Here is a 111235-nt window from a genome sequence, read left to right as displayed (position 1 = left end):
TGCCGGGCTCGAGGAACTGGGAACCCTCCCGCGCGTCGGGCCGGTCCTGGCACAGCGGATCGTGGACTGGACAACGCTGTGTCTGTGGGCCGGTTCAATGCCCACATCTGTCTCTCTGGGCACACCCGTATCGGAGTGGTTGCTTACCGATAAACACCTGTTTCGACTTGGCCGAAGTTGGGTCAAAGTCACTTGGCTAAACGGCCAACGTCTGGGCATGGTTGTCACATATAAGAGTGAAAGAGGAAGCCTATACAGCCAACCTAGACGGAGTACTCATCACACCCCGACTCTTGGAAGGACAAAACCATGCCAGACATGGAAGCATCAAAGTACGCAGCTCGGCAGGCAAGGTGTGCCGACGAGCTTCAGGGCTCGGTTCGGTGCCGGTCGCTTGAAAAATATCTGGTGGCGAAGAACGCCGACGGTACGCGCAAGAACCCCATGTTGTGGGAGCTGTTGGCCCCGACGGACACTGAGGGTATGAGTGAATCGGCGATAGCCGAAGTCATGGACTACCAGCTGCGGGAAGCCATCATGGACTACAACCGCAACTTCCGGTTTCGGAAGGTCAATAAGAACATCGATGCATCGACGTTTCAGTTCATCTGCTTGACTCTCCTGGGCTTTCCGGATTCTTGCCAGGCAGATGAACGTCGGTACAGGGTGATCGACGAAATCGGTGGCGGTTATGACATCGGAACGTGGCGCAGGGCTCACGGGCCGGAGCGCGAAGTGTTCAGGAGGCTCGCGGAGCACCTCCTGGAGTGGTTCGCTGAAGATGATGAAGAAGATGATGATGTAGCAGCGTAGACGCGCGGGGCAATGCCCCACATTTACGCCCCCATGCTTTCGAGTGTGGGGGCACCACTTTTTTAAATCAGAGTTCATGATGAATCAAATTCTTGCCAAACTTAGCGTTTAATCCTGCCAGAGCTGAAACTGCAAAAAATCTGCGGGTCTTCCACACTTGTTGTATCGGGAAACACCCGAAGAAACAGGGAGGGCGACATGAGCAAAGAAGTTGAAGGCTCCGGTAATGAGTGGGTCTATCGCGGGGCTGACATGTCCCGCAGCGACGCTTTGGTACCCTACAACGTCCAGCGAGCCGAGCTATCGCGGGCCTGGACTGCCAGCTACCGTGCCCGCCGAGGGGCGGACATCACGCAGGACGCGGGCAACGGTCTTGCGGACGTGCGTAATCGGTTCAACGAGCTGAACCGCAAAGACCCAGGCATTGGGCAAGGTTTGGCTATCTTCGAGGCTAACTACATCGCCGGCGCAGCGACCATCATCGCCAAGTACACGATGGAGGACGACTAACGCCATGGAAAAGACTGAGGTTGACCGCCGCACGGAGGCAGTCCGTCATCTGCGGAAGATGAAGAAGATAACCACGAAGCTCAGCCAGCTCTACCCCGAACTGGCCGCTACCTTTCAGGTACAGGAAACCGTATATCAGCGGTCAGTGGCGGCAGCCATCATGATTGTCGATCAACAGGATAAGCGATGAGCGACGACAAGCCATCCAAGAGGGAAGAGTTTGCTTTCCGTCGGTCGCTCTGGGCTATCGTTCTGACGTTCGTCCTCCTGCTACCCTCCTGCCGAGAGGGGCATCAGGCCGAAAATGGGCTCTTCATGACCGCAGCAGTTGGGATGTTCATTCTGGCCATAGTCTTACACGTCACAGCTTGGCGCGCATATGAACGCCAGAGAGCCAATGAAGCCCAGAGGGAAATTAGGAAACTGAGAAACCACACAATTCGCATGGGCGAGGATTTGGCTAAGAATCGTGAGCGGGAGCTGGAGTGAAGTACCTCAAGGAACTCCGCACCATGCTGGTCACCGCACTGGCTGTCTTCATCCTGATGAATTTCCTGGTGCAGGTCATCCAGCCCTACGTGCCGATAATCCTTATCGGGGTAGTGGTCATAACGCTCGGCTGGTACGCCTACAGCCGGGCGACGAGATTGTGATTGATGAGCTGGTAAGGGAACGGGATAGACGCTCACCACGTCCCAGCCGTCGTACACCGAGGCGAAGCCACTCTAGAAGTGCCGTTCCCATATCAACCAATCAACTTGCGACCTGAAAGAGAGAGGCGAGGATTTGCCGATTGTGGCTAATGTATCAACGCTAAATCTAATTAGTGTGAAACCACTATCGTAAAGTCACCTCGCAATGGCTCCTCTCATGTACCCATCGGGTAGACAGAGTTCCTTACCTATTTGGATATCTCTCTCTTTCAAGCAGCAATAATCGTATTATGCCTGTATGGACATAAGTTTTCAATTAGTCCAAATAGTCTTTATCCAATTTGCCGCCGCCGGCCTCGGACTCGTGGGAGTGATTCACATCGTGAGACTTGCCCAGCAGCGCCAGGCCGACCGAATGCGCCGCACTTACGAGCTCTTCTTCCCCTCGACCATGGGCCACGAGCAAGTCCTGGCCTTTATCCGTTCCCTCTCCGGCCTCCCAAAGCCCAAGTTCATGCAGCCGATCTACGCCGTGAGCTTTGAGCGCTACGCCGATGAAGCAGGGGAGCGGTATTTCCTCCACACGCCGGGCCGGATAGCCGCCCGCCTGGACGAACTTTTCTACGAGCACATCGAGGGCGCGATGGAACTCCTAGACGATGATGACGACCCGGTGGCCACGACCACCTGGCAGGCGGCCACGGAGCTGGCCATGGGCGGCGGCATGACGGCGCTGACCAAGTCTCTGCGCATCCTCGACGTCCAGGGAACCTCCCACAGCATGAACGCACAGTTCAAAAGCATGAACCCCGGCGAGGCCACCGTGCTGCAATGGTGCATCTTCCCAGACCGCGCAAGAGCCGCTACAGACGGCGACAAGGACTTTCTGGCCGACCATACCTTCTCAGCGATTGCGAGGCTTGGAGCGGCCGGAGAATACGCGCAGGGCATGGTTAAAGACCTGTCCTCGGTGTTCAAGTCCGTGGAAGCGCCAGGGGCAAGGTTCCAGCGCCGTCTAATGCCTAACGTGGGGGAGCGCATCAACCTGCGGGCCAGTACCGCCGGCTTCCCGATACTCATCAACGCCAAGGAATTCAGCGCCCTGTGTGGCTGGCCGCTCAACGGTTCCGGCTCACGGCGGGCAAAGCGAATTGCCCCCACCATCGTCCACGACAGCCAGGGCATCGTCATCGGTACGAGCAACACGCCGAAGCTCCAGAACCGCCGCGTAGCCATACCGGAGCAAGCTCTGACGGTTCATTCCTGGCTGCTCGGGCCGTCCGGAACCGGCAAGTCCACGCTGCTGCACAACATGGCGACCCAGATCATCGATCACAATATGGGGTTGGTGCTGATAGAGCCGAAGGGCGACCTGGCCCGCGACATCCTCAAGACCATGCCGCTGCACCGGATTCATGACCTTATATGGCTAGACCCCCTCGACCTTGAGCGGCCGATAGGCCTCAACGTCCTTGCCGGCGACGACCCAGAGCGGGTGACCTCTCACGTAATCGGCATGTTCAAGAACCTCTCCGGCGATACGTGGAGCGCCCAGCTGCAACGCGTCCTCCGGAACGCCGTGATGACCGCGGCCCTCAACGGACTAACCCTGTACGACGTGAAGCAGCTCCTGGTGAACAAGGACTACCGCAACGGCCAGGTGAGGCGGCTCAACCGCAACATCCACCCGGACATCATCCAGGAATGGCGGTGGCTCGACGACAAGGCCGATATGACGGTGGACTCGGCCGTGAACCGCCTAGACGCCTTCCTGGGCTCCCGGATGATTCGCAACATCGTCAGCCAGAAGGACGGCCTCAACTTCGATGAGATAGTCCGTAAGCGCAAGATCCTGCTCGTGCCGCTGAGCGAAGCCCACATGGGGCAGACCAACGCCTCCGCCCTGGGACAGCTCATCTTCGACATGGTCTGGGACGCAACCCTGCGCCGGCCAGCGGAGCACCGCGAGCCCAACGTGATGATGGTGGATGAGTTCCAGATGTTCTGCGAAATGATGAACACCACCAAGGCCGATCCGTTCGCCCTGGCCCGCTCCTACGGTCTGGGACTCATGGTGGCGAACCAATACGCCGACCAGCTTCCCAAGGCCGTGCAGCAGACCCTTAGCAAGAATGCCCAGAGCCAGATCGTCTTCCGCCTGGCCAACGAGGACGCCAAGAGCATGCAGCAGACATTCGCTCCGATGAGTCATGAGGACTTGAGCAACCTGCCGCGCTACACCGTGGCGGCCAAGCTCATGAGCAGTACCGGCAACGCCCCCGTGGTGACGTTGAAGACCCCGCCAGCGCCGAAAGTGACCGGTGCAGCTAGTGAGGCAGTGGCCTACAGCAGAAAGACATATGGCCGTCCCGTTATGGAAGTGGAGGCTGATTTGCTGACCAGGCACAAGGCTCCGGAGACCAAGGCCAGGCCGTCGATTGGGCGGTTGGAGTGAGCATGAATACCTATTTTGTTCACGGTTTCGTTGGGTGTTCTTTCCGGAGTCGTCTGAACCGTACGTTTACCCACGTCAGAGGCCGTTTGCACGGCTGGGCGGTCATATCGCTATGACTGGATATTCTCATCTCTCTCCCACCCAGTCCCTCGTCATCCAATCCGTCACCCAATTCCGTCAGCTCACCACCTCTCAAATCCGTCGTCTCCACTACAGGGGCTCGTACGACGGAACCAGGGTACGAGTCCGTAGACACCTCACCCGTCTAGTGAAGCTAGGGCTACTCAAGAGAATGTGGGGAGCCTATGGAGACTCGGTGGAGTACGTCTACCAGCTCCCGCGGTCATCGGCCCGGACGCCGGACATGCACTGCTTGGACGTCAGTGAGCTGTGGGTCCGGCTGGTCGAAAGCAATACGAAATTAGTCGATGGGCTAACTTTCCTCCCCGAGCCGTGGAGCCATACCAAGGTTGGACACGTTCAGCTGAAACCTGACGCTTACATCGAGGTCGGGGGAGTGAGCTACTTCCTGGAACTAGACCGCGGCTCAGAATGGGAGACACAGCTGACCGCAAAGTGCCGGCGGTACATCCAAGCGATTGATTCGGGCCACTGGCCGGAGGGCCGAGCCTTCCCCTTGGTGCTCTGGACGGTGCCGGACGACGCCAGGAAACGCTACCTGGACAACATCATCAAGAAGTTGGGGGAGCAAGACCTGTTCAGCACCGTGCTGTTCAGTGAGGCCGCTGAAAGGGTGGTTGGTCATGCAGCACTGTCACAAGTGTGAAATGGATTATGAGGCAGAGGATGGGTGCCTGTGCCCCGTGTATCGGGAGCTGATGAGACGTGGCCATTACAACTCAGTGCCGCCTCAGTGGATCACCGATTGGTGGGAGGACAAGCTCTACTGCGACAACTGCCGGAGCAGCTACTGGCCGGGCACGAGCTGTGCCTGCGGTGTTCGGGTATTAGTGGAGACGTGACGAGTCTCAATCCAAAAAACTAGCCAGATGAGTGGCCGGATTACTAAGCCCGCGTCGCCTCATCTTCTGCCTGCGAGGCTTCTGGTTTCTTGAGTTCCGTCAGCTCTCCGGTGAAGTAGCGCTTCCATCTCCGCCCGGCACTGTCCTGGTATATCGCAAACGCGCTCATACTGTGCTCGCTGACGAGCTGAAAGCTCATGGCTTCACCCGGCGGCAGCGTGTACTTTAGGTCTTGGCCGAGGGTTGACCCACTTCGAGCTGTCGCTATGAGCATCACCCCATAGATGGGAAGTGCGCTGTCGTTGCGCAGTTCAATCCGCACCAAGTCACGCCTTTCACGTGCTTCGGATATGGACACTGTGATAGCCGACGCTTGTGCGCGCCGCTGATCGTCTTCCTGGCGGTAATAGACCCTCACGCCAAGAAGTAGCGCGCCGGCCGTACCGATGGCTGCGATGCTATTGCCTATCGCGCCTATCCAGTCGGTTGCATCAGACATTAGGACACCGTCTCCGGTTCGGCAGCTTCCTTGGGGAGCTCTTCCAGCCGACCATCCGACCAGCGGCGCCACCGGTTAGTTGCCTGGTCCGTGAAGTCAACATAGGCGTCATACAGGGGGATGCCCTCGTCGAAGTATGCAGGAAACTCGCCCATGAAAACATCGCGCACGTACGGCCGGCCGTCCTCGAGCGGACGTCCCTCCGGATCGCGGCAATACAGCTCGACTTTGTAGACGGGCAGTGGACTGCCATTCGTGACCACTGCTGCAGATCTGCCTTCCAATATGGTGCCCTTGTGCAGTATCAGTACGACGGCAGAAGCCTGCGCCTTGCGTTGCTCCTCAAGCGCCCGATGTTTGTCCTGCGTCTGATGACGGTAAGAGAGTGCGGCGATGAGGAGGGCGCCGGCAGTGAGTATGGCGCCCACAGCGGTTGCTACGGCCCCCCAAAATGTGGAGATGGCGCTCAGCCACTCCGCGGCGTTTGGGGGCTGCTCGGCCGTTGGACCTTGCATCAGGTTAGATATTGAAGCGACTACAGCAACGGTGCCCAAGACGATCGCAGCGCTACCCAGGACTTGCGGCGTGGTGGGGCCAACGGACATGGCGGTGCCTTTCAGGCGCTAGATGACTTAGAGCGATCAGGAACCTGGCCAGCAAATCTTCCCCCAGCAGTGCACCCGGATGCAGGTTACCGTATCGGAAGGTGCAGGCCGGGTTTATGGCCGACCACGTAGCCAGTTCGGCATTTTCTTAGCCGACCAGACTTGGATCTGATTCCAGCGCTCCCGCAGCCGACTCGTCTTCTCCGATGACATGAGATTGCCTTCGTTGTCCCGCAGCCAGAAATTCCCCGCGCTGTCGGTGAACCGGGCGATCACCCTGCGGTTTTCGGTCTTGTCTACGATGATTTGCAGAACGCCCTTGGGTTCGAGGACCTCGGTGTGGTCACGGAAGTGCTGGTCCGCAAGTTGGGCATTGAGTACCACGTTGTATATCGGCGAGCTGCTGTTGTTCATGATGAAGCAGCGGTAGCGGTCCTCATGCATTGGCCGCTTAAAGGGCTGAGAGCCCACGGTGACAGCGCTAGCCTGCTGCCGGTGCTGGTCGTTGACCTGGCGGCGTAGCGTCAGTGCGCCTACCCAGAGAGCGCCCACGGTGCCGATTGCGCCGACGGCGGCCGCGATGGCTGCCCAGAATGTAGACCACGCGCTAAGCCACTCAGCCGCGTTCGGCTCCGTCATGCCACTTCCACCTTCATGTCCCCGGGCAGCGCTCAACCAGCGCCGGATGCAGATTACCTCACCGCAAGGTTACCCACCTATTTATGAACATGTGGATAAATAAAAAGCTCCCGGATGGCGCGGGGAGCTACGTAGTTTGCGGCGTTTATCTCGGGGTAAACGCGATGCTATCTCTTTGTACGGGCGGGTACTCCGACGCCATGTTTCGGCTATTGCATTATAGCGCTTAAGGCACATAATAATAAACATTAGCAATAAAAAGAGAGCACGGGGATGACGCCGTACTCTCAAACCTGACTAGGGTGGATCTAGCCATTACTCTCAAGGTAGAACGCTTTATCCTCCTCGTCAAATGAAGGAGGTTCTGTTTGATAGTAAAACGCAAATACGGTTCTGTGAATGTGCCTCGGGATTTAATCGTCCGCGATGACATTAGCCTGGGGGCTAAGGGGCTGTACGCCTACCTGCTCCTGATGGATGAGGAGCTCGTCCAGTACGTCACTGTCGCCGGCATCTGCCTTGAGCTCAAGGAGAACGAGAAGGCGGTGAAGGTGATGCTGTACCAGCTCGAGCAGTACGGCTACGTGGGGGACATCAAATGAGCATTATTCGATCTAGGAAAAATGCCAAGTACACCACTGTTTCGAACGTGGCGGCGAATGATTCCAAGCTGTCCCTGAAGGCCATTGGGCTCTTCTATTTCCTCATGACCAAGCCTGACACTTGGCAGATCACCGAACGGGGCGTTGTCGCGCAGCGCCCTGAAGGTCGAGATGCTGTCTCCGCCGCGCTGAAGGAGCTCGAGGAAGCCGGCTACTTACGCCGTGAGAAGAGCCGGAATGAGAATGGAAAGTTTGTGCCAGGAGGCTCGGATTTGTTTGAAGAGCCGTGGCTGGAAAACCCGACCATGGAAAACCCCCCACAAGTAATTACTAATATAGTAAATACTAAAGAAGATGGTTCTACGAACCATGGGCTTGCGCCCGTTACGGAGAAACCAGACAACCGAGATCCCCAGGTAAACGAAGTCGTCGAGAAATTCGAAGCCGCCTTTGAGCTACGCCTACCCCGTATGCCGTACCAGCGCCGGGCTGCAAAGACGCTTATAAGCCGGCACAAGTTGAAGGGGACGCTCAAGCTCATCACGGCAGCCGCTGCCTGTCGGGGCCGCAAGTTCGCCCCCATGATCCTCAGCCTGGAAGACCTACGCGACAAGACCAACAACCTAATCGAGTTCTACAAGCGAGAGACCGAATCAAATAACATACCGAGGATCTAAACGATGGCCCGTTACACCCGCATATCACTCATGAACGGCATTACCCACCTGCTGACCAAGGAGGAGGCTGACTTCCTAGCTCAGGCCAAGGTCAAAGGCGTAGGGGTAGTCGACATCGACCGCCTCAACGTCCGCATCGTTCCGCACCAAGTCATCGACTTCAGCGCGACTAACCAGCCCGATAACAGCATGCCCGCTATCGAAGCGCCCGCCTACAAGCGTCCGACCGGGCACAAGCACTACATCGACACAGATCTCACGGTGCGCTGCTCCTGCGGTCGCCGCGTGTTCACGGTGCTCGTCAACCGCCAGCTCGAGCGCAAGGAGTGGACCCGGCTGTCCGGAAGCCCTGGCTACAACTTCGTCTACGAAGACGGCGGCATGGTTACTGTGGCTACTACCCGCTATGTATGCTCCCTGGAACAAATTCCGGACGGTATGACCCATTGCACGGAAGCTGAATATACTCGCTTCCGGCCCGTCACTTCCTGGCTGCAGCGCGTCTAACTTCGAATACAAATTTGGCTATTGACAAGCCGAATTGAAAAGCCGAAAATACGTAGCATAAACAGGATGACTAAATAAAATGGCTGACGCCGCAAAAGTTCCCGTCCGAATAGCAAGATCAATTCGCCCTAACCCGGCGACTCCGTCCCCGATGGAAATCCGGGATTGGGCAGCACAGCATGGCCTGATGGTCAGCCCGCATGGGCGTGTACCAGGGGAGATCGTTGAGCTCTACAAGAACGCGACGGCCCCCACAGCCACTTACAAGTCCGTCTACCTGGCTGATGCGTCCGGCGACATCGCCGCCGGCCAGCGCCAGGCTGACTGGAAGAAGTTCGGCAAGAACCTATTGCTCGCCGCAGTAGCCGCGCTGATCATCTTCGCCCTCATGGTTGCAATCCTCTTCACGGTCTAGCCGGTGGAGATGGACTGCCCCTGCGGCATCTGCAACAGCCAATAATCTAAGGGCCGCGTCTGCAACGAAGCAGGCGGCCGGAACACATCACACATGGGAATGTACGACGAAGGCGCCAAGCGCGTCTCTAACAGCAAGTTCGTAGAGTTTGAACCAGGCAAGAAGGTGCGACTGCGGCTGCTCGACCACCCGAATGTCTCGCATAAGCAGTACAAGCCTAACGAGGACATCAGCACCCAGTTCGCCTGGCCGGTATGGAACTACACCCTGGGCAAGCAGCAGATCCTGCAGAAGGGGCCGGGCGTCTTCAAACGCATCGCCTCCATCATCGAGGACTACAGCGACCAGATGCCGATGAGCTGCGACCTCTCGATCACGACAAGTGGGTCGGGCCTGCAGACTCGCTACGAGATCACGCCAGTTCCCGTAGCCGGCACGATGCCCGTCATCAAGAGCGACGAGATCATCGATATCGACAAAGAGCTCCCGAACTCGATTCCGTTACTCCGGTTTGCGGAAGGTGCCGATCCAGAGGTGGAGACTGCTGGCGAGTTCGCGCCTATCACTCAGCGCGACCAGCTTCCCACCGGCGACGATGTCGAGAAGATCAACATTGACGACATCCCGTTCTAATGGCACCCATCGTCTCGCGTTTCTCTAAGAAGGATTACGAGCTGATCGGCGACTACGCCAAGCTCAAGGGTTGGCGGTATGGGTTGGCTGACAGCGCCATGCGCATCGCCTACTTCTACGACAAGAACGAGAAGCGGATAAGCAAGCCCCTGAGCGAGATTGAGGCAGAACTTAACCCCAAAGGAAACCCCAAAGATGGGAAACACACCAGAAGGCGCTAAACGCGCGGCACAAACGGCCAAGGACCGCTACGGCAGGACCTGGCACGCAGACAACGGCCGCAAGGGCGGCGAGCTAGGAAAAGGAACCACTAAATCGCGACGCCGGCGCGTATCCCGGCGAGAGGGAGACAAATAGATGGCAGGAACGATTTTAGGCGGCAGGAAGGCTGCGGCGACCAACAAAGCGCGCTACGGCGATGGATTGGACGGCCGGGAAAATTTCTACAAGGTAATCGGTGCCAAGGGTGGGAAGATCTCGCGCGGCGGCGGATTCGCCATGAACCGTGAGTTGGCTGTAGAAGCCGGCCGCAAGGGAGGTAGGGCGAGCCGGCGGCGGAAGCTGGCCGGTGAGTAAGTTCATCGACGACATCATCGACCTAGGCGAAGTCGGTGGCCAGGATGAGATGGACGTGCTGATCTGCGCGTTCGCTCATCTGTCCCCGGACACGGTCGTCACCGGGAAGCTGAGGCTCGGACCACAGCCGACACGGCAGCAGACCCTGGACCGCTTGTACGGTGAGCTGACGTTTCATGAACGTAGCTGGATCGGCGACTACTTCTGGAACAAGGCCATCGACCGGAAGCTGGAGGAGCACAAGAATCGCAAGCGCACCTGGTGGGACCGACTGCTCGGCTCCGACTCCGGCTCTGGTCTCACGGCTGAGACATACAAGAAGCCGCTCCCCAAGCCCACGCCACGCGTGAAGCAGATCCTCGAGCTTGAGGGGGAGGCCACCAATGGCTAACCTCGATACCTGCGCCAACTGCGGCTATGCCGCCAAGTCTGCCAGAAATAACGGATGGCCTCGTCAGCTCGTGAGGCCATCCGTTTTGTTCAGTCCAGCTTCAACCTCATATAATTACGTGACGTATTTGTAGTTGGGCGATGATACCGGGAATTGAGGCATCAACCCAGCCGTTCTGCACATACTGGTTATGCGTACAGGTGTAGATGTTAATTGTGGAACCGCCTAGACATGCAGGAATGTTAGCGGCCGTGAAATTGCAAATAGGATCTAATCCGCCACAGTAGTTTTGAAAACGTTGATTAAACTCTCCAGAAATTTTGGTTACCTTGTAATCTAGGAATGTGACGTCGATACCCTTGCTCTGGCCGTAGCTACCTCTGTCAATAACTTTGTCTTTGGGATTGAAGAGGGGATCGCCAAAGAAAACAACAGCTGCAATTTTGCCTTTCTGCTGGTTCGAAAGATTGTTAAATGCTCCCCTGACAACCTCGGCGCCCTGTGAGTATCCGCCAAGAACAACGTATCCGCTGGGGCAATTCTTCAAGTATGCCGTGATGGAAGCTTGAAGATTGGCAACACCAGTCTTGACGCTCGCTATGTAAGCGGGCTTATACGTCGAAAATAGATGCCCCAAATCCACATCCTGGGCGGGGTAGTCGATGGTTTCTTCTTGAAGCCCATGCACAGCGTATTTCAATGATGAGGCTAAGTAACCCATTGTTGAGCCGAATCCACTGTGCTCCCCTGAACCACGAACGGCGATGAAATCTGACGTACCACATACCGTTGGTGAATTTGGCGGATCATAAGGGGCCTGCGTACCCGGAGGTCCGACAACGAAGTAGCCCGATGTCGAACCGGTCCGGGGGCAATGGTTCAGGAACTTTAGCGTTATCTGATTCTGGCCAGCCTTCAAGAAGCTGCTTATGTCCAGTGGGATAAACATCTGAGAAGTTGTCTGCTGGCAGTCGTCTTGCCAAAAGGACTCCTCCACCACGAGGTTTCCACCTACCAGTACCTGCAAGCGATCGAATGGGTCAAGGACGAACGTCCCGTCGGCGTTGGCGCTGAGAATCGCCGGGCCGCTCCCTGGGTATGACACCGTATAGGTCTTATCGAACCAGGGCGTGGTCGACGGCTGTGCAGCAAGTGTCGGAATGGCATCTAAGAGTTTTGTTACCGAAACGGCTGGATTGCCTGCTGCCTGCGCGGGGGGAGCTGTAACTGTGACGAGGGCCGGCAAGAGGAGTGCGAACGCCGCTAGCAGCGCCGCTGGACGAAATAGTCGTGTAAAAGCACGTGGCATGAAGCGCCACCTCTCATTGGATGGCGTAGCTGCCATCGAGTCAAAAAGCCAAACTGATAGGGGAATAGTCAGCGGCTAGAGATGGCAGCTCAACTGCCGAATGCCTCAAGGGCAACAGGAACTTACGCCAGGCGATCCCTCAACGGATATGGGCCATTTTTGGTGGGGCGAGCGTACCACGCGTGTATCTGAACAGGGAAGGAAGGGCTGGGACCGTTCTGTGAGGTTTCTCAGGAACGGTGTTCGGTTTTTGGCGGCGCACTTCCTCCCGGAGCTGGTACTGCGTTGTCAAGGTTTCTCGGCAAACTATGTTCTAATATGCATGGCATAATTATGCCCGTCCAAATTCTGTCAAGGGTTGGGTACGAATCAGGACTTCGCCGCCGGCGCCAAATGTAGATTGTGCGTCCCGAACAAAACTGGCGCCGAATCCTCCGCGGATTAATTTGTCAAGAATCAATCCACTAATGAGCCAGGCCTGTGGATAAAGGGGTTTACAAATGTATACCCTTCATTTATATTATGGTCATGGTCCACTCGGGACCGCACTTTCAAACAAACATCAGTTCATGGGCTGCTTTCGGGCAAGGTACCTCCCGATCAAAATCTGTCGTTAAATGCCTGGCCGACAGTCAGGGTGGTGAGGACCAAGAATCCCTTGCCCGATACCAGCCTATGAACCGTCTGATGGTTGATGGGGGTAGAGATGCCCCGCCGACTCTAGTCGGTACAAATAGCGGGGTTGCCAGACACGGAAACTCACTCAAACGCGTAGCGGCAATCCCCACCAGCCATCAGACAAAAACAAACCAACCATAAACAGGAATCTTCTCAATGCAGAAGTTCAAAGCTCTCCGCCCCGTAATCGAGCACAACATTCTAATCGCTATTCTCTGGATGGCCGTAGGCGCTTATATCTATAGCGCCGTGAGTGCCCACCAGGAGGCTAAGACCCAGGCAGCCGTGCATGCAGCCCTCAAGGCCGTGCCGGTGGCGGAAGCAGCCCCTGCAACGTCAAAAAACTAGCCTCCGCCCCAGTACCGCCTGTGTCCCCACAGCCGGAGGCGACCGCAAGCCCCACACCAGTTCCGTCCGCAGTACCTACGCCGGTGCCAGCACCGACTGACATCCAAGCGATCATCATCAAGTGGGCTAACGTGTACGGCGTCAGCGCCGACACGTTGCTGCGAGTGGCCAAGTGCGAGAGCACGTTCAACCCGGGCGCCGTCAACGGCAACTACTGGGCACCGGACGGCTCGACGCCCACCGGACTGTTCCAGTTCGTCCGCAGCACCTACATCGCCAACGCCGCGCGCATCGGACTGCCGGCCGTCGATGACCGTCTCAACGGCGAACGCTCGGCCCAAGTGGCGGCGTATATGTTCAGCATCAATCAAGCCTCCCAATGGGAGTGCAAATAATCAGGATCAAAATCATGTTCAACAAAGACATTTATCGAAAGAATCGTGAAGCCGGTCAGCGGGGACAGGGTGCATATCCGAACCTCATAGTTGGGATTGATGCGACTCCTGCAACCAGCGTTCGGGGCCTCGGGCTGCGTAAGCGGAAGCCCTCCGCGACCAAGCATTCGAAGTTCAATACTGTGTCCTGGGGACTGCACAAAGCGGCCGTAGCGGCGAAGGTCTCAATCCGTGAAGCCGTGGCTAAACAGCATTCAGCCGAGCGGAAGGCGAAGAGGCAACTCGTATGAAGCGCGCACTCCTAGTTTCCGGCCTTATCGCGACCGCAGTGACCGCCTTCGGCGCGGCCGGCATAACGTCTGGCGAGCTTGACCTCCCCGGCTTGAACCAGGCGATCAACAACCTAGACGCCCGCACTACCAACAATGAGCAAGACATACAGGCGCTCCAGGCGGCCACACAGACAGCGCCGGCCGAGCATGTTGATGTTCCAGTCGTGCAAACGGCTCCCGCCACGCCTGCGCCAGCTGTGCAGGTCCAGGCCGCTACAGAGACGCTGGTAGCTACTCCAGCGCCCACTCCAGAGCCGACGCCCTGTGTCGCGCCGGCAATCACGAACGCGCCCGGTACGAGCATCACGGTAATCGGTGGAGGTTGCCAGTGAGCAGAGTAATCAAGTTCAGGGCGTGGGATGGCGAGAGGATGGTTCATTGGCCGAATTGGGCCGTTACGTTCACCGGCCAACTGCTTGAAGAGAATGGGGATGAAGGCTTTACCTACCGGGTCGGAACCGCGAGGCCGCCGCTCATGCAATACACCGGCCTCAAGGACAAGAACGGCCGCGAGATTTATGAGGGGGACATAATTCGATTCACTTTCAAGACAGGGATCGTAACGCAGGTGTCTCACTGGGATGAAGTTTTTTACGGCTGGCGACTCGGTGGTTTCCACTACACCACGGAGGAGCTCAAATGCGCTGAGGTCATCGGCACCGTCTACGAAAATCCAGAACTAATAACTGAATAAACAGGAGCTCACACCATGGGCAGCAAACGTCGAAAATTTATCAAAGTAGATCCGGTCGAAGCCTATGCCACCGTTGGCCGGCTCGGCATCGGAGACCTGGTTGTCCTGGTCTGCGGCGACATCGAAGTCACCGTCACCGTGAACAAGCTGGAGCGGTCGCGGCAGCTGTCTGAGGTGCAGTCGTGAAGAAGCGCTCGGCCTACCTGCCAGGCAACAAAGTACTGCCTGAAACGAAGGCGGCCTTCACTGAAGCTGCCGCACAGCTGGGCACGACTTCGACCGTAATGCGCTTAGTTGCAACGGCCGAGAAGTTCGGACAGCTGGAAACGTCTCAGGGGACGCTGAGCGAGGTGATAGCGCGGGAGTTGGAGCGGTGAAACTGCACTACATGTATCGCCTGATCGGGATGGGTCTAGTAGTAGTAATCGGTAAAGCCTGGGGCCTGCCCTTCGGATGGAAGTTACTGCTGACAGCGTTTCTGGCCTGGATGGTAGTCACTTACTTGAGATGGGAGGAGAAGTAGTGGAATCACTCGTAGTCACCCTCGAAACAGCCAAGAAGCTCAAGGCGGCAGGATTCCCGCAAAATACCGGCATTGCATGGAGCCGACTTCACACTATTGATGGAAGCTATGCGGCGGTTGATAGTGGCGTTCTGAGCGTAGGCGATGGAACCGTGATTGCCGCCCCCACCGCCCAAGAGATAGCCGACCAGCTACCGGATGATGTTGAGCTTTTCAAAGACCCAACCATCTACGCTGACGATGGAAAGCATCGCAACTGGCAGGGCGGACCTGGCTACGTTGCCCAACCATTCGACCGTCGAGACATGGCCGTTCATGGGAAAACCATGGCCGAATCTCTCGCCCTTCTCTGGCTGAAGTTGCAGGAGGCGAAGTGACCCATTCCGAATGCGTCTCAGCCGCAAGTTACTGGCTTAACGCCAAGTGTGATGTGGTTCTGCCAGAGTTCTTCAGCCACAATGCCGAGCTGCCTGACGCCATTGGATTCAGGACTGGCGGTAAGAGCCTTCTAATCGAGTGCAAAGTATCAAGAGGCGACTTCCTGAGCGATAAGAAGAAGAGCTTTCGGTTCCGGCCCGAGCGGGGTATGGGCGACCTACGATACTACTGCTGCCCGTCTGGGCTTATAAAACCCACTGAAGTTCCATATGGCTGGGGGCTAATCTACGTCTACCCGAGCGGCCACGTTAAGCAGGTGAAGGAGGCAACTTTCCAACCCAAGAACGTTGAGGCCGAACATCATCTACTTTTCTACTACGCACGGCGAGCTGTATTTTCGGGAGCCCATAAGAGCATCCTGGCCTTCAGGAGCGTCTTTTAGCGTCGTACTAGTCCCAGCGCCACGCCAATAAGCCCGACGATCAGGACCAACGTCACCGCCGACAGCGTAAAGACGTACGGCGTAGCGCTCGTCACCACGGCGGCCAGCATGAGGCCGACCACCAGCCCTACTACTAGCGAACGCTTGGTGATATCCATACTTCGAGCGTGGGGCACGGGGGAGAGCAGGGCAATTAAACGAATCAGGGACTGAAGCGAATCCGCTCTAGTCCCTGATTGCTATTGCCTACCTGAGCGTACCAGCCCTACCCTCGAATTAGCCGGGGTGGTCTGTCTGAGGATACGGCGAGCTAGCCTCGCGATACCCGATGTAACAGCACCCCGGTCTTTAGTGCGCAGCTGCGTACTTTTCCATGATGTCGGCCTGGATGCGGCCGCGGGTGTTGACCTGGAGGCCCTGCTCTATAGCCCAGAGTCGAACAACACGGGCATCGGACTCGCGGGGGCGAACCGTCCGAGTCCGTCCGCCGGTCTTCCGAGCTGCTTTGGTGTAGCGGCTGAATGCTTCACGCAGTTCACTAGCGTGAGCGTCGTTAAGATCGATTGCGTATTCGACGCCGTCGAGGGCGAATGAAATCGTCTCGCTCGCCTTCGAGCCATCGAAGTCATCTTCCAGAAGTGTTACTACTCTTTGTGCCATGTTAAAAGGCTATCACCCAATTGAGGCAGCTTCTTCTTCTTCGCTCGTCGGTGTGAACTCGACTTTGTCAATTTGGATCAGTCCTCGTATGACTCGGTCCAACATTTGCCGGTAGGGGTGGTCCTCGGGCAGATTCATCAGATCCTCAATAGTGAATTGAGCATCCGCGATATCTCGCATCAGCACTCGTATCACCATGCGCCTGAGTTCCAGCTCATCCAACCTGGCCTGTTCTTCGGCTGCTGCAATATTGACTTGTATTCGTAGAAGTTCTTCGCGCAGTTTTAGTATGCGGCTCATTTCCCATGCGCTTTTTACGCCGATCCATGACAAGAGGATTGAGGTGATAGCGGGAGACACGGATGCGATCAGGAGGATGATTTCAAGCGGACTAGTTAGCAGTACCCTTCTTACCCATACATTCTCAGCAGTGCCTGTCCGCCCGTTGCTGATCCGCTCAGTTAGATCTTCGGTCTCCAACTCGTACGGCGTTAATTCATCAAATAACTGCCGCGCCGCGACGGCCATGACCGTCAAGTTTTCAAGGTCTTCGATAAGTTGCACGAAGGTGAACATCATGTAGTTTTTGGAAGCAAAGTTGAGACGGATCTCACCAGATTCGCTGGGCCCCTCAGCGTCCACGATCAGGATTTCATCTGAGCCACCCGCATCTGTTGGTGGCTCGTTGGAATCGAAATCGTTTCGCTCTTCGTCCCCTGCGCCCCAGGTGGATGTCATGTCGGCTCCCTAGATCAATATCAACTCGAGGTTCCTCAGCCCATGGTTGGAGACACTAGTCGCGCAGGTCCAATGGGGCTAGGGGCGGTTGAACTATTGCCGTAATCGATACGGACTCTCATAATCAGGTCACAATGGCTAGACCCACCAAATACACCAAATCACTGGCAAAGAAGGCGCAAGCTTACTTGGAGAGCTGCGCAGACACTCATCAGGTGGTCGGATCTGGCAGCCGGCTGGCCGTTCGAGTGGTGGTGAAAGTACCCACGATCGAGGGCCTCGCTCTCGCCTTAGACGTGACTCGCGAGACCGTCTACGCCTGGGCAAGAGACAAGGACAAGCCCGAGTTTTCTTACACAGTAGGAAAGCTGCAGGCGATTCAAACGGATCGGCTCATCCAAGGCGGCCTTACCGGCAGCTATAAGGACTCCATCGTGAAGCTCATCCTGTCTTCCAAGCAGGGCTATGTGCCGAAGGCAGAGACCAGGGAAGTAGATGACTGGGATGACCTAATGAATCGCGCCGAGGAAATAGATGCCGACCCTGACGCCGAAGCAAGCACAGACACTCACTAGAGCTATCCGGAAGAGTCCGAGGTTCTTTCTCCGTGATTATCTCGGAGCTGATCCTTGGCATACCCAGATCAGCATCATCGAGAGTGTGCGCGATAACCGTGTGACGACCGTCCGCTCTTGCCATGGCATCGGCAAGAGCTGGATAGCTGCCCGCACAGCGGCTTGGTTCCTCATGGCTTACCCGAACTCCGTCGTCGTCACCACGGCGCCGACCGGCCGCCAGGTGAAAGAGATCCTGTGGCGCGAGTTCCGTGTGGCGGCCAAGAAAGCCAAATACAAGTTCCCCGGCAAGACGCTCACCACGCAGCACGAGATCAGCGACAAGTGGTACGCCATCGGGGTGTCGGCCAAAGACCCGGACAATTTCCAGGGATTCCACGCCGATCACATCCTGGTCATCGTGGACGAAGCGGCCGGCGTGAACGAGCCCATCTTCGAAGCAGTGGACGCCCTGGTCACCAGTGCCAACGCCCGCGTGCTCTACATCGGCAACCCCACCAGCGTCGGCGGCACGTTCTACGACTCGCACCGCAGCCACTTGGCCAACAAGCTGCACGTCTCCTGCTGGATGACGCCAAACTTCACTGAGAACGGCATCAAGCGCTGTGAGGCCATCGACTGCAAGCTGCCCAATCATCCGGCGGAAGCAGTGGTGGAGGCCATCGAGAGCGGCCGAGAACAATCCCCGGAGTGGAAGATACCGCGGCCACACCTGGTGTCCGTGCGCTGGGTCTATGAGCGCATCTTCAAATGGGGCATTGGAACGCCTCTGTGGGATAGCCGTGTGGAGGGCGAGTTCCCGAAGTCCGGCACTCGGGCGCTCATAGCTCTCAACCTGGTGGAGGCGGCCATGACGGAAGAGCGTCATGCCGAGGTGAAGGTCGGTCCGTCCCGCTTCGGGGTGGACTCCGCCGGCGGCGGCGACATGAGCGCCATCTATCATCGCCGCGGCCAGAAGGGCGAGAGCATCCGCGCCTGGCTGACACCGGACACGACGGCCATCAACGACGAGATCGAAAAGCTCAACCCGACCGACCATCTGACTCAGGTCAAGATCGAAGCCATGGGCCTGGGCATCCCGATCTACGACGCGGCCGCTCGCAAGGTGCGGGAGAATCCGCACTGGCTGCACAAGATCATCCCGGTCAACACGGCCGACCCGCCGACCGTCAAAGACCCAGGGCCAGGGGAGTACGAGTTCGCCAATCTCCGGGCCGAGATGTGGTGGCAGGTGTCGCGGTTGTTCATCAACGGCGAGATAGCCGTGCCCGACGATGAAGAGCTGAAGGTCGAGCTGTCAGCGGTGGAGTGGTATCTGAAGAACGGCAAGATCCACGTCGAGGACAAGAAGGAATTGCGCAAGCGCATTGGCCGCTCACCAGACCGTGCCGACGCCCTCGTGATTTCATATGCGCCGGTCGACGGCGGCGATAACGTACTCGTCCTGGAGAATCCCGAATCACGGCGCTCCACGCCCGAGACGTACACAAGTGGGTTGCTAGGAAAGCAGTTCTAGTCTCATAATGCGAGCAATGGACGACGAGACCACCAAAATTTTGGCCGCAGCCAAGAAGAGCACAGCCCAATATCGGGAGCTTGGTGAATCCGGAACTCTCGTCTTTAGCGGCATCATCACGGGCGAGGAATACAGCCCAGACCTATCCGGCCACCTGGCCGCCGTCGTCTACGACCGGATGCGCCGCAGTGACGCCACCGTGCGGGCCAGCCTCCAGGCGCTCTTCCTCCCGATCATGCAGGCCGACTGGACGTTTGAGGCAGCCAGTGAGGACGCCGCCGATGTTGAGATTGCTGACTTCTGCAAAGAGATCTTCTTCAACGTCGTCGACTGGCACGCCTTCTTGTCTGAAGCGCTGACCTACCTGACCTTCGGCTACGCCGTGTTCGAGATGGTGTTCGGCATGCAGCAGGTCAACGGCAAGGACCGGATCGTCATCACCAAGCTCGCTTTCCGCAAGCAGAAGAGCATCTACAAGTGGACGTCAGACCAGTACGGCGAGGGGATCACGCAGCTGATCGGCAACGGTGACTCACCAGAGACGCCAATGGAGAAGCTGGTCATCTTCACCAACCAGAAAGAGGGCTCGAACTACGAGGGCATCAGCGTGCTGCGGTCGTCGTATCAGAACTGGTTCATCAAGAGCGCGCTGTACCAGATCGATTCAGTCGCCCATGAGCGGCACGGACTTGGAGTCGTCGACATCATTGAACCCGCCCAGGCAGACGCGGAGGATCGCCAAGCTCTCATCCGCGCAGCTCGCGCTCTGCGTGCCAATGAGCAGTCCTACATCAACCACAAGGCAGGATGGACAGTCGGCTTCATGGATATGAAGGCCGGCACGTTGCGCGACATGATGCCAAGCATCAATCACCATGACCGCCAGATCAGCAAGAACGTCCTGGCCCAGTTCCTCGAGCTGGGGTCGAGCAGTGGCAGCGGTAGCCGCGCCCTGAGCGAGGACCACACGGCATTCTTCACATTGGCTGAGAAGGCCACGGCCCAGACGATTATCGACACTCTCATGCGTACCGCCGTGAAGACCGTCGTCGACCTGAACTTCACCACTGACAAGTACCCCAAGCTCAAGGCCAACGGACTCGACGACGAAGCGCTATTGACGTTTTCTCAGGGTCTGGCAGATATGGCTAACGCCGGCGCCATCACGATGGATGACGATGTTGAGAACCGGGCGCGCACCGTCCTGGGCGTACCGAAGCTGCCGGAGGACCATGTTCGCGAGAAGCCTGCGGCCGCCCCCAATCCCGTGAACCCGATGGACCCTAACGCTCCAACTGACAAGACTGCCGTGCCAGACGTGAAGCCTAAGAAGGCCAGCGCAGAGGCCGTGATACTGAGGGCTCGGAAGATGTACCAGGAGCTGGACGAGGCACTCGATGAACAGCGAGCTGCTTGACGCCAGGGAAGAGCTCGGCCGCCGCATCCGTGCATCTGAAGAGTGGGAGAACACCTACCGCAAGAACCCGGCCATCTTTGATCGGCTGCTTCGCTCTGAACGCCGTTTAGAGCGTCACACGCTGGTCTACCTGCGTGGGCTGGCAGAACGGGCGCCGGCACTGGTTCGGTGGCAATACATGCCCTTACATACAGCCTCAGACGATCCGCTGGTAGATGACAGCGACCGCACCCGCCAAATCGAGGCCGCTATATTCATCGCCTTGGTACTTCAGGACATTGCGGATCTGTACGCCGTTGGCATGGACGGTGGCTTTGAGATTTACCAGACGCCTGTGAGCGTGGACCGGCTGACGGAACTACGCCTGGACGCAGCGCGTGACCATGTCGGCACGCTGATCAAAGATGTCACTGTCACGAATCTGAAACTGATTCGAAAGTCGATTGAGACCAGTATCGCCATGGGGGAGTCAGTCAGCGACAGCATCAACCGGGTGCAGCAGATCATCCGCAATCCTGTGCGGGCCGAGATGATTGCCAGGACTGAGGCCGTGAACGCCTATCAGAGCGGCCTGGTGATATTTGGGTATGAGAGCGGCGCCGAGTCGAAGACCTGGCTGGCTAAGCAGGCCGGCGCGTGTCGTATCTGTGCGCCACTGGATGGCGTCACCGTCCCCCTGGACCAGGCATTCCAAACACTTATCGGCGCGGTATTACGTCCGACTGCTCATCCGCGGTGCCGCTGCGATATGCGTTTGAATTATCCAAAATAGTTGACAGCGTATTTACCTACGCCCAATACTAAAAACAAGAACGCCGGTGAAGCGACGTCCTCTATAACCATAATAGGGATATCACTTCATTGCCACAACACGCTCATCTATATCGGGCGATAGCTATCAAGGCCGATTCCAGCGGCAATTTACCGACTGAGATTCAATTACTCACTCCCGGCAACTGGAAAACTCCCTGGCATGGCGACTTCGAACTGACTGAAGCCGACCTGGCTGAGTTCGCCGCCCACTTCAACGCTGGCATCGCCCGCGTCAACAAGACTGAGCCGCTCCCCGTCAACTATGACCATGAGGGGCGCGCTGCCGGTGCCTGGATCTACGGATTAGAGGCGCGCGCCGGGTCTGGCCTCTGGGGGACCGGCATCGAGTGGACTCCTACTGGTGCCCAGAAGGTCCGTGACGGCGAGTACAAATTCCTTTCACCTGAGTTCAATACCAGAGACCTGATGTACGAAGACCCGGAAGAAGCGGGCACTCGCATTGCAAACGTGCTGAGTGGCTGCGCATTAACTAATAGCCCCTTATTCAAAAAGCTAAAGCCCGTAATGGCCAGCGAAGGGGGTAAAGAAGGAGAAGACCGTATGAAGTTAGAAGACGTACGTAAGAAGGCTTTGGCCGACCTAGACGACGCCGAGAAGGCATTTCTCGCAGAACACAAAGACGAACTAACGGCCGACGAGCGCAAGTCGTTCGAGTTGGAGGTTGAGCCCGAGCCCACGCCTGAGCCGACCCCAGAACCAACTCCGGAACCCACGCCCGAGCCAGTCCAGGCTGGCGCGAAGGTCGTCACGATCAACGCCAGCGACCTGGCGAAGCTCAAGGCAGACGCTGCCCGCGGTGTCGAAGCTGCCGATGAACTGGCCCGTACCAAGGCCGGCGCATTTGTGAACACCCACATCGCACGTGGCGCGGTCAAGAGCGAGCAGAAGGACGAAGCCGTCGAAATCCTCATGGCTTCTTCGCCCAAGATGCGCGAGAGCCTGGAGAAGTTCCTGACCGGACTTCCCGAAAACAAGATGATCACCGCCGGCGAGCTGGGCAGTGGCCAAGAAGGTGCCGCTGTCGAAGCTCACTCCGCCGCTGCCGAGCTGGACAAACTTGCCACCGAATACGCCATCGCGAACAAGGTCAGCTACGGCCAGGCCACGCAGATCATCGCTAGCCAGAAGCCGGAGCTCTACAAGGCGGCCACAAAAGTAACTGGTAAAGGAGAAGAAGAATAATGGCTAAGTTCATCGAGGGAAATCATTTCAGCGCACCAGCTGCCGCTGATCTGTCTGCCCTGCAATACAAGGCGGTCAAGCTGGATTCCACGGGCAAAGTGGTGGCTGCGACGGCTGCTACCGACGTCATCCTGGGTGTGCTCGACAACACCCCAGTCAGCGGCGAGCTGGCGAGCATCTGGCTCCGGACTTCCAACGGCACCTTCAAGGTGAAGCTCGGCGGCACGGTGGCAGTTGGCGACGCAGTGACCAGCAACGGCAGCTCGGCTGGCATCACCACCACCACGGCTGGCAATCAGATCATTGGCTACGCGGTTCAGGCCGGCGTTAGCGGCGACATCATAGAAGTAATGCCTTCAACGGCGAAGTACTAGGAGAAGGGTTAGATGCCTCAATTAAAAGATTTACGACGTAATCCGGTACTCACAAACGTATCGAAAGCTTGGAAAAACGATGCTCTCAATTTCATCGCTGACCAGGTGTTCCCATCGCTCCCAGTCGACGAAGACAGCGGTTCTTACTTCGTCTACGACAAGACCAACCTAAAGAACGTGGACTCCCGCATTGCCCCTAACGGCAAGGCCCTGACTCCTGAGATTGAATACAACCTCTCCAAGGTCAGCTACGGTCCGCTCGAGAAGCGCAAGCTGAAGCTCTTCGTCGATGAAGACGAATTGAAGCGCAGCAAGCCCCCGTTGGATGCCCGCATCGACGCCACTGAGATCCTCACTGAGTCGTTCATGATCAACAAGGAAGCCAACGCGGCTGCCCTGCTCTCGAACACCGCCGTGATCACTCAGAACACGACCCTGTCCGGCACCAGCCAGTGGAGCGACTTCGGTAACTCCAACCCGTTCGACGACATCCGCACCGGCATCACGTCGATCAAGCAGAACGGCCTCAAGCTGCCGAACACCTTGGTAATGAGCTGGGAAGTATGGGCCGTGATCCAGAATCACCCTGACTTCTTGGAGCGCATCAAGTACACCGAGAAGGGCGTACTGACGACTGACGGCCTGGCTAGCTTGCTCGGTATTCCGCGCATCGTCATCGGCATGGCTGCCTCGAACTCCGCCAAGGAAGGTCAGACCGATTCGCTCGCTCCGATCTGGGGCAAGAACGTCTGGCTCATGAACATCAACCCGAATCCAGGTCTGAAGCAGCTGAGCGCCGGTTACACCCTGCAGCTCAACGACGGCCGCGGTGTCGACAACTACGTATCCAACGACCCGGTCGGCGAGTACGTACGCGTCAGCGACTACTACCTGCAGTACATCATGGCGGCGGAGCTGGTCTACGGCATCTTCGCAGCTGTGGCTTAAGGAGGAACCTCATGGGACTTCTAGGAAAACGATATGGACGCATAGCTGGGGAGCCGGGCATGACCTCGGCAAGCTGCAGCTTCGAGTCCGGTGAGCAGGCGGCGGTGAAGGTGTATTTCCCCTTCCCCGTCCGCATCACCAAAATCCGCGGCATCGTCACTAAGGCGATTGCCGCCACGGACGTCGGGACCATCACCGGCGCCAATGCAACCGGTGCATCCACCGGAGGCGTCATCACCGCCGCCATCAGCGACGCCCTGAACACCGAGTACTCCGTCACCCCGACGACCAACAACACCGTCGCGGCCGGCTCGTACTACAAGCTGACGTCCGCCAAGACGACTGCCGGCGGCAAGGTCCACGTAACCATTGAATTTGTGAGGGCATAAGCATGCAGGTTGAAGTAACTGAAAATAACAACGTCAAATACAACGATGCTCTCTACGTCGCAGGTTCAGTCTTCGAGGCTGACGAGGACGCAGCCAAGGCTCTGATCGAGTCCGGCGCAGTAGTAGCGGTCAAGGTTGAAGCGGACGAGGCCACTGAGGAGCCCGCTAAAGCGCCCAAGAAGTCGAAAGCGACTGACGCTCCCGCCGCTGAGGCAACACCTGCTACAGAGCCCGAGAACTCGCCAGAAGCGTAATTAATGGGGCGTGGTATTGCCCCGGTCATAGGAGATCAAAACCGTGAGTAAGTTCGGAATCCAACGCTACAAAACCAGCCTGACGATACTGAGTGGCACGACCAACATCGTGTCCGCGTCCCTGGCACTGAATGGTCTATTGCGGGGAATCTCGATCAGCGCTCCTGTCATGACCGGGGCAAGCTTCACCGTCACCATCAAGGACGCTGACGGCTTCACCGTCTACAACAAGGCGAGCATCGCTCCCAACGCGCTCACCAGCGCCTACGTGGACGCCAATAACCAGCCGCTCCAGCTCCCGCTATCAGGTGGTTACACGATCACCTTGCTATCGGCCGGTACTGAGGCCGCGGATCGGGCGTTCGGCGTGGCGCTCCTGATCGATAGGGGATAACGCGCAGACCACGTAAACCAGAGAGAGCCCTTCGGGGCTCTTTTTGATTTCTGGATTAGCTAGTATCTGTGGAACTATTCGGAAATGACATCAGTACCTATGCCCTTTTTTCAGGTCGGAGCCACCGCCATCCCAACGCTCCTGGTGGCTGTGGCCATCGGCATCAAAGCGGGAAACTTGCATGGGGAGGTCTTCCAATCGGCTCGGAAGAGCCACAAAATAGCTGCCCTGTTCAGCAGCTTCTTCTTCATTGCGATAGTGACTGCGGGCGAGTTGTCTGCCCTTACAGCTCTGTTCAAAGGCTACGGGAACTCCATTCAGGCGGCCTGCATATGGACGGCGATGACTACCTGCCTTTTCTTGATCATAATCGAATTTGTAGGCCCCATCTCCAATTCGATGACGGCTAAGGGCGGGTGGACGTTGGCGACAGTGCTGCTGCTGTCCTGGGTCGGTGTCAATCTTTACGGAAACTACATCATGAGTCAGAACTGACTGTTGTCCGTATTTTCGGATTAGCGCATGATGCGAGTTTCGAGCTATTGCTAAGGATTAGCCTCTAGCTCATAGTGGGAAGCAGAATATACAAGGCAACAATTCAATGGCCAGCGCCCTCTACCCACTATTTAAACAAAGCCTGCTCTCCCAGAGCCCGTCAGTCGATCTCGACACTGACACGATCAAAGTTGCGCTGGTCAACACCTCGACTGACTACACGTACTCGAGCGCTCACCAATATAAGTCCAGTGTGACTAGCTACTCCGGTACGACTGACCAGACGCTCGGAACTGTGAGCATCACAAATGGCGTCTTCGATGCAGCCGATTCCACGTTCACCGCAGTAGCCATCTCCGGCTCCAAGACTGTTCAGGCTCTCGTGGTCTACAAAGACACAGGATCGGCAGCGACGTCTCCGCTGATTGCCTACATTGACGGCTTCACGGCAGTCACTCCGAACGGCGGCAACATCACGGTGACCTGGGACAACGGCGCAAGCAAGATTTTCGCCCTGTAACTCCTTAACTCATAGGAGGACCGCATGGCTTTTCCCGCAACAACGGCTCCAACTGCCACCGCTTTTGCCACGTCAGTGACTTCTATGCCGGTGAGCATGCCTGCATCTATAGCATCAGGCGATCTGTTGATTGCAGTGGTCGAGGTTCGCAATGCCGGGACGTGGACAAAACCCTCTGGCTGGAGCGATATCTCTTCGCTCAGTCAAGCGGGTGGGGGGTCAGTTGGTAAACTCAACGGCTTCTACAAGATTGCCGCTGGTACGGAGAGTGGCACAACGCCTACATGGACGGCTTCGACCGGGACAACAGGGGAGTGGCAGGTATACCGTGTCACGAGCTGGCACGGTACAACTCCGCCAGAAGCCACGTCCACTAGCGGCGATGCAACGGCTGCCAACCCCCCATCCTTGACTCCGAGCTGGGGCGCCGACGATACGCTTTGGCTCGCCATAGCAGGGCACAGCGCCGTCTCTACCGCAGCATGGTCAGCTGGCCCAGCGAGCTATTCAGGCTTCCAAATAAACGGCGCATCCTCTGGTGGTTCGGCTGTTTCAATTGCTGGTGCTAATCGGCAGTTGAATGCATCAAGCGAAGACCCTGGGGCATTTACGGTTAGTGGTAGCAACCGCTTCTGGGCAGCTGCCTCTATTGGTATTCGCCCGGCTGCAGGAGCAGGTAATCAAACGCTGTCACCGACGGGTATCACTTCCACCGTCCCCCTCGGCGGCCCTACCCTTTCACCTGGCAACGTCGATGCCTCTCCGACCGCTCTCGCCTCGACTTCAACGCTGGGCGTACCTACTCTGTCTCCGGGAGCCGTCTCCATCTCGCCGAGCGGAGTCACAAGCGGAACGACGATCGGTTCGCCGCTTTTACTTGCCACCAGTTCCGTAGCTCCGACCGGACTTAGTTCCACTGCCGCACTCGGCAGCCCGACCCTGTCACCTGGGGCAGTCACAATCCCGCCATCTGGGCTCGGTGCCACTTCGATAATTGGTGCGACGACGTTGAGTCCTGGGGGCGTGTCTATCTCGGCCGCCGGCGTGGCGTCCGGGTCAGCGGTCGGGAGTCCAACGCTCGTGCCAGGCGCTGTTAGTGTGTCGCCCACTGGCGTGAGTTCCAACGAATCGATTGGTTCTCCAACTCTTTCAAGTGCCACCACGACATCCGCAGCCGGTCTGGGCTCGTCAGCGTCTATTGGCTCGCCTGCTGTGGCGGTCGCCGGAAGCAATGTCATCTCGCCCACTGGCTTGGCTTCGACTGCGACCATCGGTGCGCCAACGCTGACACCCGGTGCCGTGACCGTTACGCCTGCCAGTGTGCCGTCTGCCCCATCGATTGGTTCGCTCGGCCTGTTGCCAGGGAGTGTGAGCCTCACCCCGGCAGGGATCAGCAGTTCATTGGCCTTTGGACTGGCGGCACTAACCTCCACGGGTGGATTCCACCCCGAATCCGATGTCACGATCCTGCCAATTGAAGATCGCACCATAATCACGTCTCTTACATCGGCGCCGGTGACTCTAGGTGCTTTCGAGGAGTCAGCGATCACGCGCCTGGGCGGCGACGATGTGACGGTACTCTAGTCTCCTGGTGTGCTGCCCGAAAGTGTCGGCGGCACGTTCTAGGGTGGACTCATGACAATTCGCGTGAGGATAAAGACACTTGAGTCCAATGCCGGTGATTCGGTAGAAATTTCCGAATCAGGCGTGACCTGCCTCGTCGGGGGCAACAACGCAGGCAAGTCTCAGACCTTGCGTGACATAGCCGTCCGCATGCACTCCCATGATGGTCACGTCGTCGTACTGCGCCAGCTGCAGTTGGAAAAGGCTAGTCAGCTCCGTCTGGAAGAGAGCAACGCTTTTCTTGCCGAAACTGCGGTTTGCATGCCTGGCCACCAACCGGGAACTTTGGCGTACTCTCCAATGGGCGGCGGCACACAGATAGCCCCTGATGCGTTTACGGCTATCTTCGGTATTCATCCCAATTCCCTTGGGGGATCTTGGGAGTTCTTCCTTAGGCACTGGAGCGCCGGCTCTCTTTCGTCGTTCGCGAGCGCCAGTTTGGGGCACGTCGGATCTGGGTCTCCCGCCAGTAGCCCTCTTCATCTTGTCTTTCGAGACGGCGAACTTGAGCAAGCGCTATCTGATCTGGCTTATGAGGTGTTCGGCGAGCGCCTAACGCTGGATCGGGCCAACATGGATGTCCGACTGCGCATGGGCAAAGTCGATGTACCAATTCCACTGTTCAGCAATCCCACGACCGAGTACGCGGATGCCGTCGCCGCACTGCCCTCCTTGGAAGACCAGGGAGATGGCGTCAAGAGCTTTTTGGGTCTCGCCCTAGCCGTTGTTACTGGGCACTCACAGATGCTCCTTATCGACGAGCCGGAAGCTTTCCTCCATCCGGGTCAAGCAAGGGCGCTGGGGCGTTGGTTAGGCGTCCAGGCGAAGAAGCGCAATATACAAGTAATCGTGTCGACCCACAACAGGGATTTTGTGCTCGGGCTCCTCGACGGAGGCGCCCAGTCTGACGTTCGGATAGTAAGAATCGTCCGGAACGCAAACACCAACAGGTTCCACGAACTGCCGCCCAGCGAGATCGCGGCGACCTGGGCCGATCCGGTCCTGCGATACTCCAACGTCTTGCAGGGTCTGTTCCACCGCAGGGTGGCAATCTGCGAATCTGACGCAGATTGCCGCTTCTATGGTGCGGTGCTCGACCAGCTCGCCATCGACACTGGCCGGCGCTCCCAGGCCGACGATGTGTTGCTCGTTCCCAGCGGAGGCAAGCAGCGTGTCTCCGCTTTGGCTAACGCTTTGAGGCAGCTAGGGGTTGAGACTCACACCTTCGTGGACTTCGATGTACTGAACAATAGCGCGACGATTCGGGGCATCGTCGAGTCTCTTGGCGGTGAGTGGACGTCGGAGATAGCGGAAGACTTCCGCACGTTCGTAGAGCCCGTCCAGCAAGGAAAATTGTGGCCGAACGTGAAGGCTATGGGAATTGTAGCCATTCCACCGGGCGAGCCCTACGTGGCCGCCGAACGATTGCTCAAGGCGCTGGGGGAGCAGGGAGTTCACATCGTGCCGGTTGGCGAGATGGAGGGATTCGATCGTAGCAACACCCTTCATGGCTCGGCTTGGGTAAGTAGGGCATTGGAAACGGATCTTCACAAGAGTTCACAGGGGGCCAAGGACTTGGTCGAGAATCTGCTTTCCTCATAAATCCACTTGTCGCCAAACGGCCATTGCCGCATTATGTGAGCAATGGCAACAACCCTACAAGCTGATTCATTTGCACCGGCGAACATAAAAGAGCGGGCTGTTCTTGATGCAGACGTAGCGGCAGGGCTTTCGTCCCTCACCCTCAAGTCCAACCAGGGCTTGGTGGTGGGGGACTTCCTGTATCTGGGCGCATTGGCCCAGGAGGGCTGCGAGAAGGGCGTCATCCAATCACTGACTGGCGCCACCGGTGTCACGCTGACAGCCGGACTGGCATTCGCCCACAATCGATTTGAGCCGGTTACAGCCGTTTTGGGCGACCAGGTGCATTTCTATCGTGCTGCCAACGTGGACGGCACTGTACCGGCCGACAACGCGTTTGCGGCCATACTCTCGCCCGCCGACATCGACCCAGACCAGCCATCGACGTACCGAACCGACTCTACGGGAAGCTCTGACTATTGGTACAAGGTCACCTACTACAGCTCATCCGCTGCCGCCGATGCCACCGACATAGCCGCTGCCACGGCTGTACGGGGTGCTGACTACGCCCACTACGCTGCGCTGTCCGAGATCCGCAACGCCGCCGGATTCGCCCGCAATATCAACCTCAGCGACAGCATCATCGACCTGCAGCGCCGGGCCGCCGAATCCGAGATCAACGCTGCCTTGGTGTCGAAGTACACCGTGCCGTTCACCAAGCCGGTCCCGGAGCTGATTTATCACCTGACGGTAGAGCTGGCCGCCGGCCTATTGCTCATCGACCAGTACGGCACCCTCAATGACGGCTCGACCAAGGACGGCATGGCCCGCGTGAAAGATGCCAGGGCGCAGCTTGTGCTGCTGCAGACGGGCGCCATCAGCGTGGTGGACGTGACCGGGGCGGCCCTGGCTGAATCCAGCGCCTCCGCATCCAGCAACCTATACGACGAGACCACGGCTACAGACATCGAAGGCGGTGACGATGAGCGGATTTTCCGCATGAGCGATTTCGGGAGCCGCTTCTAGATGGGCCTCAATCTCCAGATCGAGATCACCGGCGATAGAGAGACCGTCCGGCGGTTGGCCGCCATGGGGGAGAGCCTGGACCGCTTGCCCGACGCTATGCGCGAGACTGGCACGTACCTGACGGGCTTCTTCTCCGGCGAAGTGTTTGCCTCCCATGGTGGCGCCATTGGCATGCCTTGGCCGCGACTGAGCCCAAAGACTGAGGCGCAAAAGGCTCGCGAGTTCCCCGGCCGGCCGATGCTGGTCCGGTCTGGCCTGATGCAACGCTCGTTCCGGTCATCGTTCACCGACAGCTCCGCCCGGGTGACAAACACCGCCGACTACTTCAAGTACCACCAGTCTGATCTGCCCCGCACTAAGCTTCCCCGGCGGGCCATGATGGAGCTAGACGCGGCCCGTCAGCGGGCTATTGCCGAGATCGTCCGCCAGGCCGTGAATCGCAAACTGGCGGCCCTCTGATGTATGAATCAGCCACCCAGCGCATTGCTCGGTTCCTGAAAGACCTGTACGCCAACGGTCCATTCAAGGCGTTCTACGACGGCGACCCTATCCTCATTGCTGAGTCCAACCTCCCGGCCATCGCCGTACAGTTCCAAGGCAACCGCAACACCAGCGGCCCCACCGGCACCGACCGCGTCGAAGCCGAGACCATCGTCATCAAGGTCATCCTCAATGAGAAAGAGGACTGGGGCGCCGCCGAAGACCAGGACCTGACGCAGAAGCGCATCCGCGAGTACGTCGAAGGACGTGACCCCGCTACGGGTTACTACCTGCCGGAGAGCATCAAGGGGGCGCTCCGCACCAAGCTGAGCCTGGAAGGTGCTGCCCTCGACGCTGATATGCAATTTGAGCTGGGCTCACTTCCCCGACCCAATGACGTAATTACCGCTGAGGGCCACCTGACAATTACCGTGAGTTATTTAGTCGGCATTCCTAACCGCTCTTGACCTTATTCATAAAGCGCTAAATACTGAAGATATGAAGACGTTTTACAAGTATGAAAATCAATCGAAGGAGGTTTTGATACTTGTAGGATTTGGAGTCCTCCAGCCGGGTGAATTCATCACCTCATCCGTTCGCATTGAGAATCCCAGCCTTATAGAAGTAACCAAGGACATCACCAGTGGCTCTTAGCGATCAAGGATACGCAGCTTTTAAGAAACAAACGGCTGCTATCACGCCGGTGACTCCCGATACGTTCGTACCGCTGTACGACGAGAACTTATCGAGCAACCTCAACCTGGATGACGACACTGCCATCGTCGGCCTGAAGTTCGCCCGCCTACAGTCCATCCAGGGCCAGCGCGATCACGGTGGCGACCTGACCGTCATGGCTGAGCCCAACACCACGGCTCAGCTGTTCGACATGTTGCTCACCCGCGGCACGGTGACCGGCGCCAACCCATACACATGGCCCTTTACCCTGGGCTTCACCGATCCGAACTCATACACGCTCGATATCTCCAATGGTGTGACGGTGACACGCTTCTGGGGCGTCCAGGCTTCCAAGATCTCCCCGGTCTTCGCCAAGAACGAGATGCAGCACAAAGTTTCCATCAGCGCTCTCGGCTCATTCCAAGGACGTGAAATCGCCAGCATCTCAACTACTACTCTGACGCTCAAGACAGACTACGACCCCACGCCTACCAACGGCCTTGTCACTGGCGACCTGGTCAACATCTGGAAGGCCTCGGACGGCTCGCTCACCTCGTTCACCGTCTCCAGCGTCACCGCCACCACAGTCGTCCTGAACTCCACGGCTGCCGCTTTCGCTGCCGGCGACATGCTGGTGCTCCGGCCGGCTACGCAGTCGCTACCGGCGCTCTACGCCACTCCATTCACATGGGGACGCACCCAGTTCTGCTTCGGCGCCACTGCCGCCGCTGCACTGTCTGCCACTCACACACCAGTAGAGCAAGGCTCGACCTGGGAAGTCATGCACAACTTCAAGGACTCCAAGGGGGAATTGCGCTCCGGCGGTCTCGACCCTGTAGCCCTGCTTCGTACTCGTGGCGATATTTCCCTGAAGATCAGCAAGATATTCAACGGCCCGGATGAGGTAAAGAACTTCACCGGTATCAAGAAGACGGCCCTTGTCATCCGCTGCTACGCCGCAGCATCCAACGGCACCACCTACGAGCTGCGCATCACGTTCAACAACCTCAAGCTCAAGAAGGGCGGCGACGGTCCGGACCTGAAAGTAGGGACGTGGGAGTACTACCAGCTTGAGTACAACGCTGACTACGACAGCTCCGATGCACAGGCCTGGGACGTGAAAGTCATTGACGCGATTGCGGCCACCTAAGCCATGCCAAGCTTCCTCCAACCTCGCACCAAGCAGTACGTCCTGCCCTCTACGGCATCCAACAAGCCCGAAGATCAAGCCATACTCACCATTCGCGTCGATGCCACCGCCCAGGACCTTATGGTGAGCGATGAAACCGAGGGCGGGAACATCCGCAAGACGGTTGTATTGCTGGCCACCCTTATCGAGAAGTGGAACTACACCGAGCCGGACGGTACGCCTGTTCCGGTCACCACCGACAACGTTGCCCGCTTATCACCCACCGACATCCAGTACCTGGAGAAGCAACTCGAGGCAGACCTGAAGTCCTCGACCGGACTGGATGATGAGGAAAAAAAAGCTTAATCGTTTTCCTCATGGCCTCCTTTGAAGGAGAAGCCATTGGCCTCACGGCATCGTTGGATTATCAGGTGTATCTGTGGCGCCGGAAAATGCGTATCTCTCCACAGGAGGCCGCCACAGTTCCCTATAGCCGGATTGTCCGCGATTTGCAGTATCTAGATATAGAAGCCCAAGTATTAAAGGCTAAACAGCCCAGGTCAGGAAAGTAGGCGATGCCAACCCTAAGTAACAGCAATATCGATATTCTGATCAAGACCACGGCGGACACGGCTGGCGTCCAGCAGACCGAGCAGGCAATTGGCGGATTGAACGAGAAAGTGACCGCCAGCGGCAAGATTGGCCAGTTCTTTGCCGATAACTACAAGGCTGCGGGAGCGGCCTCCGCCGGGCTGCTCACAGTGATGGGCCTTGGTACGAAGGCGGCTCTCGACCAGGCATCGGCCTACCAGCAGAACCGCGTGGCATTCGAGACGATGCTCGGCTCAGCGGATAGGGCCAGGACGCTTCTCAAGCAGGTCTCCGACTTCGCCGCGGCGACACCGTTTCAGCTTCCGGACGTAGTGGAAGGCGCTAAGAAGCTTCTGGCTTTCGGCGTAGCTGGCGACGATGTCATTTCAACTTTCAGGACCATGGGCAACATTGCGGCTGGCGTCGGCACTGACAAGCTCCCATTCCTCATCAACGTCTTCGGCCAGGTGAAGAGCGCCGGCCGCCTCATGAGCCAAGACTTACTGCAGTTCACTTCGGCTGGTGTGCCAATCATCGACTTGCTGGCTCAGCACTTTGGAACCACCACCGAAAAAGTCCGAGACATGGTGCAGAACGGCCAGGTGGGCTTCGCCGACCTCAAGACATCGCTGGAACTGCTCGGCGGCCCGGCCGGCAAATGGGGCGACCTGATGGATAAGCAGTCCAAGACCTTCGGCGGTACGCTCTCCAACGTCCAGGATCAGCTCGGGCGCGTCCTCCGGCAGGCTGTGGGTATCGGGCCGGACGGCGACATCCGTCAGGGCTCACTGTTTGACGTAGCGACTAAGGGGGCCACGCTCCTACTCAACGGTCTGATCGCCGTGTCACCATACATTGAGGCGTTCTTCGGCTTCTTTGAGACCCACAAAGTGGCGCTTTATGCGGTGCTAGGGGCCCTCGGCGGGCTGGTTGTTCTTACAGGCGTCGCCCTGGTGGGCGCCTTCGGCGGAGCCATGTTGCTCATGGCGGAGTTCGCGGCTGCAGGAGCCGTGATAGCGGCAATCGCCTACGTCGTTATCTCAAACTGGAACGCCATCGGCGGCTTCTTTGTCGGCCTCTGGACCACAGTGACAACGGCTACGAGCAACGCCTTGAATTGGCTCAAAGAGAACTGGTTATCGACCCTTGGATTCTTACTCGGCTTCTTCGCCCTCCTACCCTACAAGCTGCCTTTCTACATGTTCGAGGCCATCTCCGCAGTCCTCGGTGTCGTCTCGCGCGTCGACTGGGGCGGCGTGTTTTCCGGTATCGGCCGCGCGATCTCCGGCGCCGGCAACGACATCATCAACGCCATTGGACGCGCCTACAACTACGTCACCAGCCTGAACTGGGGCGTGATCATGGGAGGCATCGGCCGCGGTATCGGAAACGGAATCATCGACCTGATAAACGGCGGCCTTCGTGGCGCGTTCTCAGGCATACCGGTATTACAGGACCACATTCCGCAGCTGCCGCACTTTGCCGCCGGTGTACGCAACTTCGCAGGTGGCCTGGCTGTCGTCGGAGAACGTGGCCCGGAGCTCGTGAATCTGCCGCGCGGAGCGGACGTCTACAGCAATTCGGAGAGCCGCTCCATGGCGGGTGGGGGCTCGGGCGGTGTGACTATCAATAACACCAACCACATCTACAACCAAGTGGATCTCGAAGAAGCTAATGCCAAGCTGGCGTGGAGTTTGGCCAGTGCTTGATTTTTCCATCGACACCCTTTCGCTCTACACGGACTCACACTTCACTCTGACGAGTCATGCGGGACTGGATGCGCCGCCGCTTCGTGTGAGCGCATATGAGAACGCCGGTGAGGATGGGGGCACGATCGGTGCCGCATTCTACGGTTCACGCCTCGTGACTCTCACAGGTACCGTAAGAGCCCAGGACGGCGCCGGAACAGCTGACTACAACCAAGCCCGCCGCAATCTCGCCTATATGTGCCGTATCCGCAAGGACTCGTCCGGCTTTCCGACGATGACGCCATTTAGTTTCACCACCCTGGACGGCGTGGCCTATTCCTTCAGCGGTCAGATCAAGACCTTTCAGATTGACTCTGTGTATCCCACCTGGGGCAAGTTCATCATCACGATTGTCTGCCCGGACCCAAACATCTACGGCGCAGCGTTTACCAGCGGAGCCGTGACCAGGCCCAGCGGCGGTACGGTGAGCTTCCCGCTCATCTTTGACCCGACGTTTGAATTCGGCACCGGCACAGGTGGGAACGCTTCGGCCTACAACTACGGCAACGCCGATGCGCCGCTTCTCATCACCCTGCGCGGCGTCGGGTCGAACCCGTACATCTACTCGCCTCTGCGGGGTAAAAACATGAAGCTCAACTACACGACCACGCTTTCATCCGACGTGATCGTCATCGACATGAAGAACAAGACCATCGTGCTCAACGGCTCAACAAGCCTGCTCAGCTACAAGGACGTGGACTCGGATTGGTTCTCGGCACAAGCCGGCGTTGTGTCTCCCATACAGTTCAACACTTCCTCCAGCAGTGACGGCATGACGATGGAGGTGACCGGCAACGTCGCCTATGTGGGTATCTGATGCAGCCGTCGAAGTTTGCCTTCGAGCTCTGGACTACTAGCGGCGTCATGCTGGCCGACCTGAGCGGCCGATCAAAGTCCAGGCAAATCATCTTGAGTCGAAACGAAGCTGACGATGTGTCCTGGACATTGGATCTCAATGACTTTGAGAACTACTGCCGGCTCGCCCATGTAAACCCGGCCAGTCTCTTGGTGCCTAACAGTACGGAGGTAAGGGTCCGGCGGGGGAAGACCTACCTGTGCGGTGCCAAGTTGCTCTACCGCAACATCACCGTGACTCCGGATGAGCAGTACATCGAGCTGAAAGCCACCGGATTCCTGAACCTGTTCAAGAAGCGCTACACCGCGGCCTCTCGCATTTTTGCGGCCACCCAGGCAACGACCATCGCCGCGACCCTCATCACCGAATCCCAGGCCCAGGGAGCTAACTGGGACTTTGGGGTGACCATCGGAACGCTAGCTACAGTCGGCGTTCACGACCGTACCTATCTAGATGATGAAATCAAGGACTCGATCCAGAAGCTGACCAAGGTACAGGTGGCTCCATTTGATTTCGAATTCACCTACAACAAGGTCTTCAACACCTACGCGGCCATCGGCTCGCAGCGGCCGGAGCTGGTCTTTGAGTATCCCGGCAACATCCGCAGCTTCAGGCTGCCGCTCGACGGCACGATGACGGCGAACCACATTCGGGTATTGGGCTCCGGCTCGGGCACGGACGGGTCAGCCCGGGTGACGGTGGATGACACCAACTCGCAGATCAACTACAAGGTGCTGGAAGACAAGCTCCTCGAGAGCTCGACCATAGACACGGCGACCCTCACCGAGCAAGGCAATGCAGAACTGGCGGCGGTGGCGACACCCTTCGAGATACCGACTATTTCTGTCAACGGCAACGTCGCTCCCTTCGTGACGGATTATCACATTGGCGACTACGTCACGGTGAAAATCGGCGGGTATGGGCTGACGAGCAACATCAACGCTATGTATCGAATTGAGCGCATTGACCTATCCATCGATGAAAACGACAATGAGGATGTTCGACTGTATTTAAGCAGGTAATGCCATGATCAATAAAGCCGAACTCACCCCAGAAAAGCGCATCATCAAAGAACTTGCCGACATGCGGCGAGATATTGAGGCAATGAAAGCCAAGCAGCTTCTGGGGGCGGACAACATGAACATCGTGACTTCTTCCCAGGCCAGCCTTACCACTGTGTACACCGCCGGAATGGTTGGGGGAGTCGTGTTCAACATCTACGCCGGGGTGAAACGCCTGTACCTGGCCGAGGTCAAGTCGACGTTCTACATCGACAACGACCTCAATCCGAACTACGCCTGGCCGTATGGCGCGAGCATCAACCCCAACATGCTGGACGTCAGCCAGCTATATGACCTAGCGATAAGTGATGAGCTGGGAGCGGGCAACAAGAGTTACGTCTTCCGCATCGAGAACACGAGTGCCATATCGCACACCGTCTACATGCATTTAGCAGTCGTATATCCAGCGCAAACGCTGTCGCTAACTTAGGAGGCATATGAACAAACGCATTATCGTAGATACTGACAACGGACCTGCTCTGATTGAGCAGATTGAGGGGACTACGCTTCAAGTAATCGGGGCAACGGCCGTGTCGGAAATATCGGCCGATGACAACACATGGAGCAGTCTCCATAAAAAGCTAAAGACAGGCAAGCTGGATTTTGCTACAGTCAAGAAAGAACATGACATAAGCAGGAATCAGAATTAGTGGCAACAAATGCTGTCGGTGGTGGAGCAGTAGACGCTGAGGGATTCCTAAAGATCCTCCTGCACCAATATCAGGTCGGCTATACAAGAGCGCTTAACGTGACCCAGCGGGCCGCCGGCGCGAACATGAGTGTTGATGTGAATGTGGATTCCTCCTCGTACGGTGGAGCACTCTTCGCCACTGCCTCGGCCGTTCCGTACTTTGGCTACACCAACGCCGTCATCAACTCGACGGTCACGACGGCTGACCCGACCAACCCACGTAAAGACATCGTGGTGGCATACATAGATCTCTCGCTCGTCACGACGGGGACGACGAACAACCTGGGAGCCTTCAAGATCAAGGTGGTGCCCGGTACGGCGGCCGCCAGTCCGGTTGACCCATCCGGTGCCACTATCCAGGCCAGCATCGGAGCCGGCAACCCTTACGTCTCACTCGCGCGCGTATCGCTCACCGCGGCCTTGGGCAGCATTACCAACGCGGTCATCACCGACCTCCGCACGCCGGCGGCTCTGGCAATGAACTATCTCTATGGTGGCTCCAGCAACACCAAGGGCCATCTGGTGCCGAACCAGGCAGACGGAACGGTGGTGACGACGACGGATACGAACAGCGTGAGTGCGGCGATGCTAACTACGAACGCCATTACCCTCGGCTATGCGCAGATAACGGCTGCCGACTTCACCACGGCCAGTACCAGCGCCGTACAAGTTACGGGCCTCACAGCCGCCGTCACCATACCCGCCGGAGGACGGAAAATTAAGATTACGGCCTATTCTGGGACTATATATTCAAACGCCTCAGCTCATGTAGTTGTGACAATTTGGGATGGGACCGTGGGTTCGGGTACGCAGCTAAGCGCGAACGACTTTAACAATGGGGGGACAACATCTATCACGGGCCTGGGCGCGTGTATGGCAGTAGTTACTCCGTCTGCCGGAGCCAAGACATACAATGTTGGGTTTCATGTATCGGCGGGCACGGGGCATTTTGTTGCCAGCGCAACTGCTCCAGCCTTCATTCTGGTGGAAGCCATTTAGATCGCTATGCCAACAGATTCAGACAAAATGCAACAGACCGACCACGACACACTTATTCGTGTCGAGACAAAGGTCGATAGCTTGGTGAACGAAGTCAAAGCCTCCAGCACGCTGTTGGGCGACAGGGTGGCCGACCATGAACTTCGTCTTCGGTCTATCGAGAAGATTCACGACCAAGTAGACCCAATAGAGTCGTCCAAGCAACTCGACGCGCTCGTAACCGCTCAGTCCACCTCTGGTGCGGAGCGTCGAACCATAGCTGGCCTCTCAGCTGCCGTCGCCGCCTTGGTCACGCTCCTTGCATCCATCGCCGCAGCTGTATCTGGAATAGTCAGCATTCACAAATAGACGCTCTTGTAATTCCTAGCGCAAGCTACATACTGAAATTACATAAGAGGATAACGCCGTGTTTGGCCGAAGTAACAAGGAAATAGTCCGCCGCCTCGAACAGCTAGAGCGCAAAGTCGATCAGCAAAGCACGGCCCACTCCGCCCTCATGAATCAGATGGGCGAACTGCACTCAGCCTTCCGTGAGGGCTTCCAGAAACTGCACGAGCGTATCTCGTTCAATAACCGGCCCCGCCCATGACTTACGACCAGTTCGTTGCAACATGGACAGGCAAAGCCGCTGACTTCGACGGTGTATATGGCGCCCAGTGCGTCGATTTGTTCAACTTCTACAACCGTGACGTCGTCGGCCAGGACTTCGTACCTACCCCGACCACCGGGGGAGCGGCCGACCTGTGGAACGACTATCCCAGTCTCCCTGGCTACAAGAAGGTTGCCAACACTCCGGACGGCGTTCCGCCTAAAGCCGCGGTCGTCATCTGGGCGGCCAATACCAAAGTCACCGGCGCGGCCGGCCATGTCGGCATGGCATCGGGTGAGGGCGACGCGACCTACTTCGTTTCGTTCGACCAGAACTATCCGACCGGCTCACTGCCACACATGCAGCGGCACAGCTATGACGGAGTGCTCGGCTGGTACATACCAAATAATCAAGGAGGTGATGAAGTGATCACAGATGCAGACAACGAATATTGGCGCTGGAACAAGCTGTTTCGGCAGATACGGGGCAGGGATGCCAGCCGCGACGAGTTCCGCCAGGCCGCGGTGGGTCGCACCTGGCTACAAGCGCTGGAGATTCTGTCAGATGACCAGGAGGCCGACGCTGCTTCGCATGCCCAGGAAGTCGGGCAGGTAGCAGTTCGCGATGACTGGCAAGGCCAGATAAGCGGCTTAGTTACCAAAGTGACCGACCTGACCGCTCAAGCCCAAGCCCAGGGCCGCACCATCGACGCTCTCCACTCCGAAGCGGCAAAGAGCGACAGCACCACTGCCGGCCTGAATAAACAGATAGAAACGCTTGAGGCAGCACTCAGGGCCGCACAAGCGACTCTGCCGGTTCAGTCGCCTAGTTCTACCACTCCCAGTGTTCCCGCAATCCCTGCGGCTCCTGGTGAGCCCAAGTGGGCAAATCTAGCGAAGCAACTGCGTGACTTCTTCGGCACCACCCAGGGACGTGCAGGCCTCGGTATAGCCGCCACCGTCGTGACCCCTATCGTGATGGCGCTCCAAAACTTCCACTCGGACAACGCCGCTCTCGCCGCTGCCGTGCTGGCCGCGGTTACTTTGCTCAACACCGTCAAAGACGCGCTCAACCCTAACGTCCCCAATAAGTAAGGAGATTCCCATGGACATGAACGAAGCCAGCAAAATTACTGAGAAGATCAAAGCTAACACGGTCTATAAGGCCTTCAAGCTGGTGTTCGATATTCTCAGCAAGCCAATAATTGATCTTCTAAACAAGCTCTCAAAGTAGTACTCTATTCACGGAGTTCAGTGTGAGTGCAGGTAGCAGCCCTGGCAGAAATGCCGGGGCTTTTTATTGCCCTTTTAACGCAAGTGGAATTGGTTCATAGTTCTAATTGTCCCAATGCCGCCCCTTGAAAGGCTAATACACATGGATATAGATAAAGCCACCGACGAGCTAGTCGAGCTGGCAAATGAGCTGCACGACAAGAGCTCGCAGCCCCACGCTCAGGCGGAGGCTAAACAGCTGGCTCTCACGCTCTTCATCGAGGCCGCCAACGTTTACGGCTGGTATGCGAACGGGGCCTGCAATGGACCCGACTGAGGCGCTGACAGAACTCCGCGCTCGTACTTTCTACGCACAGGCCCACCGAGATGATGGGCTGGAGTTTCCAGACGTAGATACCGAAGAGAACTATGCCCGCATCGTAGAGCTGATTCTGGCGCTCGATGCTTGGCTAACTCATGGCGGCTTCTTGCCCTCTCAGTGGACTCAGACCCGCATCAGCGGATGGTAATCCAAACCCCACGAAAAACCCGGCGCTTCCGTGCGCCCAAAAACAGATAGGAGCCATCATGGCTCACGAAGTAGAAGACATGTTCAGCGTCCGGGAGTTGCCTTGGCATGGCCTTGGCACTGTTCTTCCCGAATATCCGAAGTCCAAGCAGGAGCTGCTCGAAGCAGCCGGCCTGGATTGGGAGGTCGGCGAACTGCCGGTCGAAGTCCCGCTGCCCAACGGTCAACGCCTCATGGCGCTCGACAAGAAGGGCATTGTCCGGCTGAGTGACAACACGTTGCTGTCCATCATGGGCGGTACGTACCAGCCGATCCAACCGGCTCAGCTCGTCGATTTCGCCTACAGCCTGCTGGATGCAGAGGAGGGGTCAATCCTCTTCGAGACTGCCATCAGCATGGCCGGCGGCAAGGTCAACACGTTGCTGGCCCGCATCCCCAAAGAAGTGAAGATCGGGGGAGAAGACGCGGTAGATCTCTACCTGTCGTTCGTAAACTCCCACGATGGTTCGCTGCGGTTCGGCGTCCACGTCACGCCTATCCGGGTGGTCTGCCGCAACACGCTCAACCTGTCGCTCAAGTCGGCTATGCAGTCGTGGAGCGTCAAGCACAGCGCTTCGGCTCTGACCTCGATTGATGAGGCTCGCCGGACGTTGAACCTCTCCTGGCAATACGCGGACGAGTTCGAGAAGGGCATGAACACCCTGCTCGACCAGGAGTTCACGAAGCGCCAGTTCGAGGACATGGTGCGCAAGCTCTTCCCGAAGACGGCCAAGGAAACTGCCCCGTTCTCGAAAGAGCAATATTCCCTCATTGGGTTGCTGGAAAGCTCGCCGACCATCGACGACGGATTCCGGTACACCAAGTACGGCGCTCTCAACGCCGTCACGGAGTTCCAGGACTGGAACACCCGCTACAACGAGGGCGAAGCCTCCATCGAGGAGAAGCGAACCCTCAACGTACTGTTCGGTCGAGCGAAAGCTGCGGCCGACAAGACCTACGCCTACCTTGCCTGAAAGGGGTGAGAATCATGGCTGAAAACGAAACCGAAGTGTGGATCTCTCCGCGAAAGGCGAAGTACATCGCCAATCGGGAAGCCTTCATGGCCTACCTGCTGGAGCGCGGCGACAAGCCCGTTGAGGACGAGACCGATGGCTGAGTTCCCAGAACCGCACCTCCCGCTCTCGCCCGGCGACCCTCACTGGGTCATCAAGCGCGACCTCGCCCATATCATCGAGCGCTACACCGCCCTTGGCGACCAAGAGACCGCCGATGAATACCAGGACATTCTCTCGAAGTACACGGGGGAACATCCCACCAAATTGTTCTAAACCCCACGAATTCGTTGGGTTTAGAACCGCCTGCCCCCGGCGTAATGGGGGTTTTTAAGTTGTGTTAAGTTGGAATCATAAGAGATTTTATTCATGCCTAAATTGCCGGTTGAATCCGAAGAAATCGTCATGCGGCGGATAACGAGCCATCTGCAATCGCATTGGCCGAACGCGCTCTATCACGTCGACTTTGGCTCGGGTGCGAACTTGACCAAGGCCCAGGCAGGCAAGCAGATCATGCTCAACGGCCGCCGCGGGCATCCTGACATTGTGATCTACGAGGTCCGCGGCAGTTTCGCGGGCCTAGCCATAGAGGTGAAGCGCGAGAGTGAGCGGATCTACAAGCGTGACGGCACGCCGGTCACGGAGCATGTCGGCGAACAGATGAAGTACCTGGGGGAGATGGCCGCCCGCGGCTGGTATGCCGTGTTCGGCGTCGGAGCCCCCGACTGCATCCAGCTGATCGACGACTATCTGGGCGGCAAACTAGAACCAGAATCTGACCAGGATTAGCTCTGTTTTCTAATCTAGTTTAATCCTTAATCCGGGCTCTTTTCTGAACTGACAGCTAAAGCACTTTACGGCGATCCTTAGTTCCATCATCAATGGATAAGGGAGCTGCAAAGAGTGAAAAAGTACTCAGTGATTTACGCTGATCCGCCATGGGAATATCGGCAGTCCGGTGGCATAACTAACTCTCGTGGGATGGCTAAGCAGCACTATCCTACGATGAGGACCAGGGACATTTGCGACCTCGCTATTTCAGAACTGGCCGATGAGCAGTGTGTGCTATTTATGTGGGCAACTTTCCCAAACATCTTTGAAGCTGAGAAGGTGATGGAGGCATGGGGGTTCGAGTACAAGACAGCCGCATTCTTGTGGGTTAAGCAAAATAGGAAGACGCCGAGCTTGTTCTGGGGGATGGGGGCCTACACCAGGGCCAACGCCGAAGTTTGCCTGCTGGGTATCAAGAAAGGTACTAGAGCGACGGAGGTCGTTAAGCAGCGGAACGTGCACCAGGTAATCCTCGCTCCTGTTACGCGCCACTCCGAGAAGCCGCAGGAGGCACGTGACCGCATTACGAGTCTCATGGGCGACGTTTCCCGGGTTGAGCTGTTCGCCCGTAAGGCCACCGAGGGATGGGATGTCTGGGGCAACGAAGTTGAGAACGACATCGAGCTGACCGAAGCCGCATGAACCATGGAACTCGACCAAGCCTGGATAGAGCACCAGCTGGCGAACGCTCCTGAGCTGCCGCCCGACCGTAGAGCCAGGATCGCTCGGCTCCTCAATTCCACAAAATCTCGTAGTACTTCGGGTCAAACCGCTTCGCCGCCGTTACAGGTTTCGGAAACACTTTCACCGCCTGAATCACCTCTCGAAGAATCGCCCGCTTCTGAGGCAGCGTAGTCATAGCCCACGCATCTCTCACCCCAGCGCCGACCGGAGCTTTCATAGTCTGGCGGCGCTTTTCTTGTGAGCGCTGAGCCTTGAGCTCGTTCAGCACAGCTTCCTTGCGAGCCTGGGCGGTGAAGAATACGGAGTCGGATATCCGGCCGGCCGTCCACTCGTCGATGAGATTGCTTAGGGACTTCTCGGCTTCCTGGATTGAGTTATCCACACCCATATCGAGCACATCCTCGGAATGGTCGGTCAGCTCCTGCCGTTCCAGATATTGCAGCACCGCTTTTTCCACATGAGCGTCTATCGGGTTGGCCTTCCGCCGCGTCCGTCCACATCCCCTATCCGTGGGACAGCGATACTCCGGCGCTCCCTTTGAAAATGCCCCCGTCATACGAGCACTACATGGGCAGGCCAGGAATCCACTCAGCAGATACTTGCGGTCAACCCGCCCACCGTTGGCCTGCCGGCTAGTGTCCGTGAGGACGGCCGTGACCGCCTCCCAAGTCTCCATATCCAGCACCGGCTCCCACGAAGCTTTGACCGGCTCGCCGTCGTCGCCCATGAGCAGAGCGCCCTTGTAAGCTCGCAGTCCGGCATTGCGAGGGCTCAGGAGCATTGACCGCAGTACTGTGCGGTTCCACTTCAAGCTCTTGCCAGGGGTTGGTATGCCCCGAGAATCGAAGTCTCGGCAGATGCCTATGAGCGTGTCGCCGTCCATGATCCGCTGCGCAGCCTCTCGGAGTACTGCCGCTTGGGCGGGGTCAATACTGCGGTGGTCGGACTGGTAGCCGTAGGGCTTGGCCCCACCCCCGCTGAGGCCGCCGGACTGGGCACGTTGGAGCTGAGCGCGAGCGACTCGGCGAGCGGTATCAGAGCTGGACTTGGAAGCGAAGCTCACCATCAGCCTGGCTAGGAATCTTCCGTCCGGCGTGGAGAGGTCGATGTCGGCCTGGCAAGTGGCGAACGCAAGTGGGCGTTGATCGTAGAGGTCGATGAGCCGTTCGAGGTCTTTGGGCTTGCGGGCGAGACGGTCGCAGTCCCACACGGCCACACCATCAACCACGCCGGTTTCTAGGTCTGCCAGTAGACGCTCAAACTCCGGGCGGACTACGTTCTTGTAAGCGCTGACGTTGTTATCGACGTACATATCAGCCAGCGCCCAGCCCTTGCGCTTCACCAGGGCAGCGATGTCCTCAGTCTGACGGGTGACGCCGGCAGCCGTACCGTCGTCATCGAAGCTGATCCTGGCGTACCCGGCGACCCTCATATAGCAAGGATACGGCTAGGGCAGTTCAGAGCATAGTGGTCTGGCGGGCGCAGCACGGGCGGTTCAAGACCGTGCAGGAGCTTGATGCGGTGGACGGCATAGGCCCGAAGTTGCTCGAGGCCCTGTTGCCGTTAGTGAGCGTTTGAAATGGCCCGGAGTGAAACTGACGTGCCGCGGAATGAAGCTGATACGGTGCGGCCAGGCGTGGAGGGGAGCACCGGGCGGGGTCCTGCGTCCGGCGGAGGCAACCTCTGGCAGCGCTATGCCGACGCGGCCGTCCGCTCGCCGGCACACGGGGAAGCCGGTGGCCCGGAGGCCGGCGCCGGGGTTCGAGGGCCCCGGACATCGCTGTTACGGAATCACGGGATGCAGCCGGATGCCGGTCGCCGCCGCCCGGCGGGACGGCGCCCAAGGGAACGGCAACGGCGGGCGGATCTGCGCCTGGTGCCGCCGGCCCTTCTGGTGTGGGGGACCGCCGTCGCCGGCAACTGGTTGAATCCGGCGGAGCTGGCACTTCTCTGCGGCGGCATGGCGGCGGCTGCCGCAATGCTGCTGGTCGTGACGGGTCGCTCCCACGTTGGTCACTCCCACGTTGGGCGGCGCACTGTGGGGCGTGCCCGGCCGGGCCGTGGAACCTTGCGGTATGACCCTCGTCATGGGGCGGTGGCCCCGCGTAGCTTCCGCGCCACCTTGGCCGTGGCCTTGTTGCTGTCCGTCGCGGCGGGCGCGCACGCCGCCGTCGAGTCATCCCGGCGGCATGACGGCGCGATTGCTGAGGCCGTGGCTGCCCGGGCAGCCGTGGTCGCGGAAGTGGAGGTTGCGGGCGCGCCACGGCGGCTCAGGACCCCCGGAGCGAGCGGCCTGGCGGACCGCTGGGCGGTCCCCGTGACGCTAAAGGCCGTGACCTTCGACGGCCGAAGGATCGCCGGTGACGCCCGGTTCGTCGTCATGGGAGGAGCGGCGTGGAAACATCCAGTTCCGGGCCAGCAGCTGCGCACCACCGGAAGACTCCGCGCCGCTGCGCCGGGGGAGCCCGACGCGGGAATCCTTTCAGCCTCGTCCGCGCCCACGGTGCTGCGCGGCCCCGGGGTCTGGCAGCAAGCTCCCGGCGGGCTGCGCCGAAGTTTCACCGCAGCCGCAGCCCGGTTCGGCGGCGACGCCGGCGGGCTGCTGCCCGGGATGGTCACTGGCGACACGAGTGCCCTGAACGCGGAACTGGAAGACGCCATGAAGACAGTCGGGATGACGCACCTGACCGCCGTCAGCGGCGCGAACTGCAGCCTGATCCTGGGGACGCTGCTGCTCATGGCCCGCACGCTGCGTCTGCCACGCGTGGCCGCCGCCGCCGCCAGCCTCGCCGGGCTTGGGCTGTTCGTCCTTATGGTGGGGCCGGACCCCAGCGTGCTGCGGGCCGCACTCATGGGTGGCATCGGTCTCGCATCCATGGCTTCTGGCCGGGCAGGGCGTGGACTGAGCCTGCTATGCGTTGCCGTCATAGGCCTGCTGCTGGTAGAGCCGGTCCTTGCGACAAGCTTCGGCTTTGTGCTCTCGGTCCTGGCCACGCTGGGAATTGTGATTACGGGACGCCGCATCATGGACTGGATTCCGGCGCCGGTGCCGCGCTGGGCCGCGGGTGGCGTGGCCGTCCCGCTGTCCGCCCAACTCTTCTGCGGTCCGGTGATCGTCTTGCTGCAGCCGCAGTTCGGCGCCTACGCGTTGCCCGCCAACGTGGCTGCCGCGGCGCTCGTGGCGCCCGTAACGCTGCTCGGGACCGCAGCCGCAGCCCTTCTTCCCGTAGTCCCTGCCGCCGCCGAGCTTTTGATGACCCCGGCTGCCGCCTTTGCCCGCGCAGTGGCGGGGACCGCGCGCTTCTTCGCGGCCCTCCCGGGCGCCGTCCTGCCGTGGCCGGAGGGAGGCTTTGGTGCGGCCACCATGGGCATCTTTTCCGCGACTGTGCTCGGCATGGTGTGGCTGGCCCTGCATCCGGCCGCGGTGGTTCGGTCGTCGCTGGCGGCACACGCGTGGACCGTCGCCGTCCTGGAGGGCTGGCCGCCGGCGATGCGGGCCCGGGGTCCGTCCGACGGTCCGGGAAGACCGTCCGGCAGGTTGCCCGGCAGAGCGCGGGGTACGGCTTGGAGCACCGGTCCGGGCATGGGACGCTTAGAGTCTGCAAACCAACTTCCGGGAGGAATCACGAGTGGCTGCTGCCCAGACCCCACGGCCCAGGACCTCGGCGACGAAGAGCACCACCTGGCGCGATGTGACACCTGCGGCTGTCGTCCTGGTGGGCGGGCCGGAGGACTACTTGGGCGCGCGGGCCATGGACCGTATCCGCGGGCAGGTCCGCGAGGCGGCACCCGACGTCGAAGTCACCCGGCTTAATGCCGCGAGCTACTCGGCCGGGTCGCTGGCCATGAACGTCAGCCCGTCACTCTTCGGCGAGCAGAAGCTTATCGAGATCGAAGGACTCGAGGCGATGAACGATGCTTTCCTCGCCGATGCCCTGAAGTATGTGGCACAGCCGGAACCGGATGCCGTCCTGGTGCTCCGTCATGGCGGGGGAGTCCGCGGCAAGAAGCTGCTGGATACGATCAAGGCTGGCTGCTGGCCGGTCGTTGACTGCCAGCCGCTCAAGAAAGACGCCGAGAAGATCGCGTTTGTCACGACCGAGTTCAAGGCGGCCTCCCGGCGCATCGAACCCGACGCCGTGCACGCCCTGGTCAACGCGGTTGGCGCGCAGCTCGCGGAACTCGCGGCCGCCTGCAGCCAGCTGATCGCTGACGCCACGACGGCCGTGGATGCCGCCATGGTGGACAAGTACTACGGCGGCCGGGTCGAAGCAACGGCCTTCAAGGTCGCCGATGCCGCGATGGCCGGGAACGGCCCTCTCGCCCTCTCCACGCTCCGCCACGCCCTCGACACCGGCGCGGACCCGGTACCGATCGTGGCGGCCCTCGCATCCAAACTGCGCTCCCTGGCAAAGGTGGCCGGCGCGCAGGGGTCGTCCTCGCAGATTGCCAAACAATTGGGGATGCAGCCGTGGCTCGTTGAACAGGCACAGCGGGAGGTTCGGCGCTGGACGCCCGAGGGGCTGGTCCGCTCCATCCAGGTCACCGCCGAGGCTGACGCGCAGGTCAAAGGCCTGTCCCGCGATCCCGTCTACGCCGTGGAACACGCCGTCACCGTGATTGCGACGTCGGTCCGGAGGTCCTGACGCCAGGGTGCGCGCCGCCGGCTCGCCAACCGGCGGACCGGGCATGTCCGACCAAACGCGGGTCAGATTAGCCAGCGGCACGACGGTGTGAATCGAAGCGGTACTTGGCGCGCATTTAACAACGCCACGGCTTAACTGGATGTGGCCGGCACCCACGGGGTGCCGGCCACAATCATCAGTTCAGGTGAACTGGAAAACCTTAGAGTGCGTTGACCTTCTTGGAGATCGCGGACTTGCGGTTTGCAGCGTTGTTCTTGTGAAGAACGCCCTTGCTGACAGCCTTGTCCAGCTTACGGCTGGCAGTTACCAGAGCAGCAGACGCGGCATCCTTGTCGGTGGACTCAACGGCGGTGTTGACGGCGCGGATGGCAGTCTTCAGCTCGGACTTGACTGCGTTGTTGCGCAGGCGAGCCTTTTCGTTGGTCAGGATGCGCTTCTTCTGGGACTTGATATTAGCCACGTGTGAACTCTCTTTTTCAATGCGGAAAATGGTCTAGAGGGCTTTCAGATTGGCCATTGACTGAGCGGCGTGGGGATACCTATGGCGACCAACCATCTGTGGCCGTCGACCTGCACGGACACACAGCTGTAAATAATAGCAGAGATGCTGCTGCAGGCACGAGTGCGGCGGCGATCCGGCGTTGCGTCCCGGCGCAAGGCGGGTCAGCTCCAGCCGTAGCGCTTCTGCAGGGCCGACGCGATGAGGTTGAAGCGGCCCGCGTCCAGGACCGCTCCTTCGCGCCGGATGTCCTTCGCATTGAGCTGCAGAACCCGGTCGAGCTTCGCTTCGCTCGGCCGCCATTGGCGGTCCCAGGGTCCCGTGCCGATGTCCACGTAGTCGTCCGCGCGCCGGGCGTCGCCGTCGTGGTCCTTGCTCGTCAGCATCAGGCCCAACAGGTAACGGCCAGCGGTGCCGACCAGCAGCACCGGACGGTCCTTTCCCTGGGAGTAGTCCTCTTCATAGGGCACCCAGGTCCACACGATTTCGCCGGGCTCGGGCAGGCCGTTCGGCGCGGGGGCATAGCGGACGGCCGCGCGTCCCCGGAAATCGCCGGGGTAGGTTCCGGTTAGTCCGGCGGCAGGGGCGCCGCCCGTGCGGGTCGAAACGCCCGGCCGGGCCTGCGCCGGCCGCCGCTTCGCTGTCGGTTTCCCTGCCGGTTTGCGTGTCGGCTTTGCCGCGGGTCCGCGGGCGGTGCCCGGCGCGGAGCCGCCAAGTTTGTCTAGGAAGCGCAGTGCGTCGCGGACCGCGTTGCCGATCGAGCGTAAGTTCCAAGCCATGGGGAAACCATACCGGGAGGCTCCGGGGAGAGTCCGCAACGGAATGCAGGGATGCACTGCCACGGGCCCGGACGTGGGAGACTATAGGAACGACAAATGCGCCACGTCGCAGGATGGGGAACCAGCATCCGCGCCGACCCGTGGACAAGCCACCAGAAATGCCAACAGTAAGGACCCTGCGTGTCTCCCATGGCCCGCACCGCCCCGGTGCCCGCCGCAACAGATCCGGCCATCATCCGGAACTTCTGCATCATTGCGCACATTGACCACGGCAAGTCCACACTGGCCGACCGGATGCTCCAGTACACCGGCGTTGTCCAGTCCCGTGACATGAAGGCCCAGTACCTGGACCGCATGGACATTGAGCGCGAACGCGGCATCACCATCAAGTCCCAGGCAGTCCGCATGCCCTGGGAGCTCGACGGCATCAGCTACGCGCTGAACATGATCGACACTCCCGGCCACGTTGACTTCACCTATGAGGTCTCGCGCTCACTTGCGGCCTGCGAAGGCGCGGTGCTGCTCGTGGACGCGGCCCAGGGCATCGAGGCGCAGACCCTCGCCAACCTCTACCTGGCGATGGAAAACAACCTCACGATCATTCCGGTCCTGAACAAGATCGACCTCCCGGCAGCCCAGCCCGAGAAGTACGCGGCCGAACTCGCCAACCTGATCGGCGGCGACCCCGACGACGTCCTGCGCGTCTCCGGCAAGACCGGCGCCGGCGTGGAAGTCCTGCTGGACAAAATCATCCGCGACCTTCCCGCCCCGGTCGGCGATCCGAACGCCCCGGCACGGGCCATGATCTTCGACTCGGTCTATGACACCTACCGCGGCGTCGTCACCTACGTCCGCGTGGTCGACGGCATGCTGCACCCGCGCGAACGCATCCAGATGATGTCCACCCGCGCCACCCACGAACTCCTGGAAATCGGCGTCAGCTCCCCGGAGCCCACACCGTCCAAGGGCCTCGGCGTCGGCGAAGTGGGCTACCTCATCACCGGCGTGAAGGACGTCCGCCAGTCCAAGGTGGGCGACACCGTCACCAACCTCGCCAAGCCGGCCAGCGAATCCCTGCCCGGCTACGCCGATGCCAAACCGATGGTCTTCTCCGGCCTGTATCCGCTGGACGGCACGGACTATCCGGTGCTCCGCGACGCGCTGGAGAAGCTGATGCTCAACGACGCCGCGCTCGTGTATGAGCCGGAGACGTCCGCTGCGCTGGGCTTTGGATTCCGCGTCGGCTTCCTGGGCCTGCTGCACCTGGAAATCACCCGCGAGCGACTCGAGCGCGAGTACAACCTGGACCTGATCTCCACCGCCCCCAACGTGGAGTACGAGGTGACGCTGGAGGACAAGAAGGTCGTCCACGTCACCAATCCCAGCGAGTACCCCACCGGCAAGGTCGCCGAGGTCCGCGAGCCCATGGTGGCCGCCACCATCCTGGCACCCAACGAGTTCGTCGGCGCCATCATGGAGCTGTGCCAGAGCAGGCGCGGCGTCATGGGCGGCATGGACTACCTCTCCGAGGACCGGGTGGAAATCCGTTACCGCCTGCCGCTGGCCGAAATCGTCTTCGATTTCTTCGACATCCTCAAGTCCAAGACCCGCGGCTATGGCTCGCTGGACTGGAAGGCCGACGGCGACCAGGTCGCAGACCTCGTCAAGGTCGACATCATGCTCCAGGGCGAACAGGTGGACGCGTTCTCCGCGATCACGCACCGTGACAAGGCCTACGCCTACGGCGTGATGATGACCGGGAAGCTGCGCGAACTCATCCCGCGGCAGCAGTTCGAGGTGCCCATCCAGGCCGCGATCGGTTCGAGGATCATCGCCCGGGAGAGCATCCGCGCCATCCGCAAGGACGTGCTCGCCAAGTGCTACGGCGGTGACATCACCCGAAAGCGCAAACTGCTGGAGAAGCAGAAGGAAGGCAAGAAGCGCATGAAGATGGTGGGCCGCGTCGAGGTTCCGCAGGAAGCCTTCATCGCCGCCCTCACCACGGACGAGTCCAAGGACAAGGCCAAGAAGTAGCGGTGCTTGCCATGACTGTTGTTGCTGTGCCGGCAGGCCGGGCCTGTGCCTAGCGTCCTTCCCCTCGGCGACCCGGCGCCGTCGGACGGGCTCCTGCCCGCCCAGGCGGCCGAGGGCGCTGCTCGCCGCGCCTTCGGGCTATACGTGCACATCCCGTTCTGCGCGGTGCGCTGCGGGTACTGCGACTTCAACACCTACACCGCGACCGAGCTCGGCGGCGGGGCCTCCCAAGACGCCTATGCCGCCACCGCGATCGCCGAGGTGGAATTCGCCGCCCGCGTCCTGAACAATTCCGGCGTGCCCCAACGCCCGCTCAGCACCGTCTTCTTCGGCGGCGGCACGCCCACGCTCCTGCCGGCGGAGGACCTGGCGCGCATTCTCACGGCTGCGATCGGGGCCTGGGGCCTGCAGCCCGGCGCCGAAGTGACCACGGAAGCCAATCCGGATTCCGTCACCCCGGAATCCCTGCAGCTGCTGGCCGACGCCGGGTTCACCCGCGTCTCCTTCGGCATGCAGTCGGCCGTGCCGCACGTCCTGAAGGTCCTGGACCGCACCCACACGCCCAGCCGGGTGCCCGAGGTGGTGCAGTGGGCAAGGCAGGCGGGCCTCGCGGTCAGCCTTGACCTGATCTACGGCACGCCGGGGGAATCCTTGGATGACTGGCGCTACTCGCTCGAGACCGCCCTGTCCTACGGCCCCGACCACATCAGCGCCTACGCCCTGATTGTCGAAGACGGCACCAAGCTTGCGGCGCAGATCCGCCGCGGCGAGGTGCCGGAAATCGACGACGACGACCACGCCGCCAAATACGAACTCGCCGACGAACTGATTTCCGCGGCCGGGCTCGCCTGGTACGAGGTCAGCAACTGGTCCCGCACCCCCGAACAGGCCTGCCGGCACAACCTAGCCTACTGGCGGGGGGACGACTGGTGGGGCATCGGCCCAGGGGCGCACTCGCACGTCGGGGGCGTCCGCTGGTGGAACGTCAAACACCCCACCGCCTACGCCAACCGTCTCGGCACCGGCGCGTCGCCGGCCGCCGGACGGGAAACGCTGGACACCGAGACCCGCAACGTGGAGCGGGTCATGCTCGAGGCCCGCCTGAACTCCGGGCTGGACATCCCGAGCCTCGGCGGCTTGGGGGACACTGGCAGGCACGCGGTCGCCGGGCTGATCGCCGACGGCCTGGTGGACCCAGCGGCCGCCTTCAAGGGGCGCCTGGTCCTCACGCTCAAGGGCCGGCTCCTGGCCGACGCCGTGGTCCGCAGGATCCTGCCGGACTAAGGCGCTGCCCCTCTGCCCCGGGGGCCCCGCCGCAGCCGGGCGGTGGATATAGGCCGTGGATACACAAAGAGCCGGCCGCTGCCCCTTGGGGCAGCGGCCGGCTCTGCTGATTTGGGCCGTGTGTTTGGGGCCGGGCTATTTGATCCAGCGCAGGTTGAACTCGTAGCGGTGCGGCTGGCCGCGGTTGACATGGATACCCGCCGCCACCGAAAAACAGGTCACGGCGATCCAGATCACCGTGGCGAGGACGGCAAAGAGGTTGCCCACCACGGGAATGAAGACCAGCAGATTGGCGAGCACGGCCGCGATGGTCGGCGGCAGGGTGAAGTTGAGGGCTTCCTTGGACTCCTGGGCCGTGAACGGGCCACGGTCCTTGAAGATCAAGTAGATCAGCAGCGACGGCACGCAGCCCAGGATGCCGCCGAAGTGCGCCAGCGTGGCCCACTGCCGGTCCTCGCCGGCCGTCAGCGGCAGCGCATTTGCCGGAACGCCATGGTACGGGGGCTGGCCATGGCCGGCCTGGTTGCCCGTGTGTTCGCGTGCGTTATCTGCCACGGTGAAGCCCTTCGGATTGCGGTGATGCGTTGCTGCCTGGGTTGTGCCTGGAATAGCCGGGACCGCGCTGGGAGCGCGGCCGCCGTTTCAAGAATACTTGCTTGGGCGCGTAAATGGAGATCACGGAGCGGCTGGCTACGGCACAGTAAGGAAGTCAATGACCTCTTCGACGCGGCCCAGCAGGGACGCCTCCAGATCGGCGTAGCTGCGGACGGCGCCAAGGAGCTTCTGCCAGCCGAGGCCGATGTCCTCCTTGGTGGAGTGGGGCCACCCGAACGCCGTCAGGATGCCGGTTTTCCAGTCCACGCCGCGGGGGATCACGGGCCACCGCTCAATCCCCAGGACCGCGGGCCGGATGGCCTGCCACACGTCTACGTAGGGGTGGCCCACAATCAGGACGTTGCCGGCGGCACCCGGCGAAGCCATGACGGCGTCGGCGATCCGCGACTCCTTGGAATCGGGCACCAGGTGGTCAACCAGCACGCCCAGCCGGCGTCCCGGACCCGGGCGGAACTCGGCCACCGCGGCCGCGAGGTCGTCAATGCCGTGCAGCGGCTCGACGACGATTCCCTCCACCCGGAGGTCATCGCCCCAGACCTTCTCCACGAGTTCGGCGTCGTGCTTGCCTTCCACCCAGATCCGGCTGGCCTTGGCTACCTGTGCGCGCTGTCCCGCCACCCGGACCGAGCCCGAAGCCGTGCGGCCGGGCCCGGCGGCCGGTGCCGCCTTCGGCGCTGGAGGCATCAGCCGGATCGGCTGCCCCTCCAAAAGGAAGCCAAAGCCGAGGCGGAAGGACCGGGACTTGCCCCGCCGGTCCTCCAGCGACACCACGTGCATGCCGCCGGACTTTTCCACCCGGGTTACGGCGCCCACCCAGCCGGACTGGACCTCCTCGAGGACCATCCCGCGTTCCACCGGGACTTCCGGCAACTGCGTCTTGGCGGGGGCGGACAGGTCCTGGGGCCCCCAGTTCTGGTACGACATCTCTACACGCTTACTTTGCACTCGGAATGTACGGCGGTCGGTGGAACTCTCCGGGGCCCGAAGGGGCCCGAACCGGACCACAGGGGGCGGCAACGGTAGCGGCTGCCGCGGTTCCCGCGCCGTCGTGACGGAACCTCGTGATCCCGCAGGCAACGCCCGGAGCGAATCCAATGCTAACAACGCGGCGACTCATATTAGACTGGTTAGCACTTAGGCATGTCGAGTGCTAACCCCTGTCCGGTCACGGACCGCCCCCGCACCACGCGGGGACGCGAACCAAACGGTCCTGGGGCGGCACCGGCTGCGGGACCGTCGATTGGAGGTGGAGCGTGAGCGAACCACGCAAACTCGAAGTGCTGCGCGCCATCGTGGAGGACTACGTCCATTCCCGCGAGCCAGTCGGGTCCAAGGCGCTGGTTGAACGGCACCATCTTGGTGTTTCCAGTGCCACGATCCGCAATGACATGGCCGCACTGGAAGACGAAGGCCTCATCACGGCACCGCACACGAGCGCCGGCCGGATTCCCACGGACAAGGGCTACCGGCTCTTCGTCGACCAGATCTCGGCCGTCAAGCCGTTGTCTCCGGCCGAGCGCCGGGCCATTCAGGCGCTGCTGGAAGGATCAGAGGACCTCGACGACATCCTCGACCGCACCGTGCGGCTCCTGTCCCAGCTCACTAACCAGGTCGCCGTCGTGCAGTACCCGCTGCTCAGCCGCGCCCGGGTGCGGCACATCGAATTCGTGCTGCTGGCGCCCCGGAAGGTCCTGGCCGTCCTGATCGCGGACACCGGGAAGGTGGAGCAGCGCGTGATCGACGTCGGCCAGGAGATTGCCGACGACGCGCTGGCGGAGTTGCGCACCCGTTTCCTGGCCAGCCTCTCCGGAACCCCGCTGAGCCTGATGCCGCAACTGCTGCCCGCCGTCGTGGCGAGCGGCCCGCCGGCGCGCCGCGGCGCAGCCCAGGCCCTGGCCCGCGGCCTCGAGGCCTTGGCCACGAGCAGCCGCGAGGAGCGCATGGTGATGGCCGGCACCGCCAACCTGGCCCGCTCCAACGTGGACTTCCCGCTCAGCATCGGCCCCGTGCTGGAGGCGCTCGAGGAGCAGGTGGTCATGTTGCGCCTGCTCAGCGAAATGGCCGAAGACCCGCGCGGTGTCACGGTCAGCATCGGCCGGGAAAACCCCTACGACGGCCTCGCAGAGGCCTCGGTGGTGGCCACCGCCTACGGGCCGGATGCCACGGCCAAGGTCGGCGTCCTGGGGCCCACCCGGATGGACTATCCCACCACCATGGCCGCCGTCCGCGCGGTGGCCCGGTACCTTTCGAGGATCCTGGGGCCCTGACCGGCCCGGGACCGAACGCTACTTTTTGCCCGACAGGCAGTGCCCCACCGGCAGAACAACAAGGAAGAGATACACACTTTGAGCAGCCACTATGACGTTCTTGGAGTCTCCCGCGACGCAACGGGGGAGGAAATCAAGAAGGCCTACCGGAAACTGGCCCGGACCCTGCACCCTGACGTGAACCCGGGGGAGGACGCCTCGGACCGGTTCAAGGCGGTCACCCACGCCTATGAGGTCCTTTCCGATCCGCAGAAGCGCCGGGTCTATGACACCACCGGCAATGAGAACGGCACCGACAACGGCTTCGGCGGCGGCAGCTACTCCGGCCAGGGCTTCGCCTTCCAGGACATCTTCGACACTTTCTTCGGCGGCGGCGGCCAGGGCGGCCCCACGTCCCGGATCCGCCGCGGTCAGGACGCGCTGATCAGCGTACGGATCGACCTCCGCGACGCCGTGTTCGGCGTCAACAAGAAGCTCGAGGTCGACACAGCCGTCATCTGCCCCACGTGCGAGGGCTCCTGCTGCCGCGAGGGCAGCCACCCGGTGCGTTGCGACATCTGTGGCGGCAGCGGCCAGGTCCAGCGCGCCGTGCGCTCCATCCTCGGCCAGGTCATGACGTCCGCGCCCTGCGGCTCCTGCGAGGGCTTCGGCACCGTCATCAAGGACCCCTGCAACGAGTGCAGCGGCCAGGGCCGGATCCGCAGCCGCCGTTCCCTGACTGTCAAGGTCCCGGCCGGCGTTGCCACCGGCACCCGCATCCAGCTGTCCGGCCAGGGCGAGGCGGGCCCCGCCGGCGGACCGGCCGGTGACCTGTACGTCGAGATCCGGGTCAACAATGACCCCACCTTCGTACGCGACGGCGACGACCTCCACGCCAGCCTCAACATCCCCATGACTTCCGCGGCACTCGGCGCAGAACTGACCCTCGACACCTTTGACGGGCAGCAGGAAATCGATGTCCGGCCGGGCACCCAGCCGGGCGAGATCATCACCCTGCGCGGCCTCGGTGTCACGCACTTGCGCGGCAACGGCCGCGGCGACCTGAAGGTGCATCTGCAGGTCGAAACGCCGGCCAAGCTCGACGCCCATCAGGAAGACCTGCTCCGACAGCTCGCCAAAGCGCGCGGGGAACAAAACCATCCGGGGAAGCTCGCGGCCAGCCACGGCCTCTTCGCGAAACTGCGTGAACGCCTGGGTAGCATGTAGCGGTGAGTAACCCGGTCTTCTTCACCCCCCCAGGCACCCTGGACCAGCAGGTCCCCGGCTCGGCCTTCGTCCTCGAAGGCGCCGAGGCCCGCCACGCCATCACAGTCAAGCGGCTCGCGGTCGGGGAGGCCGTGGATATCGCCGACGGCGCCGGCAAGCGCCTGACCGGCACCGTCGCCGCCGTCGCTGCCGGCGAACTGACCGTCGAGTGCCTGGACCTCCTGACGGAGCCGCAACCCGCGATCCGGCTGGTTCTGGTCCAGGCCCTCGCCAAGGGCGACCGCGACGAACTCGCGGCCGAAACCGCCACCGAGTTGGGCATCGATGCCGTCATTCCCTGGCAGGCCGAGCGGTCCATCGTGCGGTGGAAGGCCGAACGGGCCGCGAAGGCGCATGCGAAGTGGCAGTCGGTGGTGACCGCGGCCGCCAAGCAGGCCCGCCGGGCCTGGATCCCGGAAGTCCGGGCCGCCGTCGACGGTGCCGGGCTGCAGGCGGCCGTGGCAGCCGCGGACCTCGCGGTCATCCTGCACGAGGACGCCGTCCGCCCCCTGCGGCAGGTACTTGAGGCCTGGCTGGACAGTGCGGCGCCCGGCGACGACGGGCCCCGTGAAGTTCTGCTGATCGTGGGCCCGGAAGGCGGCATCAGCCCGCGCGAGGTCACCCGGCTGTGCGACGCGGGGGCCGTGACTGCCCTGCTGGGCCACCATGTGCTGCGCTCCTCCACGGCAGGGCCCGCCGCCACCGTGCTGGCCAGCGACATTTTCGGACGCTGGTAGCCGTTAGCGTGACTATTTGACCGTGATTATTTGACCGTGAAGCCGCGGGTGTCGGTGAACACTTCCCTGGAGCTGTCCGCGGGGTCCACCTGGGACACGCGGACTTCATAGCGTCCCGGGCCGAGGTTCACGGACAGGGTGAACAGCCCGGACTGCGCGGAATCGGCCGAAGCCGTCGCGTTGCCATTGAGGTAGGCGGATTTGGCGTTATCGCCGTCCACCTTGAGGATTTCCCAGCGAAGCTTCCCGCCTTGAACGGTGCTCCGGCCGCTGATCTTGACGGACCCGTCAGCGACGGACGTGCCTTCCTGCGGATCAATGATCCACACGGGGGCGACCATCCCGGCACTTCGCGACGTCGGAGCGCCGAGCCGGACGTGATTGAAGGCGACATAGTCCGTATGCCCGTCGACGAGCACCACCACCTGGACCTGCTGGCCGGAATCGATCAGGCCCGCGCTGGCGGCCGCTGCCGTCGCGGTGTAGATGAGCTGCTGGATGGCGCGCTCGGCCATGGCCGCGTCCACGTTGCTGTTGAAGGCATCCGCCGAGACATCCACCGTGATCACGTTCTTGCCGGAAATCGACGTCGACAGCTTCTTCGGATTCTGCCACGGCGTGAAGAAGTCCGGGTCGAGCGGCTTCTGGGACATCATCACCCGCAGGGCGCGCGTGACCGGGTTGTCCTGATCCGGAACGTCACGGAACTCGCGGTACAGGAACGCGTTGTCGTTGCTCCGCCCGATCCAGTACACCGGGGCTTTGTTCGAGGTCTGCGCGGTCTCCAGCGGAGCGCTGGTGGTGGGGGCGCCCGACGCCGCGTCCGGAACCAGCTCCGACGGGCTGCTGGAATTGGTGATGCCGCCCTGAGGAGTCGCCACGCAGCCGGACAGAAGGAGGGCGGCGGGCAACACGAGCACCAGCGCGACGCGACGGACACGTCCCGCTGCTGACTGTTGAACCTCACGCTGCCTGATGTTGCTGTCCCTTCGTGTCCCACGCCGCGCTGGGCGGCAACGATCCGTTTTGTGGGCGGCATGGACCGCCGGTGGCTGTCCATCCTTGGCCTGCCGGGCGCCCGGCCCGGAGCCCTGGAGGACAGCCGAATTCCAGCATGGCACACGGGCCCGGGGCGAAAGTGCGGTTTGGGGGCGCCCGGCGGAACTGCAACGGGAACGATATGAGGCCGATGCGAAGTTGATACATAATGTCGGGAACCATGCCCCGGCGGGCAGCGGCTGGCACGAAAGACGGCGTCGAAGTCAGTGTCTTATGCCGGCGCTGCGACAGGTTTTTTACGTCATGCTTCGGTCCGTGACGCGTTGCGTCGCAGCGCGACTGTGCGTTTCAGCCGGGGTTGGGAAGCGGCGTCCAGGGTGGTTGATTGAGGGCACAGACTTCGAAAGGACCCGCCATGACGGAACATTCTGACCTCAGCCCGCGCCGGCTCCGGACCATCCTGGGACACTTCGCCACCGGCCTGACCGTGATCACCGCGGCAACGAAGGACGGTCCCGCCGGCTTTACGTGCCAGTCCTTTTCCTCGCTGTCGCTGGAACCTGCCCTGGTGTCCTTCAGTCCTGCGCGGACCTCCAGCACCTGGCCACTGCTGCGCGAGGCGGGCCGGTTCACCGTGAACATCCTCCCGGTCGAACATCAGCACCTCGCGGCGCAGTTCGCCCGTTCGGGCGCAGACAAGTTCGCCGGCGTTGACCACTCGCCGTCGCCGCTGGGGAACCCTGTCCTGGAGCGCGCGCTGGGCTGGGTGGACTGCGAACTGCACCAGGAGTACGACGGCGGGGACCACACGATTGTTGTCGCCGCGGTCCGTGCCCTGAGCGCCCGCGCCGACGCCGAGCCGCTGCTCTTCTACCGGGGCAGCTATGTTGGCGTCCAATCCCGGGCAGGCGTGCTGGAGAGCGTGGGATGACCATGCTGAGGTCGGCATCGCGCCGCGGGGGTCGCCGCGGAACCCCACTGCCGGAGACTATCGACGCGTGGGTTTTCCCTGAAGACTGGGGCTCAATAAAAGTCGGATCCAGTGTCGAAGTGGTCAGCTCGGCTTACCACTCCTACGTGGGTCGCATCGACGCCAGGACGCCCGACTCAGCAGTCGTCCGGGTCGTCAGTGCAGGGGGGTCCATGGACGCCGGATGTACGGGCATCGCGACGGCATCCGTCTGCGCGTCATCCCTGGGGGTACGGCATGAGCGCCGTGTGGATCGTCGTGGCGTGCGGTCTCGTGCTGGCGGCCGCCGGCGTGTGGGCAGTCTGGTCCCTGATGACGGAGGCACCCGCCCGGCCGGTCCAGGAGGACGCTCCGGAGCCGGACAGCGCCGACCAGTCCTTCCCGCGGACAGGGGCCCACTGGCTTGATGGTTACGTCATCTTCGGGAACACCTACAACTAACGGCGACATCCTGGTGCGCCTCAGCGCCCCGGCACGCGGGCGGCGCCGGACCCTGACCGGCGTCGGGCGCGCCGCGCTGGCGTAAGATGGAAGGACCCGGTGACCCCGGCCGCGGACGGTGCGAACCGCCGTCGGCAGGGATCACGGGGACCGACCATATTCATACTGGAGGGGACCAGAGGCCCGCGGGCCAACACCATGACTGAAGCAGCGAACGGCAAGGCCCGGTTCAGCGCCGGAGAGCGCACCGCAGGGGAATTCCCCCACTCCCTACCAGGGTTGCGGACGGAGGTGGTCTTGTTCGACGACTCAGAGCAGATGGTCCAGTCGCTGGGCAGCCATGACGAAGCCCTCCGGTTCATCGAAAATCAGTACCCTGCCGTTGACTTCCATGTCCGGGGGAACGAGCTCGCGATCAGCGGTCCGGCCGCCGACGTGCCGCGCATCATGCGCCTGCTCAACGAGGTGCGCGGGCTGGTGGCCCGCGGCACCGTCATCACCCCTGCCGTCCTGCAGCAGCTCGTCTCCATGCTCCGCAGCCAGTCACTGCAGAACCCCGTGGAAGTGCTGACCACCAACATCCTGTCCACCCGCGGCAAGACCATCCGGGCCAAGACGCTGAACCAGAAGAACTACGTGGACGCGATCGACGCCAACACGGTGATCTTCGGGATCGGGCCGGCCGGTACCGGCAAGACGTACCTGGCGATGGCCAAGGCTGTCCAGGCCCTGCAGCAGAAGGAAGTCAGCCGGATCATCCTGACCCGTCCCGCCGTCGAGGCGGGGGAGCGGCTTGGCTTCCTGCCGGGCACCCTGAGCGACAAGATCGATCCCTACCTGCGGCCCCTGTACGACGCCCTGCACGACATGATGGACCCCGAGTCCATTCCGAGGCTCATGGCCGCCGGCACCATCGAGGTGGCCCCGCTGGCCTACATGCGCGGCCGCACGCTCAACGACGCCTTCATCATCCTCGACGAGGCCCAGAACACCACGCCGGAGCAGATGAAGATGTTCCTGACCCGCTTGGGCTTCGGCTCCAAGATGGTGGTCACCGGGGACATCACCCAGGTGGACCTTCCCTTCGGCACCCGTTCGGGACTGCGGATCGTCGAGGAAATCCTGCAGGGGATCGAGGACGTCAACTTCTCCGTGCTGGATGCCTCCGACGTCGTCCGGCACCGGCTGGTGGGGGACATCGTCAACGCCTACAGCATCTGGGACGAAGTCCAGAGGAGCCGGGTCAAGCATTCCGTTGCCCGGGAATCGCGGGGAGAACACGCATGAGCATTGAGGTCAACAACGAATCCGGCGTGGCCGTCGACGAGTCGGAGCTCGTGGCGCTGTCGCGTTTCATCTTCGAACGCCTCTACATTCACCCGCAGGCGGAACTGTCCATCCTGTTGGTGGACGAACCGGCCATGGAAAAGCTGCACATCGAACTGATGGACGAGCCCGGCTCCACCGATGTCCTCTCGGTGCCGATGGACGAACTGACCCCGGGCACGCCGGACAAGCCGACCCCGCAGGGCATGCTCGGCGATATCGCCATCTGCCCCCAGGTGGCCGAGGTCCAGGCGCGGAATGCCGGCCACTCCACCCAGGACGAGATGCTGCTGCTCACCACGCACGGCATCCTGCACCTGTTGGGTTATGACCACGCCGAGCCGGAGGAAAAGGAAGAGATGTTCGGGCTGCAGCGCGAACTCCTGACCGCGTTCACCGGCAAAGAGGCCCCGTCAGAGACGATTCAGTGACCCCACTGATTCTTGCCGGCATGGCGCTGGTGTTCCTTAGCTTTGCCGCGGTGCTGACCGCTGCCGAGTCCGCCTTCAACTTCCTGCCCCGGCACGACGCCGAACAGGCGGTCCTGAACAGCCGGGGCACGTCGCTGAAGCGGATCCTGGCGCAGCCCGTGGGACACATGCGCGCCCTCCGGTTCTGGCGGATCTGGTTCGAGATGGCCTCCGCCGTCGCCGTGACCGTCCTCCTGCACAGCCTGCTGGACAATGTGTGGCTCGCCGGCCTGGCCGCCACGGGCATCATGGCGGTGATCGGTTTCGTGATCGTCGGGGTCTCTCCCCGGCAGCTTGGCCGGGTGCACTCCGTCGCCCTGGTCCGCTTCAGCGCACCGCTCGTCCGATTCCTCTACGCCGTGCTCGGCCCGATCCCGGGCTGGCTGGTCAGCCTGGGCAGCGCAGTCGCCCCCGGCGCGCCGGCGGACAACGAGGCGTTTTTCAGCGAAGAGGAATTCCGCGAGCTCGTGGACCGCGCCACCGAGTCCGATGTGATCGAGGACAACGAGGCGGAGCTGATCCAGTCGGTCTTCGACTTCGGGGACACCCTGGTCCGTTCCGTTATGGTGCCGCGAACCGACATCCTCACGATCGACTCGGGATCCAGCCTGCACCGCGCGATGTCGCTCTTCCTGCGCTCCGGGTACTCGCGGATCCCGATCATCGGCGAAAACACCGACCAGATCCTGGGCATTGTGTACCTCAAGGACGTCGCCGCCGCGCTTCACAACCTGGGCCCGGACGAGGAGCCGCCGGTGGTCGACGAACTCGCCCGCGAGGTCCGCTATGTGCCGGACTCGAAGCCGGTCAGCGACCTGCTGCGTGAACTCCAGAAGGAGTCGACGCACGTGGCGATCGTCATCGACGAATACGGCGGAACGGCAGGGCTGGTCACGCTCGAGGACCTCATCGAGGAGATCGTCGGTGAGATCGTGGACGAATACGACACCGAAAGCGCCGAGGCCGTGGCCCTGGGCGACGGAAGCTACCGGGTCAGCGCCCGCATGAGCATCGATGACCTCGGCGAGCTCTTTGACCTCGAGCTCGACGACGACGAAGTGGACACCGTGGGCGGCCTGCTCGCCAAGGCCCTCGGGCGGGTGCCGATTGTCGGCAGCACCGTCCAGGTCCATGGGCTGTCCCTCCGCGCCGACCGGCTCGAGGGCCGGCGGAACCGCGTCAGCCACATCATTGCGGCCGCCGTACCAAAAGAAGAAACTGACCTTGAAGACCTTCTCGACGAGGCCGCACCAATCCAACAGGGAGTCTCACGTGAGCAAGCAGAATAAGTCCGACGGCGAAGCAGCCCACGGCGGCTACCGGGCCGGTTTCTCGGTGCTGGTAGGGCGCCCCAATGCAGGCAAATCCACCCTCACCAACGCCCTGGTCGGCCAGAAAGTCGCGATTACCTCGGCCAAGCCGCAGACCACGCGACACACCATCCGGGGCATCGTGCACCGGGACGACGCCCAGCTGATCCTCGTGGACACCCCGGGCCTGCACCGCCCGCGCACCCTGCTGGGAAAGCGGCTGAACGAACTCGTCGCGGACACCCTCGCCGAGGTCGACGCGATCGGCTTCTGCCTTCCTGCCAACGAGAAGATCGGCCCGGGCGACAAGTTCATCGCCGCCCAGCTGGCCGCCGTCGGCAACAAGCCGATCATCGCGATCGTGACGAAGGCCGACACCGTGGACCGCCAGGCCCTCACAGAGCAGCTGCTCGCCGTCGCCGCCCTGGGCCGAGAGGTCCGCGGCGAGGACGGCTGGAACGACATCGTCCCGGTCTCCGCCACCGACGGCTTCCAGGTCGACACCGTGGCCGACGTCCTGATCAGCCACATGCCGGCCTCGCCGCCGCTGTACCCGGACGGGCACCTGACGGACGAGCCCGAAGCTGTCATGATTGCCGAACTCATCCGGGAAGCTGCCCTTGAGGGCGTCCGCGACGAACTGCCGCACTCCCTGGCCGTCGTGGTCGATGAGATCGTTCCGCGGGAAGGGCGCCCCGAAGACCGGCCATTCCTCGACGTCCGCGTCAACCTGTACGTGGAACGCCCGTCCCAGAAGGCCATCATTATTGGCAAGGGCGGCGCCCGGCTCCGCGAGGTCGGGACCACCGCGCGCAAGGCGATTGAGGCGCTGCTCGGTGCCCGCATCTACCTCGACCTGCACGTCAAGGTGGCCAAGGACTGGCAGCGCGATCCGAAGCAGCTCGTCAAACTCGGCTTCTGAGCCGTGTACCTTTAGTAAGGCCTCTAGCGGGGCCGCTAGTTGGGCTGTGACCGGGCCGCCGGTTCGCCCCGCCGCTCCCAAGAGCGGGCCCATCGGCATTTTCTCAGTTTCGGACACTAAAATGGGCAAACTCCCCGTTCGTGAAGGAAGGCTCAACAAGTGGCTCGACCCCGTGATAACCGCGCCGACGGATCCGCCCCGCCGGTTCGGTCATCCGCTGCTGCCCGCCACACCGGTGACACCGCCGCCGGGCCGGCCCGCCACCTCGGCGCTGTCCGGCGGACTCCCACCTGGCTGAAAGTCACCACGGGCGTCCTCGCGGTCGTCCTGGTCGGCGTGATCGCCTTTGGCGCCTATTGGGTGATCCGGCTCCAGGGCAACATCACCAAGGCCCCGCTGAGCGCCGGCAGCGTCAAGTCCGAGAACTCCGTGAACGACTCGACGGACCGGATGCAGATCCTGATCCTCGGCTCGGATACGCGCGACGGGAAGAACGCCCAGTACGGCTCCAGCGCTGATTCCACCGGCTACGGGCACTCGGACGTCATGATGCTCATGGACATCTCCGCGGACAACAAGCGCGTCAATGTCGTTAGCTTCCCGCGAGACCTGCTGGTCGACATTCCTCAGTGCACGGATCCGAAGACCAACAAGGTCTACCCGGCCCAGACCGGCGTCATGATCAACTCGGCGATGTCCGAGGCCGGCATCGGCTGCGCTGTGGACACCGTCAACAAGCTCACCGGACTGCAGATCGACCACTTCATGATGGCCGACTTCAACGCCGTCAAGGAACTCTCCAACGCCGTCGGCGGCGTGGAGGTGTGCGTCAGCGACGCCGTCTATGACCCCGACTCCAAGCTCCGGCTGCCCAAGGGCACGTCCACCGTGCAGGGGGAGCAGGCGCTGTCCTTTGTCCGCACGCGGCACGCCTTCGGTGACGGCGGTGACCTTGGCCGCATCAAGGCCCAGCAGGGCTTCCTGTCATCCCTCACCCGGAAGATCAAGAGCGACGGCACCCTCACCAACCCGGCACGGATGCTCGGCATCGCGGACGCGATCACCAAGAACCTCACCATCGACGACGGCCTGGCCTCGGTGCCGACGCTGCTGACCGTGGGTAACCGGCTGAAGAACATCGACGTCGGCAAGGTGGCCTTCGTGGCCACGCCGACCGTTCCGGCCGAGTCGGACCCCAACCGGCTGCAGCTGGCCGAACCCGCGGCGTCGCAGCTTTTCGCCGCCATGCGCAACGACGTTGACCTGACGGATCCGACCGCGCCGCCGAGCGCCGCCCCGGCTCCCAGTGCCACCCCGGCCCCGAGCGCCCCGGCACCGGCCTACGACAAGACGCTGCAGCCGGTCACCGTGGCCAACGGCTCAGGCGTGGCCGCCCGGACCCAGGAGATCATCCAGGCCATCAAGGGCGCGGGCTTCACCAAGGTGGGACAGCTGACGGCCCGGCCCGTCGCAACGACTGCCGTCTACTACGGTGCTGGGTACGCCGACGTGGCCGCAGACGTCGCGGCCCTCCTCGGCGTGGCGCCGGGTCAGGTGCTCCCGGCGGCTGGAGTTGTCGGAGTCCAGGTGTACCTGGGCGCCGATTTCGCCAACGGGACACCGACGGCCGCCGCGACGCCGCAACTGCCCGCGGACATCGTCAACCAGACGGCCGGCGACACCGTCTGCCAGCAGGCGAACCCGGCCCTGATCACCCGCTGATTTTCAGGGCCTGTCCGGTTTCGCTGCGATGGAACAGCCTGACGTAGAACACCGTGACTCAGACCACCGTGACTTAGAACAGCGTGACGCCGGTCAGTTCGGCGAGCCTGTCGGTGAGCCTGTCCTGGAAGCCGGGGTCGGTGACCTCCGGTGCGGCCGTCCGCTGCCGGCGGTGGTGCCAGTACTTGCCGGAGACCAGGGCGCCGGGGTCGTTGCTGACGGCGAGCCAGCTCTGCGTGTCCTGGCCCAAAGCGAGGTCGCCAGGCGCGCCGGGGCCGCCCATCCTGGTGGGCACCCAGCCGGGGTCAACTGAATTGCTGAGCACGGCGGGCCAGTGCCGTGCGACAGACGCCGAGAGCGCGGAAACGCAGAGCTTGCTCTCCGAGTAGGCGGCGCTGGCACTCCAGCGCCGCCCGGTCCAGTCGATATCCCCCAGATTGCCATTCGCCCCGAGGTGCATGCCGCTGCTGATGTAGACCAGGCGGCCGGGTCGCTCGATCAGCGCGGTGAGCACGTAGGGCGCCAGCACATTGACCGCCAAAGTGAGGGAGTGCCCCTCCGGGGTCCCGACGCGCGTGGGCGAAACGTAGACGCCGGCATTATGGATGACGGCGTCCATCCGCCCGTGGTCGTTGACCTGCCCGGCGAGGTCCCGGGTTTGGGCGGCGCTGCTGAGGTCGCCGATCACGATGCCGGCCGCCTGCGGAGCGAGTTGAGCGAGGGAAGCCGCGCGTTCCTTGGAGCGGGCGTGCAGCAGGACGTCATGGCCCGCGCCCACAAGCGTCCGGGCGCTGGCGAGTCCTAGCCCGTCGGTCGAACCGGTGATGAAAACGCGGGCCATGGGTGGTCCCTTCCGTGGTCTGGTGCCGGCGCGGGGCCGGCGACCGGCGTCACCAGATGCTGACGCGCTCCTGCGGCGGCATCCACATGCCGTCCTGCTCGGTGACGCCGAACGCTTCGTGGAAGGCATCCAGGTTCTTGGCGATCGCATTGGTGCGGAATTCGTTGGGGGAGTGCGGGTCCGTCGCCAGCCTGCGGATGGCTTCCTCCGTCCGGATGACCTGCCGCCACCCCGCGGCCCAGGACGCGAAGAACCGCTGGAACCCTGTCATCCCGTCGAGCACCGGCGGTTCCTGCCCGTCGAGGCTGATCAGGTAGGCCTTGTAGGCGATGGTGAGGCCGCCGAGGTCGCCGATGTTCTCGCCCAGGGTTAGCTTGCCGTTGACGTTGTGGCCGGGCGCGGCCGTGGGGGAGAGGGCGTCGAACTGCGCCACCAGCTTGGAGGTCAGTGCCTCGAAGGCGGTGCGGTCGTCCTGGGTCCACCAGTTCCGGAGCAGGCCGCTGCCGTCATACTGCGAGCCCTGATCATCGAAGCCGTGGCCGATTTCGTGCCCGATCACCGCGCCGATGCCGCCGTAGTTGACGGCGTCGTCCGCGTCGGCGGTGAAGAAGGGAGGCTGCAGGATGGCGGCGGGAAACACGATCTCGTTGAGCAGCGGGTGGTAGTAGGCGTTGACCGTCTGCGGGGTCATGAGCCACTTCTCGCGGTCTACAGGCTTGCCGACCTCGTCAAGGTGACGGTCGACGTCGGCGCTGTGCGCGCGCTCCACGTTCCCCAGCAGATCGGCGGGATCGACCTCGACGGCGGCGTAGTCGATCCACTTGTCCGGGTAGCCGATCTTGGCGCGGAAGGAGTCCAGCTTCTTGAGCGCCTCAAGCTTGGTTTCCTCGCCCATCCACTCCAGCCCCGTGATGGACTCCCGGTACGCCTCGATCAGGTTGGCCACGAGGCCCTGCATACGTGCCTTGTTGCCTTCCGGGAAGTGCCGGGCAACGTAGATCTGGCCTACGGCCTCGCCGAGGGCCGCCTCGACTACCGCGACGCCGCGCTTCCAGCGGTCCTTGATCCGCGGCGTCCCGCTCAAGGTGGTGCCGTAGAAGGCGAAGTTCGCGTCCACGAACGCGGAGGACAGGTACGGGGCAGCGGCGCTGACGACGCGCATGGCGAGCCATTCCTGCCACGTGGCCAGCGGTTCGCTGTCCAGCAAGGAGGCGGCGCCGGAGAAGAAGTCGGGAGTGCTCATCACGAGTTCGGTGCGCTTTTCCGGGGCGATGCAGGCCGCGTCGAACCAGTCGGCCAGGAGCGGGAAGAGCTCCGCTGCCTCGGCGGCGGACTTCAGGTTGTACGTCTTTTGCGGATTCCGCAGCGTCACGTTGTCCCAGTGGTGCGAAGCCAGCGCGGTTTCCAGCGCGACGACCCGCCCGGCCGCGCCACCGGGATCGGCAATGTCGGCCAGGGCAAGCATGGCCTGGACGTGCTCCCGGTAGGCCTGGACCATGGCCGCGAACTTCTCTTCGCGGTAGTACGACTCATCCGGCAGGCCGAGGCCGCCCTGACCGGTGTAGAGCAGGATCCGGTCCGGGTTGCCGGCGTCCGGCGCGGGGTAGATGTAGAAGAGCCCGCCCACATCGGCGCGGAACAGCCGTCCGGCCAGCGCCACGAGTTCGGGAACCGACGTCGTGGCGAACACCTCCGCCAGCCGGGCCCGGAGCGGGTCCAGGCCCTTCGCCTCGGCTGCGGCCGCGTCCATGAAGCTGTTGTAGAGGTCCCCGATCTTCCGCTCGATGCCGTTGGCCTCTGCGCCGCGGGCGGCCGCCTGTTCGATGATCTCCTTCACGGCAAGCTCCGACGCGTCCCTCAGGGCCGTAAACGTGCCTTCCAGCGGCCGGTCGTCCGGAATGACCGTGCTCGTGAGCCAGCCGCCGTTCACGTACTGGTACAGGTCATCCTGCGGACGGACGCCGGCATCGATGGTGGACAGGTCGATCCCCGAAAGTGGCACGGATGCTCCTTTGAGAGGCAGGCCGGCACCGGAGCTTGTGTCGGTGCACGGTCTGCATAGTGGACGTTGCGGTGGTCTGGCTCCTTCATCTTACGCACCCGTGTTACTGTGAAAAGGTGCGCGCAGAACTGCTTCTTCTTAGCTGCCGCGGCGAGGCCTCAGACGCGATCTAGCGCAAGGCCAACCCTCGCTGCGGAGTTTGTGTTGCCCGGCCACCCTTTCACCAAGAATCACAGAAAAGGCCCCGATAGTAATGCGAAACGCACAGAAGCCCTCAGGAATGCCGGTCCACCGTTACGTCCCCTTCCAGGACCAGATCACCGTTGAACTGCCGGACCGCACGTGGCCGGACAAGGTCATCACCAAGGCCCCGCGCTGGTGCGCCGTGGACCTGCGCGACGGCAACCAGGCCCTCATCGATCCCATGAGCCCGGCCCGCAAGCTGAAGATGTTCGACCTGCTGGTCCGGATGGGCTACAAGGAGATCGAGGTCGGCTTCCCCTCGGCATCACAGACGGACTTCGACTTCGTCCGGCAGCTGATCGAGGGCAACCACATTCCCGACGACGTCACGATCCAGGTACTGACCCAGGCCCGTGAACACCTGATCGAGCGGACCTACGAGTCCCTGGTCGGCGCGAAGCAGGCCATCGTCCACCTCTACAACTCCACCTCCGTCCTGCAGCGCCGCGTGGTCTTCAACCAGGACGAAGACGGCATCCTGGACATCGCCCTGCAGGGCGCCCGGCTGTGCAAGAAGTACGAGGAAACCCTCGTCGACACGCACATTACGTACGAATACTCGCCCGAGTCCTTCACCGGGACCGAGCTGGACTACGCCGTGCGCGTCTGCAACGCGATCGCCGACGTCTTCGAGGCCTCGGCGGACCGCCAGGTCATCATCAACCTGCCCGCCACGGTCGAGATGGCCACCCCCAACGTCTACGCCGACTCCATCGAGTGGATGAGCCGGAACCTGCACCCGCGGGAAGGCATCATCCTGTCCCTGCACCCGCACAACGACCGGGGCACCGGCGTCGCCGCCGCCGAGCTCGGCTACCTGGCCGGTGCGGACCGGATCGAGGGCTGCCTCTTCGGCAACGGCGAACGGACCGGCAACGTGGACCTGGTGACCCTGGGCCTGAACATGTTCGTCCAGGGCATCGATCCCATGATCGACTTCTCCAACATCGACGAAATCCGCCGCACGGTGGAGTATTGCAACCAGCTGCCGGTCGCCGAGCGCGTACCGTACGGCGGAGACCTCGTCTTCACCGCGTTCTCCGGCTCGCACCAGGACGCCATCAAGAAGGGCTTGGAAGCCCTCGAAAAGGACGCCGCCGCCGCCGGCAAGGACGTCGCCGACTACACCTGGCAGGTCCCGTACCTGCCGGTCGACCCGAAGGACCTCGGCCGCAGCTACGAGGCCGTCATCCGCGTCAACTCGCAGTCCGGCAAGGGTGGCGTCGCCTACCTGCTGAAAAACGAGCACAACCTGGACCTGCCGCGCCGCGCCCAGATCGAGTTCTCCGGCGTCATCCAGAAACAGACCGACACCGTGGGCGGCGAGGTCAGCGGCGCCCAGCTCTGGCAGGTCTTCCAGGACGAATACCTGCCGTCCACGGCCGCGGACACCCAGTGGGGGCGCTACGCGCTCGGGGCGATTGGCACCGAAACTGACGAGGCCGGGGCGATGACCCTGACCGCGTCGCTGAAGATCGACGGCGCCCAGGTCCGCCGCACCGGCACCGGCAACGGCCCCATCGCGGCCCTGCTGAGCATCCTGCGCGAGGACGGCGTCGACGTCCGCGTGCTGGACTACAGCGAGCACGCCCTGTCCGAGGGCGGCAGCGCCCTGGCCGCCGCGTATGTCGAATGCGCCGTGGGCGAGCGGGTGCTGTGGGGTGTTGGGATCGACGCGAACACCATTACGGCCTCGCTCAAGGCAGTCATCTCGGCCGTGAACCGGGCCATCCGGGACGCCCGCGCCTGATTCGGCCCTTGACGCAGCTGAGGCGCAGCGCACTGCGCCGCCGGAACCTTCCGGCGGCGCAGTTTTCTTTGCGCCAACAGGGCGTTGCCCGTGCCGTGTTTCCGGACAGAGAGTGCGAAGATTAACTGTGGTCCAACAATCCTTTGCAGCGCGCGCCTACCGTGATGACGCCGTCGTGCTGCGCACCCACAAGCTGGGCGAGGCGGACCGGATCATCACGTTGCTGACAAAGCACCACGGACAGATCCGTGCGGTGGCGAAGGGTGTCCGCCGCACCAGCAGCCGTTTCGGCGCCCGGCTGGAGCCGTTCATGGTGGCCGATCTCCAACTGATTTCCGGCCGCACGCTGGACGTTGTGACGCAGGCCGTGGCCAAGGGCGCCTACGGCGGCAACATCGCCGCCGACTACGGCCGCTACACGGTGGCCGCGGCCATGACCGAGACGGCGGAGAGGCTCACCGACGTCGACGGCGAGGCCGGCACCGCCCAATACAACCTGCTGGTCGGAGCGCTGGCGTCGCTCAGCCGGGGTGACCACGCCCCCGCGCTCATCCTCGACTCGTACCTGCTGCGCGCCCTCGCGACCGGCGGCTGGGCGCCCAGCTTCACCGACTGCGCCCGGTGCGGTGCACCCGGCCCCCACACCGCCTTTTCCGCACCGCTGGGCGGTATGGTCTGCCCCGAGTGCCGTCCGCCGGGTTCCCCGGCGCCGGCCGCGGAAACTGTGCTCCTGCTGGGTGCCCTGCTCACCGGGAACTGGACGACGGCGGATGCCTCGGCGTCCGTTCACCGGCGGGAAGCGGCCGGCCTGGTGGCCAGTTACCTCCAGTGGCACCTGGAGAGAGTCCTGAAATCCCTCAAACATGTGGAGCGAACGTAGAAGTGGCATTGGGAAGAAGCTTGGGAAGGAACCTGGAGAAGAGCCAGGCAAAGCAGCGCGCGGTCCGGCGCCGGACCGCCCCCGTGGTGGCCCCCTACCCGCACCCGTCCGGCGCTGTTCCGCCCGCCATCCCCGCGGAGTTCATTCCGCGGCATGTCGCGATCGTCATGGACGGCAACGGCCGCTGGGCCAACCAGCGCGGCCTGCCAAGGATCGAGGGCCACAAGGCAGGGGAGCCTGCCCTCCTGGACGTCATGGCCGGCGCGATCGAACTGGGGATCGAGCACGTCAGCGTGTACGCCTTCTCCACCGAGAACTGGCGCCGGTCCCCGGAGGAAGTGCGTTTCCTCATGGGGTTCAACAAGGACGTGCTGCGCCGGCAGCGGAACCAGCTCGATGAATGGGGGGTCCGCATCCGCTGGTCCGGACGGCGCCCGAAACTGTGGGGCTCGGTGATCCGCGAACTCGAAGAGGCCGAGGACTACACCCGCGGCAACAGCACCTGCACCCTGAACATGTGCGTCAACTACGGCGGACGCGCCGAGATCGCCGATGCCGTCGCCGCGATCGCGGAGGAAGTGGCGCAGGGCCGGCTCAAGCCGGGGGCCATCACCGAACGGACCATCCAGAAGTTCCTGGACGAGCCCGACCTGCCGGATGTTGACCTGTTCCTGCGCAGCTCCGGCGAACAACGGCTCTCCAACTTCATGCTGTGGCAGTCCGCCTACGCCGAATTCGTGTTCCTGGACACCTTGTGGCCGGACGTGGACCGGCGGACGCTCTGGGACGCCGTCGAGATCTATGCCCAGCGCGACCGGCGGTACGGGGGAGCGGTCGACGCCGCTCCCGCTACGGGCAGCCAAGGCGCCTGAGCCTCAGTCAAACACGTACGCCCTCATCCAGCGGGACAGCCGGGAATAGGCGTCCGCGCGGACCCGGGGTGCCGAGAGGAAGACGTCGTGCAGCGCGCCGTCGATCCGCTCCAGCGTGACGGTGCGGCCCAGGCTCAGGGCGCGCAGGGCGATTGTGTTGACGTCCAGGACCGCGTCGGTGCGGCGCATGGACTCCTTCCAGAACATCCCGTTGGCGCTGGCCGCTGAGATGAGCACGAGGATGGGCACGTCGATGGTCAGGCCGCGGGCCACCTTGGACTGTCCGGAGAGCACGGCGCTGAGCCAGCCGGCGCGGACCGGAAAGGCATGCGGCGGACGGTAGGCGTCGTCCAACGCCCATTCGCCCTCCGCCGCGCTGCTGATGCTGCGCCAGTAGAAGGCCCGCTCCGGCAGCCGGATCACCGACTCGGGCCAGAACCGGGCGAAGGGCTCCACCATGGTCCGCGCGGCGCGGCGCAACGCCGGGCTGCCATGGACTTCCAGCCACGGACTGTCCAGGACCAGCTGCGACGCCACCCCCGGGTGCCGGTCCGCCCACAAGGCCGCGATCAGCCCGCCGGTGGAGTGGCCCATGATCGCCAGTTGCGGTGCCGCGCCGGCTGGCCGGAGTGAGCCGATGATGCCGATCGCCGCCGTGATCTCGGCGTCGTAGTTGTCCAGGTCTGCGACGTAGCCGCCGTGGGTTCCAGGCCGGAGGCTGCGGCCGTGGTTGTGCATGTCCAGGGCGAAGAACTCAAAACCTTTGCCGGTCCAGAACTCCGCGAGTTCCTCGTTGAAGAAGTAGTCACTCCACCCGTGCAGGAACAGGACCGCCCGCGCCGGCAGCGCAGTTCCCGCCCCGGCTGCGGCGGCGCCTTCCGGGCCGGCGGGGGTGTGACGGACCAGGGTTGCGGTGCGCAGGACGCCGTCGGGGCCGGCCGCCTCGAAGGCACACGCCTGGAAATCGTCGCCCAGGATGTCGGTCTGCCACTGCATCGACATTCCTCCCATGCTGCTGACTATGCTGCTCACTAGACGGCCAACGCCGCGGCGCGGCCCGCAGAGCGTCCGGAGAAGAGGCACCCGCCCAGGAACGTCCCCTCAAGCGCGCGGTAGCCGTGGATTCCGCCGCCGCCGAACCCGGCGGCTTCACCGGCCGCGAACAGTCCCGGCACGGGCCGACCGGCGGCGTCCAGCACCCGCGACTGCAGATCCGTGTGGAGGCCGCCGAGGCTCTTGCGCGTCAGGACAGAGAGCCGGACGGCAAGCAGCGGCCCGTGCCGCGGATCCGTGAGCCGGTGCGGTGGTGCCACCCGCATGATCTTGTCCGTGGCGAAGCGACGGGCGGCCCGGATGGCGGCCAGCTGCGGATCCTTGCCCAACCCGCTCGAAAACTGCCGGTCGCGGGCACGGACCAGGCGCTCCAGTTCCGTGGCATCAATGAGCCCGGTACCGGTGAGGTCATTCATCTTTCCGGCCAGCCCGGCGGGGGTCTTGGCCTGCAGGAAGTCGACCCCGCGGTCCATGAACCGCCGGAGCGGCGTGTCGCTGCCCGGCCGCAGCCTCGAGACCAGCAGCCGGACGTCCTTGCCCGTGAGATCCGGGTTCTGCTCGGAGCCGGAAAGCGCGAATTCCTTCAGGGCAATCGTCGTGTTAAGGACGAACCACGAATGGGCATGTCCGGTGGCCAGAATGTGGCGCAGCGCCCCGAGGGAGTCGAAGCCGGGAAATAGGGGAGGGGGGAGCATTCGCCCCGTCGCATCCAGCCACAGGGCCGAAGGCCCGGGCAGGATCCGGATGCCATGCCGCGGCCACACCGGGGAATGGTTATGGATGCCCTCCGGGTAGTGCCACATCCGATCGCCGTTAATGAGGTTCCCGCCGGCCAGGCTCACGGCCGGCAGGAAGTCTCCGTCCACCGAGTCGGGCACACCGCTCAACATCGTTTCCGGCGCCCCGCCTCCCGGCCACTGTCTGCGGACCGACTCGTGGTTCCCGCCGATCCCGCCGGTCGTGACCACGACGGCTGCGTCCGCGGCCTCGAAGTTGCCGCTCCGGTGCCTGGAGGATTTTTCGCCCCGCCCCGCATCGCTGGGCTCGAGCAGCTCGCCGCGGACGCCGCTGATCCGGCCCGCGGTCTTGATGAGTCCGGTGGCGCGGTGCCGGAAATGGAAGCTCACGCGTCCGGCGTCAACGCCTTCACGGAGTTTGGCCAGGAAGGGCGCCAGCAGGGCGGGTCCAGTGCCCCACGCAACGTGGAAGCGCGGGACCGTGTTGCCGTGGCCGTCCGGGCCGTAGCCGCCGCGTTCGGCCCACTGCACCAGGGGAAACAGCCCGACGCCCAGCGAGGCGAGCCAGGCGCGCTTTTCCCCGGCCGCGAAGTTCACGTACGCCGCCGCCCACTCCTTCGCCAGCGCATCCTCGGGCCGGTCGAATCCGGCGGACGCGTGCCAGTCCGCGAGGGCCAGCTCTTCACTGTCCCGCACGCCGAGCCGGCGCTGTTCGGGGGAGTTGACCAGGAAGAGGCCGCCAAAGGACCAGTGTGCCTGGCCGCCGACGGATGCCTCCGGCTCCTGATCCAGCACCGCCACCCGCCGGCCGGCCGCATACGCCTGCGCCGCCGCCACGACCCCGGCCAGGCCCGCGCCGACCACCACGACATCGGCCTCGATCCCGCGCCCCGGCACCCCACGGCTGCCCGTCCCGACACCATCATTGCTGGTCATGGCTTCATGCTAACGCGCCCCGGCGCTCTTGGGCCGCCGCATCCACGGCACGCGGGACCGCAGCTGCAACAGCCGTCATACCGCAGTCACAACGACAGTCATTTCGGCAGTCATAACGGTTGCCCGTAGCGCGCTGGTTTGGTCTGGACGGCCCGAACCGGAAAACTAGAGGCATGCGCGTATATCCCACATTCTTCCGGCTGGCCTTCTCATGGATGGACGCCGAACGCGCCCACAAGATCGGGTTCAAGGCCATCCGGCTGGCCCACAGCTGCGGCGCCGGCCGGGTGCTGCAGAAGTTCACCGCCCCGGCGGCGTCCCTGCAGACCGAGGCGTTTGGCCTGACCTTCCCGTCGCCGTTCGGCCTCGCTGCCGGCTTCGACAAGGAAGGCCACGGCATCGAGGCGCTCACCGAGCTCGGCTTCGGCCACGTGGAAGTCGGCACCATCACCGGCCAGGCCCAGCCCGGCAACCCGGCACCCCGACTCTTCCGCCTCGTGGAGGACCGGGCCGTCATCAACCGGATGGGGTTCAACAACGACGGCGCCGCGGCGGTGGCTCCGCGCCTGAAGTCCGCCAGGGCCGCCCTGCAGCGGCACTACCCCGGCGTGCGGCCCGTGATCGGGGTCAACATCGGCAAGAGCAAGGTGGTGGGACTCGAGGATGCCGTCTCCGACTACCTGATCAGCGCACGCAGCCTCGCCCCGGCCGCCGACTACCTGGTGGTCAACGTCAGCTCGCCCAACACGCCCGGGCTGCGGCTGCTGCAGGACGTTGAGACCCTGCGTCCGCTGTTGACCGCTGTCGGCGAGGAAGCGGACAAAGCCGCCGGCCGCCACGTTCCGCTCCTGGTCAAGATCGCACCCGACCTCAGCGACGAGGACATCGACGACGTTGCGCGCCTGGCGCTGGACCTGAAGCTGGACGGCATCATCGCCACCAACACCACCATCGCCCGCACCGGACTCTCAGCCAGCCCGGACAAGGTCGAGGCCTGCGGGGCCGGGGGCCTCTCCGGGGCGCCCCTGAAGAAGCGGTCGCTGGAGGTCCTGGCCCGGCTTAAGTCCGTTACGGGCGGCGCACTGACCCTCGTCTCCGTGGGCGGCGTCGAAACCGCCCAGGATGTGCAGGCGCGGCTGGACGCCGGCGCCACCCTCGTTCAGGGCTACACGGCGTTTCTGTACGAAGGCCCGTTCTGGGCCGCCCGCATCAACCGGCTGCTGGCCACGCACCCGAGCCGGCGCTAAGCCGCCACGGGCCCGGCCGCCTGCCCCGCGCGACGAAGCCCCCGGCAGTATGGACTGCCGGAGGCTTCGTGGTTGGAAATCCTAGGGATGAATGGTCAGACGGGGAACTCTCCGCGGCTGACCTGCGGCTTGGGCAGGCGCAGGCGGCGGAACTGCAGGGAGCGCATCGAGCCGTACCAGACGGTGCCGCGTTCCACCTCGCCGAACTTCTCGCTGAGCCGCTTCTTGAGCTTGCGGGAGAGGATGAAGACATCCACGAAGACGGCCAGGAACATGACCCAGAAGGCGCCCAGGACGTAGATCATCTGCTGGCTGGAAGCCGGCACCAGCAGCGAGATGACGACAAACAGGAGTGCCCCGAACATGAGGTACTCGCCCAGGCTGAAGCGGGCATCGACGTAGTCACGGGTGAAACGCTTCTGCGGACCCTTGTCGCGCACCGGCAGGAACTTCTCGTCACCGCTGTCCATGGCCTGCCGCATCTTGAGCCGCTGCTCCGTGACGGCGGCGCGCTCGGCCGCCTTGGAAGCCTTGCGGTCTTCCGGCACGAGCGGCCGCTTGCGGGCGGCCTCCTGGGCGCTCCGCTTGGGCGTGGGCGCGCCCTTGCCGGTCACGGTGCCCCGGGCTGCCGCCTCGGCCGCCTGCTGGTCAACTACGTTCTGCGCCGCGGGCGCTTCCTTTTTTCGTCCAAACACCCCTAAAGAATACCCCGCAGATCCCGGCGCGAGACCCAGCACACACGCGGTCAGCCACGCCCTCACGCTGTTTGCCGTGATTCACCACACGGTAGTGTTTTCGCCATGACTTCATCAACCGCGGGGAACCCGCAAACCACCATGGACCACGCCGGCACCATCGATGCCGAGGCCCTCCGCCAGGCCGTGACGGAATCATTCGATGAAACTATCAGCCGGCTGACGGACCTTGTCGCCATTCCGGGCATCGCCTGGCCCAGCTTTGACCCGGCCCCGCTGAACCGCAGCGCAGACGCCGTCGCCGGCCTCGTTCGCGCCAGCGGCTTCGAGGACGTCCGGATCCTCCGCTGCGACAAGGAAGACGGAACGCCGGGCGGACCCGCCGTCGTCGCCCGCCGCCCGGCCGCCGCCGGCAAGCCGACCGTTCTGCTCTACGCCCACCACGACGTCCAGCCCACCGGCGACCTCGCGCTGTGGGAAACCGACCCCTTTACCGCCGTCGAACGCGACGGGCGGCTCTTCGGTCGCGGCGCCGCGGATGACAAAGCGGGCATCCTGGCCCACATCGCCGCGTACTCCGCCGTGACGCGCGTGCTCGGGGACGAGCTTGGCCTCGGCGTGACATTCTTCTTCGAAGGGGAAGAAGAGGCCGGCTCACCGACGTTCCGGACATTCCTCGAGACCCACCGCGAACTGCTGCGCGCTGATGTGATTGTCGTGGCCGACTCCAGCAACTGGAAGGTCGGCATCCCGGCCCTGACCACGAGCCTTCGCGGGCTGGTGGACGGCACCATCGAGGTCAAGGTGCTGGACCACGCGGTGCATTCGGGCATGTTCGGCGGCCCCGTGCTTGACGCGCCGACCCTGCTGTCCCGCCTGATCGCGACCCTTCACGACGCCGACGGCAGCGTCGCAATCGAGGGCCTCGTGAGCCGCGACGACGTCACCGTGGACCTGACCGAAGAGGAATACCGGGCGGACGCTTCCGTGCTCGACGGCGTCAAGCTCGCCGGAACCGGGAGCATTGCCTCACGCATGTGGACCAAGCCGGCCCTGTCGATCATCGGTTTTGACGCTCCGGCCGTCGACGTAGCCTCCAACACACTGCTGCCGCGCGCCCGGGCCAAATTCAGCCTGCGGCTGGCTCCCGGCCAGGATCCGGCAGCCGCCATGGAAGCCGTCCGCAAGCACGTCGAAGCCAATGCGCCGTTTGGCGCGCACGTGGTGTTCACGCCGGGGGAGAGCGGCAACTCCTTCTTGACGGACACGGCCTCCAAGGCCGCGAGCGTGGCCATGTGGGCCCTCGGCGAAGCCTGGGGCGTGCCGGCAGTGGAAATGGGGATCGGCGGGTCCATCCCGTTCATCGCGGATTTGACCGAGCTGTACCCGGACGTGCAGATCCTGGTGACCGGCGTCGAGGATCCCGATTCCCGGGCCCACAGCGCCAATGAATCCCTGCACCTTGGCGACTTCCGGAACGCGATCATCGCCGAGGCCCTGCTGCTGGCGCGCCTCAACGAGGAAGGCGCGCTCTAACCTCCGTTCCCGGGGAACATCCAGCGTGCTGGGACGGTTACGTCAGGAGTTAGAGCTACAGGGCTGATCGACGTAGCATGTAGCTATAGCCCATACCGTTTAAGTAGGGGCGGGCACCGTGGAAGCGGGGCCGCCACCACCGTTGCAAGAAGGTAGGCCATGAGCACTACAACCAATGAAAACAGCGCCGACGCCACGGCCCCCGAGGCCGGCGAGCTGGCCACGCACGAAGTCATGCTGACTGACGTCGCGGCCGGCAAGGTCCGCAGCCTCCTCGAGCAGGAAGGCCGTACTGATCTGCGCCTGCGCGTTGCCGTGCAGCCCGGCGGTTGCTCCGGCCTGATCTACCAGCTCTACTTCGACGAGCGCCTGCTCGACGGAGACGCTGTGCGCGACTACGACGGCGTGGAAGTCGTCGTCGACAAGATGAGCGTTCCTTACCTCAGCGGCGCCAGCATCGACTTCGAGGACACCATCTCGAAGCAGGGCTTCACGATCGACAATCCGAATGCCGGCGGCTCCTGCGCCTGCGGGGATTCTTTCCACTAATTCCTTCCACTAAGGCCGGGCATATTGCCCGGCCTTAGTGCCGCCCGGGCCTCAACGAGCGGGACCCGGAAAAAGGTCCCGACGCACGGCGCGGACATGTGGGCGAAAACTCCCGGGGAGCGGTAAGCTCTACACCGAGTAGTAAAACTTTTCGTTTGCCCTGCCCGTCATTCGCGGGGCAACAGCAACAAGTAGGAAGGGCCGTCTGTGAGTTCGCAGAACCGAACCGGCAGCCGACGCAAACAGATCACTACGATCACTGGCTTGGCACTAGCCGGCGCGTTGGCTTTGACTGGATGTTCACCAGAGGTACAGAGGGGCTGGTTGCCCACCGAACGTGGCACCACCAGTAATACTGACCGCATCATGGACCTCTGGGTCAACTCATGGATTGCCGCGCTGGTCGTCGGCATCATCACCTGGGGCCTGATGATCTGGTGCATCGTTGCTTACCGCCGCCGCAAGGGCACGGTGGGCTTCCCCCGTCAGAACAGCTTCAACCTTCCCCTGGAAGTGTTCTACCTGACGATCCCGCTCTTCATGGTCCTGGTGTTCTTCTACTTCACCGACCGCGACCAGCAGCAGATCGATGACCGCTCCAAGCCGGCCGACGTCGTCGTCGACGTCCGCGGCAAGCAGTGGGCATGGGACTTCAACTACAAGAAGGGCGACGTCATCACCGGCGACGTCCATGAAGCCGGCGTCCAGGCCCACCTGACCGGTAACGACGTGGACAAGGAAAAGCTGCCCACCCTTTACCTGCCGGTCAACAAGTCGGTCGACCTCGAACTGAATTCCCGCGATGTCATCCACTCTTTCTGGGTACCTGCGTTCCTGCAGAAGCGTGACATGATCCCCGGCAAGACCAACTACATCCGGTTCACTCCCACCAAGGAGGGAACCTACGACGGCAAGTGTGCCGAACTTTGTGGCGAGTACCACTCCGAAATGCTGTTCCGCGTGAAGGTTGTCTCCGACTCGGAGTTCCAGGCGCACATGAACCAGTTGCGCCAGGACGGGAACACCGGCCTGCTCGGTGACGAGTACGACCGCAACCCGGTCCCGACCGAAACCAAGTAAGGGGAGCGACGTGGCAACTTACACTCAATCCGCCGGGATCCTCGAGGCTCCCGTAGTACCCAAATCCAAGGGACGCATCGTCGTCAACTGGATCACCTCGACCGACCACAAGACGATCGGGTACATGTACCTGATCGCGTCGTTCATCTTCTTCTGCTTCGGCGGCATCATGGCGCTGCTGATCCGTGCCGAGCTCTTCGAGCCGGGCATGCAGATCCTGCAGACCAAAGAGCAGTACAACCAGCTCTTCACCATGCACGGCACCGTGATGCTCCTGATGTTCGCGACGCCGCTCTTCGCCGGCTTCACCAACGTCATCATGCCCCTGCAGATCGGTGCACCCGACGTCGCGTTCCCGCGACTGAACGCACTGGCCTTCTGGTTCTTCCTCTTCGGTTCCACCATTGCGGTGTCCGGTTTCATCACCCCGCAGGGTGCCGCGTCCTTCGGCTGGTTCGCCTACGCGCCGCTGTCTGACACGACGTTCAGCCCCGGCGTGGGCGGTGACCTCTGGGTCTTCGGCCTGGCGCTCTCCGGCTTCGGCACCATCCTCGGCGCCGTCAACTTCATCACCACGATCATCTGCATGCGTGCCCCCGGCATGACCATGTGGCGCATGCCGATCTTCACCTGGAACGCCCTCGTGACGTCCATCCTGGTCCTGATGGCCTTCCCGCCGCTGGCCGCCGCGCTGTTTGCGCTCGGTGCCGACCGCCGCTTTGGCGCCCACATCTTCGACCCGGCGAACGGCGGTGCCGTCCTCTGGCAGCACCTGTTCTGGTTCTTCGGCCACCCTGAGGTGTACATCATCGCCCTGCCGTTCTTCGGCATCGTCTCGGAGATCTTCCCGGTCTTCAGCCGCAAGCCGATCTTCGGCTACAAGGGCCTGGTCTACGCGACCATCTCCATCGCCGCCCTGTCCGTGACCGTGTGGGCACACCACATGTACGTCACCGGCTCGGTCCTGCTGCCGTTCTTCTCCTTCATGACGATGCTCATCGCCGTTCCGACCGGTGTGAAGTTCTTCAACTGGATCGGCACCATGTGGCGGGGTTCCATCACCTTTGAAACCCCCATGCTGTGGAGCATCGGCTTCCTGGCGACCTTCCTCTTCGGTGGCCTGACCGGCATCATCCTGGCCTCGCCGCCTCTGGACTTCCACGTCTCGGACTCCTACTTTGTCGTGGCGCACTTCCACTACGTGGTCTTCGGTACGGTCGTGTTCGCCATGTTCGCCGGCTTCTACTTCTGGTGGCCCAAGTGGACCGGCAAGATGCTCAACGAGCGTCTCGGCAAGATCCACTTCTGGATGCTGTTCCTGGGCTTCCACGGCACCTTCCTGATCCAGCACTGGCTGGGTGTTGAGGGTATGCCGCGCCGCTACGCCGACTACCTGCCGCAGGACAATTTCACGTGGATGAACCAGTTCTCCACCATCTCCTCGTTCGTCCTGGGCGCCTCGCTGATCCCGTTCTTCTGGAACATCTACATCACCTGGCGCAGCAACGAACGCGTGGAAGTTGATGACCCGTGGGGCTTCGGTGCCTCGCTCGAGTGGGCCACGTCCTGCCCGCCGCCGCGCCACAACTTCACGTCCCTGCCCCGCATCCGCTCCGAACGTCCTGCCCTGGACCTGCACCACCCGGAGCTCTCCCAGAACTACACCGTCGATTCTCCTGCTCCGGCAGCAGCAGCGCTCGGTAACGCCGACCAGAAGGACTCCGGCAAGTGAAAATCGAATCAAGGATCTTTGGCCTCGGCGTCTTCTTCTTTGTCCCGGTGGCGTTCATTTACGGGTACCTGACGAACTGGACCGAATGGGTCGGTGCGCTGGCCATCCTGCTGGTCGGTGGCCTTGCCGGCATGATCGGCGCTTACCTCGGCTTCACCGGCCGGCGCGTGGGTATGCGTCCCGAGGACCGCAATGACGCCGAAATCCACGAAGGCGCCGGTGAACAGGGCCACTTCAGCCCCTGGAGCTGGTGGCCGCTGGTCCTCGGCATCGCCTGCGCTACCGGATTCCTTGGCATGGCCATCGGATTCTGGATTGTCTTCATCGCCGGCGGCCTCGCGATCGTCGCCCTGGTGGGCTGGGTCTACGAATACAGCCGCGGTGACCACGCGCACTAGCGTCCACGCGGACAAAAGTTCATAACGCAGACGACGGCGGGACCCACCAAAAGGTGGGGCCCGCCGTCGTCTGCGTGTTTAAGGCTGGAGGAGGTTCAGAGGGCAGTTCGCAGGCGGCCCGATAGTCGAAGCCCCTGCCGCGAACCGGGAGCGCCGTCCAGAAGCCTCAGGCGGCGGCTGCCGATTCCAGGACCATCCGGAGCTCCTCGAGTGCGTTCTCTGCCTCCGCGAGGGTGAATCGATCCGGGAGGGCGTCTGCCGCGACGGCAAGCTCGACTTCACAGCCGCACGCGAAGTCCTCGGTCATGACCTCCAGCAGCGAGCGGGCATCCACGCCCGGCCTGCCGTCCTTGCTGATGGTCACCGGAAGCCCCGTGGCGGTCACGGCGCGGACAAATACTGCCGCGGGACGGGCGTGGAGGCCGATGGCGGCCGTGACGATTGCCTTAAGAACTGGCAACGGGACTCCCTTGTGCTGGTGCAGGTTCTGCTCGTGATGGTCTGGCGGACGCGCGCATCCGGACGGGGAACCAGTCCGGAACGACGGGATCAGGTCACCCGGTGACGGTCCGTATCTTCAAGGGTAGCCGCGGGGGAGCGGCCGGGACCAACTGCGACGGCCGGGTGGTCTAGACCTGCCGGGCTGCGGGCTTACCCTTGATACATGACTGTTTCTCCCACGCCGGGGCCCGCTGCGAGGCTGCATCATGGCGTCTTCTAACGCGTCCGCCATGGTTGGCGACATTGATCGGCAGAGCGGCATTCCGATTTACGTCCAGCTGCGTGAAATCCTTCGTGCGCACATCGCAGCGGCCTGCCCGCCGGGTTCGGCGCTGCCGTCTGAACGCGACCTCGCCGAGCGGTTCGGACTCGCCCGGATGACCGTCCGCCAGGCCATCGATGCGCTCGTGGGTGAGGAAGTGATTGAACGCGTCGTGGGGCTGGGCACGTTCGTGCGCAAGCCCAAACTCGACCTCCAGGTCAAGCTGACCTCGTACAGCGAGGAGATGCAGCGCCGCGGCATGGTCCCAGCGGCCAAGGTCCTGAGCTTCGAACAGATCGGCGCCAGCGCCTTCCTGGCCCGCGAGCTGCAACTGGAGGAGGGCACGCCCCTGGTCCGGTTCCGGCGGCTGCTGCTGGCCGACAACGAGCCCATGAGCGTGGACGAGAACTTCATCCCGGCCCACCGGGTCCCGGGCCTGCTGGATGAGGCACCGCCCACGTCCCTCTACAACGTGCTGAGCGAACGCTACGGGCTGGTCATGGAATGGGGAGAGGACATGATCGAGGCGACAGCCGCGTCGCCGTCGACGGCCAGGCTCCTGAACGTGGAGGTCGGCACGCCGCTGCTGAAGATCCAGCGGCATGCGTTTGTGGCCCGCGCGATGGTGGACTATTCCGTGTCCTACTACCGGGCCGACCGGTACAAGCTCTGGGTGCCCCTGCAGCGCCCCGGCGTCCGGCCCACCCGGAACTACGCCTCGGGCTACCGCCCGTAGCCGCAGCAGCCAGCCAGATGCAGAAAGGACCGGTCCCAAGGGGACCGGTCCTTTCTGTTAGTGCTGCTTGGTGCTGCCTAGTGGCTCAGCGTCTTCTGCGAAGATGCGGTCTCGACGGCCTCGTGGCTGCCGTGGTGGCCGTGTGCGGCTTCCAGTTCGGCCGGAGTGACCGGGGCAACCCGGTCCTCGAAGAACCAGCGGGAGAGTTTGGCGCGGCGGTTTTCCTTGCGGTCCACGACGCCGTGTTCGTTCGGCACTGCGGGCAGCGGGGCCGGTGACTCGAAGCCGACCAGCTTGTAGCGCTTGTACTCGTCCAGCGGGGCGTGAACCTCGATGAACTCACCGTGCGGCAGGCGCACGATGCGTCCAGTTTCACGGCCGTGCAGGGCAATCTCACGGTCCTTGCGCTGGAGTGCCAGTGCGACGCGCTTCGTCACGAGGAACGCGATCACCGGGCCGACGAAGAACAGGGCGCGCAGCCAGTAGGTCACATCGTTCAGGGCGACGTTGAAGTGCGTGGCGATGAGGTCCGAGCCTGCGGCGGCCCACATCACGCAGTACCACACAAAGCCGGCCATGCCGATGGCCGTACGGGTGGGAGCGTTGCGGGGACGGTCCAGGACGTGGTGCTCGCGGTTGTCCTTGGTGATCCAGCGTTCGATCCACGGGTAGGTGAACATCACGGTGAACAGGATGCCGGCCGGGACGAGCGCCGGCAGAAGGACGTTGAAGGTGAAGACGTGGCCGAACCACACCTGCTCCACCTTCCAGTCGCCGATCGTGCCCGGCATCAGGCGCAGGGCGCCGTCAACGAAGCCGATGTACCAGTCAGGCTGGGTGCCTGCCGACACCGGTGACGGGTCGTACGGGCCGTAGTTCCAGATCGGGTTGATGGTGAAGAACGCCGCCATGATCGCGACCACACCGAACACGATGAAGAAGAACCCGCCGGCCTTCGCCGCGTAAACCGGACCCAAGGGGTAGCCGACGACGTTGCCGTCGTTGCGGCCCGGTCCGGGGTACTGGGTGTGCTTGTGCACAACCACCATGAAGAGGTGCATCACGATCATCAGCAGGATGAGCGCGGGGACCAGGAGGATGTGCAGCATGTACAGGCGGCTGATAATCATGGTGCCTGGGAACTCGCCGCCGAAGAGGAAGAACGAGGTGTAGGTGCCAATGACCGGGATGGACTTGATGACGCCGTCGATGATGCGCAGACCGTTGCCGGAGAGCAGGTCATCGGGGAGCGAGTAGCCAGTGAAGCCTGCAGCCATGGACAGGATGAGCAGGACGCCGCCCACCACCCAGTTCAGTTCGCGGGGCTTGCGGAAAGCGCCGGTGAAGAACACGCGGAGCATGTGCACGGATACGGAGGCGACGAACAATAGTGCGGACCAGTGGTGTACCTGGCGCATGAACAGACCGCCGCGGACATCGAAGGAGATGTTCAGGGAGGAGCTGTACGCCACGGACATTTCGACGTTCTTCAGCGGCGTGTACGAGCCCGAGTAGTGCGTCTCCGCCATGGACGGATCGAAGAAGAACGTCAGGAACGTGCCCGAGAGGAGCAGGATGACGAAGGAGTACAGTGCCACTTCGCCAAACATGAATGACCAGTGGTCAGGGAAGACCTTCCGGCCGAATTCACGGAGGATTCCGGAGCCGCCAACACGCTGGTCGACGAAGTCGGTGATGCGGCCGCCTTTAGTCTTGGCGACGAAGACAGGGGCATCAGGCGTTGTTGTTGAGGACATGCTGCTCACGCTCCCAGTAGCTCGGTCCGACGGGTTCATGGAAGTCGCTCGTGGCGACCAGGTAGCCCTCGGCGTCGACTGCGATAGGCAGCTGGGGGAGAGGACGGCTGGCCGGGCCGAAGATAACCTTGCACTGTTGGGTCAGGTCGAAGGTTGACTGGTGGCACGGGCACAGCAGGTGGTGGGTCTGCTGCTCGTACAAGGCAACAGGGCAACCAACGTGGGTGCAGATCTTGGAGTAAGCCACAATCCCGTTGTAGGCCCAGTTTTCACGGCCGGGGGAAGGGTGGAGCTCGTTCGGGTCCAGGCGCATGAGCAGAACGACGGCCTTGGCCTTTTCGTTCAGTTTGCCTTCGCTCAGTTCGTTCAGCCCTTCCGGGATGACGTGGAAAGCGGAGCCGATGGTGACGTCCGCGGCCTTGATGGGAGTGCCATCGGGGTCGCGGGCAAGGCGCTTCAGCTTGCCGTCCGGGGCCGGAGCCCACAGCGTGTGGGCCAGCGCGAAGTCCGGCCGGGGGCCGAGGTCGCCGAAGATGGCCAGGGCCGGCAGGGGCGCGAGTGCGACCGCGCCGAGCAGGGTATTGCGGATCAGCGGCCGGCGCTTGATGCCGGTTTCTTCGACAATGTCATCGACGATGCGGACGGCAGCCTGGCGGTCTTCCTCGGTGCGGATCGCGTGGCGCTCTTCCGAGACCTCGTGGTCCGGCATCAGGGCCTTGGCCCAGTGGACGATGCCGGTGCCGATGCCCAACATCGCGAATGCGGTGCCGATGCCCAGCAAGGCATTCTGGAGTCGGATCGTGGCGATCGAGGAATCATTCCCCAGATCGATCGCGAAGTACGACACCAGGAATATCAGGGTGCCAACGACCGAGGTGCCGAACAGAAGGGCTACCTGCCGTTCTGCTTTCTTTGCGGCCCTCGGGTCCGTGTCAGCCAGGCGCAAACGGTGCGGGGGAATTCCAGGATCCTGGAACTTCTCCACCTCATTCTGACCAGCCGTAGCTACGGTGCCCGAGTGGTTCGGACTGCCGTCACTATGGTTGCCCATAATTCGCCTCATCCTTCTCTCGTCTCGGCCTATGCCGAGTTAGGTTTCAATTCAAACTGCTGACGGGTCAGCAGAAAATTCTTACAGGTGCAAGGTCCGCTTAGGAGGTGCGGGATGTGAGCCAGATCGTGAACGCGATGATGACGCCCAAGCCGGCAATCCAGACAAAGAGACCTTCGGAAACCGGTCCCAAAGCTCCAAGATCTGCGCCGCCGGGTGAACCGTTGGATTCAATCTGCTTCAGGTAGGTGATGATGTCGCGCTTGCCCTCGGGGGAGATGTTCGCGTCATTGAAGACCGGCATGTTCTGGGGGCCGGTGACCATTGCTTCGTAGATGTGCTGTCCTGAGACGCCCGCGAGCGCCGGGGCGAACTTGCCCCGGGTCAGGGCACCGCCGGCGGCAGCGGCGTTGTGGCACATGGCGCAGTTGGTGCGGAAGAGCTCCCCACCCTTGGCGGCGTCGCCCTTCTCATCGAGCACACCCGCTTCGGGGATAGCCGGGCCGGGGCCCAGCGAGGCAACGTAAGCAGCGAGCTGCTTGGTCTGTTCCTCGTTGAACTGGTTGGGCTTCTTCTGGGCCTGCGGGCCGTTCATCTGCATGGGCATGCGGCCGGTGCCGACCTGGAAGTCAACAGCGGCGGCTCCGACGCCCACAAGCGACGGTCCGGACTGAGAGCCGCTGGCACCCATGCCGTGGCAGGTTGCGCAGTTGGCGGCGAAGAGCTTGCCGCCTTCCTCTACGTCGCTTGCGCTATAGGTGTTGGTGTCGGCCTTGGCCTGGTTGACGGTGGTGGCAACGGCGTACAGCCCACCCGTGACCAAGAGGCCCATCAGCAGCAGCGCAATTGCTGCCAGTGGGTGACGTCGCTTCTGCGAGAGTGCCTTCACGTGGTGGTTCCTTTATTCGATCCTGCGGTGGCTCCTGGAGCCGCTTCTTGAAATTCTGCCTCTTGTAGAAAAAGAGTCAAGTCAGGGCTACTTGAGGACGTAGATGACCAGGAAGAGGCCAATCCAGACGACGTCCACGAAGTGCCAGTAGTACGAGGTGACAATCGCCGAGGTTGCTTCAAAGTGGCCGAACTTCTTCGCGGCGAAGGAGCGGCCCATGATGAGCAGGAAGGCAATCAGGCCGCCGATGACGTGCAGGCCGTGGAAGCCCGTCGTTATGTAGAAGGCGGAACCGTAGGCGTTGGAGGACAGCGAGACGTGCTCGGAAACGAGCATGGAGTACTCGGTCGTCTGGCCGGCAACGAAGAAGGCACCCATGAGGAACGTGAGGATGAACCATCCGTTCATCCCCCAGCGGGTGAAGCTAAAGACTCCGCCGGTGCGGCGCGGCTGGAGCCGCTCCGCAGCGAAGACGCCCATCTGGCAAGTAAAGGAACTTGCCACAAGGACGATCGTGTTAACGAGCGCAAAGGGGAAGTTGAGCTTGGCTGTCTCTTCAGCCCACATCAGTCCGGAGGTCGAACGGAGTGTGAAGTACATGGCGAAGAGACCGGCGAAGAACATCAACTCACTGGACAGCCACACAACGGTTCCAACAGAAACCATGTTCGGGCGGTTCAGCGTCGGGTGCGCCGGGGTACTGGGGGCATGGGTCGCAGATGTCACATAGACATTATGTCTATAAAAGTCCGTCCTGCCCAACGCAAACCGCCATTTCGGAGGACTTTTTCTACAAAGACGCGAATTCGCGCGGAAAAGTTCCCGGAGGGGTTCACATTGGTCTTTGCGGGGCCGACCTCGATAGCATCGGGAGGTGACTTCTCAGGCATCCGCACAGGCGGCAGGCAACACCTGGCCGCGGCTCATCAACGCACTCATCGGCGGCGCGGACCTTACCGCCGGGAGCACCGAATGGGCCATGAACTCGATCATGTCGGGCGAGGCCACGCCGGTCCAGGTGGCCGGTTTCCTCGTGGCCCTGCGCTCCAAGGGCGAGACCGTTGATGAAGTTGCCGGCCTCGTGGAAGCCATGGTGGCCAACGCCAACCCCATTGACATTGCCGGCGAGAAGCTGGACATCGTCGGCACCGGCGGCGATCAGCAGAACACCGTCAACATCTCGACGATGGCCGCGCTGATCTGTGCCGGCGCCGGTGCGAAGGTGGTCAAGCACGGCAACCGGGCGTCGTCGTCGTCGTCGGGATCCGCCGATGTCCTGGAGGCGCTCGGCGTCCGGCTGGATCTGCCGATCCCCCGCGTGGCGCTCAACGCCGAAGAAGCCGGGATCACCTTCTGCTTCGCCCAGGTGTTCCACCCCTCGATGCGGCACGCCGCCGTCGCCCGCCGGGAACTCGGCGTCCCGACCGCGTTCAACTTCCTGGGCCCGATGATCAACCCGGCACATGTCCAGGCTTCGGCCGTGGGGGTCGCCAATGAGCGGATGGCCCCCCTCGTGGCCGGCGTGTTGGCCAAGCGGGGGAGCCGGGGCCTGGTGTTCCGCGGCAATGACGGTCTGGATGAACTGACCACCACCGGCCCGTCGCGGGTGTGGGAGATCCGCAACGGCGAGGTTAAGGAAGAGACGTTTGATCCGCGGGAGCTCGGCGTCCGGCAGGCGACGCTCGAGGAGTTGCGCGGCGGAGACGCTGCGGCCAATGCCGCCGTCGTCCGTGCTGTCCTCGCCGGCGCGCCGGGGCCGGCCCGCGATGCGGCGCTACTCAACGCCGCCGCCGGCCTCGTGGCGTTCGACCTCGACGCCGCCGGTCCTCTCGCGGAGCGCATGGCGGCTGCGCTGAAGCGAGCCGAGGAATCCATTGAGTCCGGGGCGGCCTCCGCGGTGTTGGACCGGTGGGTCGCGTTGTCGCAGGCTGCCTGAGCCTGACCGACGGCACGTGCCGCGGCGTTAGCCAGACCTATTGAACAAGGGCGGGGCCGGCAGAATCTGCCGCCCCGCCCTTGACGTTTGCGCTACTTGGCGCCGGCTACTGTTCGAACCCGAGGGCGAAAGCCGCGTCGAGGTCGTGCTGGGAGTACGCACGGAAGGCGATCTGCGTCGTGGTGTGCACCACGCCCGGAACCTTGGAGAGTTTGTCGGCGATGACTTCGGCAAGGTCTTCATGCTTGGCGACCCGGGCAATGGCGATCAGGTCCCATTCGCCGGTCACCGAATAGACCTCGCTGATGCCCGTGATGGCGGAGATTTCCTCAGCGGTCTCCGGGATGCGTGAAGCGTCTGTCTTGATCAGGACGAATGCGGTGACCACGTGTGAGCCTTTCCGGATCGGTTGCGCCGTTTGCGGGCCTGTCGGCGGCCCGTGTGCGGGCCCTGCCATCTTCTGCAAGCCTAGTGCATCAGGCCTGCCGGCGGCGTGAACGCAGCCGCCGCACGCCGGCTGCCACAAGGCGGTAACCCATGAGGAAAACCCCGAGGCTCAGCAGGGCCACGATGATGAACGGCAGCACCACCGTCTGCCCGGTGACGGCGCGCAGGATCATGCCGACGCCGACGGTTCCGAGCCAGACGCCGACGCCGGCCGGCCATAGCCGCAGGGGGTCTCGCCACAACCGGAGGACGAGCCATGCAAGTGCCGCGCCTGCCAGGAACGGCCACGCGGTGGCAAAGACGCCCGTGATGATTTCACCCCGCTGGTGCGCATCGCGGCCAATCGCCGCGAAGAGCAGAATCAGGAAGGCATCGGCGCAGGCGGCCAGGGCGGCCGTCTGCCCGGGGCGGAGGCCGGATTTGGCGGCGTCGTGGACTGGCGGGCGGGGGGCTTGCGGGCTTGGAGAGGGCATACCTACAAGCGTAGCCTCGCCGCTCCGGCGTCGTGGTGTCCGGCCGTGGAAGCCTCGCCATGCGGAGAAAAGGCTTACGACGGCGCACAATGCCCGGACGGCGTGGCCCCCGGGCACCGTGCCGGTCCGCGCATATGATCGTGGCATGAGTACCGACGCCGTCCCGGACGCGATCGTCCCGGTGCAGCTGGATCCACAGCTGGACGGCCAGCTGAGCATCAACGACATCCTGCTCGAACTCGGCGAGGCTCCCGTCGTGCATCCCTCGCCCGACGCGGCCAGCGAACGGCACTTCTTCTAGGGCCGTTGTTGTGTCGGACTTTGCCGTCAGTGGGTGTCAGCGCTTTCCGGCAATGGGTCGAGGCGGAGCAAATGCCATTTCCATGCGTCAAGCCTGACGAACAGCCCGTCGACCAGATCGTCGCCGGCGCGGTCGAAACGCATGTCCTGGGTTTGGTCAGTCAACTGCCACCGGTGTCCACGCAGGTCCGGCCACGGCGCGCTCACTCGACCTGTTGAGGGCGCATCGCTCAGATTCACGACGATCAGCCACCGGGTGGCGCCTTCCCAGCTCCAGGCGACGAGGTTTTCGAAGCTGTTGTCGCCCGGCCACCCCGCCCGTTCACACAATTGCCAGTGCCCGGCCCGAAAGGTCGGGTCGGCGACAACCGCCAGGAGCCGGCGGTAGAAAGCCGCCAGCTCGTCATCGGGCGGCTCGGCAGGGAAACGACCGAGGAACACCGGAAGGCGTACCCGCCACCCCAACAGCTGGCCGTGGTGAATCAGCCGTGCCCCGGTCTGGGTCAGTGCCGCCACCGCCGCCGCCTGTGTACGGCCGCCCCCGAACGCAGCCGCGGCCCGTGGCTCGTCGTGATTCTCCACGAACCGGACGAGGGCGTTCTGATACGTTGGCTCCGCCAGCAGGTGAAGCCGCACCTCCTCGGCACTACCGCGGAGAAGGCGGTCATACAAACGCTTGTCGTAGCAGTAGTCGAAGCCCTGCTGCATCAGGGACCACTCAAGATCCCAATAGGCTTCGGCGACGAACACGAAACCGGGGTGGGATTCACGGACGGCGGTGATCACCGTAGGCCAGTACTCTGCGCTCGGTGCAGGCCCGACCCGGCCGCCCCAGGTGCGGGCGAAAACATCGTTCATGACCAGCATCGCCATGTCGCAACGCACCCCGTCGCACTGATCGGCGATCGATCTGACTGTCTCCACTGCCGCCGATCGCAGGGCGGGGTCGAAGGCATTGAGCTGAACCACGTCCGGCCACGCCGGGAAGTAGGGATCCCGTCCGTTGGCGAGCACCCGGTCGCCCACCTCGACGAACGACGTCGGATCCCGGTCCCGATCCGCCGCGGTTCCCGGTACGAAGAGCCCGGGTTTCCCCGTAGTCCACGGATGATCCGGGGCGACATGGTTGGGCACGAAGTCCAGAATCAAGCGGAGACCTCGCACTGCGAGCGCCTCCCGGGCGGCGGAAAGCCCGGCGGGCCCACCCAGGCGGTCGTCGACCACATAGTCCCTGACGCAGTATGGCGACCCGACAACGTCCTCGGCACGCCAATCGGGAAGAGCCGCCTGGAAATCGGACCGCAGAGCTGGATTTGCCAGCGCGATCTCGATTCCGGCGGGGCTGCGACGCCAGACCCCCATCAACCAGACCGAATCGAAGCCCAGGCCGGCAATCTCGTCCCAGTGCCGTGGCGGGACGGAGCCCAGATCGATCGGTCTGTCTTCTTCCACGCTGAGTGCTTCGAGCCAAGCCCATGTGTTGATCTCGTAGATAAAGGGGTGGGCCACAGGTGGCGTCAGGCCCGGTGGCCGGTCCCGCGCTAACACCCCATCCATCACAGCTCCCTCGCCGATCGTGACTCTCCTGAGACGGACAGCCGCCCCTCAATCTTGTTGAACATGGTTGTTTCCGGCGGTCCTGTCGTGGTGGCGGCGTCCGCCGTGTCCCCGAACACCAGCCGGTGGCTATGGTGGGGCGGGTCCAGGAGGAGGTCCGCGACCAGCGCGGACCACCCGGTCTGGTGCATGGCGCCGAGTCCGGCCCCGTTGTCGCCGTGGAAGTACTCGTAGAACAGCAGGTTGTCCTTCCACGCGGGATCGTTCTGCAACAGGTCCACACCACCATAGACCGGCCTGCGTCCGTCCGGCCCGGGGAGCCAAATGCTCACCAGGCGATCGGCGAGGTCACCGGCTATCTCCCGCAGGGTCAGGTGGTGACCGGAACGGGTGGGGTATTCGACGGTGAACTCGGGACCGAAGAACTGGTCGTACTGCAGCAGGGCCCGGATGATGAGGTAGTTGACCGGCAGCCACACAGGTCCCCGCCAGTTGGAATTGCCGCCGTACATGGCGGTCCGCGATTCGGCTGGTTCGTACTGTATTGCGGCGGTGGGCAGTCCCGGAACCGTGTAGGGCGTGTTGTGGCGCTTGGAGAGCGATCGCAGGCCGTGGGGAGACAGGAACGCCTCCTCGTCAAACAAGGTACCGAATAGCCGGGCGAGCTTGTCCATCGGGAGGACCGACAGCAGCGTCCGCCTGGACTCCCCGGATCCGCGGACCTGCCAATCGAGGATCTCGTGCCGCTCGGTCTGTTCCAACCGGCTGGCGAACCGCTTCCGCAGCCGGCGGTTCCGGTCTGTGTCCTGGGTGGGGAGCGCGACCGCGGGCAGTGCCGGGATCAACCCGACGAGGGTCTGCACCCTGATCGGGAAGCTGTTCCCGGAAGGGTCGGTGAGCCGGTCGTAGAAGAAGCCGTCCTCGGTGTCATAGCAGCCTGAATCCTCCAGCGCGTCCATGATCAGTACGGTCTGTTCCAGGAATTTCACCACCATGTCCTCATAGACGTCGTCGTATTCGGCGAGTTTGGTGGCCAGGGTGAGCATGGCCACCGAGTAGTACGCCATCCACGCGGTGCCGTCGGCCTGGTCCAGCTTGAAGCCCGGGGGCAGGTGGGATCGGTCGATTGGGCTGATGTTGTCCAAACCCAAAAAGCCGCCGCCGAACAGGTTGTTCCCGTCGGGGTCCTGCCGGTTGAGCCACCAGGTGAAATTCAGCAGCAGCTTGTTGAACACCCGCTTCAGGAAGTGCAGGTCGGTGCCGCCGTCGATGACGAACACCCGGATGGCGGCCAGCGCATGGACTGGCGGATTGACATCGTCGAAGTTCCACTCGTAGGAGGGCAGCGCACCGTTCGGATGCTGGAACCACTCCCGAAGGAGCACCAGCAGCTGGTATTTGGCGAACGCGGGATCCAGGTGCGCCCAGGTGATGGAGTGAAACGCCAGATCCCAGGCCGCGAACCACGGGTACTCCCACGGGTCGGGCATGGCAAGCACGTCGAACGAGTCCAGGTGCCGCCACCCCGTGTTCCGGCCGTTACGATGCCCGGCCGGCGGGGCCGGCTGGGTGGGGTCGCCATCCAACCATCGGTTGACCCGATACGGGTACATTTGCTTGCTCCAGATCAGCCCTGCGCAGGACTGGCGCATCACCTGCATCGGTTCGGCAGCGATCTCAGCGGGGGCGATCGCCGCGTAGAACTCGTCCGCGTCCCGCTCCCGGGCTGCCATGACGTCATCGAAGTAAGAGCCCGACCAGCCGGCCGGGGGTGTGACCTGGCCGGGGGACGGCCGGTGCAGCCGCAGCCGCAGTTCGACCCGACCGCCGCCCGGCACGGTCACCTGATGCCACCAGGATGCCTTGGTGCCCCGATGTTGCGGATTGACGGTGTCTGCGCCGGAGACCACGTGGTCGTTGATGCCGTCCTTCGGATAGGCGGTGACGGGAGCCGACCCGAACAGGCGGGCCGTGTTCGTCTCGTTGTCACAGAACAACGCCTGTGGCCGGACGCCCTCCTTGGTGGGAGCAGCATCGAGCCGGTAGCCGGCCAGTCGCGGGTGCTCGACCGCGACCCCGTCCCCGTCCAGGAACAACGACGGCGCCTCGCCGCCCGAGACCCGCCACGTGTTGCGGAACCACATGGTGGGCAACACCGAAATCGCTGCTTCCTCGGATGAATGGTTTTCGAGGGTGATCCGGGCAAGTACCTCGGTCGGTGAGGCCTTCGCGTATGCGACATCCACGGACCAGTACCGGCCCCCGTCGAAGGCACCGGTATCCAGCAACTCGAACTCGGGTTCGTCCCGGGAACGACGGGCGTTCTCCTCGACCAGCTGCTGATAGGGAAACGCTGCCTGGGGGTAGTGATACCGCCACCGCAGCCATGCATGGCTGGGCAACGCGTCCGGGTACCACCAGTATTCTTTGACGTCCTCCCCGTGGTTGCCTTGCGGACCGGTCAGCCCGAACATCCGCTCCTTCAGGATAGGATCGGCCCCGTTCCACAGCGCCAAACCCAAACACAGGTCATGGCGAATGTCGGACAGCCCTGCCATGCCGTCCTCGTTCCACCGGAACGCACGGGACCGGGCATGATCGTGCGGAAAATAATCCCACGCGTCACCACTGTCGCTGTAGTCCTCCCGAACCGTGCCCCAGGCCCGCTCCGACAGATAAGGCCCCCACTCGTACCAGGGATTCGCCTCGAACAGGACATCCTCCGCCGCACCCGTGGCCTCAGCCAGCCGGGCATGCTCAGCGGTCACAATTCGAGGTGCCGCGGGCGGCGTGGTGTCGTCGGTCATGAGGTCCTCCCAGGAAGTGGTGACGCCCAAATCTCTCAAGACATGCCCGGATCGCGGCCCAAAACCTGGTCACCGTCGACCCACAATGACGCCATCCACCGCGCCGGGTGTGCCCATTTGGGCTGATGCTATCAGGTGCTATCAGGCGGCGCGCCGCCGTCGTTGCTACGGAACAATAATTCATCGTTCGTTCACCTCGTCGAGTCGGGTCCGACTGGACGAGGACCGACGTCGCTCACTGGAGCGTCAATGCGATTCATTGACAATGCATGCCCCGTGCGTAGGCTTGGGGCGAGCTGAGTCGATCGCCTGAGTCGCCCCGGCTCATGAAGGCATCAGGGTCTCTCGAAAGGCGGAGGCAATGGGTTTTTGGGATGCCATTTGGCTCATGTTTTCGTTCGTTATGTTCGCCGCGTACCTGATAGTGCTGTTTCTGGTCATCAAGGACATTTTTTCGGATCGTCTGCGCCCCGGATGGGTAAAGGCCTTGTGGATTCTGGCCGTTCTCCTCCTCCCGCTCCTCGGTTGCCTTGCCTACATGTTGTTCTACGGGCAGCAAATGGCCGTGCGGGAATCCGCGCGACAGGACGCAACCCAGGCCGACGCCGGTGATGACATGGCGGACTACGTTCGTCGGACCGCCAACAGCAACCCCGCCGAACAGATCGCGGCGGCGAAAAGGCTCCTTGATGAAGGCACGATCACCCGCGATGAATTCCAGATGCTCAAGGCCAGGGCATTGGGATAAATGTCACCTGGGTAATGCCCGATTTCGAGGCGGTTGCGCTCTCCGTGCACAGAGGTGGAGCATGGCGGCCCCACCCCGCTCAATACAGGCCTTATGGTCCTAATGGCGGGTGTCAGGGAAGACTACTTTGGCCCTTAAGGGAATGCCAGCAGGGCTTCCTCGGAACGAAAGGATGGCTCCCGTGGAGCAATTCTGGAACGTCATCTGGCTATTCTTTTGGGGATTTGCATTCGTCTCGTACCTGTTTGCCCTTTTTGCCGTGATCTCCGATATTTTCCGGGACCGCGACCTCAACGGCTGGCTCAAGGCCGTGTGGATACTATTCCTGGTTTTCGTGCCGTTCCTCACCGTTCTTGTCTACCTGATCGCGCGCGGCCGCAGCATGGCGGAACGCCAGGCTAAGAGTGCACGGCAGGCACAGGCCGAAACGGCTGAATACATCCGTTCCGTTGCCGCAGCGTCCCCCACCCAGGAAATCGCCAAGGCCAAGGAACTGCTCGACGCCGGCACCCTGACCCAGGGCGAGTTCGATGCACTCAAGGCGAAAGCCTTGAGCCGGGCCTGACCCGGCCGTTCATGACCTGCCCTCATGGGCTACATCGTCGCCCGTGCCGTCAGCGGGGCCAGCGGACCGGCGGTATGTACCGCCACGCTTCCGGAACGGGCGGCATGACGTGAGCCAGGCGCACGCCGCGCCCCGCAGCGGCTGCGCACAACACCTCGAGAACTGCGTGTCACCCAATGAAAAAGTGGACCGCCGGCATCATCCTAGGCTGCGCACAATTCGTCATGGTGCTGGACAGCACCGTGATGAACGTTTCGATCTCGACAGTCGTGAAGGACCTCAACACGACCGTAGCCGCGATGCAGGCTGCCATCACCTTCTATACGCTGACCATGGCCTCACTGATGCTGCTCGGCGCGAAACTCGGCGACGTCTGGGGGCGGAGGCGCGCCTTCGTCATCGGCTCCATCATCTACGCCTGCGGCTCCCTGCTCACCGCACTCAGTCCCAACATCGTGGTCCTCTTTATCGGGTGGTCCGTGATCGAAGGCATCGGGGCCGTCCTGGTGATACCCGCCATCGCGGCCCTCATCGCCAACAATTATCAGGACCAGGACAGGGTGACCGGGTTCGCGATCATCGGGGCGACCTCGGGCGCCGCCGTCGCACTGGGCCCCCTTATCGGCGGCTACGTCACAACGTACCTGAGCTGGAGGTATGTGTTCGTTGGCGAAGTCGTGGTGATGGCGGCCGTGGTCGTCCTTTCACGCCTTGTGCCTGACACCAGCCGCCCGCAAAGCATCAAGATCGATGGTGTCAGCGTCCTGCTCTCGGCGGCGGGCCTGACCCTGATCGTTTTCGCCATGCTCCAAAGCAAGACGTGGGGCTGGATTTTGCCCAAGCACTCGCCGGAGATCGGCGGCGTTCCGATCAATCCGCTGGGCCTGTCCCTGGTGCCCTACCTGATATTGGCCGGCGGGTTCCTGCTGTGGGCTTTCTTCGCCCGGCAGGAAGCACTCATCCGGCGGGGGCGTCCGCCGCTGGTCCATGTCTCGATGTTGTCGATCAAACAACTGCGTTCCGGCTTGTCCGTCCTCGCCGCCCAGTACATGATCACGGCGGGCCTGTTCTTCATGATTCCGGTGTATTTGCAGATGACCCTTGGACTCAACGCGCTCGATACCGGCATCAAGATCTTTCCGCTCTCGGTTTCGCTGATTCTATTTTCGGTTGTTGGCACCCGGCTGACGTCCATATGGTCCCCGCGGCGCATTGTTCGACTCGGACAGCTCATTCTGGTGGCGAGCAGCTTCGTGTTGCTCGGATCGGTGTCCCTGGACCTCAGGAGCGTGCTCTTTGCGGTCGGAATGTTCTTCGCGGGAGCCGCCCTGGGGCTGCTGGCATCCCAGATCGGCAACGTGACGATGTCGAGTGTCGGGGTCGAGCGGTCCAGTGAGATCGGCGGGCTCCAGGGGATCTTCCAGAACCTCGGTTCCTCGCTGGGAACGGCCCTTATCGGATCCGTCCTGATCGCGTCGCTTTCGAGCTCGTTCCTGGGTGCTGTGGACAGCAGCGACCTTCCAAGCAACGTGAAGGATCTCGTTGCGGCCCAAACGCAGGCCGGCGTCAACATTGTGCCGGTGTCCACCGTGGACGACATCGCGACGCAGGCGGGCCTTTCACCCGGCGACGCCGCCACGCTGACTACGCTGTACGCCGACTCGCAGGTGTCCTCGCTCAGGGCATCGATGGTGGCCCTGGTGTTCATCGGATCGCTTTCGCTGCTGTTCTCGAAGAACATCCCCACCGCACTGGTCCGGCGGAAGCCGACGGAGGAATCCGAGACTGATTCTGCGCCATCGGGCGCGGTGTGAGTACCGCGTGAGCCTGTAGGGCTCATCGGGGCGGGGTCGGCTCTGTTCCCGGGCGGCTGTCCCGGTTCTGCTCGTCGGATTCCAGCAGGGCCGCGAGCGCGGCCAGGGCGGGCACTGCGTCTTCGATGGCTTTCTGATAGGTGGACGGCAAACGCTTCAGGGCATGGCCGACGCGGCGGTCATTGGCTGCCTGCCACGCGCCCAGCACCTCAGTGCCCTGAGGGGTCAGGCTCAGGCTCACGGACCGGCGATCGCCGGGACGGGCCAGGCGTTCCACGAGTCCGGACGTCACCATTTGTTGGACCAGGTTGCTCACCGTGTTGGTTGCCAGGCGCTGACGAGCGGCAAGTCCGCTAACGCCCAGGCCCGGTTCGTCGGCCAGTCGCTGGAGGACTTCGACCTGGGCCATGGGCAGTGATTCCCAGGGAAACTCCTGCCGCACGCTCGAGCGCAGAACGCGGCGCAGACGTGTGATGGCGCCGGTCAATGACCACGCGGCGGTGCCGGCGGTCTCATTCTCCGGTAGTGATACTTCGGCCATGTCCACGGGGCCAGCCTATCCCGATAATTCCCCCATATAGAATAGTTCTGTGACCGAACTAATGACTGCCAGTGATTCCTTCATTCCTTCACCCACGGTCAGTGCCTTTCACGTGGGCCCGCTGACCATCCACTTCTATGCCCTCTGCATCATGGCCGGCATCGCGGTGGCCATCTGGCTGGGATCCCGCCGCTGGGCGGCCCGCGGCGGCCACCCCGGCCAGGTTCTGGACATCTGCCTGTGGGCTATTCCCGCGGGAATTATCGGCGGCCGGATCTATCACGTCATCACCGACCCGGAACTGTACTTCGTTCCCGGCAGGAACCCCTGGAACGCGTTCGCCATCTGGGACGGCGGCCTGGGCATCTGGGGTGCGGTAGCGCTGGGGGTTCTGGGGGCGTGGATCGGCTGCCGCAGGGCAGGCGTCTCACTGGTAGCCTTCCTGGACTCGGTCGCCCCGGGCGTGCTCTTTGCCCAGGCCCTGGGCCGCTGGGGGAACTGGTTCAACAACGAACTCTACGGGGACCCGACCACGCTGCCGTGGAAACTCCAGATCCACCAGATGGACACCGCCACCGGGTCCGCGCTCACCGACGCCTCCGGCGCCCCGGTCGTGCTCGGCTACTTCCAGCCCACGTTCCTCTACGAGTCCCTCTGGTGCGTCGCGGTCGGCTTCCTGATCCTCTACCTGGACCGGAGATTCAGCCTCGGAGCCGGAAGCGTTTTCGCGCTCTACGTCGCGGGCTACACGGCCGGGCGGTTTGCCTTTGAGCTGATGCGCTCGGACTACGCCAACCTGATCCTGGGGCTCCGGGTGAACACCTGGGTGGCGGCACTGATCTTCCTGGCAGGGGCCGCCGGATTCGTCCTGCTCTTCCGCCGCGGGCGCTCGGTCGCCATCCCGGACGCCGTCGCCGCAGGCGCCGACGCCGATCAACAACCGCCGTCGTCCGGCCTGCGGCCGAAACAGGAGAGCGCACCGAGGGAACACACTGATGCCAAGTAGGGACTCGCGATGGGGGAAGATCCTCTCCTTCGTTGGTGCCGGTGCGCTCTGCGGCGTTCTGGTCGCGGGACTCCTCCTGCCGGCGACCGCCGTGGCGGGAACGGCTGTCAGCAATTCGATCGGCATGTTTGACCGGCTGCCCGATGACCTGGACATGAATGCCCCGCCCGCGGCCTCGACGGTGCTGGCCAGCGACGGGTCCGTGATTGCCACCTTCTACGCGGAAAACCGTGCGCCCGTGGCGCTGGAGAAGATGTCCCCGTTCATTCGGGACGGGATCGTCGCCATCGAGGACGCGCGCTTCTACCAGCACGGGGGAATCGACACCACCGGGATCCTGAGGGCGATCGTGGCTACCGCGCAGGGCGGACGCCAGGGCGCCTCCACCATCACGCAGCAGTACGTGAACAACATGATCATCGAATCCCTTGTCTCGCAGGGCAAAGGCGATCAGGTCAAGCTGGGCTACGCCAAGACGATCGGCGACAAGCTGCGGGAAATGAAGCTCGCCATTGCCCTGGAGACGAAATACTCCAAGGACCAGATCCTGCAGGGCTACCTGAACATCGTCTATTTCGGCAACGGCGCCTACGGCATCGACGCCGCCGCCCAGGAATACTTCAACGTCCCCGCCAGTGCCCTGACCCTGCCCGAGGCCGCAGCCCTGGCCGGCGTCGTGAACAGTCCCGTCTACTACGACCCGCTCACCGAGCCTGACCACGTGGTGGCCCGCAGGAACGAAGTCCTGGACAAGATGCTCCAACAAGGACGTATCACCGCATCGGAACACGACGCCGCCGTGAAAGCGCCGATCGGCCTGAACGTCCACCCCAGCAGCCAGGGCTGCTTCGGCGCGGCGACGGCGCCGTACTTCTGCGACTACGTCCAGCGGCTGATCCTCAACGACCCCGCCTTCGGGGCCGATGAAGCGGCCCGCAAGAAGCTCCTGTACCTGGGCGGGCTCACCATCCACACGACCCTGGACCCGGCGCTCCAAAAAGTAGCCCAGGAGCAGGTTGACGCCTCCATGCCCGCCGCGGATCCCCTGCAGCGCGGTTCCTCGCTGGTCAGCGTCCAACCCGGCACCGGCAAGGTTCTGACCATGGCGCAGAACACCGTCTACAATCCCGCCACGGCGCCGGGCAACTACATGGGCAACTTCGCCCTGCCCGAGAAAGACGCCACCGGCCAGCCTCTCGACGGTGCCGGCGGGTTCCAGATCGGTTCCACCATGAAGCCGTTCATCTTCGCTGAATGGCTCAACGCCGGAAAATCAATGGCCACCCAGCTGGACGGATCGGTCCGCGTCTACAGGGCCGGATATCCCTGGAAGAACTCCTGCGGAGTCACCACCGGCTCCTACGACCCTGCCCTCGGCCAGACCCCGCTGCCGAACGACGACCCCAACCATTACTACCGGATGAGCGTCCTGCAGGGCCTCTACCAATCGATCAACACCATCACCTTCCAGTCCGCCGCGCAGCTGGATTTCTGCAACATCCAAAAGATGGCGACGGCGGCAGGAGTCACCAACGGACACACGAACCAGCCCTACGACCTGTCCAGCATCGCCAACCTGATCGGGACCCAGGACGTAGCCCCGCTGACAATGGCCAACGCCTACGCCACGTTCGCCGCCAAGGGAGTGCACTGCGACCCGATCGCCCTGGACTCGGTGACCGGCCCGCATGGACGGAACTACCCTGTGCCCGGCGCGGACTGCCGGCAAGCCATCGACCCCGATGTCGCTGCCGGTGTCACCTACGCCCTGAAGAACGTGCTGACCAGGGGCTCCGGCTACAACATCCCGGTCAACAAGAGCCATGACATTTTCGCCAAAACCGGCACCACCGACGGGAACACCATGACCTGGACCGTCGGTGCAACCTCGGGCATATCCACGGCATCATGGTTCGGAAGCTACCAGGGCATCGGCCCGCGCTGGGTCAACCAGAACATCACGATCAACGGAAAGTACTATGCCGCCGTCGACGGCGCCGATATTGCCGGCGGCCAATGGGGGCATCTCATGGATGCTGCAGCGCAGCAGTTCCCCGCCGCACCGTTTGCCCTGCCGCCGGCGTCCATGCTGGGACGATGAGGCCGGTGGCCCGGACTTACCCGCCTCTGGCACAGCATGCGATGGGATAGCGGCCGCCGATTCTTCCCCGGGCCGAGGCCTTGCCATCGATAAGGAGCTGTCATGCCGAACACCGAATCTTCAAACAATGCCCCGGACGCGGGAACTGCACGCGGTCTCCTGGTCCACTCCGCTGGACCGGCCGACAGCGCCGGAATCTCGGCAGTCCTGCGCAGTGCGGCCAACGCGGTGGCCGCACTCGCTCCGGGTGTCCCGGTCGAGGTCGTTGTGCAGGGCCCCGGGGTGGGTCTGTTGGCCGCAGGGTCAACCCTGGATGAGCCGGTCAGCGAAGCCGTGGCCCGGGGGATCAGGATCCTTGCGTGCGGGAACAGCCTTCGTTCTGTGGGCCTGACGCCGGAGCAGTTGTCTTCCGGTGTCGGGTCCGTGCCGGCGGCCATTGCGCACCTGGCGTCGCGGCAGTGGGAAGGGTGGGCCTACGTCCGCCTGTGATGCGTGCTGACATCAGGTGGAAGGTCCTCTCGATGGGCCCGCTTTGGTGGGAAAGAGCGGGCGGCAGGTCGTGCACACATCGCCGGCATCCCCCTCGGTGGAGGGGGTTACGGCTCTCCGCTCCAGGTCGAGGCGGGCCCGCAGCGCCCACCCCAGAAGGGCCAGTGAGAGGAGGGCGAAGGCAGGCTGGATCGCTCCGGCCAGCACCGTGGGGGCGGCGCCGGTGAACAGATGGGCTGCCAGGTTCCCCTGGCCGGTGGACGTTGCGATGACCATTCCGGTAAGGCCGATCACGGGCCAGCGGGTGTCGCAAACGGTGGCTTCGGCTCCGATGGGTGCGCCGAGGTAGCTGCCGACGATGAGGCCGGCCAGAATCGAGCCGGCTGCGATAATTACGGCGTTCCACCACGCCGCACCGGGTGGGGTCATCATGCCGTTCATGGACACGACAACAGCGGCGGCAGCAGCAGCGGCGATGCCTGCGCCGGCCCTTCGGACCGGCCGCCAGCTTCGCAGCAGACGGAAATTACCGATCAGCTGATGCCACGCTTCGGCCTTTGCCCCGCCACTGTCGCTCGCCACTAATCCCCCGACCCGGTTGTCCGCATCCATGTCTGGTCCTAGCTGGGCACGGGTTGCGGGAGCGCCGGTGTGCGGCGGGCGTGCAGTGCAGTCCAGATGACCACGACAGCCACCAGGGCCATGGCGAGGAAACCCAGCCCGGAGTAGCCCATTGAGGCAAGAACCGGGCCCGCCAGGGCCCCGCCGAGGGCGCCTGCGGCATTCATGCTGAGGTCCGAGATCCCCTGGATGGCCGGACGGTCCTGGATGTGGACCGATTCCGCCACCATCGCAGAGCCCGCCACGACCGAAGCCGACCACCCGAGTCCGAGCAGGACGAGGCTGATCGTCACGGCGGTGCGGGAGTCCGCGGCGACACCGGCGATTATCAGGGAGGCCAGGAGCATGCCCTGGCCCAGAAGTATGACGCGCAGCCTCCCGGTTTTGTCCGCCAGCCATCCGAACACGGGGGAGAGGGCGTACATCCCCGCTATGTGCAGGCTGATGGTGAAGCCCACAATTGTCAGGCTTGCTCCGTGCTCGCGCAGGTGGACCGGTGTCATGGACATCAGTGCCACCATCGTGGCGTGGCTGAGTGCGACGGCGGCCACGGCGTATCGCGCCCTCGGGTTGCTGCGCAGTATCAGCGTGCCGCTCCGGGGCCGGGGCACCGCGACGCCGTCGTCCCGCATCGACATCGCCGCCAGCAGCGGGTCCGGGCGCAGCCCGGCCAGGTATACGAGGGCCGCGGCCAGCTGCGCGGCCACAGAGAAGGCGAAGGCGCCGGTCAGGGGCGGCAGACCGAGCACCGCGCCAACGGCCTCGCCCGGACCGAAGAGGTTGGGCCCCAGCACGGCACCGATGGTGGTGGACCAGACGACGATGGAGAGGTCCCGCGCCCTGGTGCCGGGCCGGGCAAGGTCAGTGGCGGCAAACCTGGCCTGCAGGTTGACCGCGGATCCCGCCCCGAGCAACATCAGGCCGAGCAGCAGCAGGGGAAAGACCGAGACCGATGCTGCAGTGATGGCGATGACGGCGCCTGTTCCTGCGATCAGCGCCCCGGTGGACAGCGAAATCCGCCGCCCCCGGGCGACTGCAAGCCGGGCCAGGGGTATGGCGGATAGTGCCGCCCCCAGAGTACTCATGGTCGCGGCCATGCCGGACCACGCCGGTGATCCGGAAAGCTGTGCCGCCAGCAGCGAACCCAGCGACAAGGTCGCGCCCATGCCGATGCCGCCGAGAATCTGCCCGCCGACCAGGACAGTGACGACTTTGCGCTGCGGGGGGACGGCGACGGCGGGGCCGGCCGGAGGCGCGATGAGCCGTGGTCCTGCGGACCCGGGAGTTGTTGGCATTCCGTCAGTCTCTCAGATACCCCAGGGGGTATGCAAGAGGGGTCCTGCGTCTTGGCAAACGATACCCCTGGGGGTATTATTGAGGATGTAGCCAACCTACTGAGGAGTCATAATGTGCAGTCCCGTCCGTTGCAACAACTGTGGAAAGATCACCTGGGCCGGCTGCGGCGAGCATGTCGAATCGGTGATGGCCGACGTTCCGGTGGAACGGCGCTGCACCTGCGCCTGACCCGGCGCTCAGTACCTGCCCTGTAATACGTCCGCGGAGTACGGGGACGTATTACAGGGAAACGAGTCGAAGCCGCTGAGTCATCGGGCACACCTTGGTGAGGATCGGCGGCGGACCTGCTCCCGCGGTGACCGTGGCCTGACTAAGACCTCTATCCAGGACGGATGCGGCCGGATGCGCTGGCTGCGTCGGGCCGGTCCCGAGGGTGCAGCCCAAGGCCAGGCGGCGATCCGCAGGGTCTGCTGTCGGCGTTTTGGTCCCGTCGGCAGCCTCCACTTCCCCCGTGGGCTGTGAAGGTCGGCTGGCTTGCCGGGCGTGGGGATTGTTCCTTTGGCGGCCCGCGGGTTGCTGTTTATGGCGCCGCCGCCCCGCGTGGCGCGGATGACGCCCGCATTCCAAGCCGTGGCCTGCTGGGGGCCTAGGGCGTGTCTCCTAAATCGGGGACTTGTTGGCTGGAATGCTTGAGGGGTGTCGAGAACATCTGTTTTGAGTGATGAGCAGTGGTCCCGGATCGAGCCGTTGCTGCCGAGTTCGGACGGGCAGCGGGGCCGGCCGTTCCGTGGCCACCGCCAGGTTGTTGAAGGCATTATTTACCGGTACCGGTGCGGCCGGGCAGATCGACTGGACAGTTTCGGTGGACTCGACCGTCAACCGGGCCCACCAGCACGGGACGAACCTTCCCCGCACCACAGGGGGAACTCCCGAATTACAAGAAACTGCTTGAGGAACCGCCCGACCACGCCATCGGCCGCTCCCGGGGTGGGCTGAGTACCAAGAATCATCACGCCTGTGACGGTAAAGGCCGACCGCTGGCGATGGTTCTTGGCCCCGGACAAGGTGGCGGCTCGCCGATGTTCCCCGTCGTCATGGGCGCGATTCGGGTTCCTCGTCTCGGGGGCGGCCGTCCCCGGACACGGCCGGATGCCGTGATGGGCGACAAGGCGTACTCGTCGCGGGCGAACCCGTCACTGCTGCGCAGCCGGGGCATCAAAGCCGTCATCCCTGAACCCTCTGACCAGATCGGACACCGCAAACGCCGCGGATCACGCGGCGGCCGCCCGGTGGACTTCGACTCCGAGACCTACAAAGGCCGCAATAGCGTCGAAAGGTCCTTCAGCCTCTTCAAACAATGGCGCGCCATTGCCACCCGCTACGACAAACTCGCGCTGACGTACCGTGCCGGCGTCGTCCTCTACGCCGTCGTCATCTGGCTACGCCAATAAGGAGACACGCCCTAGGGGTTTGCGTTCGGCCGTCCGGGGTCGAGGGCGAAGTCCACCGAGATCTCGGGGACTGTTGTCAGTGAGTTGTGCACCGTGCAGTGGGAAGCGACGGCGAGGAGAGCCTCGCGGCGTTCGGCGGGCACGCCGGCGGGGATGGCGAGGTGTACATCGATCCGGGTAACGCGTGCGGGGCGTGAGCCCATGCGGAAATCCGCCTCCACGGCCAGGCCCTCGGTGGGCAGGTTGTGCCGGTCCAGGTAGCGGCGGGCGTAGAACGCGACACAGCCGGCGAGGCTCGCAACGAACAGCTCTGTCGGGGTGGGGCCGGTGTCCTCCCCGCCGTCGCCGGCCGGCTGGTCGGTCCGGATGACGTGACCGCGGACATTGATGTCGAAGCGGTCACCGCCCCGGTGCACGACGTGTACCGGCTGGCTGTCGCCGGACGCGGGGCCAGGGGCCGGAGTTGTACTGCCCGGGGCTGTGATGACTGGTTCGCTGCTCATGTGTGCTTCTCGATCCGTAGGTGGGGCATGCCCCGGAAGCCCCGGTCGGGGCTGGGGGTCCGTTGCTGTCCTAGGATGCCGGGACGGCGGCAATTTTTGCCCGGACCTCGTCCATGTCCAGGTCCTTGATGGCGGTGACGAGCTGCTCCAGCCCGGCCGCGTTCATTGCCCCGGGCTGGGAGAAGACGAGGATCCCGTCCCGAAAGGCCATCAGGGTGGGGATGGAGGTGATGCGGGCGGCAGCGGAGAGGCCCGGCTCGGCCTCGGTGTCCACTTTGGCGAAGACGACGTCCTTGTGGTTCTCGGAGGCCTTGCTGAAGGTGGGGGCGAACATCCGGCAAGGGCCGCACCAGGCTGCCCAGAAATCCACCAGCACGATGCCGTTGCCGGTGATGGTGTCGTTGAAGGTCTTTTCGGAAATGTCGATGGTTGCCATAGAGGAACTCTATACCCCTGGGGGTATTACTTCAAGGGTGCCGCCGGTTTGCTTTATACCCCTGGGGGTATCATTATTGAAGGAGGGAGATGCCCGCCGGGAACCGCCGGGTCCTTAGTTTTTGTAGCACCTCAGCCCCGTCCTACCGAAAGGTCCAGCACATGGAAATCACCCCACAGCAGCTCGCAGAACAGCTCAAGAGCGGCAGTGATGCCCAGATTGTGGATGTCCGCGAATCAGCTGAAGTTGCCGAAGGCATGATCCCCGGTGCCAGGCACATTGCCCTTGGCGAGCTGGGCCGGCGCCTCGGCGACCTGGACAAATCCCGTCCCGTCATCGCCGTGTGCCGCAGCGGGCGCCGGAGTGCGGTGGCCGCGGACCAGCTCACGGCCGAAGGCTTCACGGCGTACACCGTGCCCGGCGGAATGCTTGACTGGACGGCCGCGGGCTTCCCGACCGGCTGATCCCACCAGACTGCCCGGGCGGCGCGCCCCCAAACGCCGCCCGGGCTTCCACCTGCCCGGACCGTGTCCCTGACGTGCCGAAGCGGGCGGTGGAGGACGGCCACCCGCAAGCGCGGGGCCGCCACAAGAAATGCTCCAAGATATACCGAAAGAGATCATGACTTCCTTGAACACGACCACTGCCCTTGATACCGCTCCCAAATCCATCGATGCCTCGACCCTGAAGGCCTGGGAAGACAACCACGATGATCTGATGATCATCGACGTGCGCAGCGGCGCAGAGTTCGATGCCCTGCACATCAACGGCTCGTACCATGTGCCGCTGGCCATGCTCAGCGAACACACTGAAGAGTTCGCGGCCAAGATGGGCACCCGCGTGGTCCTTGTCTGCCAGTCCGGCAATCGGGCCGAACAGGCCCGCAAGCACCTGGACTCCGTCGGCCTGGCCAGTGCCAGTGTCCTGTCCGGCGGGGTGCCCGCCTATGAGGCGGCCGGCGGGAACGTTGTCCGCGGCCGTGGCGCCTGGGCCCTGGAACGTCAGGTCCGGATGACCGCCGGTTCCCTTGTCCTGGCCGGCGTGCTCGGCAGCAAGTTCATCTCGCCCAAACTCGGCCTGATTGCCGGCGGTATCGGCGCCGGCCTGACGTTCTCCGCGGCCACTAATAGCTGTGCCATGGGTCAGATGCTCTCCAAGATGCCGTGGAACCGCTCCGCGAACGAGCCCACCGCACACCAGGCCCTGAAGAACCTGGACGCCCGGGCATGATCATCTCCGCGGCGGCCTTCGGGCTGATCGTCGGTGGCCTGCTGGGCCTGGTCGGGGGCGGCGGATCCATCCTCGCCGTGCCCGCCCTGGTCTATGGCGTGGGGCTGCCGCTTGCGGCGGCAATCCCGACGTCGCTGGTCGTCGTCGGCGCTTCCTCCGCCGTCGCGGTGCTGCCCCGGCTGCGGGCCGGCGTCAACTGGCGCCTGGCGCTGATCATCGGCGCGGCAGGAACCGTGACGGCGTACCTTGGCGCGATGGTCAACCGGCTTCTGGACCCGAAGATCCTGTTGCTGGCTTTTGCCGCAATCATGGTCTTCGCCGGCATCCGAATGCTGATGCCGTCCAAATCCTTAGGCGGTGCCTGCGCACTGCCCGGCGGCGGCGTCAACTGGCGCAGCTGCCTGCCCAAGGCAATCGCCACCGGCGCCGTCGTCGGGTTCCTGACCGGTCTGCTGGGCGTGGGCGGCGGCTTCCTGATCGTCCCGGCGCTCACCCTGATTCTCGGACTCCCGATGGCGTTGACAGTCGGGACCTCCCTGGTGATCATCGTGATCAACTCGGCGGCCGGCTTCGCCGCCCACCTGGGTGATCTGCAGATCGACTGGGCCGTCACGGCAGCCTTTGCCGGCGCCGCGATGGTCGCATCGCTCATGGCGGGGCGGATCGGCACTGGCATCCCGGACAAAGTCCTCAAGCGGGGCTTTGGCATCCTGGTGCTGGTGATCGCCGCCTATGTCGCTATGCAGGCGCTCCTCTCCTGAGAGTGGCTGCCCGTGGTTTGAGAAGGGCGCCGGAGGACCTGTCCTCCGGCGCCCTTCTCGTTGCCCGCCACGGGCGCCTCCAGCAGTGGCACCCCCTTGATTCCACGGTGCGACGGGAGGATCGTGGGCCGTGCGGCACGACGTCGTGGCGAACACGCAGTTTCCGTAGGGAGGCACGATGACGGCGGGTACGGTTTTCCTGATTGTCGTCGGGGTCGATGGGTCGGACTCGTCGCTGGCGGCGCTGGATTGGGCCCTTGAGGAAGCCCGGCTGAGAACCGGGGAGGTTCACGTCGTCACAGCATGGCATTACCCCGTCATTGGTGATGCTGCCGGCAAGGCTGAGGACCATGATTCGTTCGGCGACAACGCCCGGCGCGCAAACGCTGGGGCGCTGCGGCGGGCATCCGGAACCGGCCTTGTGGTCACCGGTGAAGTGACAGAGGGGCATCCCGCCGACGTACTCGCGAAGGCTGCAACCGGGGCCGATCTCCTGGTGGTCGGATCGCATGGCCACGGCGGCTTCGCCGGAATGCTCCTGGGGTCGGTGTCGAGCCATGCAGTGCACCATGCCCATTGCCCTGTGGTGGTAGTCCGTACCGGCGCGGATACAGTTCAACGCTGAAGCCACTGATGGCGCGGTATACGGTTGAGCGCGCCACGGTGAAGAGTTCGGCAAGTTCCGCCGTCGTGTGCATTCCTGCCCGGTAAACGGAGACCAGGTGGGCCTCCTGCTTCTTGGAAAGCTTCGGCTGTTTCCCCACGGAGGCGGCCCTTCGCCTTAGCGACCGCCGTGCGTTCGCGAGTCCGCGCCCGGATCAGGTCTGCCTCGAATTCGGCGACCATGGCCAGGACGTTGAAGAGAAGACGGCCTACGGGATCGGTCGGGTCGTGGACGGAGCCGCCGATGCTCAGCTTGACTTCGCGGCGGGTAAGTTCGTCAACGATGTCCTTCGCATCCGGCGAATCATGATGCGGAAATTTTGGATATCCCTTGCCCCGGTGGGGGACCGGCTTACGGGAGCCCTGATCGACTGCTTTGGGTTCGGCGAACGAGTCCTCGAGCGCGGTGGGATGCGCCGCCCGGCGAGTCGACAACGAAATCATTTCCCGATACTCGTTATGCGCAAGACTCACTGCATGGCATCATGGCGGAATTCTGCATCACAGCTGGCACAGGACGACTTGGATAAACTGCTCAATGCAGTTCTACCTTTTGCAATCGAGACGGTTGGAAGTCGCGGAGAGTTGTGTCCGTTTGGTGCAACTATTGCGAAAGATGGGCTGACCGCCTTGAGCGCGGCAGACCCGGGCGTGGGCGAGAGACCAAATTCAAACGACGTACTGGCTCTTCTGCGTGACGGCGTGACTGCGGATAAGGATTCCCTGCGAGCAGCCGCGTATGTCGCCGATGTGCGGGTCGAGGGCGGCGACGCCATTCGAGTCGAGTTGGAACACTCAGAGGGTGTGGCGATAGTCGTCCTCGTGCCGTATAGCAGGAGCCGGCTTCGCAAGAGTGTCAAGGTGGGCGAAATGCGGGTGCAGCCAGGCGAATTGCAGGCCTGGGATGGCTAACGCTCGTGGGGTGGCTGGGCAACACTCTTCGCCAGACCTTGAGCCGAGGGCGTCAGGTGATGGATCCCCTGTTGGATCGTGCCACAGAGGGTTCGGCTTACGGGCAGAGCTGCCTGCGGGTGCTTCAGCGTGGCACCACGTCATTGAATTGGATCACTTTGTGGTGCTGCTCGCGGACTTCGATGTGTCGGTGGGTCATATTGTGGCGCAACCGTTTCTGTTGAAGGCTGAGGTCGCCGGGGCGGTGCGCAGGCGTACTCCGGACTATCTGCTGCCCGTCGACGTGGGGCCGCTGGTGGTGGACTACTTCCCCGACCGCGCGGAGGAATCGCGCTCAGCGCCTCGTCTCGTATCTGGTCAGGACCACGCCGCCGGGAAACGTCCGCGTCTCCACCAGGTTCAGGTTCACCCAGCTGTCCAGCGAGGTGAAGAACGGAGTGCCGCCGCCCACCAGGACCGGATGGGTGGCCAGCGCGTACTCGTCGATCAGCCCCGCCCGCATGGCCGCCCCGGCGAGCGTTGCGCCGCCGACGCTCATCGGGGCGCCGTCCCCGGCCTTGAGCCGGGTGATCTCGGCGATCGCGTCGCCGGCGATCAGGCGGGTGTTCCAGTCGACCTTGTCGATCGTCGAGGAGAACACTACCTTTGGCGTGTCCCGCCAGTTTCGCGCGAATTCGATCTCCGCCGGGGTGGCGTTGGGCTGCTGGTCGCCGGTCGGCCAGTAAGAGCTCATGGTCTCCCAGAGCTTGCGGCCGTACAGGGACAGGCTGCTAGCCCGGTCCTGGTCGAGCCACCACTGGAACAGTTCGTCGCTGGGCCCGCCCCAGCCGATGTCGTCGCCGGCCGCGGCGATGTA

At 62.8% G+C, this 111235-nt stretch carries 126 protein-coding genes and 3 pseudogenes; 94 read left to right on the top strand and 35 right to left on the bottom strand.

The features are described from left to right. Positions 1 to 309: 309 nt before the first annotated feature. The 7 genes from BLR03_RS08880 (at position 310) to BLR03_RS08855 (ending at position 5218) form a co-directional block, all read left to right on the top strand. Entirely contained in the window at positions 310 to 813 is a 504-nt protein-coding gene (locus BLR03_RS08880; protein WP_254788327.1) for a hypothetical protein, read from the top strand. A gap of 198 nt (positions 814 to 1011) precedes the next feature. After that, positions 1012 to 1323, top strand: coding sequence for a hypothetical protein (locus BLR03_RS08875; protein ID WP_091251801.1), 312 nt, complete (start codon positions 1012 to 1014; stop codon positions 1321 to 1323). Positions 1324 to 1327: 4 nt separating this feature from the next. Then, positions 1328 to 1513, top strand: coding sequence for a hypothetical protein (locus BLR03_RS08870; protein WP_091251800.1), 186 nt, complete (start codon positions 1328 to 1330; stop codon positions 1511 to 1513). Then, positions 1510 to 1812 carry a hypothetical protein gene (locus BLR03_RS08865; RefSeq protein WP_091251799.1) on the top strand — a complete coding sequence of 101 codons (303 nt, stop codon included), beginning with the start codon at positions 1510 to 1512 and terminating at the stop codon, positions 1810 to 1812. Before BLR03_RS08870 ends, BLR03_RS08865 begins: the two co-directional genes overlap by 4 nt. Further along, positions 1809 to 1976, top strand: a complete 168-nt coding sequence (locus BLR03_RS24380) for a hypothetical protein (protein WP_175460474.1) — start codon at positions 1809 to 1811, stop codon at positions 1974 to 1976. Before BLR03_RS08865 ends, BLR03_RS24380 begins: the two co-directional genes overlap by 4 nt. Positions 1977 to 2274: 298 nt before the next feature. Beyond that, complete coding sequence (locus BLR03_RS08860; RefSeq protein ID WP_139184504.1) at positions 2275 to 4431, top strand: type IV secretory system conjugative DNA transfer family protein; 2157 nt, start codon at positions 2275 to 2277, stop codon at positions 4429 to 4431. A gap of 316 nt (positions 4432 to 4747) precedes the next feature. Next, the gene (locus BLR03_RS08855) at positions 4748 to 5218 is read left to right on the top strand and encodes a replication-relaxation family protein (protein ID WP_175460473.1); all 471 of its coding nucleotides are present in this window, start codon (positions 4748 to 4750) and stop codon (positions 5216 to 5218) included. A gap of 239 nt (positions 5219 to 5457) precedes the next feature. Here BLR03_RS08855 and BLR03_RS08850 read toward each other — a convergent pair whose 3' ends face one another. The 3 genes from BLR03_RS08850 to BLR03_RS08840 all read right to left on the bottom strand — a co-directional run bounded on the left by BLR03_RS08850 (position 5458) and on the right by BLR03_RS08840 (position 7157). Beyond that, positions 5458 to 5913 (bottom strand): hypothetical protein, encoded by a 456-nt coding sequence (locus BLR03_RS08850; RefSeq protein ID WP_091251795.1) that lies wholly within the window; start codon positions 5911 to 5913, stop codon positions 5458 to 5460. Then, positions 5913 to 6341: a hypothetical protein gene (locus tag BLR03_RS08845; RefSeq protein ID WP_139184502.1), complete on the bottom strand. Its 429-nt coding sequence runs from the start codon at positions 6339 to 6341 to the stop codon at positions 5913 to 5915. Before BLR03_RS08845 ends, BLR03_RS08850 begins: the two co-directional genes overlap by 1 nt. 291 nt (positions 6342 to 6632) lie before the next feature. Then, positions 6633 to 7157, bottom strand: coding sequence for a hypothetical protein (locus tag BLR03_RS08840; RefSeq protein WP_091251792.1), 525 nt, complete (start codon positions 7155 to 7157; stop codon positions 6633 to 6635). 401 nt (positions 7158 to 7558) lie between these two features. Between BLR03_RS08840 and BLR03_RS08835 the strand changes: the two genes are divergently transcribed. From BLR03_RS08835 to BLR03_RS08800, 8 genes are all read left to right on the top strand, one after another. Beyond that, the gene (locus BLR03_RS08835) at positions 7559 to 7759 is read left to right on the top strand and encodes a hypothetical protein (RefSeq protein WP_139184501.1); all 201 of its coding nucleotides are present in this window, start codon (positions 7559 to 7561) and stop codon (positions 7757 to 7759) included. Further along, positions 7756 to 8436 carry a hypothetical protein gene (locus BLR03_RS08830; RefSeq protein WP_139184500.1) on the top strand — a complete coding sequence of 227 codons (681 nt, stop codon included), beginning with the start codon at positions 7756 to 7758 and terminating at the stop codon, positions 8434 to 8436. The genes BLR03_RS08835 and BLR03_RS08830 overlap by 4 nt, the downstream gene beginning before the upstream one ends. A gap of 3 nt (positions 8437 to 8439) precedes the next feature. Beyond that, positions 8440 to 8943 (top strand): hypothetical protein, encoded by a 504-nt coding sequence (locus tag BLR03_RS08825; RefSeq protein WP_091251787.1) that lies wholly within the window; start codon positions 8440 to 8442, stop codon positions 8941 to 8943. 79 nt (positions 8944 to 9022) lie between these two features. Continuing rightward, on the top strand, positions 9023 to 9358 hold the full coding sequence (locus BLR03_RS08820; protein ID WP_091251785.1) for an Lsr2 family DNA-binding protein: 336 nt from the start codon (positions 9023 to 9025) through the stop codon (positions 9356 to 9358). A 93-nt stretch (positions 9359 to 9451) separates the two neighbouring features. Continuing rightward, a complete protein-coding gene (locus BLR03_RS08815; RefSeq protein ID WP_091251784.1) occupies positions 9452 to 9991 on the top strand; it encodes a hypothetical protein in 540 nt (179 codons plus the stop codon). After that, complete coding sequence (locus BLR03_RS08810; protein WP_091251782.1) at positions 9991 to 10212, top strand: hypothetical protein; 222 nt, start codon at positions 9991 to 9993, stop codon at positions 10210 to 10212. Before BLR03_RS08815 ends, BLR03_RS08810 begins: the two co-directional genes overlap by 1 nt. Before the next feature lie 136 nt (positions 10213 to 10348). After that, positions 10349 to 10567: a con-10 family general stress protein gene (locus BLR03_RS08805; protein ID WP_091251780.1), complete on the top strand. Its 219-nt coding sequence runs from the start codon at positions 10349 to 10351 to the stop codon at positions 10565 to 10567. Then, positions 10560 to 10958, top strand: a complete 399-nt coding sequence (locus BLR03_RS08800) for a hypothetical protein (protein ID WP_091251778.1) — start codon at positions 10560 to 10562, stop codon at positions 10956 to 10958. Before BLR03_RS08805 ends, BLR03_RS08800 begins: the two co-directional genes overlap by 8 nt. A 106-nt stretch (positions 10959 to 11064) precedes the next feature. Here the strand turns inward: BLR03_RS08800 and BLR03_RS08795 are convergent, their stop codons facing one another. Further along, positions 11065 to 12267, bottom strand: coding sequence for a cutinase family protein (locus tag BLR03_RS08795; protein ID WP_175460471.1), 1203 nt, complete (start codon positions 12265 to 12267; stop codon positions 11065 to 11067). 834 nt (positions 12268 to 13101) lie between these two features. Between BLR03_RS08795 and BLR03_RS08790 the strand changes: the two genes are divergently transcribed. The 7 genes from BLR03_RS08790 (at position 13102) to BLR03_RS08760 (ending at position 16057) form a co-directional block, all read left to right on the top strand. Then, positions 13102 to 13293, top strand: coding sequence for a hypothetical protein (locus tag BLR03_RS08790; RefSeq protein WP_091251774.1), 192 nt, complete (start codon positions 13102 to 13104; stop codon positions 13291 to 13293). Between the two features lie 83 nt (positions 13294 to 13376). Then, positions 13377 to 13688: a transglycosylase SLT domain-containing protein gene (locus BLR03_RS08785; RefSeq protein ID WP_175460470.1), complete on the top strand. Its 312-nt coding sequence runs from the start codon at positions 13377 to 13379 to the stop codon at positions 13686 to 13688. 660 nt (positions 13689 to 14348) lie between these two features. Further along, positions 14349 to 14714 (top strand): YopX family protein, encoded by a 366-nt coding sequence (locus BLR03_RS08775; RefSeq protein ID WP_217639754.1) that lies wholly within the window; start codon positions 14349 to 14351, stop codon positions 14712 to 14714. Positions 14715 to 14729: 15 nt separating this feature from the next. Beyond that, positions 14730 to 14900: a hypothetical protein gene (locus tag BLR03_RS24375; protein WP_175460469.1), complete on the top strand. Its 171-nt coding sequence runs from the start codon at positions 14730 to 14732 to the stop codon at positions 14898 to 14900. Then, on the top strand, positions 14897 to 15091 hold the full coding sequence (locus BLR03_RS08770; RefSeq protein WP_091251769.1) for a hypothetical protein: 195 nt from the start codon (positions 14897 to 14899) through the stop codon (positions 15089 to 15091). Before BLR03_RS24375 ends, BLR03_RS08770 begins: the two co-directional genes overlap by 4 nt. A 145-nt stretch (positions 15092 to 15236) precedes the next feature. Continuing rightward, entirely contained in the window at positions 15237 to 15614 is a 378-nt protein-coding gene (locus BLR03_RS23925; RefSeq protein ID WP_139184499.1) for a hypothetical protein, read from the top strand. Further along, complete coding sequence (locus BLR03_RS08760; protein WP_091251765.1) at positions 15611 to 16057, top strand: hypothetical protein; 447 nt, start codon at positions 15611 to 15613, stop codon at positions 16055 to 16057. The genes BLR03_RS23925 and BLR03_RS08760 overlap by 4 nt, the downstream gene beginning before the upstream one ends. On the opposite strand, the gene BLR03_RS24370 is transcribed toward BLR03_RS08760, so the two are convergent. From BLR03_RS24370 to BLR03_RS08750, 3 genes are all read right to left on the bottom strand, one after another. Further along, complete coding sequence (locus tag BLR03_RS24370) at positions 16054 to 16215, bottom strand: hypothetical protein (protein WP_175460468.1); 162 nt, start codon at positions 16213 to 16215, stop codon at positions 16054 to 16056. The two genes, BLR03_RS08760 and BLR03_RS24370, sit on opposite strands and share 4 nt — an antisense overlap. A gap of 190 nt (positions 16216 to 16405) precedes the next feature. Further along, positions 16406 to 16717, bottom strand: a complete 312-nt coding sequence (locus BLR03_RS08755) for a histone-like nucleoid-structuring protein Lsr2 (RefSeq protein ID WP_091251763.1) — start codon at positions 16715 to 16717, stop codon at positions 16406 to 16408. A gap of 12 nt (positions 16718 to 16729) precedes the next feature. Continuing rightward, a complete protein-coding gene (locus BLR03_RS08750) occupies positions 16730 to 17455 on the bottom strand; it encodes a hypothetical protein (protein ID WP_091251761.1) in 726 nt (241 codons plus the stop codon). Positions 17456 to 17589: 134 nt separating this feature from the next. On the opposite strand from BLR03_RS08750, the gene BLR03_RS08745 reads away from it, so the two are divergent. From BLR03_RS08745 to BLR03_RS24690, 12 genes are all read left to right on the top strand, one after another. Further along, a complete protein-coding gene (locus tag BLR03_RS08745) occupies positions 17590 to 18030 on the top strand; it encodes a terminase small subunit (protein ID WP_091251760.1) in 441 nt (146 codons plus the stop codon). Positions 18031 to 18130: 100 nt separating this feature from the next. Then, positions 18131 to 19546 carry a terminase large subunit domain-containing protein gene (locus BLR03_RS08740; RefSeq protein WP_139184498.1) on the top strand — a complete coding sequence of 472 codons (1416 nt, stop codon included), beginning with the start codon at positions 18131 to 18133 and terminating at the stop codon, positions 19544 to 19546. A gap of 16 nt (positions 19547 to 19562) precedes the next feature. Next, positions 19563 to 20963, top strand: a complete 1401-nt coding sequence (locus tag BLR03_RS08735) for a phage portal protein family protein (protein ID WP_175460467.1) — start codon at positions 19563 to 19565, stop codon at positions 20961 to 20963. Next, on the top strand, positions 20944 to 21735 hold the full coding sequence (locus tag BLR03_RS08730; protein ID WP_091251754.1) for a phage minor head protein: 792 nt from the start codon (positions 20944 to 20946) through the stop codon (positions 21733 to 21735). The genes BLR03_RS08735 and BLR03_RS08730 overlap by 20 nt, the downstream gene beginning before the upstream one ends. A gap of 89 nt (positions 21736 to 21824) precedes the next feature. After that, complete coding sequence (locus BLR03_RS24885; RefSeq protein WP_175460466.1) at positions 21825 to 22979, top strand: phage protease; 1155 nt, start codon at positions 21825 to 21827, stop codon at positions 22977 to 22979. Beyond that, complete coding sequence (locus BLR03_RS08720) at positions 22979 to 23353, top strand: capsid cement protein (RefSeq protein ID WP_091251750.1); 375 nt, start codon at positions 22979 to 22981, stop codon at positions 23351 to 23353. The genes BLR03_RS24885 and BLR03_RS08720 overlap by 1 nt, the downstream gene beginning before the upstream one ends. Before the next feature lie 105 nt (positions 23354 to 23458). Next, positions 23459 to 24301, top strand: a complete 843-nt coding sequence (locus BLR03_RS08715) for a major capsid protein (RefSeq protein WP_091251748.1) — start codon at positions 23459 to 23461, stop codon at positions 24299 to 24301. A gap of 59 nt (positions 24302 to 24360) precedes the next feature. Beyond that, positions 24361 to 24690, top strand: a complete 330-nt coding sequence (locus BLR03_RS08710; protein WP_091251746.1) for a hypothetical protein — start codon at positions 24361 to 24363, stop codon at positions 24688 to 24690. A 2-nt stretch (positions 24691 to 24692) separates the two neighbouring features. Then, positions 24693 to 24944 carry a hypothetical protein gene (locus BLR03_RS08705; RefSeq protein WP_091251744.1) on the top strand — a complete coding sequence of 84 codons (252 nt, stop codon included), beginning with the start codon at positions 24693 to 24695 and terminating at the stop codon, positions 24942 to 24944. A gap of 43 nt (positions 24945 to 24987) precedes the next feature. Further along, positions 24988 to 25338: a hypothetical protein gene (locus BLR03_RS08700; RefSeq protein ID WP_091251742.1), complete on the top strand. Its 351-nt coding sequence runs from the start codon at positions 24988 to 24990 to the stop codon at positions 25336 to 25338. A gap of 84 nt (positions 25339 to 25422) precedes the next feature. After that, complete coding sequence (locus tag BLR03_RS08695) at positions 25423 to 25833, top strand: hypothetical protein (RefSeq protein WP_139184496.1); 411 nt, start codon at positions 25423 to 25425, stop codon at positions 25831 to 25833. 295 nt (positions 25834 to 26128) lie between these two features. Next, positions 26129 to 26353: a hypothetical protein gene (locus tag BLR03_RS24690; RefSeq protein ID WP_217639753.1), complete on the top strand. Its 225-nt coding sequence runs from the start codon at positions 26129 to 26131 to the stop codon at positions 26351 to 26353. Between the two features lie 680 nt (positions 26354 to 27033). Here BLR03_RS24690 and BLR03_RS23920 read toward each other — a convergent pair. After that, on the bottom strand, positions 27034 to 27903 hold the full coding sequence (locus BLR03_RS23920; protein WP_175460465.1) for a hypothetical protein: 870 nt from the start codon (positions 27901 to 27903) through the stop codon (positions 27034 to 27036). A gap of 85 nt (positions 27904 to 27988) precedes the next feature. Between BLR03_RS23920 and BLR03_RS08685 the strand changes: the two genes are divergently transcribed. The 21 genes from BLR03_RS08685 (at position 27989) to BLR03_RS08595 (ending at position 43667) form a co-directional block, all read left to right on the top strand. Next, entirely contained in the window at positions 27989 to 29578 is a 1590-nt protein-coding gene (locus BLR03_RS08685) for an ATP-dependent nuclease (protein ID WP_091251736.1), read from the top strand. A 42-nt stretch (positions 29579 to 29620) separates the two neighbouring features. After that, complete coding sequence (locus BLR03_RS08680) at positions 29621 to 30583, top strand: phage protein Gp36 family protein (protein ID WP_091251734.1); 963 nt, start codon at positions 29621 to 29623, stop codon at positions 30581 to 30583. Further along, positions 30584 to 31042 (top strand): phage virion morphogenesis family protein, encoded by a 459-nt coding sequence (locus BLR03_RS08675; protein ID WP_091251732.1) that lies wholly within the window; start codon positions 30584 to 30586, stop codon positions 31040 to 31042. Then, a complete protein-coding gene (locus BLR03_RS08670; RefSeq protein ID WP_091251730.1) occupies positions 31042 to 31530 on the top strand; it encodes a hypothetical protein in 489 nt (162 codons plus the stop codon). The genes BLR03_RS08675 and BLR03_RS08670 overlap by 1 nt, the downstream gene beginning before the upstream one ends. A 236-nt stretch (positions 31531 to 31766) precedes the next feature. Further along, complete coding sequence (locus tag BLR03_RS08665; RefSeq protein WP_091251729.1) at positions 31767 to 32888, top strand: hypothetical protein; 1122 nt, start codon at positions 31767 to 31769, stop codon at positions 32886 to 32888. A 3-nt stretch (positions 32889 to 32891) separates the two neighbouring features. Further along, positions 32892 to 33233, top strand: a complete 342-nt coding sequence (locus tag BLR03_RS08660) for a hypothetical protein (protein ID WP_091251727.1) — start codon at positions 32892 to 32894, stop codon at positions 33231 to 33233. Between the two features lie 209 nt (positions 33234 to 33442). Next, positions 33443 to 35167: a tape measure protein gene (locus BLR03_RS08655; RefSeq protein WP_091251725.1), complete on the top strand. Its 1725-nt coding sequence runs from the start codon at positions 33443 to 33445 to the stop codon at positions 35165 to 35167. Then, the gene (locus BLR03_RS08650; protein WP_175460464.1) at positions 35160 to 36023 is read left to right on the top strand and encodes a phage distal tail protein; all 864 of its coding nucleotides are present in this window, start codon (positions 35160 to 35162) and stop codon (positions 36021 to 36023) included. The genes BLR03_RS08655 and BLR03_RS08650 overlap by 8 nt, the downstream gene beginning before the upstream one ends. Positions 36024 to 36070: 47 nt before the next feature. Then, positions 36071 to 37084, top strand: a complete 1014-nt coding sequence (locus BLR03_RS08645; RefSeq protein ID WP_139184494.1) for a phage tail protein — start codon at positions 36071 to 36073, stop codon at positions 37082 to 37084. A 4-nt stretch (positions 37085 to 37088) separates the two neighbouring features. After that, positions 37089 to 37553, top strand: a complete 465-nt coding sequence (locus BLR03_RS08640) for a hypothetical protein (protein WP_091251721.1) — start codon at positions 37089 to 37091, stop codon at positions 37551 to 37553. A 7-nt stretch (positions 37554 to 37560) separates the two neighbouring features. After that, positions 37561 to 37773, top strand: a complete 213-nt coding sequence (locus BLR03_RS08635) for a hypothetical protein (protein ID WP_091251720.1) — start codon at positions 37561 to 37563, stop codon at positions 37771 to 37773. Further along, a complete protein-coding gene (locus BLR03_RS08630) occupies positions 37773 to 38813 on the top strand; it encodes a hypothetical protein (RefSeq protein ID WP_091251719.1) in 1041 nt (346 codons plus the stop codon). The genes BLR03_RS08635 and BLR03_RS08630 overlap by 1 nt, the downstream gene beginning before the upstream one ends. Before the next feature lie 27 nt (positions 38814 to 38840). Beyond that, positions 38841 to 39161 carry a hypothetical protein gene (locus BLR03_RS08625; protein WP_139184493.1) on the top strand — a complete coding sequence of 107 codons (321 nt, stop codon included), beginning with the start codon at positions 38841 to 38843 and terminating at the stop codon, positions 39159 to 39161. A gap of 237 nt (positions 39162 to 39398) precedes the next feature. Beyond that, positions 39399 to 40496, top strand: coding sequence for a CHAP domain-containing protein (locus BLR03_RS08615; RefSeq protein WP_091251715.1), 1098 nt, complete (start codon positions 39399 to 39401; stop codon positions 40494 to 40496). Between the two features lie 10 nt (positions 40497 to 40506). After that, a complete protein-coding gene (locus tag BLR03_RS25190; RefSeq protein ID WP_302846581.1) occupies positions 40507 to 40635 on the top strand; it encodes a hypothetical protein in 129 nt (42 codons plus the stop codon). A gap of 141 nt (positions 40636 to 40776) precedes the next feature. Further along, positions 40777 to 40950, top strand: coding sequence for a hypothetical protein (locus BLR03_RS24365; protein ID WP_175460463.1), 174 nt, complete (start codon positions 40777 to 40779; stop codon positions 40948 to 40950). Positions 40951 to 41201: 251 nt separating this feature from the next. Continuing rightward, on the top strand, positions 41202 to 42155 hold the full coding sequence (locus tag BLR03_RS08610; RefSeq protein WP_175460462.1) for a DUF932 domain-containing protein: 954 nt from the start codon (positions 41202 to 41204) through the stop codon (positions 42153 to 42155). A 14-nt stretch (positions 42156 to 42169) separates the two neighbouring features. Then, a complete protein-coding gene (locus BLR03_RS25185) occupies positions 42170 to 42298 on the top strand; it encodes a hypothetical protein (protein WP_302846580.1) in 129 nt (42 codons plus the stop codon). Further along, the gene (locus BLR03_RS08605; protein ID WP_091251711.1) at positions 42291 to 42470 is read left to right on the top strand and encodes a hypothetical protein; all 180 of its coding nucleotides are present in this window, start codon (positions 42291 to 42293) and stop codon (positions 42468 to 42470) included. Before BLR03_RS25185 ends, BLR03_RS08605 begins: the two co-directional genes overlap by 8 nt. 93 nt (positions 42471 to 42563) lie before the next feature. Continuing rightward, positions 42564 to 42983 (top strand): hypothetical protein, encoded by a 420-nt coding sequence (locus BLR03_RS08600; protein WP_139184492.1) that lies wholly within the window; start codon positions 42564 to 42566, stop codon positions 42981 to 42983. A gap of 114 nt (positions 42984 to 43097) precedes the next feature. After that, positions 43098 to 43667, top strand: a complete 570-nt coding sequence (locus BLR03_RS08595) for an MT-A70 family methyltransferase (protein ID WP_091251708.1) — start codon at positions 43098 to 43100, stop codon at positions 43665 to 43667. 91 nt (positions 43668 to 43758) lie between these two features. Here BLR03_RS08595 and BLR03_RS08590 read toward each other — a convergent pair whose 3' ends face one another. Beyond that, positions 43759 to 45141 (bottom strand): recombinase family protein, encoded by a 1383-nt coding sequence (locus BLR03_RS08590; protein ID WP_091251706.1) that lies wholly within the window; start codon positions 45139 to 45141, stop codon positions 43759 to 43761. A 26-nt stretch (positions 45142 to 45167) separates the two neighbouring features. On the opposite strand from BLR03_RS08590, the pseudogene BLR03_RS08585 reads away from it, so the two are divergent. From BLR03_RS08585 to holA, 3 genes and pseudogenes are all read left to right on the top strand, one after another. Then, positions 45168 to 45287, top strand: a pseudogene (locus tag BLR03_RS08585) (ComEA family DNA-binding protein); the annotation flags it as partial. Between the two features lie 517 nt (positions 45288 to 45804). Continuing rightward, positions 45805 to 47523, top strand: coding sequence for a ComEC/Rec2 family competence protein (locus tag BLR03_RS24880; protein ID WP_254788302.1), 1719 nt, complete (start codon positions 45805 to 45807; stop codon positions 47521 to 47523). Beyond that, on the top strand, positions 47462 to 48355 hold the full coding sequence (holA, locus tag BLR03_RS08575) for a DNA polymerase III subunit delta (RefSeq protein WP_254788299.1): 894 nt from the start codon (positions 47462 to 47464) through the stop codon (positions 48353 to 48355). Before BLR03_RS24880 ends, holA begins: the two co-directional genes overlap by 62 nt. Before the next feature lie 199 nt (positions 48356 to 48554). Here the strand turns inward: holA and rpsT are convergent, their stop codons facing one another. After that, the gene (gene rpsT, locus BLR03_RS08570; protein ID WP_091251700.1) at positions 48555 to 48815 is read right to left on the bottom strand and encodes a 30S ribosomal protein S20; all 261 of its coding nucleotides are present in this window, start codon (positions 48813 to 48815) and stop codon (positions 48555 to 48557) included. A 203-nt stretch (positions 48816 to 49018) separates the two neighbouring features. Continuing rightward, a complete protein-coding gene (locus BLR03_RS08565) occupies positions 49019 to 49633 on the bottom strand; it encodes a type II toxin-antitoxin system PemK/MazF family toxin (protein WP_091251698.1) in 615 nt (204 codons plus the stop codon). A gap of 180 nt (positions 49634 to 49813) precedes the next feature. On the opposite strand from BLR03_RS08565, the gene lepA reads away from it, so the two are divergent. Next, positions 49814 to 51667, top strand: coding sequence for a translation elongation factor 4 (gene lepA, locus BLR03_RS08560; protein ID WP_175460461.1), 1854 nt, complete (start codon positions 49814 to 49816; stop codon positions 51665 to 51667). Positions 51668 to 51712: 45 nt separating this feature from the next. Continuing rightward, positions 51713 to 52951, top strand: coding sequence for a radical SAM family heme chaperone HemW (gene hemW / locus BLR03_RS08555; RefSeq protein WP_091251866.1), 1239 nt, complete (start codon positions 51713 to 51715; stop codon positions 52949 to 52951). A gap of 135 nt (positions 52952 to 53086) precedes the next feature. Here the strand turns inward: hemW and BLR03_RS08550 are convergent, their stop codons facing one another. Both BLR03_RS08550 and BLR03_RS08545 read right to left on the bottom strand, forming a co-directional pair. Further along, positions 53087 to 53506, bottom strand: coding sequence for a DUF4870 domain-containing protein (locus BLR03_RS08550; protein ID WP_091251696.1), 420 nt, complete (start codon positions 53504 to 53506; stop codon positions 53087 to 53089). Between the two features lie 135 nt (positions 53507 to 53641). Then, complete coding sequence (locus BLR03_RS08545; RefSeq protein WP_091251694.1) at positions 53642 to 54490, bottom strand: DUF3097 domain-containing protein; 849 nt, start codon at positions 54488 to 54490, stop codon at positions 53642 to 53644. Between the two features lie 329 nt (positions 54491 to 54819). Here BLR03_RS08545 and hrcA point away from each other — a divergent pair, with 329 nt between their 5' ends. The 3 genes from hrcA to BLR03_RS08530 all read left to right on the top strand — a co-directional run bounded on the left by hrcA (position 54820) and on the right by BLR03_RS08530 (position 57815). Continuing rightward, positions 54820 to 55833 (top strand): heat-inducible transcriptional repressor HrcA, encoded by a 1014-nt coding sequence (hrcA, locus tag BLR03_RS08540; protein WP_091251692.1) that lies wholly within the window; start codon positions 54820 to 54822, stop codon positions 55831 to 55833. A gap of 78 nt (positions 55834 to 55911) precedes the next feature. After that, entirely contained in the window at positions 55912 to 57039 is a 1128-nt protein-coding gene (gene dnaJ, locus BLR03_RS08535; RefSeq protein ID WP_091251691.1) for a molecular chaperone DnaJ, read from the top strand. A gap of 2 nt (positions 57040 to 57041) precedes the next feature. Further along, positions 57042 to 57815 carry a 16S rRNA (uracil(1498)-N(3))-methyltransferase gene (locus BLR03_RS08530; protein WP_091251689.1) on the top strand — a complete coding sequence of 258 codons (774 nt, stop codon included), beginning with the start codon at positions 57042 to 57044 and terminating at the stop codon, positions 57813 to 57815. A 26-nt stretch (positions 57816 to 57841) separates the two neighbouring features. Here the strand turns inward: BLR03_RS08530 and BLR03_RS08525 are convergent, their stop codons facing one another. Continuing rightward, entirely contained in the window at positions 57842 to 58735 is an 894-nt protein-coding gene (locus BLR03_RS08525) for a GerMN domain-containing protein (RefSeq protein ID WP_254788297.1), read from the bottom strand. 494 nt (positions 58736 to 59229) lie between these two features. Here BLR03_RS08525 and BLR03_RS08520 point away from each other — a divergent pair, with 494 nt between their 5' ends. The 7 genes from BLR03_RS08520 (at position 59230) to BLR03_RS08490 (ending at position 65975) form a co-directional block, all read left to right on the top strand. Next, entirely contained in the window at positions 59230 to 59745 is a 516-nt protein-coding gene (locus BLR03_RS08520) for a flavin reductase family protein (protein ID WP_091251687.1), read from the top strand. A 276-nt stretch (positions 59746 to 60021) separates the two neighbouring features. Beyond that, entirely contained in the window at positions 60022 to 60225 is a 204-nt protein-coding gene (locus BLR03_RS08515; RefSeq protein WP_139184491.1) for a hypothetical protein, read from the top strand. Positions 60226 to 60423: 198 nt separating this feature from the next. Next, positions 60424 to 61512, top strand: a complete 1089-nt coding sequence (locus tag BLR03_RS08510) for a PhoH family protein (RefSeq protein ID WP_091251683.1) — start codon at positions 60424 to 60426, stop codon at positions 61510 to 61512. Further along, the gene (gene ybeY, locus BLR03_RS08505; RefSeq protein ID WP_091251681.1) at positions 61509 to 61982 is read left to right on the top strand and encodes an rRNA maturation RNase YbeY; all 474 of its coding nucleotides are present in this window, start codon (positions 61509 to 61511) and stop codon (positions 61980 to 61982) included. Before BLR03_RS08510 ends, ybeY begins: the two co-directional genes overlap by 4 nt. Then, the gene (locus BLR03_RS08500) at positions 61979 to 63310 is read left to right on the top strand and encodes a hemolysin family protein (RefSeq protein WP_091251680.1); all 1332 of its coding nucleotides are present in this window, start codon (positions 61979 to 61981) and stop codon (positions 63308 to 63310) included. The genes ybeY and BLR03_RS08500 overlap by 4 nt, the downstream gene beginning before the upstream one ends. Next, entirely contained in the window at positions 63294 to 64253 is a 960-nt protein-coding gene (era, locus tag BLR03_RS08495; protein ID WP_091251678.1) for a GTPase Era, read from the top strand. Before BLR03_RS08500 ends, era begins: the two co-directional genes overlap by 17 nt. A gap of 159 nt (positions 64254 to 64412) precedes the next feature. Further along, positions 64413 to 65975 carry an LCP family protein gene (locus tag BLR03_RS08490; protein ID WP_091251676.1) on the top strand — a complete coding sequence of 521 codons (1563 nt, stop codon included), beginning with the start codon at positions 64413 to 64415 and terminating at the stop codon, positions 65973 to 65975. Positions 65976 to 66048: 73 nt separating this feature from the next. Here the strand turns inward: BLR03_RS08490 and BLR03_RS08485 are convergent, their stop codons facing one another. Next, positions 66049 to 66816 (bottom strand): SDR family NAD(P)-dependent oxidoreductase, encoded by a 768-nt coding sequence (locus BLR03_RS08485; RefSeq protein WP_091251675.1) that lies wholly within the window; start codon positions 66814 to 66816, stop codon positions 66049 to 66051. Positions 66817 to 66865: 49 nt separating this feature from the next. After that, the gene (locus BLR03_RS08480) at positions 66866 to 68818 is read right to left on the bottom strand and encodes a M13 family metallopeptidase (protein WP_091251673.1); all 1953 of its coding nucleotides are present in this window, start codon (positions 68816 to 68818) and stop codon (positions 66866 to 66868) included. Between the two features lie 253 nt (positions 68819 to 69071). Between BLR03_RS08480 and leuA the strand changes: the two genes are divergently transcribed. From leuA to BLR03_RS08465, 3 genes are all read left to right on the top strand, one after another. Continuing rightward, positions 69072 to 70811, top strand: coding sequence for a 2-isopropylmalate synthase (gene leuA / locus BLR03_RS08475; protein ID WP_091251671.1), 1740 nt, complete (start codon positions 69072 to 69074; stop codon positions 70809 to 70811). A gap of 127 nt (positions 70812 to 70938) precedes the next feature. Next, the gene (gene recO, locus BLR03_RS08470) at positions 70939 to 71691 is read left to right on the top strand and encodes a DNA repair protein RecO (protein ID WP_091251669.1); all 753 of its coding nucleotides are present in this window, start codon (positions 70939 to 70941) and stop codon (positions 71689 to 71691) included. Between the two features lie 20 nt (positions 71692 to 71711). After that, positions 71712 to 72563: an isoprenyl transferase gene (locus BLR03_RS08465; RefSeq protein ID WP_091251667.1), complete on the top strand. Its 852-nt coding sequence runs from the start codon at positions 71712 to 71714 to the stop codon at positions 72561 to 72563. A 3-nt stretch (positions 72564 to 72566) separates the two neighbouring features. Here BLR03_RS08465 and BLR03_RS08460 read toward each other — a convergent pair whose 3' ends face one another. Then, on the bottom strand, positions 72567 to 73559 hold the full coding sequence (locus BLR03_RS08460) for an alpha/beta hydrolase (RefSeq protein ID WP_091251666.1): 993 nt from the start codon (positions 73557 to 73559) through the stop codon (positions 72567 to 72569). A gap of 35 nt (positions 73560 to 73594) precedes the next feature. Continuing rightward, the gene (locus BLR03_RS08455) at positions 73595 to 75289 is read right to left on the bottom strand and encodes an FAD-binding dehydrogenase (protein ID WP_091251664.1); all 1695 of its coding nucleotides are present in this window, start codon (positions 75287 to 75289) and stop codon (positions 73595 to 73597) included. Between the two features lie 173 nt (positions 75290 to 75462). Here BLR03_RS08455 and BLR03_RS08450 point away from each other — a divergent pair, with 173 nt between their 5' ends. Further along, positions 75463 to 76536, top strand: a complete 1074-nt coding sequence (locus BLR03_RS08450) for a quinone-dependent dihydroorotate dehydrogenase (protein WP_091251662.1) — start codon at positions 75463 to 75465, stop codon at positions 76534 to 76536. Between the two features lie 95 nt (positions 76537 to 76631). On the opposite strand, the gene BLR03_RS08445 is transcribed toward BLR03_RS08450, so the two are convergent. Then, positions 76632 to 77231: a DUF3043 domain-containing protein gene (locus BLR03_RS08445; RefSeq protein ID WP_091251660.1), complete on the bottom strand. Its 600-nt coding sequence runs from the start codon at positions 77229 to 77231 to the stop codon at positions 76632 to 76634. Between the two features lie 105 nt (positions 77232 to 77336). Here BLR03_RS08445 and BLR03_RS08440 point away from each other — a divergent pair, with 105 nt between their 5' ends. The 5 genes from BLR03_RS08440 to BLR03_RS08420 all read left to right on the top strand — a co-directional run bounded on the left by BLR03_RS08440 (position 77337) and on the right by BLR03_RS08420 (position 82526). Continuing rightward, positions 77337 to 78767: a dipeptidase gene (locus BLR03_RS08440; RefSeq protein ID WP_175460460.1), complete on the top strand. Its 1431-nt coding sequence runs from the start codon at positions 77337 to 77339 to the stop codon at positions 78765 to 78767. A 159-nt stretch (positions 78768 to 78926) separates the two neighbouring features. After that, the gene (locus BLR03_RS08435; RefSeq protein ID WP_091251656.1) at positions 78927 to 79316 is read left to right on the top strand and encodes a HesB/IscA family protein; all 390 of its coding nucleotides are present in this window, start codon (positions 78927 to 78929) and stop codon (positions 79314 to 79316) included. A 207-nt stretch (positions 79317 to 79523) separates the two neighbouring features. Then, on the top strand, positions 79524 to 80396 hold the full coding sequence (gene coxB, locus BLR03_RS08430) for an aa3-type cytochrome oxidase subunit II (protein ID WP_091251654.1): 873 nt from the start codon (positions 79524 to 79526) through the stop codon (positions 80394 to 80396). 10 nt (positions 80397 to 80406) lie between these two features. Then, positions 80407 to 82128 carry an aa3-type cytochrome oxidase subunit I gene (ctaD, locus tag BLR03_RS08425; protein WP_091251652.1) on the top strand — a complete coding sequence of 574 codons (1722 nt, stop codon included), beginning with the start codon at positions 80407 to 80409 and terminating at the stop codon, positions 82126 to 82128. After that, a complete protein-coding gene (locus BLR03_RS08420; RefSeq protein ID WP_091251650.1) occupies positions 82125 to 82526 on the top strand; it encodes a cytochrome c oxidase subunit 4 in 402 nt (133 codons plus the stop codon). Before ctaD ends, BLR03_RS08420 begins: the two co-directional genes overlap by 4 nt. Before the next feature lie 166 nt (positions 82527 to 82692). Here the strand turns inward: BLR03_RS08420 and BLR03_RS08415 are convergent, their stop codons facing one another. Beyond that, positions 82693 to 82986, bottom strand: a complete 294-nt coding sequence (locus BLR03_RS08415) for an HPr family phosphocarrier protein (RefSeq protein WP_091251648.1) — start codon at positions 82984 to 82986, stop codon at positions 82693 to 82695. A 247-nt stretch (positions 82987 to 83233) separates the two neighbouring features. Here BLR03_RS08415 and BLR03_RS08410 point away from each other — a divergent pair, with 247 nt between their 5' ends. Beyond that, positions 83234 to 84025: a GntR family transcriptional regulator gene (locus BLR03_RS08410; protein ID WP_091251645.1), complete on the top strand. Its 792-nt coding sequence runs from the start codon at positions 83234 to 83236 to the stop codon at positions 84023 to 84025. 77 nt (positions 84026 to 84102) lie between these two features. On the opposite strand, the gene BLR03_RS08405 is transcribed toward BLR03_RS08410, so the two are convergent. The 4 genes from BLR03_RS08405 to BLR03_RS08390 all read right to left on the bottom strand — a co-directional run bounded on the left by BLR03_RS08405 (position 84103) and on the right by BLR03_RS08390 (position 88484). Further along, positions 84103 to 85782, bottom strand: coding sequence for a cytochrome bc1 complex cytochrome b subunit (locus BLR03_RS08405; RefSeq protein WP_091251643.1), 1680 nt, complete (start codon positions 85780 to 85782; stop codon positions 84103 to 84105). Then, entirely contained in the window at positions 85760 to 86833 is a 1074-nt protein-coding gene (locus tag BLR03_RS08400; RefSeq protein WP_091251641.1) for a cytochrome bc1 complex Rieske iron-sulfur subunit, read from the bottom strand. Before BLR03_RS08400 ends, BLR03_RS08405 begins: the two co-directional genes overlap by 23 nt. Before the next feature lie 100 nt (positions 86834 to 86933). Further along, positions 86934 to 87722: a cytochrome bc1 complex diheme cytochrome c subunit gene (locus BLR03_RS08395; protein WP_091251639.1), complete on the bottom strand. Its 789-nt coding sequence runs from the start codon at positions 87720 to 87722 to the stop codon at positions 86934 to 86936. A gap of 87 nt (positions 87723 to 87809) precedes the next feature. Next, on the bottom strand, positions 87810 to 88484 hold the full coding sequence (locus BLR03_RS08390; RefSeq protein WP_302846579.1) for an aa3-type cytochrome oxidase subunit III: 675 nt from the start codon (positions 88482 to 88484) through the stop codon (positions 87810 to 87812). Positions 88485 to 88596: 112 nt separating this feature from the next. On the opposite strand from BLR03_RS08390, the gene trpD reads away from it, so the two are divergent. Continuing rightward, a complete protein-coding gene (trpD, locus tag BLR03_RS08385; protein ID WP_091251636.1) occupies positions 88597 to 89658 on the top strand; it encodes an anthranilate phosphoribosyltransferase in 1062 nt (353 codons plus the stop codon). Positions 89659 to 89764: 106 nt separating this feature from the next. Here the strand turns inward: trpD and BLR03_RS08380 are convergent, their stop codons facing one another. Beyond that, complete coding sequence (locus BLR03_RS08380; protein WP_091251634.1) at positions 89765 to 90046, bottom strand: Lrp/AsnC family transcriptional regulator; 282 nt, start codon at positions 90044 to 90046, stop codon at positions 89765 to 89767. Between the two features lie 88 nt (positions 90047 to 90134). Next, positions 90135 to 90578 (bottom strand): DUF3054 domain-containing protein, encoded by a 444-nt coding sequence (locus BLR03_RS08375; RefSeq protein ID WP_091251632.1) that lies wholly within the window; start codon positions 90576 to 90578, stop codon positions 90135 to 90137. A gap of 145 nt (positions 90579 to 90723) precedes the next feature. Here BLR03_RS08375 and BLR03_RS24360 point away from each other — a divergent pair, with 145 nt between their 5' ends. Next, positions 90724 to 90879 carry a hypothetical protein gene (locus BLR03_RS24360; protein WP_161958273.1) on the top strand — a complete coding sequence of 52 codons (156 nt, stop codon included), beginning with the start codon at positions 90724 to 90726 and terminating at the stop codon, positions 90877 to 90879. A 26-nt stretch (positions 90880 to 90905) separates the two neighbouring features. Here BLR03_RS24360 and BLR03_RS08370 read toward each other — a convergent pair whose 3' ends face one another. After that, positions 90906 to 92435 carry an alpha-amylase family protein gene (locus tag BLR03_RS08370; protein WP_091251629.1) on the bottom strand — a complete coding sequence of 510 codons (1530 nt, stop codon included), beginning with the start codon at positions 92433 to 92435 and terminating at the stop codon, positions 90906 to 90908. Further along, positions 92435 to 95242, bottom strand: a complete 2808-nt coding sequence (locus tag BLR03_RS08365; protein WP_139184490.1) for an MGH1-like glycoside hydrolase domain-containing protein — start codon at positions 95240 to 95242, stop codon at positions 92435 to 92437. Before BLR03_RS08365 ends, BLR03_RS08370 begins: the two co-directional genes overlap by 1 nt. 361 nt (positions 95243 to 95603) lie before the next feature. Here BLR03_RS08365 and BLR03_RS08360 point away from each other — a divergent pair, with 361 nt between their 5' ends. From BLR03_RS08360 to BLR03_RS08350, 3 genes are all read left to right on the top strand, one after another. Next, a complete protein-coding gene (locus tag BLR03_RS08360; protein WP_091251627.1) occupies positions 95604 to 95990 on the top strand; it encodes an SHOCT domain-containing protein in 387 nt (128 codons plus the stop codon). Between the two features lie 172 nt (positions 95991 to 96162). Further along, a complete protein-coding gene (locus tag BLR03_RS08355; protein WP_091251625.1) occupies positions 96163 to 96555 on the top strand; it encodes an SHOCT domain-containing protein in 393 nt (130 codons plus the stop codon). 176 nt (positions 96556 to 96731) lie between these two features. After that, the gene (locus tag BLR03_RS08350) at positions 96732 to 98369 is read left to right on the top strand and encodes an MFS transporter (RefSeq protein ID WP_091251624.1); all 1638 of its coding nucleotides are present in this window, start codon (positions 96732 to 96734) and stop codon (positions 98367 to 98369) included. 22 nt (positions 98370 to 98391) lie between these two features. Here BLR03_RS08350 and BLR03_RS08345 read toward each other — a convergent pair whose 3' ends face one another. Continuing rightward, on the bottom strand, positions 98392 to 98910 hold the full coding sequence (locus tag BLR03_RS08345; protein ID WP_091251863.1) for a MarR family winged helix-turn-helix transcriptional regulator: 519 nt from the start codon (positions 98908 to 98910) through the stop codon (positions 98392 to 98394). Between the two features lie 61 nt (positions 98911 to 98971). Here BLR03_RS08345 and lgt point away from each other — a divergent pair, with 61 nt between their 5' ends. The 3 genes from lgt to BLR03_RS08330 all read left to right on the top strand — a co-directional run bounded on the left by lgt (position 98972) and on the right by BLR03_RS08330 (position 102506). After that, a complete protein-coding gene (gene lgt / locus BLR03_RS08340; protein ID WP_091251622.1) occupies positions 98972 to 99916 on the top strand; it encodes a prolipoprotein diacylglyceryl transferase in 945 nt (314 codons plus the stop codon). Continuing rightward, on the top strand, positions 99906 to 102017 hold the full coding sequence (locus BLR03_RS08335; RefSeq protein WP_091251621.1) for a transglycosylase domain-containing protein: 2112 nt from the start codon (positions 99906 to 99908) through the stop codon (positions 102015 to 102017). The genes lgt and BLR03_RS08335 overlap by 11 nt, the downstream gene beginning before the upstream one ends. Before the next feature lie 102 nt (positions 102018 to 102119). Next, positions 102120 to 102506, top strand: a complete 387-nt coding sequence (locus BLR03_RS08330) for a DsrE family protein (RefSeq protein ID WP_091251619.1) — start codon at positions 102120 to 102122, stop codon at positions 102504 to 102506. Between the two features lie 12 nt (positions 102507 to 102518). Here BLR03_RS08330 and BLR03_RS08325 read toward each other — a convergent pair whose 3' ends face one another. Both BLR03_RS08325 and BLR03_RS08320 read right to left on the bottom strand, forming a co-directional pair. Beyond that, entirely contained in the window at positions 102519 to 103118 is a 600-nt protein-coding gene (locus BLR03_RS08325; protein WP_091251618.1) for a hypothetical protein, read from the bottom strand. A gap of 8 nt (positions 103119 to 103126) precedes the next feature. After that, positions 103127 to 104422 carry an MFS transporter gene (locus BLR03_RS08320; protein WP_091251616.1) on the bottom strand — a complete coding sequence of 432 codons (1296 nt, stop codon included), beginning with the start codon at positions 104420 to 104422 and terminating at the stop codon, positions 103127 to 103129. Between the two features lie 697 nt (positions 104423 to 105119). Here BLR03_RS08320 and BLR03_RS08315 point away from each other — a divergent pair. After that, positions 105120 to 105874 (top strand): annotated as a pseudogene (locus tag BLR03_RS08315) (IS5 family transposase). An 11-nt stretch (positions 105875 to 105885) separates the two neighbouring features. Here the strand turns inward: BLR03_RS08315 and BLR03_RS08310 are convergent. After that, positions 105886 to 106377 carry an OsmC family protein gene (locus BLR03_RS08310; protein ID WP_091251614.1) on the bottom strand — a complete coding sequence of 164 codons (492 nt, stop codon included), beginning with the start codon at positions 106375 to 106377 and terminating at the stop codon, positions 105886 to 105888. A 70-nt stretch (positions 106378 to 106447) separates the two neighbouring features. Next, entirely contained in the window at positions 106448 to 106813 is a 366-nt protein-coding gene (gene trxA, locus BLR03_RS08305) for a thioredoxin (protein ID WP_091251612.1), read from the bottom strand. Positions 106814 to 106974: 161 nt separating this feature from the next. On the opposite strand from trxA, the gene BLR03_RS08300 reads away from it, so the two are divergent. The 4 genes from BLR03_RS08300 to BLR03_RS08285 all read left to right on the top strand — a co-directional run bounded on the left by BLR03_RS08300 (position 106975) and on the right by BLR03_RS08285 (position 109429). After that, a complete protein-coding gene (locus tag BLR03_RS08300) occupies positions 106975 to 107277 on the top strand; it encodes a rhodanese-like domain-containing protein (protein ID WP_091251611.1) in 303 nt (100 codons plus the stop codon). 157 nt (positions 107278 to 107434) lie between these two features. Beyond that, positions 107435 to 108043: a rhodanese-like domain-containing protein gene (locus BLR03_RS08295; protein WP_091251609.1), complete on the top strand. Its 609-nt coding sequence runs from the start codon at positions 107435 to 107437 to the stop codon at positions 108041 to 108043. Then, entirely contained in the window at positions 108040 to 108804 is a 765-nt protein-coding gene (locus BLR03_RS08290) for a sulfite exporter TauE/SafE family protein (protein ID WP_091251608.1), read from the top strand. The genes BLR03_RS08295 and BLR03_RS08290 overlap by 4 nt, the downstream gene beginning before the upstream one ends. 178 nt (positions 108805 to 108982) lie before the next feature. Next, on the top strand, positions 108983 to 109429 hold the full coding sequence (locus BLR03_RS08285; protein WP_091251606.1) for a universal stress protein: 447 nt from the start codon (positions 108983 to 108985) through the stop codon (positions 109427 to 109429). A gap of 7 nt (positions 109430 to 109436) precedes the next feature. Here BLR03_RS08285 and BLR03_RS08280 read toward each other — a convergent pair. Continuing rightward, positions 109437 to 109767 (bottom strand): annotated as a pseudogene (locus tag BLR03_RS08280) (recombinase family protein); the annotation flags it as partial. A 177-nt stretch (positions 109768 to 109944) separates the two neighbouring features. Between BLR03_RS08280 and BLR03_RS23915 the strand changes: the two are divergent. Further along, complete coding sequence (locus BLR03_RS23915) at positions 109945 to 110379, top strand: hypothetical protein (RefSeq protein WP_139184489.1); 435 nt, start codon at positions 109945 to 109947, stop codon at positions 110377 to 110379. A 334-nt stretch (positions 110380 to 110713) separates the two neighbouring features. On the opposite strand, the gene BLR03_RS08270 is transcribed toward BLR03_RS23915, so the two are convergent. After that, the coding region (locus BLR03_RS08270; protein ID WP_139184488.1) for a dihydrofolate reductase family protein at positions 110714 to 111235 on the bottom strand (522 nt) is incomplete at its 5' end.

This window comes from Arthrobacter sp. ok909, assembly GCF_900104405.1.
GTDB classification, from domain to species: domain Bacteria; phylum Actinomycetota; class Actinomycetes; order Actinomycetales; family Micrococcaceae; genus Arthrobacter; species Arthrobacter humicola.
This window is presented reverse-complemented; position numbering and strand designations above follow the sequence as displayed.

Bases quoted from the DNA above. Each gene is read 5' to 3' on its own strand.
- BLR03_RS08880 (WP_254788327.1), top strand. From the start codon at position 310: ATGCCAGACATGGAAGCATCAAAGTACGCAGCTCGGCAGGCAAGGTGT.
- BLR03_RS08875 (WP_091251801.1), top strand. From the start codon at position 1,012: ATGAGCAAAGAAGTTGAAGGCTCCGGTAATGAGTGGGTCTATCGCGGG.
- BLR03_RS08870 (WP_091251800.1), top strand. From the start codon at position 1,328: ATGGAAAAGACTGAGGTTGACCGCCGCACGGAGGCAGTCCGTCATCTG.
- BLR03_RS08865 (WP_091251799.1), top strand. From the start codon at position 1,510: ATGAGCGACGACAAGCCATCCAAGAGGGAAGAGTTTGCTTTCCGTCGG.
- BLR03_RS08860 (WP_139184504.1), top strand. From the start codon at position 2,275: ATGGACATAAGTTTTCAATTAGTCCAAATAGTCTTTATCCAATTTGCC.
- BLR03_RS08850 (WP_091251795.1), bottom strand. From the start codon at position 5,913: ATGTCTGATGCAACCGACTGGATAGGCGCGATAGGCAATAGCATCGCA.
- BLR03_RS08840 (WP_091251792.1), bottom strand. From the start codon at position 7,157: ATGACGGAGCCGAACGCGGCTGAGTGGCTTAGCGCGTGGTCTACATTC.
- BLR03_RS08830 (WP_139184500.1), top strand. From the start codon at position 7,756: ATGAGCATTATTCGATCTAGGAAAAATGCCAAGTACACCACTGTTTCG.
- BLR03_RS08825 (WP_091251787.1), top strand. From the start codon at position 8,440: ATGGCCCGTTACACCCGCATATCACTCATGAACGGCATTACCCACCTG.
- BLR03_RS08820 (WP_091251785.1), top strand. From the start codon at position 9,023: ATGGCTGACGCCGCAAAAGTTCCCGTCCGAATAGCAAGATCAATTCGC.
- BLR03_RS08815 (WP_091251784.1), top strand. From the start codon at position 9,452: ATGGGAATGTACGACGAAGGCGCCAAGCGCGTCTCTAACAGCAAGTTC.
- BLR03_RS08810 (WP_091251782.1), top strand. From the start codon at position 9,991: ATGGCACCCATCGTCTCGCGTTTCTCTAAGAAGGATTACGAGCTGATC.
- BLR03_RS08805 (WP_091251780.1), top strand. From the start codon at position 10,349: ATGGCAGGAACGATTTTAGGCGGCAGGAAGGCTGCGGCGACCAACAAA.
- BLR03_RS08795 (WP_175460471.1), bottom strand. From the start codon at position 12,267: ATGCCACGTGCTTTTACACGACTATTTCGTCCAGCGGCGCTGCTAGCG.
- BLR03_RS08790 (WP_091251774.1), top strand. From the start codon at position 13,102: ATGCAGAAGTTCAAAGCTCTCCGCCCCGTAATCGAGCACAACATTCTA.
- BLR03_RS24375 (WP_175460469.1), top strand. From the start codon at position 14,730: ATGGGCAGCAAACGTCGAAAATTTATCAAAGTAGATCCGGTCGAAGCC.
- BLR03_RS24370 (WP_175460468.1), bottom strand. From the start codon at position 16,215: ATGGATATCACCAAGCGTTCGCTAGTAGTAGGGCTGGTGGTCGGCCTC.
- BLR03_RS08755 (WP_091251763.1), bottom strand. From the start codon at position 16,717: ATGGCACAAAGAGTAGTAACACTTCTGGAAGATGACTTCGATGGCTCG.
- BLR03_RS08750 (WP_091251761.1), bottom strand. From the start codon at position 17,455: ATGACATCCACCTGGGGCGCAGGGGACGAAGAGCGAAACGATTTCGAT.
- BLR03_RS08745 (WP_091251760.1), top strand. From the start codon at position 17,590: ATGGCTAGACCCACCAAATACACCAAATCACTGGCAAAGAAGGCGCAA.
- BLR03_RS08735 (WP_175460467.1), top strand. From the start codon at position 19,563: ATGGACGACGAGACCACCAAAATTTTGGCCGCAGCCAAGAAGAGCACA.
- BLR03_RS08730 (WP_091251754.1), top strand. From the start codon at position 20,944: ATGAACAGCGAGCTGCTTGACGCCAGGGAAGAGCTCGGCCGCCGCATC.
- BLR03_RS08720 (WP_091251750.1), top strand. From the start codon at position 22,979: ATGGCTAAGTTCATCGAGGGAAATCATTTCAGCGCACCAGCTGCCGCT.
- BLR03_RS08710 (WP_091251746.1), top strand. From the start codon at position 24,361: ATGACCTCGGCAAGCTGCAGCTTCGAGTCCGGTGAGCAGGCGGCGGTG.
- BLR03_RS08705 (WP_091251744.1), top strand. From the start codon at position 24,693: ATGCAGGTTGAAGTAACTGAAAATAACAACGTCAAATACAACGATGCT.
- BLR03_RS08695 (WP_139184496.1), top strand. From the start codon at position 25,423: ATGACATCAGTACCTATGCCCTTTTTTCAGGTCGGAGCCACCGCCATC.
- BLR03_RS08685 (WP_091251736.1), top strand. From the start codon at position 27,989: ATGACAATTCGCGTGAGGATAAAGACACTTGAGTCCAATGCCGGTGAT.
- BLR03_RS08680 (WP_091251734.1), top strand. From the start codon at position 29,621: ATGGCAACAACCCTACAAGCTGATTCATTTGCACCGGCGAACATAAAA.
- BLR03_RS08675 (WP_091251732.1), top strand. From the start codon at position 30,584: ATGGGCCTCAATCTCCAGATCGAGATCACCGGCGATAGAGAGACCGTC.
- BLR03_RS08670 (WP_091251730.1), top strand. From the start codon at position 31,042: ATGTATGAATCAGCCACCCAGCGCATTGCTCGGTTCCTGAAAGACCTG.
- BLR03_RS08660 (WP_091251727.1), top strand. From the start codon at position 32,892: ATGCCAAGCTTCCTCCAACCTCGCACCAAGCAGTACGTCCTGCCCTCT.
- BLR03_RS08655 (WP_091251725.1), top strand. From the start codon at position 33,443: ATGCCAACCCTAAGTAACAGCAATATCGATATTCTGATCAAGACCACG.
- BLR03_RS08645 (WP_139184494.1), top strand. From the start codon at position 36,071: ATGCTGGCCGACCTGAGCGGCCGATCAAAGTCCAGGCAAATCATCTTG.
- BLR03_RS08640 (WP_091251721.1), top strand. From the start codon at position 37,089: ATGATCAATAAAGCCGAACTCACCCCAGAAAAGCGCATCATCAAAGAA.
- BLR03_RS08635 (WP_091251720.1), top strand. From the start codon at position 37,561: ATGAACAAACGCATTATCGTAGATACTGACAACGGACCTGCTCTGATT.
- BLR03_RS08625 (WP_139184493.1), top strand. From the start codon at position 38,841: ATGCAACAGACCGACCACGACACACTTATTCGTGTCGAGACAAAGGTC.
- BLR03_RS08615 (WP_091251715.1), top strand. From the start codon at position 39,399: ATGACTTACGACCAGTTCGTTGCAACATGGACAGGCAAAGCCGCTGAC.
- BLR03_RS25190 (WP_302846581.1), top strand. From the start codon at position 40,507: ATGGACATGAACGAAGCCAGCAAAATTACTGAGAAGATCAAAGCTAAC.
- BLR03_RS24365 (WP_175460463.1), top strand. From the start codon at position 40,777: ATGGATATAGATAAAGCCACCGACGAGCTAGTCGAGCTGGCAAATGAG.
- BLR03_RS08610 (WP_175460462.1), top strand. From the start codon at position 41,202: ATGGCTCACGAAGTAGAAGACATGTTCAGCGTCCGGGAGTTGCCTTGG.
- BLR03_RS25185 (WP_302846580.1), top strand. From the start codon at position 42,170: ATGGCTGAAAACGAAACCGAAGTGTGGATCTCTCCGCGAAAGGCGAAG.
- BLR03_RS08605 (WP_091251711.1), top strand. From the start codon at position 42,291: ATGGCTGAGTTCCCAGAACCGCACCTCCCGCTCTCGCCCGGCGACCCT.
- BLR03_RS08600 (WP_139184492.1), top strand. From the start codon at position 42,564: ATGCCTAAATTGCCGGTTGAATCCGAAGAAATCGTCATGCGGCGGATA.
- BLR03_RS08590 (WP_091251706.1), bottom strand. From the start codon at position 45,141: ATGAGGGTCGCCGGGTACGCCAGGATCAGCTTCGATGACGACGGTACG.
- holA (WP_254788299.1), top strand. From the start codon at position 47,462: ATGGACCGTATCCGCGGGCAGGTCCGCGAGGCGGCACCCGACGTCGAA.
- BLR03_RS08565 (WP_091251698.1), bottom strand. From the start codon at position 49,633: ATGGCTTGGAACTTACGCTCGATCGGCAACGCGGTCCGCGACGCACTG.
- BLR03_RS08545 (WP_091251694.1), bottom strand. From the start codon at position 54,490: ATGTCGTACCAGAACTGGGGGCCCCAGGACCTGTCCGCCCCCGCCAAG.
- BLR03_RS08520 (WP_091251687.1), top strand. From the start codon at position 59,230: ATGACGGAACATTCTGACCTCAGCCCGCGCCGGCTCCGGACCATCCTG.
- BLR03_RS08515 (WP_139184491.1), top strand. From the start codon at position 60,022: ATGAGCGCCGTGTGGATCGTCGTGGCGTGCGGTCTCGTGCTGGCGGCC.
- BLR03_RS08510 (WP_091251683.1), top strand. From the start codon at position 60,424: ATGACTGAAGCAGCGAACGGCAAGGCCCGGTTCAGCGCCGGAGAGCGC.
- ybeY (WP_091251681.1), top strand. From the start codon at position 61,509: ATGAGCATTGAGGTCAACAACGAATCCGGCGTGGCCGTCGACGAGTCG.
- BLR03_RS08485 (WP_091251675.1), bottom strand. From the start codon at position 66,816: ATGGCCCGCGTTTTCATCACCGGTTCGACCGACGGGCTAGGACTCGCC.
- leuA (WP_091251671.1), top strand. From the start codon at position 69,072: ATGCGAAACGCACAGAAGCCCTCAGGAATGCCGGTCCACCGTTACGTC.
- BLR03_RS08460 (WP_091251666.1), bottom strand. From the start codon at position 73,559: ATGCAGTGGCAGACCGACATCCTGGGCGACGATTTCCAGGCGTGTGCC.
- BLR03_RS08455 (WP_091251664.1), bottom strand. From the start codon at position 75,289: ATGACCAGCAATGATGGTGTCGGGACGGGCAGCCGTGGGGTGCCGGGG.
- BLR03_RS08450 (WP_091251662.1), top strand. From the start codon at position 75,463: ATGCGCGTATATCCCACATTCTTCCGGCTGGCCTTCTCATGGATGGAC.
- BLR03_RS08440 (WP_175460460.1), top strand. From the start codon at position 77,337: ATGACTTCATCAACCGCGGGGAACCCGCAAACCACCATGGACCACGCC.
- BLR03_RS08435 (WP_091251656.1), top strand. From the start codon at position 78,927: ATGAGCACTACAACCAATGAAAACAGCGCCGACGCCACGGCCCCCGAG.
- BLR03_RS08410 (WP_091251645.1), top strand. From the start codon at position 83,234: ATGGCGTCTTCTAACGCGTCCGCCATGGTTGGCGACATTGATCGGCAG.
- BLR03_RS08405 (WP_091251643.1), bottom strand. From the start codon at position 85,782: ATGTCCTCAACAACAACGCCTGATGCCCCTGTCTTCGTCGCCAAGACT.
- BLR03_RS08400 (WP_091251641.1), bottom strand. From the start codon at position 86,833: ATGGGCAACCATAGTGACGGCAGTCCGAACCACTCGGGCACCGTAGCT.
- BLR03_RS08375 (WP_091251632.1), bottom strand. From the start codon at position 90,578: ATGCCCTCTCCAAGCCCGCAAGCCCCCCGCCCGCCAGTCCACGACGCC.
- BLR03_RS24360 (WP_161958273.1), top strand. From the start codon at position 90,724: ATGAGTACCGACGCCGTCCCGGACGCGATCGTCCCGGTGCAGCTGGAT.
- BLR03_RS08370 (WP_091251629.1), bottom strand. From the start codon at position 92,435: ATGGATGGGGTGTTAGCGCGGGACCGGCCACCGGGCCTGACGCCACCT.
- BLR03_RS08365 (WP_139184490.1), bottom strand. From the start codon at position 95,242: ATGACCGACGACACCACGCCGCCCGCGGCACCTCGAATTGTGACCGCT.
- BLR03_RS08360 (WP_091251627.1), top strand. From the start codon at position 95,604: ATGGGTTTTTGGGATGCCATTTGGCTCATGTTTTCGTTCGTTATGTTC.
- BLR03_RS08355 (WP_091251625.1), top strand. From the start codon at position 96,163: ATGGCTCCCGTGGAGCAATTCTGGAACGTCATCTGGCTATTCTTTTGG.
- BLR03_RS08350 (WP_091251624.1), top strand. From the start codon at position 96,732: ATGAAAAAGTGGACCGCCGGCATCATCCTAGGCTGCGCACAATTCGTC.
- BLR03_RS08345 (WP_091251863.1), bottom strand. From the start codon at position 98,910: ATGGCCGAAGTATCACTACCGGAGAATGAGACCGCCGGCACCGCCGCG.
- lgt (WP_091251622.1), top strand. From the start codon at position 98,972: ATGACTGCCAGTGATTCCTTCATTCCTTCACCCACGGTCAGTGCCTTT.
- BLR03_RS08335 (WP_091251621.1), top strand. From the start codon at position 99,906: ATGCCAAGTAGGGACTCGCGATGGGGGAAGATCCTCTCCTTCGTTGGT.
- BLR03_RS08330 (WP_091251619.1), top strand. From the start codon at position 102,120: ATGCCGAACACCGAATCTTCAAACAATGCCCCGGACGCGGGAACTGCA.
- BLR03_RS08325 (WP_091251618.1), bottom strand. From the start codon at position 103,118: ATGGATGCGGACAACCGGGTCGGGGGATTAGTGGCGAGCGACAGTGGC.
- BLR03_RS08320 (WP_091251616.1), bottom strand. From the start codon at position 104,422: ATGCCAACAACTCCCGGGTCCGCAGGACCACGGCTCATCGCGCCTCCG.
- BLR03_RS08310 (WP_091251614.1), bottom strand. From the start codon at position 106,377: ATGAGCAGCGAACCAGTCATCACAGCCCCGGGCAGTACAACTCCGGCC.
- trxA (WP_091251612.1), bottom strand. From the start codon at position 106,813: ATGGCAACCATCGACATTTCCGAAAAGACCTTCAACGACACCATCACC.
- BLR03_RS08300 (WP_091251611.1), top strand. From the start codon at position 106,975: ATGGAAATCACCCCACAGCAGCTCGCAGAACAGCTCAAGAGCGGCAGT.
- BLR03_RS08295 (WP_091251609.1), top strand. From the start codon at position 107,435: ATGACTTCCTTGAACACGACCACTGCCCTTGATACCGCTCCCAAATCC.
- BLR03_RS08290 (WP_091251608.1), top strand. From the start codon at position 108,040: ATGATCATCTCCGCGGCGGCCTTCGGGCTGATCGTCGGTGGCCTGCTG.
- BLR03_RS08285 (WP_091251606.1), top strand. From the start codon at position 108,983: ATGACGGCGGGTACGGTTTTCCTGATTGTCGTCGGGGTCGATGGGTCG.
- BLR03_RS23915 (WP_139184489.1), top strand. From the start codon at position 109,945: ATGGCATCATGGCGGAATTCTGCATCACAGCTGGCACAGGACGACTTG.